Below are 115,343 nucleotides of genomic sequence, written 5' to 3' on the forward strand. Positions count from 1 at the left end.
GTAGCTGTTTTCACCCGAAGTGCGAAGCCGGAAAACCTTCGGCGAAAAGCATGGGAATACAGAAACAAAATTCCGAAAAGTAAACTTTCCTGAAGCAATTATGTCTAATTTTACGTCTTTGTTCTAAATTGACGCGTGATGAATAAGCGATATCTGTTTTTTTGTTTGCTGGTTGTGCTTCCAGTGATGGCGTTGCCGCAAAGCAAGCGCCCTCAGGTGCTGGTATACGGTGATGGGGTGGACGCTTATGCGGCGGCGCTGCAGTCATCCATGTCAAACCTGAATACGGTATGGGTGATTAACGGCGATGTGATGATGCCCGAACTGACCTCAGAGGTGATCTCCATCACGGCTAACGCCGACCTGGACGCCGGCGTATGGGCCGACTTGCTGGCAAAAACCTTGCGCCATGACCGGCGCAGCGATTCGTTGTCTGCTATCGCCAAAAGACGGATAAATCCGAGGATTGTACAGAATGTTGTAGACAGCATGACAACGGTATACAAGAACCTGACGATCATCAAAGGAGGCGAGGCGCGGTCGGTAAAAAAGTCGCGCAACGACTGGCGGATTGAATTAGCAGACGGGAGCCGCTTCCGCATACGGGCAGTGGTGGATGCGTCTGCCGAGGCGCACTTATACCGCCTTGCAGGCCGTGAGGTGGACAGTATCCGCGCACGGACCACACAGCCGGAAAATTATTTTCAAATGGGTTTGCACGACGGTCTCTCCCGCACCGGCGTAGCGGTTGGTGATCTGGATGACCGTGTGTTTACCCTGCCATTGGGTGCCTTGGCGCCAGCGGACGACAGTAACTTGTTTTTGACGCGGTGCTTGCCCGCTCTTCAGGGGCTGTTGCGTCATACTGCCGATGATATCCCGTTGCTGATGCATGTGGGGCAGGCTGTAGGTGCCGCGGCTGCCTATACTGCTTTTTACAAAACAACATCAGATAAATTGGATGCACGGAACGTGCAGGGCGAGCTATTGCAATACGGTGCGCGCTTGATGCCGTTTGTCGACATACCAATTGAAAGTCCGCATTTTGCGGCCATTCAGCGCGTCGGTGCTGCAAGCGTCCTGCTTGGGCGGTTGGATGAGGTGGGCCGCCTCTATTTTGATCCTGATTCCGCGGTAACAGCAGATGAAGTGCAGCCGGTGTTGAACCGGCTGTTTTCCAGAAGCCAGATTTGGTTTGTGGACCATGCGGATGTCGACACCTTGACACTGGCCGATCTGTTCAGTTATATCAAATTCGTTGGACAGCGCGGAAACGAGCTGGAGGGACAGGTCGAAAAAAATTGGAAGCGACGCTTCCAATTTGAGGACGATTATGACGAGAAGCAGCCGGTTACCCGTCGGCGTATGGCTGTATTGCTGGATGTTTATTGCAGGCCATTCGATGTCAAGGTGGGACTGGACGGCACCATTCAGCGGTAGCAGTAAGGGTGTGGATACAGTCCCTTTGGGCCGATCAGTTAGGTTAAGCTGATCTGCCTTTTGATGCTTTCCTCCAAGGAGATGATGGTCTCGGTACGTTGAATACCCTTTACCGATTGAATATCTTCATTGAGCACTTTCCGCAGATGCGTGGTATCCCGGCATATGATTTTTGCAAACATGCTGTAGGCGCCCGTGCAGTAATGTAGTTCTACTACTTCTTTTACCTGTTTCAGCTGTTCAACGGCATGATTATACTGAGAACCTTTCTCCAGATAGATTCCGAGAAACGCTGTGATGTCAAAACCGACCTTTTGTGGATTGATAATGAGGTTTGAGCCTCTTATAATTCCCATTTCTTCCATTTTTTTCATTCTTACATGGATAGTTCCGCCAGAAACGATTAGTTTTTTGGCTATTTCCGTGTAAGGTATGGATGCATCGTTCATTAATATGGATAATATCTGAATATCTAGGTTGTCAAGATCGAAATTGTCGTGCTTTTTTTCCATTTATAATGATGTTTTTGTTAATACATATCAAATATAATTATAAAAAGTGCAAAAATTAAGTGTTTTTATAGAAAATACTTTGATAGTCTAATAATTTTTCTACTTTTGTATCAATAGATCGGCAGAAAATGTGAGAATGCTGAATTTTAATGTCGCCCTCCCTCAATTTAATATAGGTTTATAATTGGTTAGCGTAGAAGCTCCTCTCCCAAAGGAGCTTCTTCCTTTAATGTTTGCTTAACTATTTCTTATTAATTCGTAATTACAGGTGTTTATTGACAATTTATCAAAAATAGGCACTAAAATTGGTTTTTTTGTGAAAATTTCTTAATTTTTTCGTGACCAATGAAAGTCGTATCTTTACCTGGATGCAGGTATATTGACAAGTTATGGAAGACATTAAGATTTCTCGGAAAAAGCCCATGTATGCAGTTACCCCTATGCTGCAAAAATACCTGCGCAGCTACCAGCGCGACGCTCGCTTCCCCGTTAGCTACGGCAACCTGATGGAGTTTTATGAGACGTTGCCGGTACTGGATAAAAACGGGAAAGACACCCTTTGGGAGACACCGTTGTATCCCCCGCATATTCAGGAAAATTTATATAACGGACTGAAAATCATTTATGCGGAGTTGAAGGCCTCCGGAAATACACGCATTGTAGAACATAAATACATCGACAGAGTAGAGTATTGTGCTTTCGGCAACACGCATCCTTTCCGGGTACGCATCGTAAACCGGTTGAACGATGTGTACGACTATTTCTATGTAAAACAGGCTGACGCATCGCGGATTTATGGATTGGAACTGGAACAGATTATCTCTCCGAATCCGGTAAATTATCTGGTAGATGGGCAGCAGACGCTTGTGGAGGAACACATTGTGGGTATCCCCGGTGACGTATTTACCAAATCGTTGATGCATAACCCCGATTACAACCCGAAACGCATAGCCAAGGAGTTTGTCAAGTTCAACGAACGCTGTATCATTACGCTGCTGGGCGACATGCGCGCATATAATTTCGTGGTGCAGATCACACCGGATTTCGATGACTTCCAATTCCGGATTCGGGCGATTGATTTTGACCAGCAGTTTTATGAAGGCAATCCCAAAGTTTATATGCCTCAGTTTTTCAAAGACAACCTGCCTTACGTTCAGCTTTGCATGGAGCATCTGACGGAACGTACGGTGTCGCAATACCAGCAGGAAGAGCGGTCGTCGATCGTGCACCGCGTGCGTAGCGAGCGTCACCGTATCGCTGCGCTGCGTGACGTGTCGAGCACTGAGGAGCTATCCACGGCGGCCAATGTAAAGCAGCTCCGCGAAGGATATGCTGAGTACTACCGGAATGACCAATACCTGAATTGCAAGACGATGACCGATATTATCGAACTTAATGTAAAGAATGTAATCAGGCAGGTAAAGTTATAGGTGCGGTTTCGGCGTTCGGTTATTTCAGGCGGCTTGCGTTTTCGCGCGCGAATGCTTCCCACCCTGAGTAGCTGTTTTTTTTAGAAGCGGCTGTGTGGTTTTGAAAGGCGTGGCATACGGCTACGGCCAAACCGTCAGTAGCGTCCAAAAACTGGGGCGTTTCGTCAAACCGGAGCAGGGTCTTAAGCATGGCTGCAACCTGTTCTTTGGCCGCATTGCCATTGCCGGTCACCGCCTGTTTGATTTTCCGTGGTGCATATTCGAAAATCGGAATGTCTTTATTCAAGCCAGCTGCCATGGCGACCCCCTGCGCGCGGCCGAGTTTAAGCATCACCTGAATGTTTTTGCCATAAAAAGGGGCTTCCAGGGCCATGCAGTCCGGGTGGTATTGTTCGATAAGTGCAGTAGTTTTCTGGAAAATGCGCTGCAATTTGAGTCCGTGGTCTGTCAAGTGTTCCAGTTTGATCACCCCGAGATTGATCAATGACAGCTGCTTGCCGGTTTCTTTAATAATGCCGTAACCCAACACTGCCGTACCGGGATCAATACCCAGTATTATCCGTTCCTTGCCTATAGACTTTTGCACCTTGCAATATTAGGTTTTTTGGCGGAATAAACCGCATCGTTTTAGACTGCAATTGATGGCACGTCATGATCGATAAAACCGGGAGGTCAGGTTTGCTTTAAAATTAGTAACATTGCATGCAAAATCACGGACTTGACCAAAAAGACGAAAAAGATACTTGGTATTGCGCTTAAGATTGCCATTCTTGGTTTGGTGGTTTGGGCGCTTTACCACAAGCTTAATAATCACGAAAACCTGAAGGAATTTGAGCGGCTGATGCGTACGCTTGGCACCGATACGGTGATAACCACATTGTCTGTTATTGTCGTACTGATGTTCGCAAACTGGTTTTTGGAGGCGGTGAAATGGCAGTATCTCTGCCGGTATATCGAACCGATAAGCTTATGGAAATCCATACAGTCCGTATTCTGCGGATTGACCTGGGCCGTTTTCACGCCTAACAGAATAGGGGAGTACGGCGGCCGGGTGTTGTTTCTCCAACCCCGGAAGCGCATTTTCGGTGTGGTGGCAATGGGGGTGGGTGCCTTGGCGCAGCTGGTATTGACGAGTGTGGCGGGGTCGCTCAGCATCGCCTGGTTTGTTAATCGCTTTTTCGATGTCGGTGCCGTCGTAGGTATTGCCTTGTGGATGCTGGCAGCAGTTTATGCGGGATTTTTTCTGACGCTTTACTTCCATGTAAGCTGGATAGAGTGCTGGATAAAGCGGGTTGGTTTTCTGCGCAAATTTCATCGATTTTTTGAGATTCTGACCCGATACAGCAGGGGCGAACTCATCGTCGTCTTCTTGAACTCATTGGCGAGGTTTGTGATTTTCACCTCGCAGTATTGCATATTGATGTTGATCATTATCCCTGATATTGATTTTGTGCCGATGCTTTTGCTGATCTTTATCCTGTTTTTTGTACAAGCCGCATTGCCGACGCTCGATTTGTTCGACTTCGGTGTCAGGAGCGTTACGGCGAGCTATCTGTACGCGCACATCACCGATCAGGATATCGCAGTGATGGCGGTAGCTTCTTGCATTTGGTTTATAAACCTTATATTGCCCGCCATTTTAGGTTCAGTGTTTGTCTTAAAAATTAATTTCTTTGGCGACGCAGTTGATTAGTGCCGTGCTGGCGGTACTTACTGGAGTTTATGCGGTGTTGGTGTGTTATATGCGAGTGGGGTGGGCTGCCTTACCCTTTTTTGCGAGAAAGACAATGCCGCAAACCAAGGTGAGCGTGCTCATCGCCGCGCGTAATGAAGAGGCTAACATCGGGCGTACGCTAACAGACCTGCTGGCGCAGGATTTTCCCGCGGAGTTGCTGGAAATCATCGTCATCGATGACCATTCTACCGACAACACGTCGTCGGTGGTACAGTCTTACGCAGGTCAGGGGGTTAAACTTCTGCAACTGAATGAGTCAGCGCCGCTAAACTCATATAAAAAGAAGGCAATCTCCAGGGCGATCGAAGCGGCGGCGGGCGAGTTTATCGTCACTACGGATGCCGATTGCCGGATGGGCCGCGACTGGCTTGCAACCATAGTCACGTTTGCTGAAGAACACGGCTGTTTTCTGGTATCCGCCCCGGTCTTATATTCGCAGCAGCGAAGTTTTTTCGAAGAGCTGCAGACGCTAGAGTTTCTCTACCTGATCGGGCTTGGTGCCGCAGGTATCGGAAATGGGTATCCATCCACCTGCAACGGCGCAAACCTCCTCTACCGCCGCGATGTGTTCCATGAAATGGGCGGGTTCAACGGGATCGATCACCTTGCTTCTGGCGATGACGAGTTATTTCTGCATAAGGTAGCGGCGCGGTATCCCGATAAAATCGGTTTTTGCAAGTCGCGTGATGCAGTTGTCTATACCGATGCAAAAAGGACAATTGACGGTTTCATCAGGCAGCGTAGGCGCTGGGCTTCTAAAAGCACCCACTATAAAAATAAGGGCGTGGTTGCTTTGGGGGTAGCGATATGGTTGTTTAATGCCATGCTGTTGGCATCGGGTGTCTTGTCGGTATTTTACGGAGCGCCTTTGTTGACTGTTTTTTTAATTGCCTTTTTATTGAAATTTGCGGTCGAGCTGCTTTTTCTATATCCGCTATGCAGGTTTGCCAAGCGGACGGACTTAATTACCTACCTGCCGCTGCTTACCGTATTGCATGTGGTCTATATGGTATACATCGGCATTGTGGGCAATCTGGGCAAATACCAATGGAAGGGACGGCGGGTTAATTAACTTTTTCCCGTATCCGTGCCTCAGCTTGCGCTACCACCTCTTCTGTCGTGAGTCCTTGCGGCTCAATCGGTGTAAGCACTTCCCAAGACATCCGAGTGAAGGTGTTGAGCGGAAAAAAGCCGTAACGGACCATTTGCCAGGAGTTGTTGATTGCTACGGGCACCACCAGTACATTCGGAACTTTTTTGAGTATTGTAGCCGCTCCCCCGACATTGAACGGTTTAATTATTCCCGTTTTGGATCGCGTGCCTTCGGGAAAGATAAAGGCTGACCAGTTTTTGACTTTCATGTTGTTGGCCAGTTTCAGGATTTCGCCGATGGACTGTTTTGAGTCCTTCCGGTCGATATTCGCGGCGCCTCCGTGGCGGAGGTTAAATGAGATGCTGGGAATGCCTTTCGTCAGTTCAATTTTGGAAATGAACTTGCCGTGGTGTTTGCGCAGGAAAAAGATGAGCGGAGGAATGTCGTACATGCTTTGATGATTGGCTATGAAAAGGATGGGCCGGTCCATCGGAAGCTGTTGGTTATTCTTGAATTTGACCCTGTTGCACAGCACGTAATAGGACGAGAGCAAACACCAGTTAAGCACATCAACACAGTTTTTATGAGCCCTGTATCCTCCCCATTTTAGGCAAATCCATTGGATGGGATGAAATACGGTGATGATGATGCCGAAAAGCAGATAAAAAAAGGGGGAGAGGAGGTAACCGAAAAATTTTCTCATGTACGATAATGCACCGCTAAAACGTTGAAACCTTGCAAAAAGCCACACTTGCCTGTAACAGACCGGAAGCTTCATTTCGGTGTATAAACAACTTCTTCTGATTAAACTGCAAAGATATGATTAATTAGATGTTTCCCAAGCCACTGCGTCAATGGGAATTTAATGAGCTATCGAACGTTCTTTGAAACGTTCCCGGGTGTATGTGCCGGGTAGGGCATGGTCGCCTTCTTCAAACCTGAAATTGACGGAGCTGATGCCCGGTAATTCGGTGAATGCATAGGTGGCTTCCAGAAGGTACATTTGTGCCCCCGATGATCCCATCTGCTGGGTGAGGTACCGGGCATCCGGGATTTGAAGATGGAGAGTATTGTTGGAAACACTGTCTACTTCTATTGTGATTTCCGGGTAGTTGGTCATCAGCGCTTGGGCAAGGTCATCGGCGGTCAGCAATGCCCGGTCAAAATCGGGGTTTTTTTCGGCGATCAGACGCTCGGAGGTTTCATCAAAAGCCGCGATGTAGGGCAGTGCTGGCAACAGCGCCCCCATGTCTTCGGTGATTTCGCCGGCCACGTTGCCAGGTGTTTGCTCCGAATCATTGTCCCTGTATTCGTTTCTGCAGGAAACAAAGGCGGTCATGATGCACAATGATGCTGCTAATGTGCGGAATAGACTAAATTTTTTCATTTTGTTTTATTTAATTTCATCCTATGGGGTGGTTACCGCTACGGGCAAAACCTTCCCGTTGAAAAACTGGTGACCGGTCATCGCGAAACCGGCAATGTATCCGCCCATTTCCGCTGCCGTTATGGGCGACTTATATGTTGGGAACGCTTTGGCAAGCATTTCTGTTTGTGCTGAACCCAAAGCTAAGCAATTTATTTTGATTGCCTTATCGGCGAGCTCACCAGCTAAACATTCCGTAAGCGCATGTAGGGCGGCTTTGCTTGCTGAATACGCCGTTAAACCGGAAAACTTCACGGATCCTTGGAATCCGCCCATACTGCCAATATTGACAATGTGGCTGCCCGGCGGCATCAGCGGTATCAGGCTCTGTATCATGTTTACATGCCCTATGAAGTTGTGTTGCAGCAATTCTGTAAACTCGGCTGCAGACGTGTCTTCAAACGGTTTATTGACGAGCGCACCGGCATTGTTGATCAAGATATCTACCTGGCCAAGTTTTTCATGGATAGACGGTAGTAGGTTTTCGCGGTAATCGCCATGGACCAAATCAAAGGGCAGGGTGTGCAGAATGCATCCGGGGCTATGCCGGATAGCTGTTTCCCGAAGGGTGTCCAGACCGTCTTTTGAACGCGCAATCGCTGCAATACGGTTGTCTGACGTAGCCAATGCAAGGGCGGTTTCAAATCCTATGCCTCTGCTTGCTCCAGTGATCACAATATTTGCCATGTCATTCGTTTTTGATTGAGTTTGCTTCGTTAGGTTCGTCCTCTTCGTCATCGTTGTCCATTTCAGCTTCCTCTGTTGTGGGCAACCGGTCCTCGCCCAACCCTTGCGGATGGAAGATGAAATAAGATCCGAATGCCGCCAACGAAGCTGACGTAAGGTAAAACAGCAGGCTGATCAGCAGGGCAAGGTGCTTGTCCAGATCAAAATATGTTGCTCCAAACACAAACACCATCTCCCGTGCACCGAGCCCGCCTACAGTGAAGGGGACGACCGCTACCAGCGAAGAAAGCAGAAACATAAACAAATAAGGAGAAAATTTACCTTCGAAACCTAATGCATACAGCAAAAATATGGCGCACAGAACCTGCATGGATTGCGCGCAAAATGCCTTGATATGTGCCGGGAAAAACCGCTTGCTGTAATCGGAGAAGTACCGGCGGATAATGATATAATAAGCTACCGAACCCAATACAACGACGATGATGGGGACTTCATTGGGAATCTGGAGGCGAGGGATAAAAATCACCAGCGCCGAGGTGATCAGGCTCAGTGCCCAAAGCCCGCTTAATCGATCGAAGAATACCGCTGATAGCAATTTCCGGCCCTTAACTTTGAATTTACGGCGCAGAAAGTAAATCTTGTAGCCATCCCCACCGACTCCGCCAGGTAAGAACAGGTTGTAAAAAAGTCCCAATAAGTACAGCTTAAAGTTGTATCGTTCGGTTAAATTCAACCCTACGCCTTTGAAAAAGCCGTTAAGGCGGGAGGAAGCGATGAGTATCGAACAGCAGTAGGCCACAAATGCGAGCACGAGAAAGACCGGGCTTGAAGCCAGGATCGTCTGTTTGATGAACTGCCAGAAACTGGGTGGATATCCATCAGATCCGGCGTTAATGTTTTCGATCGCTGTCTCCCTGTAATCCGCTTCCACCCTGCTGAACACCCAATATAGCGCGGCGGCTGTCACGCCGATCTTGAGCACCGTTTTTGTAGTCCGCCACATTCTTTTCTGAGACATGTCGTTTTCGATAACGTCCCAAAGGTATAAAAAAGGTGATGAGTAGCGTAATTTGGCTTAGCCGAAAATAATGGGATACAGTCTTATGTACAGCAAGACCACGTAGGTAATCAAAAGCGCTGTATTCAATGACAGCATCCAGTTCAGATCGGTTTTCTCATACTTATTGCGGAGGGTAAGGATAAGCAAAGCAAGGAAGCTCAAAAAAAGCAACCCGGGAAATAGGAATGCCCATTTGTTGTCGATGTATACGAAAGTATCACCTAACGGCCTGGCGGTTTTGTCTTCCAATAAGGCAGGCGCGAAAGCAAACAACAGCGACAACATGAAAAGCCGTACCAATAATTTAGCTGTGAATTTGCTGATGGTATGGTTTTTGGGGCGGGAAATCATACAAATCTTATTATCTTTACATCACAAAAATACAAATTCATATATCATACAACTGCTTTTCACAGATGAATAAGTCACTATTTTTATTTGCCGCACTGTTTTCCGTGTCTGTTTTTTTCATATCCTGCGCTTCGCAACGGGGTGCTGTCGAAGGTTCACCATCTGCTTCGGCGTGGCGCAGCGGGGTTCGGGGCCAATGGGTTTTACATGCTATAGATAAGGAGAATTTTCCGCCTGCTTATTCGGTTAAGACTGTTTTTGAAGAGGCTCCGGCCGAATGTTTCATCGGCAGTGTATGGAACCTCCCCAATAACGGCAGGGGCAGCATTACGTTTGATGCCGAGGGGAAGCTTTGTGCCCCCGGTGCCGTGCGCAATATAGTTTGGTCGATTTATAATCCGGGAAAAGGTAATGGCGACCCCCAGTTCCAGTTTAAAAAAATCTACCCCGGCGACAAGCCGAGCAATGTAACGGCCGGATATCGGCTGGAACTGTCGTATGCTGATGCCGAACACCTGACGCTACGGATGCCTTTAGATTTGGAGGGCAAATCTGGTTACCTGGTATTCAATTTCGAACGGCTACGGTAACCCGCGTAAAGCTGATTGATCCAATACTTTAAAATTATATGCATATGAAAGCACGTATGTTATCCTTACTGATCGTCATGGCGACGTCGGTATTGTCCTTTGCCCAGCAAGACAAAAGCCAGCGGGCCAGTCCGCCGGACAGTACTATCGTTACTACGGAAGATGGCGTTACAATCGCTATACATTACAGCAAACCGTCCTTGAAAGGGCGACAGCTGGGTGTAGATATCGCACCAGTAGGACAAAGATGGCGTACCGGCGCCAATGAAACCACCACCTTTGAAGTTGATCAGGATGTCCTTGTGCAAGGACAACCCTTGCCAGCGGGAAAATACGGTCTACATTCCATTCCTGACGAACACGGCATGACGCTTATCTTCAGCAAGGTATGGGACCAGTGGGGTACACGGTATGACGAGTCGGACGACGCATTGCGGGTGACGGCTACCCCGGCGAGCGCCAGGGAATCCATGGAGCAGCTTACCATCAACGCTGACAAAAGCGGCACCGTTACGCTGGCTTGGGGAGAATGGAGGGTGCCATTCACCGTAAAAGCCGCTAAGTGATTCGCTCAAGCAGCAAGGAGACACCCCAACACTTGTACCGTGAGTAATTTGGGTGTCTCCTTGCTATTTATTGCACAATCTTTTCCGTTATTCTTCCTAAAGTGATACTTTTATCCGCTGTGTTTTATTAAATTTGATAAAGTGAAAGGTATTATATTAGCTGGGGGCTCGGGGACACGACTGCACCCGTTAACTTTGGCAGTCAGCAAGCAGCTGATGCCGGTCTATGACAAGCCCATGATTTATTATCCGCTGTCTACATTGATGCTGGCAGGCATCCGCGAGGTGTTGATCATTTCCACCCCTCACGATCTTCCAGCATTCCAAAAGCTGTTGGGAGATGGCTCACAGTTGGGGTGTTCGTTCTCCTACGCAGTGCAGGAGCAACCCAATGGGCTTGCACAGGCATTCGTGATCGGGGAGTCATTTGTGGGTAAGGAGAAAGTCGCGCTGATACTTGGTGACAATATTTTCCACGGCGAGGGCCTGTCCCGTCTGCTTCAGCACAGTGCGGATCCGGACGGAGGAGTGGTGTTTGCCTATCCTGTATCCGACCCTGAGCGTTATGGTGTGGTTGAATTTGACGAAAGCCGCAATGTGGTTTCAATTGAGGAAAAGCCGGCCCGGCCGAAATCAAATTATGCGGTTCCGGGGTTGTATTTCTATGATAACTCCGTGATTGAGATCGCCAAGAGTATCCGGCCTTCGGCACGAGGCGAATATGAGATTACTGACGTAAACAAGGCATATCTTCAAGCGGGACGCCTGAAGGTGGGGGTATTTAGCCGTGGAACCGCATGGCTTGATACAGGTACATTTACGTCGCTCATGCAAGCGGGGCAGTTCGTTCAGGTCATCGAAGAGCGGCAGGGGCTGAAGATCGGATGCATTGAGGAGGTGGCTTACCGGATGGGGTTCATTGATGGACAGCAACTGGAAACTGTTGCTCGCCCATTGATGAAAAGCGGATACGGGCAATACCTGTTAGCATCTGTGTTAAAGAAAGCAGTTGATTGATCATGTCGAAGGTAGCTTTGATAACCGGTATAACCGGACAAGACGGGGCCTATCTGGCCGAGTTTCTGTTGAAGCGGGGGTATCGTGTCCATGGACTGAAGCGGAGGAGTTCCCTGTTCAACACTGAACGCATTGACCATCTTTATCAGGACCCCCACGAGTCCGACCGCCACTTTACACTTCACTACGGTGACCTCACCGACGCAACAAACCTCATCCGAATCATTCAGGAAACGCAGCCGGACGAAATCTACAACCTGGCGGCGCAAAGCCACGTGAAAGTCAGTTTTGATACCCCCGAATATACGGCAAATGCAGACGGCCTCGGGACACTCAGGATACTGGAGGCCATCCGCTTGCTCGGCCTCGGCGAGAAGTGTCGTTTTTATCAGGCTGCGACGTCAGAACTGTATGGATTGGTGCAGGAAGTGCCTCAAAGCGAGAAAACTCCCTTTTATCCTAGAAGTCCTTATGCCGTAGCCAAATTGTATGCCTATTGGATTACCGTCAATTACCGTGAAGCGTATCGCCTTTACGCATGCAACGGCATTCTTTTCAACCACGAAAGTCCGGTGCGCGGCGAAACATTCGTCACACGCAAAGTCACGCGGGCAGCTGCACGCATAGCACTAGGTTTGCAGGATAAGCTGTACCTCGGAAACCTCTCGGCACAGCGTGACTGGGGCCATGCGAAAGATTACGTAGAAGCCATGTGGTTAATGCTCCAGCAGGAAAAGCCGGAAGACTATGTAATAGCCACGGGCGTTACCACGACGGTACGCGATTTCGTGCAACTTAGCTTTGCTGAACTGGGGATAGAAGTCGCATTCAGCGGAAAGGGCGAGCTGGAAAAAGGCGTGGTGGTCGACGCGGATGAGCGACGACTCAATGAGCTGGGCATCAACCCGGGTAACATCAAGTTCGGGCAGACTGTTGTTAACGTAGACCCCGCTTACTACAGGCCTACCGAAGTAGACCTCCTCATCGGCGATGCCTCCAAAGCACGGGCGAGGTTGGGGTGGGCGCCAAAATATGACCTTCATGCGCTCGTGCAGGATATGGTGCACGCTGATTTGCACCTCATGCGAAAAGATGAATACCTAAAAATGGGCGGCTTCGGTACCCTGAACTACCTTGAGTAAACCCCTGTCTGTTGCCAGAAACCACGTTGGAACAGTTTTTGCATATAAGTTAAATGTGTGTAAGGGAGGAGTTTGCTGTATAAGCCATGCAAGAATTAGATACAATGCGGGAAACGGGTACGGTGTCCAAGCCTGAAGAATTACGGAAGGATTCTACCAAGATTTATTTCTTTGTGGTTGCTATATTGGCGCTGCTCGCGACCAACGTGTATTTTTATATCAAATATAAGAACACCGGGGAAAGGGTTTATGAACTGGCAAGTGAAAAGGTGAGCATGCAAGCCGAGGTAGACCGTATTGAAGCCGAGCTGGACCGAGTAGCCGACGAAAAGCTTGAATTGAGTACCTCCCTGCAAGCAGCACGGGATAGTGTGCGGAGCACGATTGCCGAACTTAGGCTCCAACTGGCACAGAACAACCTCACACAGGAGCAGTTGGTCAATGCCCAGCAAGAAATAGGGCAGCTGAAATTGCAAGTATCAAAGTACACGGCTTCGGTGGAAAACCTGCAAAAGCAAAATGCACAGTTGGTGTCGGAAACGAATGAGTTGAAGCAGGAGGTATCATCGTCTTTTGACCGGGTTGCTGAGCTTGAAGAGCAAAACATGAACCTTGCCGACAAGGTGCGGCAGGCATCGGCACTGAAGGTGTCAGGGATGTCCATCACCGGTGTCCGGCAGCGCGGTGACAAGGAAAGTGTCGAAACCCGTGCCCGCCGTGTCGACAAATTTAGAATCAACTTCACGATTGCTGACAATCCGCTGGCAGAAACGGGGATGCACGATATTTACCTGCGGGTGATAGACCCAAACGGCAACCTCCGCACCGCAGATAATGGGCTGTTCGAGGTAGACGGCAATCAAATCCAGTACACGTACAAAACAGCGATCGACTTCGCAAACGACGGTGCCGCTTATACCATCGAATGGCAGGATACCAAGCCTTTCCAAAAAGGCACTTACACTATTCTGCTATATGCGGATAACTCCGTAATGGGCCAGAACAGTGCTGTATTGAAATAATCTTTCTTATTTATTTTTGTAAGTCGTCAAGCAATGTGTTGCGGTTGCTGCGGTTTGACGATCTGTGACGCGGGGATGCGCAGGTAGAAGGTGGTACCCTTGCCAACGTAAGTTTCATACCGGATGTTTCCACCCATTGCTTCTACCGCTTGCTTCACAAAAGCCAGTCCGAGACCTGTTCCCGAGCTCTTGGTGGTAAAGTTGGGCTGGAACAGTTTTTCGCGCAGCTCCGGACTTATGCCGTGGCCATTATCCTGAATGGCGAGGGAAACATAATTGGATGCGTCGTAGGTTATCGTTATGCTGATATAGCATTTGCGTTTTGCAATCGTCGCTTCTATTGAATTTTTTATCAGGTTATTGAAAGACCGGAGCAACTGGTCACGGTCGCCATGAATTTTAATGGCGCTGCCGCCACAATGATTGTTGATTTGTATTTTCACACCACTGTTGTTATTGAATACCTCGACCGCCTTATTCAGGATATCCAGCAGGTCGACTTCCTTGAGTTGGGTATCCGGCATTTTGGCGAATTCCGAAAACTCGGACGCAATGCGTGAGAGGCTGTCTATCTGTTCGATAAACGACTCGCTGAACCGTGCAAACCGCTCATCGAACCGCGGATCCTTTTCCTTCCAAGACCGGTTCAGCTGCTGGATGCCCAACTTAAGCGGAGTCAGCGGGTTTTTGATTTCATGGGCAACCTGCTTGGCCATTTCTCGCCATGCGGATTCTCGCTCCGAACGCATGATCGTGTTTGCACTCTGTTCAAGCGCGGCGATCATCAGGTTGTATTCTTTGATGAGGCTACCGATCTCGTCGTGCCTTTTCCAGAAAATGGGTTCATTCGGTTTGCCTATGCTGGTTTTAGCGAGGCTACGCTGCACCAGGGCAAGAGGCGCGGTGATCTTGTTTGCTACAAACACGGCAAACAACCCCAGCACGAGAATGACCAGCGCGTAGATATTGATTAGCGTATTGAGGAGAAGCCCCACATTTTGATCGAATTCTTTCTGGTAACCGTAGTTGGGCAGACTAAGGAACGCTACCGGCTCGTATTCATCGTTTCTGATAGGGGCGTAGGCAGCAATGAAATTGAGTCCACCGATTTGTTCATGCTGGATGAATTCGGATCGTTGGCGACGCGCCACATGCAGCCACGCTCGCGGCTGCATGTACCGTGAGGTCAATCGTAAATCATAAATCCGCGGCTGGGTAGAATAGATCAATTGTCCGTCGATACCGTAAAGGTTAAGATCAGAAGCAATGGATTCGGCGATGGCGTTGAATTGCTCGTCGGTCGAAATCCCGCGGTTTATACTAGCATCTTTCAGCATGCGCGACTCGAGCCGTCGGGCAATATCCACCACATATTTCAAAACGCCGGTTTCTTGCTGCTTCCTGAACTGGCTGCTTATGCTGAAGAACGTGATGAACCCTGCAACGATCAGCGTAAACACGACCGCCACTACCATGAATGTCTGAATTCGTGTGCTATATAACACTTTGCTGGACAAAATAAGGTAACTCCACCTGAGGTTTCTCAGGCTGAAGTCATTGCTGTTTAAAGTCAACACCAGCCAACGGGTTATGTAAGCTATTATAGCAAATAGAAGAAACACCAGAAAGATGAAGGACACTGCGGCCAATTGCATCCAATGGCTTTGTTGCGGTTTGCTGACCACAATCAATGTCCGGCTGTTGGGGCGGTACATCATGTGCTCGAAGCCACCTTCATTGCCGAGCGTGATGTGTTTGCGCTGCTCTGCCGGATAGCTCTCGGCAGAGAGCGGGTATACATAGTCACCGAATTGGCTGACCAAGGAGCCATCGCGGTAGAATGCATATGCGTATTGCGTAATCAGTTCGGTATGCTGTTGGTCTATCCTGCTGTCTGTAAGGATATCCGGATAGGCAGCGAGTTGGCTGAATGAGCGGTTTTGCAATTCGATAAGTAACGTACCCAGTGGGTTGCCTTCGTCCTCTACCGGGAGTTGAGCGAAATATTCAAAATTTCCGAATTGGCTGTTGCCGCGGTAGAAGTTTTCGGACACCTTGATCGCCCCGGATATTACTTTCTCCCGATAAGCCTCCCGTTTACTTGCAGAGCTGTTGCCTATCGGAGTCCAGTCAGGATCAAACTCGTGGGCGACAAATTCATACCGTGAAAGGTAACCGCTCAGGTAAGTTCTTTTCAGGTGCTCATTGAGCAGTTCGCGGTTTTCGCCCCTTGGGTTCTTGAAATATTCAATAAGTATGGGATCTTTGACAATCTCTTTTTCCAGATCATAAAAAAGAGCAAGCGCATTAGCATCGTCAACAGCTTCCAGTTTTGAGATAGCTATTTTCTGCTTTTCTTCTTTCTTATAACGCTGTAGTTGGCTGTGTTTCACGGCGGTTATCGCTGCAAGCAGCAGTAACGTGGAGATAAAAACAGCGAGATCAAATTGGGTTTTCCGTTTGATGTACCATGCCCGCAGGGCAATTAGCATGGTCAGTAAAACGAAGGTAAGCGGGAAGTTATCAGGCGAGATCCGAATAATATACACATGCATGCCGGCCAAGCAAAGGACAACGACTGCTCCGATGGCGAGTAATCGCTTAACGTTGGGAATGATCGAATGAACAAGCCCTACCAGCAAGTCAATGAATAGCAGCAGCGACATCATGCAAAGGCATAGCGCGATAATGCCCATCCAGCTGTAGATATTCAGGTTAAGAATGTTGGTGACGTCGAAGTTAATGTCCGAATTGGTGACGAGGCCCGCAAACACCTCGGTGATGGCAAGACTCATCAAATAAATCAGTAGCCCAAAGATGAACGCCACCACAATATGCCCCGTTTTCGTATGAGCAAATGCCGGAATTTTTAGGCGCCGCCTAAACGTGAACAGATAGCCAATAAACCAAGAGAATGTGATTATATTGAGCAGAAAACCGCCTAAGTGAGGGAAGAGAAAACTGGACGCAAAGTTGCGGGAATCAAAAATGCCGGTATAGAAATGAGAAGCCAACCAGCCGTAATGGAGGTCCAAGTACCGGATGCCAGCCAAACAGCAGGTAAACAGCAGCACGGAAGACCAGACCCAGCCCCGTCCGGCCATCCATACACATATAATATTGCATAGAACAGCGATCGAAAAGCCAGCGAGCATCCACATTGCCAACTCAAGTTTGGAGAAGAACGTATCATGATGGCTATCGCGGAGCGTGACCGAAAACAGGTATTCCCCCGTTATACTTCTGATATTGTAAATCAAAGGGTCGTTATACTCGGCTATTTCCAAGTTGTTGGTAGCAATGAGATCTTTTGAGAACGTATTCTGCAGATAGGGATTGTTTTTCTGAAATTCCGATTTAATGGGGATCAGAAATAGGACAGAAAAATTTCCGGCACTTTTCTTTATTGACTCATACCAGCCGTTGTCTGTTTTGATGATATCAACTCCGTTGCGGATACCAGCATCCGTTTTAGGTACGAATTTGTCGGAGCCCCAGACCACCAGTTCGCTGTTTACGTAGGTAAACAGGTAGATCTCATGTTGTGCCGAAAAGTAGTTGAGGATGTCTTCGGTGAGTTTGACATCGGTTTCCATGGCCTTAAGCACATCATAATTGGTTGTATCGCTGAGGAAATTATAAACGATTTGTTCCTTTTTATGCAGGGCACCTTGGAGTTTCCGGGCATCAAGGAGCAAGGTCTCCTCTTGGTCAAAGGTCAGGTTGATGGTGACGGCCGTTCCGATAAAGCATAACGTTAGAACGAATAGCAAAAGCCTTATTTTGACAACCGTACTCACATTCACTTTTGTAATTTTAATTTACGTAAATATAGAAAATATCTCTGACACTCGCATGCGACTGGATATCAGGGAAATGAAATCCCCACAATGATAACGATTGTGGGGATGACAAATTATTATTACGGCGGTTTGGCGCCGTCAATGTGGCTCTTCCTGTCTGAATAGCTTAGTGGAGAGGTATTCCCGGTTCATCCGGGCAATGTTGGTCAGTTTAATGCCAACGGGGCATTCCGCTTCGCACGCGCCAGTGTTGGTACAATTGCCGAAGCCTTCGGCATCCATTTGGTCAACCATGGCCTGTGCGCGGCTATATCTTTCCGCCTGTCCTTGCGGCAGCAGGGCATACTGAGAAATTTTGGCAGAAACGAACAGCATTGCCGATGCATTTTTACAAGCAGCGACGCATGCGCCGCAGGAGATGCAGGTTGCTGATTCAAACGCTTCATCGGCCACGGTCTTCGGAACGGGGATCGCGTTCGCGTCAGGCACACCTCCGGTGTTTACGTTGACATAGCCGCCTGCTTGTTGAATGCGGTCAAACGCCGAGCGATCGACTGCGAGATCCTTGATGACAGGAAACGCGGAGGCTCTCCACGGTTCTATGACAATGGTCTGCCCGTCGTGAAAGCTGCGCATGTGTAATTGGCAGGTTGTGGTACCCTGCTTTGGTCCGTGTGGTCTCCCATTGATATGCAGCGAGCACATCCCGCAGATACCTTCACGGCAGTCATGATCAAAATGAATAGGGTCTTCGCCCTTCCGAACCAAGTCCTCATTGACTACGTCCAGCATCTCCAAAAAAGCCATATCCGGCGATATACCTGTGGCTTGGTAGGTTACAAACTTACCCCTCGTCTTGTCGTTTTTTTGGCGCCATACTTTCAGCGTCAGGTTCATGTTTCCGCTCATTGTTATTTAGTTACAATTTACGATTTTAGATTACGGTTTACATAATTCACCGATGGCCAAAGAATCTAAAATCTAAATCACTTATAGCTCCGTTGTGTCAATTTTACATTTTCGAATTCAAGGTGTTCCTTGTGAAGTACTTCAGGTTGGTTTTCACCCCGGTATTCCCAGGCGGCCACGTATTTGAAATTCTCGTCGTCCCGCTTGGCCTCACCTTCTTCTGTCTGGCTTTCCTCGCGGAAATGTCCACCACACGATTCACGGCGGTGTAGGGCATCGTCTACCATGAGTTCACCCAGCTCGAGGAAATCGGCTACCCGTCCGGCTTTTTCCAGCGACTGGTTCATTTCTTCGTTTTCACCGAGCACCGTCACGTCACTCCAAAATTCCTTCCGCAATTCCTGTATCAGTCCCTTGGCCTTTATCAATCCAGCTTCGTTGCGAGCCATGCCGCAATATTCCCACATTGTGTGTCCGAGTTTCTTGTGGATATCATCCACGGTCTTGCTTCCCCTAAGTGAAAGCAGTTTGTGCACCTGGGCTTCCACCTCCTGACGGGTTCTCTCGAAATTTGGGTGGTTTTTGTCTACTGGTTCGAAGCCAAGGCCGGCAAGGTAATCGCCCACGGTATATGGGATAACGAAGTAGCCATCAGCCAGCCCCTGCATCAGTGCGGAGGCTCCGAGGCGGTTGGCGCCGTGGTCAGAAAAATTGCACTCACCCAGCGCATACAATCCAGGGACCGAAGTCATCAGGTTGTAATCTACCCACAAGCCTCCCATGGTATAGTGCACAGCGGGATAAATCCGCATGGGCTGTTTGTAAGGGTTTTCATCTGTGATCTGGTAGTACATATCAAACAGGTTTCCGTACTTGGCCCGGACCGTATCTTCGCCAAGGCGGTTTATAGCATCTTCGAAGTCAAGATACACCGCGATACCGGAGGCACCCACACCGCGACCTTCGTCAACCACCTCCTTGGCATTGCGAGAGGCGACATCGCGGGGTACGAGATTACCGAAAGAGGGGTATTTGCGCTCCAGGTAGTAATCCCGATCTTCTTCTTTGATGTCAGCTATCTTGATTTCACCTTTCCGAAGCCTTTGAGCCAGTTCTACGGTCTTAGGTACCCATACGCGTCCATCATTGCGTAGTGACTCTGACATGAGTGTCAGCTTGGATTGGTGATCGCCTGTTACCGGAATGCAGGTTGGGTGTATTTGTGTGTAGCACGGATTACTGAAAAATGCGCCCCGTTTGTGGGCGCGCCATGCTGCCGTGACATTGCAACCCATGGCGTTGGTTGACAGGAAAAATACGTTGCCGTATCCGCCCGTGCAGAGTAGCACGGCATGGCCTTCGTGCGATTCGATAGCGCCGGTTACCATATTACGGGTGATGATGCCCCGTGCATGTCCATCAATAGTGACCAGATCCAGCATCTCATGCCGGTTGTACATCTTTACTTTGCCTTTGTTGATTTGACGGTTGAGCGCAGAGTAAGCACCCAGCAGCAGTTGCTGTCCGGTTTGCCCGCGTGCATAAAACGTCCGCGATACTTGGGCGCCTCCGAAAGACCGGTTATCGAGCAGGCCGCCGTAATCACGGGCGAAGGGCACACCCTGTGCGACACATTGGTCGATGATATTCACCGAAACCTCAGCCAGCCGGTACACATTGGCTTCACGTGCGCGGTAGTCGCCGCCCTTGATCGTGTCATAGAACAGGCGGAATACGCTGTCTCCGTCGTTCTGGTAGTTTTTGGCAGCGTTAATTCCCCCCTGAGCCGCGATTGAATGCGCCCGTCTGGGGCTATCTTGATAGCAAAAAGCCTTAACGTTATAACCCAATTCTGCAAGGGACGCAGCGGCCGATGATCCCGCCAGCCCCGTTCCCACAACGATGATGGTGTATTTCCGTTTATTGGCCGGATTGACCAATTTCAGGTTAAACTTATGGTTTGACCACTTATCGGCCAATGGCCCTGCTGGTGTTTTTGAATCTAACATACGTTCGAGTCTATATATCATTGTGCCCGTGAATCGCATGCGCGGGCTTCATAACAGTTTAGTTGAAAAAATAAAAATAGATCGGCATGGATGCAAACCCAATGGGGATAGCCACCCCGAACAGCCATATGCCGAGGAACCGCACGATCGGAGCGTACTTCCTATGATCCCACCCCAATGTCTGGAATGCACTTTTGAACCCATGAATGAGGTGGAACGATAGGGCAGCCATGGAAATGACATAAAAAGCCACCAGCAACCAGTTGGTGAAGGTAAACTGAACCTGTTTATAGAGATCTTTTGCTTTAAGTACCTCTACATCATTGTCTACATATTTAATATAGTCAGTGTACTCGTCGCCAATCAGTTCGGTCACTGTAGTTTCCTGTGTAGCCAGATCGGTACGGTATTCAACATAGGGAACGCCATCGTTGTGGTATTTCCACCAAAAGTTGCTCATGTGGGTGACGATAAACACCAGCAATACCGTTCCAAGAATGCCCATGTTGCGGGAACTCCAGGCACTATTTGCCGAACCTTGAAACACGGCATATCCCACTGGACGTGCTTTGCGGTTATTGATGGTGACAACCAATGCATAGATGGCATGAACGACAATGGAAATATAAAGCAGGTAAGAGACGATTCGGATAGGGATGAAATGCGTCATAAAATGAGCATAGTCATTGAAAGCCTTTCCTTGATCGTTGTAAAATAATTGTAAATTGCCAATTAGGTGTATGATTAAAAAAATACACAGAAACAAACCTGTGAAACTCATAATCAGCTTTTTCCCCAGTGATGAAGAAAGCAGGTGTTTGGACTTACTCATTCTCCTCGATGATTTTAATTTTGGTAAGCAAATCTACCAATAGATTTAATACGGTTGAAAACAAACAAGGAAAATCGGTAATTTAGAAATATTCTAAGAGAAGGTCAAGGACGTTGCAGAACGGTGTTTCAAAAAGGACTGTCATTGAACTTTGTATTGCAAGTATATTAATGACAAGCCAATAAATTGCAAAACCCTCAAAATCGCGGCCGAAAACAGACTTGACTTTGAGGGTTTTGCAATTTAAGGGGAAACCGAAACATTGCGGCAGTTAGAACAGGCGGTAGCCCACTCCCAGCGACCAAAGATTAATCTTTTGTGACCGATTGCTGTTCTCACTCAAATTGCTTAAGCCGTGTTCATATCGTAGGTCCGCCCTGAACTTGCTGATGTCTACCCCGAGGCCACCTGTTACCGCCCACGCCTGGCTCTTATAACTGTTGAAGTCGGTGACATCCTGAAGGGCTTGGCCAATTCCCTCGTCTACCACAAAAGAAACCACAGGTCCGGCCTGTACCCGTACACCCAACGGTCCGAGTCCGATCCGGGTACCTAAAAGTAAAGGCAAGTCCAAACTGGTAAACGTTACGTTAGCTGTTACATTTCCGCCTTCGGGATTGTCGAATTCGGCTTTTGAGCTTTTTCCGGTAAAGTAAAGTTCAGGTTGAAAATGTACTCCCGCACCGCCTATCCGTGCCCAGATACCAGCCTGATACCCTGTGCGGGTGCTTCCGTCAAGCCAATTACCATCATCCGTCCTCAAGGTGGAGAAGTTTAGCGCCCCTTTCAAACCTAACTGGAAAGTAGGCATTAGTTGGGCATTTGCCGCCAGAATAGTCGACGACACCAGAAAAGCAATAATAAGGTACTTTTTCATAATGTATTCCTTTAATTTAAAATACGGTTGTAAAACTGTTTCCAGCATTTCCTGCAAAATTCAAGCCGAAATTGAAAACCGGCGGAGGGCGGATGTGCAATGCCCGTAAAGCTTGGATATAACTAGCAAGTTAGCTAAGTTTGTGGTCAAAATTGATGGAACATGGCGGCAATCAAAATCAGCCCAGACGAATGGGAAATATTGAAAAAGAAGTTCAGGCGAAAGTACAATCACCTTTCGGATGACGACCTTGCCTACGAACAGGGGAAAGAAGAGGAGTTGATCGGCCGACTGGCCAACAGGGTAAAGCGCAACAGGGAGTACATCTTGTTTACGCTGAAAAAAGGGTTGGCAGATCTGGAAAGTAACCGGCTTTAGCACATCGCTTCATGGAAGAAATCACTTGGCACGACTTTGAAAAGGTAGCCTTACATGTAGGCACGATCATAGCGGTTGAAGATTTTCCGACGGCGCGTAAAACAGCCTATAAGCTCCGGATAGACTTCGGCAAAAAGATCGGCATACGACGGAGCAGCGCACAGATTACCAAGCACTATAGCAAAGACGAATTGATCGGCAAGCAGGTGATCGGTGTGGTCAACTTCCCCAAGAAACAGATAGCCGATTTCATCTCGGAATGTTTGGTTACGGGGTTTGCAGACGAAAATGGCGACATCGTGCTCAGCACTGTGGAACGCAATGTGCCCAATGGGGCCAAACTTGTTTGACACCGGCTACCCAGCAATTTGTTTACGCAGCACGTTATATTACGCAATACCGACCCATGAGATACATCAACTTCGAAGATACCGGCGATGCAATCTCCGACGAGGTTTTCATGAAAGAAGCGCTCAAGGAGGCCCATATCGCGTTGGAGCAGGATGAAGTGCCCATCGGTGCTGTCATCGTGTCAAAAAACAGAATTATCGGGCGGGGCCACAACCTAACGGAGCGGCTGAATGACGTGACCGCACATGCCGAAATGCAGGCATTTACCGCCGCGGCTAACTACGTTGGGGGCAAATACTTACACGATTGTACGTTGTATGTGACCATAGAGCCCTGCGTGATGTGCGCAGGCGCCGCTTATTGGACACAGATATCACGGATCGTGTTTGGCGCACGGGATGAGAAACGCGGATTTTCCGTCTTCGGTAGTCAGCTGCTACATCCTAAAACAACTGTCATCAGTGGTATTTTAGCCGAAGAAAGTGCAACGCTTATCACGTCATTTTTCCGTAATAAACGAGCGCAATAGATGTTTTGCTAGTGGTGTTGAAAACAAAATAGCGCATTTAACCGTTTACATAACCAGCACGGTTGCCTAAACACGGGTTAGCAAAGGATCGGAGAGTTGCTTTTAAAGGCAACTTTAGCTAAGTTTGTCAAACACTTAATAACTAATTTTTAATTTAAAATAATACATACTATGGCTTTTGAACTACCGGCGTTACCGTACGCCACTGACGCATTGGAACCCCATATTGACAAAGAAACCATGGAAATACACCATGGAAAGCACCATCAAGCTTATGTAGATAACCTGAATAAGGCCATCGCGGGCACGGATGCAGAAAGCCTGACCATCGAAGAGATCTGCGCGAACATTTCGAAATATCCTGCAGCCGTGCGCAACAATGGGGGCGGGCATTACAACCACTCATTGTTCTGGACCGTTCTGTCTCAGAATGGCGGAGGCACACCTTCAGGCGATCTGGCAGCGGCCATTGATGAGGCGTTCGGGTCATTCGACGAACTAAAGAAAAAGCTGCAGGAAGCCGGAGCAACACGGTTTGGTTCAGGCTGGGCCTGGTTGGTGGTAGATGATGCGGGTAAGCTTCAGGTAACCTCAACACCGAACCAGGACAATCCATTGTTTGACATTGCTGAAGTAAGAGGCACACCGATATTGGGTATCGACGTATGGGAACATGCCTATTATCTAAAATATCAAAACAAGCGTCCGGGATATTTGGAAGCAATTTTTAACGTCATCGATTGGGATGCTGTAGCCAAGCGTTACGCAGACGCTATCAAGTAAAGTAAACAAGCTGAAATCGAATAGCAAAAATGGCGGTCATACTTTGCGGTATGCATCGCCATTTTTTTTGTGTGCGGTATTTATGCAAATCTGTTTATAGTATTATAGCCTTATGACTAAAACAATGCAAGCGATCGTCCTTGATGGAATTAAGGAATCGCTGATATTGAAAAAAATACCTGTACCCGATTTGGAACGCGGTGAAGCATTAGTGCGCGTTAGGGCAGCTTCATTCAACCGTCGTGATTGGTGGATACAGCAAGGGCAGTATGCGGGGCTGAAGTTTCCCATCGTGCTCGGTTCTGACGGCGCAGGCATTGTCGAGTCGGTTGGCGGGGAAGCTCACGAAGGCTGGGTGGGTAAGGAGGTGATCATTAACCCGTCCCTGGCATGGGGTGACAGCCAAGGCGCTCAGCAAAAGACCTTTTCTATTTTAGGGTTGCCCCATGACGGCACCTTTGCGGAGTATGTGCGGGTATCGGTGGCAAACCTGCATGAAAAACCACGGCACCTTTCGTTTGAAGAAGCGGCTGCGCTGCCCCTGGGTGGGCTCACGGCCTACCGGGCCCTCTTTAGCCGCGCAGGGCTGGAAGCGGGACAAAACGTTTTGGTGATGGGCGCCGGAGGAGGTGTAGCTACTTTCACCCTTCAGTGGGCTGTACAGGCAGGCGCCACCGTGTATGTCACTTCCAGTACCATGGCGAAAATCGAACGAGCTGTGGCGTTAGGCGCCGAAGGGGGCGTGCTGTATAATCATGATAATTGGGCACAGCAGCTGCAGGAGTTGGCGGGTGGTTTTGATGTGATTGTAGACAGCGCCTTAGGGGACGCTTTTGCGCATCACCTCGATTTAGCAAAACCAGGTGGCAAGATTGTGTTTTTCGGCGGCACTGCAGGAGACCTGCCACCACTCAATGGGCGCAAAATATTCTGGAAACAGCTTTCGTTATTGGGAACAACCATGGGATCGCCAGCAGACTTTGCCAATATGCTCGACTTTGTAAACCGCCACAGCATAAAACCGGTCATCGATAGCGTTCATCCACTGAAGCACGCAGAAATTGCACTACGAAAGATGGACACATCGGCTCAGTTTGGTAAGATCGTGCTACGAGTGGAGTGACTTAGGCGAATTATAGATTGCCTCAAGTTCAGCGCTGCGCAGACGTATGTCGATACGCTATCGGCCAGATATTGGATGACTTCGAAGCGTTGTTCAAGGAGCGGCTGAAAACTAAGCTGATTTATCGCCGATATAGAATATAGTCTGTTGCCAAAGGCTCCATACCATTTTGCCTGAATAACAGTGCGAGCTGCCCACGGTGATAGGTCGTGTGGTTGATCACATGTAAGAAAATATCACCTGCGGTATTGGCAAATCGTTGGCCTTTGCTATTAACGTATGTGATTTCGGTAGTTAGATCGACGGTGTCCAAGACCGTGATCGTTTGGTCGTGATTGTGTCGGTCTATGGCCTCGAACGCGTCAGTTGGGTGAAGTTCCCACACGTTGTAGGCAGGTGACTGCCCGGCAATCCGGTGATTCCATATATGATGGGCACTCAGTATATGGCTGAATATTGATATTGATTTCGCACCGGCTACCGCCGATTGTTTATGCAGTATTGCCGCCAGTTGCTGGTTGCACTGGTGATTATATGCAAACAGTCGTTCCAACGTTTCGTTCATTTTCCTCCGCTTACTTCAATGAATGTACCTGTAGTATAAGAAGATTTTTCAGAAGCCAGCCAAAGGATAGCTTCTGCGACCTCCGCGTATTCCCTCGGCAGCTACCTCTTTCGAGAGCCCGAGGGTGAAGGTATCCAGGGCGCCTTTTGCTTGACCCGGTGATGAGAATATTTCGCATGCTGTTTGTCATTTATTCATTCTGTAGCTTAACGACTGCTATTTTGCATTACTGCTGCCCTTAGCGGCCTGGTTTACAAAAATGCATAAAAAGTTGCTACCGATCCAGATACAAATAATATATGGTTGAGTAAATAACAAACGGAGCACGGCTATAGGTGCGCTAAACAGGTGTGCCTGATAGGAACCATCTGCCAAATCGGATATCAGCGCAAAGCGATATGAGCGGTAGAACTATCATTTTTCGCCGGATGCGAAAAAGAAAAAGGGGCAACCTGTTTGGATGCCCCGTTTTCGGCTATTAATCCAGTATTTGTAAGCGTTAACCTTACAAAGAATCTTCTGTTAACGAATCAAGAGAATCGATAGCAGCACCACCGATAGAGTCAATGGAATCGGTAGTAGCGTCAACTTGGGATTCGATTTGGTTTGTCAACGAATCATCAGTTTGTTCACTTTCTGAAGTAGTGTTGTTGCAAGCAGCTACAGCTACTGAAAGCGCTAGGCCCAAAAAACCGAATTTAAATACATTTTTCATTGTTACTTTCTTTTTTGGTTAAAAACAAATTGTTTATTTACCTCTTAATACGCGGTTGCAGGAAAGGTAACCCATAAAAAATAAAATTCTGAACCGCTGTGAACGTTGATCTCCATCATCCGCTTTGGAGGAAATAAAAGAATACCGTATCTTGTAACCCATGATAAACCTTGAATTTAACCAATATGAAGATCTGAATAAGCTGGCTGTATTCGAACTGAAAAACCGACTGAAGAAGGTGTATGCCGGGGGCGGGCCAAAAGCTGCGGAAAAGCAAAAGGCAAAAGGAAAGATGTTGGTGCGCGAGCGGATCGCTTACCTGCTGGATAACGATCGGCCTTGGCTGGAGATCGGTGCGCTGGCTGCCGACGGGATGTATGCAGCGGATGGTGGATGCCCTTCGGCGGGTGTAGTAACCGGCATTGGTTACATTGCTGGGAGACAGTGTGTGATAGTGGCTAACGACGCTACTGTCAAAGCTGGTGCTTGGTTTCCGATGACGGCAAAGAAAAATTTGCGTGCGCAGGAAATCGCCATGGAGAACCGGTTGCCGATCATTTACCTGGTTGATTCGGCAGGGGTGTACCTGCCTATGCAGGAGGATATTTTTCCAGACAAGGAGCATTTCGGACGGATTTTCCGTAACAACGCCCGGATGAGCAGCGAAGGGATCGTGCAGATTGCTGCCATCATGGGGGCGTGCGTAGCCGGTGGTGCTTACCTGCCCATCATGAGCGATGAGGCGATGATCGTGGATGGCACTGGGTCGGTGTTTTTAGCCGGATCTTACCTAGTGAAGTCGGCGATTGGCGAATCGGTGGACAATGAAGCTCTCGGAGGAGCGACCACACACTGCGAAATTTCGGGAGTAACAGACTATAAACACGCCGACGATCAGGCTTGCTTAAGTTCGATCCGCAAAATCATGGGGATGCTAGGAAAGCCGAAAGACGCGGGCTTTGACCGGATAAAGCCGGCACCGCCGAAGCTGAATGAACAGGATATATATGGCATTGTTCCGTCGTCCCGCGAAAAGCCATATGATATAAAGGAGGTTATCTTGCGACTGGCAGACAACTCGGAATTTGAAGAATATAAAGCCCTGTACGGACAAAGCATTGTCTGCGGGTTGGCCAGAGTAGATGGCTGGGCGGTCGGCTTTGTAGCCAATCAGCGCAAGGTGGTAAAGAGCAAGAAAGGGGAGATGCAGTTTGGGGGGGTCATCTATTCGGACGCAGCGGATAAGGCTACGCGCTTCATTATGAACTGCAACCAGAAGAAAATTCCCTTGGTTTTTCTTCAGGATGTAACGGGATTTATGGTAGGCAGCCGTGCTGAGCAGGGCGGAATCATCAAGGATGGCGCTAAAATGGTCAACGCCGTAGCCAATTCCGTGGTACCGAAAATCACCATTGTAGTGGGCAATTCTTATGGCGCTGGCAATTATGCCATGTGTGGCAAAGCGTATGACCCGCGACTGATCGTCGCATGGCCCTCCGCCAAGATCGCCGTGATGGGCGGTGCGCAGGCTGCTAAGACGTTGCTGCAGATTCAAACGGCATCGCTGAAGGCAAAAGGTATGGAAATTGACAGCAAGAAGGAGGAAGCGCTGCTCAAGGAAATCACAGAACGGTACAACGAACAGACCACGCCGTATTATGCCGCTGCTCGGATGTGGGTAGACGGGATCATAGACCCGCTGGACACGAGAAAAGTGATTTCCATGGGTATCGAAGCCGCCAACCAAGCGCCTATCGAAAGGGCTTTCAATGTAGGGGTGATACAAACCTGAGGTTGAAGCGATCAATTGAGCGCCGCCAGCGGAAAAATATAGGCGCTTTTTTATCGTTGGTGATGATAAAAAAGCGCAATGTAAAATGTAGAAAAAGAAAGGCAATGTTATCAAAAATCAAAAAAGCTTACCAACTGTTTAAAAGCATTGATTTCGAGCAATTGGATAGATTATCGCGCAAGGTTGACCTGCCAAAAGTAATGGACACATTCTCCAAACTTGATGAAAAGCAGTTGAATGGCTTCATGAAGATGTTGGATGGCAGTAAGCCTAAAAAGGAGCTGCCGCCGATCAATGGCGATTTCTATGAACTGCATCTCCGGCTTAGCGAGGAGGATCGGGCCCTGCAACTGAAAGTGCGCGAGTTTATGGAAAGGGAGATACGTCCGTTGGTCAACCAATATTGGCTCCGTGACGAATTTCCCTTCGAAATAATCCCCAAGTTGGCTGAATTGAATATCTGTGGCCTGACGTATGAAGGGTATGGCTGCGCCGGCAAATCTTCTCTCATGGAAGGTATCGTTGCTATGGAAATTGCCCGTATAGATGCGTCGGTTGCGACATTTTTTGGGGTGCAAAGCGGATTAGCCATGGGTTCGATTTACCTATGCGGTTCCGACGCCCAGAAAGAGGAATGGCTGCCAGCCATGCAGCAGATGAAGCTGATCGGCGCATTTGGCCTCACCGAACCGGAGGTCGGCTCGGGGGCGGCAGGCGGGCTGACGGTGACTGCACGCCGGACAGACGATGGTTGGGTGCTCAATGGCCAGAAAAAGTGGATAGGCAATGCAACGTTTGCCGATGTGACGGTCATCTGGGCGAAGGATGTCGCCGATGGTGAGGTGAAAGGGTTTTTGGTGCGGAAAGGAACGCCCGGATTTTCGGTAGAAAAAATCAAGGGTAAGATGGCCCTACGTATCGTACAGAATGGGTTGATCACGCTGGCGGACTGTGTGGTCGAGGACCGCGATCGCTTGCAAAATGCTCATTCCTTCAAAGATACCGCCAAAGTGCTGCAACTGACCCGGGCCGGCGTAGCGTGGATGGCTGTGGGATGTGCTCGGGGAGCGTATGAAAGTGCGCTTGACTATACACGCAAACGCAAGCAATTCGGCAAGCCAATAGCCTCCTTCCAGCTAATCCAGAACCATTTGGTGGAAATGCTGTCTAATCTCACGGCGATGCAGACCTTGGTATACCGCCTGTCCGAATTGCAGGATGCCGGTATGCTGCGCGACGAACATGCTTCGCTGGCAAAGGTATTCTGCACGCTGCGCACGCGAGACATTGTTAGCCAGGCGCGGGAAGTGATGGGTGGCAACGGCATCTTGCTGGAGTATGACGTAGCCCGTTTTCTGGCCGATGCCGAGGCCATCTACTCCTACGAAGGCACGAAGGAAATCAATTCGCTGATCGTTGGCCGGTCAATTACGGGGTTCAGCGCGTTTGTTTGAAACAGACCTTGGTCGAAACGTCAACAATCAAATTGGTGTGTGAGGTCCAACAAGGTTATTTCTTCTTTTTCTTCGCCTGCGCCTGTTGCTGACGCATGTAATCCTCCATGCGCTGCTGAAATTTCGACTTTTTCTTAGATTCGGGCTTTTTCTTATTCGCTTCGATGATAGCCAGTATCTTATCGTCATTGATCATCTGACGGATGACGACCTGCTGACCAAACGTGAATATGGTAGACAGGAAATAATAATAATTGAGGCCTGCAGGGAAGCTATTCAGTACAAAAAAGAAGATCAACGGCATAAAATAGCCGATGTATTTCATCTGCGCATTGGCTGCAGCACCAGAAACCGTGTTGTTGTACCACGTTGAGAGCAGGGTAGCCACCGTCATCAGGATACACATCAAACTGATGTGGCCCATCCCGATGATTGGCAACGGCGAAAAGTTAATCGGCGAATCATAGGTGGAAAGGTCTTTAACCCAAAGGAAGCTTTCGCCACGAAGCTCAAACAGGTTGGGAAAAAAGAAAAAGAATGCTATGGTAAACGGCATTTGGAGCAGCAACGGGATACATCCGCCCAATGGGTTAACCCCAGCCTGTTTATACAGCTTCAGGTATTCCTGCTGCAGCAGGGTAGGGTTATCCTGCCCTACTTTTTCCTTGATTTGGTCCATCTCTGGTTTGAGCACCCGCATCTTGGCCATCGATACGTATGAGCGGTACGTTAGGGGAGACAGCACCAGTTTCAACATGATGGTCAACGTAAGAATAACCAAGCCGTAGCTCCAGTTGAAGCTATCTAAAAAGTTGAATACCGGTATGGTGATAAAGCGGTTGATCCATTTCATTGGTCCCCAGCCCATGTCGATTTGTTTCTCCAAGCCGTATCCATGCGCCTTCAGCACGTTGTATTGGTTTGGCCCGAAGAAAAAATGCATGGGATAGGTATTGATGTCCTGTCGATTGAAATCAAGGCGGAGGTTGGCCGAAAACAACTTGACGATGCCATCATCCGCGCTGGTGTATACATTGACTTTCCCCCCGTTGAAGCCGCGGTCAGCGACCAGCACATTGGAGAAGAAGTGCTGTTTGAATGATACCCATTCCACCGTTTCCCTTAGTTCTTCCTCGTCATCTTTAGCGGTATTCAGGTGATCTATTTCTTCATCGGCCAATGCATAATATAAGGTGGAGCGTTGGCGCTCGCTGTCCATATCCTTTTCCTTCTGGTAAAGGGCAGCCTCCCAATTCAGTACCAATTGGCTTTCCGTCGGAGCCACCACATCCTGCATTCCCCTGGTGACAATGGTGAAGCCAAGGTTGTAATCGCTGCCTTTGATGGAATAGATATAGTCGACGTATTTATCGTCGCCGTAGGCCAATCTGAAGGTAACCGAAGCCGAGTCCTGACCGGTCACACGAATATCATGTCCAGTAGTGGAGAAAAATAGGTCGTTCGTGACGATGTTTTTCCCGCCGGAGGAGAAAAAGAGACCGAATTTATTTTGCTCACCCTCGAAGAGCATCAGTGGTCGTCCGTCGTATGTCTGCTCGTTTTTAAGTTCGACGGATTTAACCCGCCCGCCTTTGGTGCTGATGCTTGCTTTTATGTATTCGTTTTCAAGGGTAAGGAGCTTTTCTTCACCCGTGACCGCGCCTCCGAACGGCCCGCTCAACGCCGCCGAGTCGACTACGCGGGTTACTGCTTGAGCACTGGTGTCTTTATTCACATTTTCAACACCCGCCCGCGTACGGGCTAGTGAATCTTGCAATTGGCGTTCGCGTTTAATCTCTTCCTCTGATGGCTGCATCAGGTAAAAAGACCCGGCGATGATGGCAAAGATTAAAACGAGGCCTGTGATTGAATTTCTATCCATTTCTTAATTTGCGCTATTTCTGCTTCGCCGCTTTGCTATGGGCCAAAGAAGCGGCTACAAAGCTAACAAAAAGTGGGTGAGGATTTGCAACTGTTGATTTTAATTCGGGGTGGAACTGTCCGGCGACGAAAAACGGGTGACTTTTTAGTTCTACGATTTCGACGAGATTATTATCCGGATTGATTCCGGAGGCGATCAGTCCAGCAGCCTCGTATTGTGAAAGGTATTCGTTGTTGAATTCATACCGATGGCGATGCCGTTCGGAGATCTTACCTTTGCCGTAGATGGCAGCCGTTTTGGTGCCTTTTTTGATTTCGCAGTCATAAGCACCGAGACGCATCGTGCCACCCATGTTTTTCACCTTTTTCTGTGCTTCCATTAAGTGGATAACCGGATACTTGGTTTTAGGATCCATTTCGTAGCTGTTCGCATTTTTTAACTTCAAGACATTCCTGCCGAATTCTATTACTGCGCATTGCATCCCCAGGCAGATGCCAAAAAAAGGAATGTTATTTTCCCGTACATAGCGGATAGCCTCCAACTTGCCCTCCAGTCCCCGCTCTCCGAAACCGGGGGCGACCAGCACACCGCATACACGCTTCAGCTTCTCATCCACATTGCTTTCGTTGATGCTTTCAGCTGCAATGAGCTTTACCCTAACCTTGCACTCGTTTACAGCGCCGGCGTGGATGAACGCTTCATTGATGGATTTATAAGCATCGGGGAGTTCCACATATTTTCCAACCAGGGCGATGGTCACCTCAGCGGTTGGATTTTTCAGCTTGCCAAGGAAAATTTTCCAGTTGTCCAGGTTCGGCTCGCTTTTGGTAGATAGTTTGAGCTTAGCCAGTACGGTTTTATCCAACTGTTCCTTGAGCATCAGCAGTGGCACATCGTAGATGGAAGGTGCGTCGATCGACTCGATCACCGCATTAACGTTCACGTTGCAAAACAAAGCGAGCTTTTTGCGGATGTCGGCATTGAGGTGGTGCTCCGTTCGGCAAACCAACACATCAGGCTGTATTCCATATTCAAGCAACGTTTTCACGGAATGCTGTGTAGGTTTTGTTTTTAGCTCGCCGGCCGCGGCGAGAAAAGGCACAAGCGTAAGGTGGATCACCAAGGAGTTATGTGCGCCCAATTCCCAGCGCAGCTGCCGCACAGCTTCGATAAAAGGCAGTGATTCGATGTCGCCCACGGTACCGCCTAATTCGGTAATGATGATGTCGTATTGTCCCTCGGATTCAAGTAGGCACATTCTCCGCTTAATCTCATCAGTGATGTGAGGCACTACCTGTACCGTTTTGCCGAGGTATGCACCCTCCCGTTCCCTGTCGATGACATATTGGTAAATACGGCCCGTAGTCACGTTGTTAGATTGGGACGTCGGCGTGTTCAGAAAGCGCTCGTAGTGGCCAAGGTCAAGGTCAGTCTCCGCGCCGTCTTCGGTCACGTAACACTCGCCATGTTCATAAGGGTTGAGCGTACCAGGATCAATGTTAATGTAAGGGTCGAATTTCTGGATGGTCACTTTGTAGCCCCGCGCTTGTAGGAGCTTGGCCAAGGACGCCGAAATAATACCTTTTCCCAACGACGAGGTGACGCCGCCCGTAACAAAAATGTATTTAGTCATGACAAATTTTGGGTGTGTTTTAAACGTTGTTTCAGCTTGAATTTCAGCTTGAAAAAGCTTTCCACATCACGTTCATGTACGGGATACAAAGGTACATGTTTTTCCGGTATTTTGATCAAAAAGAATTTCAAAAGCTGCGGAAGTGATAAGAGCGATGCGCTGGGCGTAATGATTGTTGCGTCTTTCGATGCCGCTTATTTCGAATTCGCCGTAAGCAAGGGGGTAGCAGTCAATCGCGTTTTCCATTAGCGCATTTCATCGCAGAGCCAAACAAAAAAGAAGCTGTCTTGTGAGCAGACAGCTTCTTCCATCCCGAAAAGGGTAGATATTGTTAGAATCTCTTTGATTTAATGCGTGCGGCTTTCCCGGTAAGTCCACGCAGGTAATACAATTTTGAGCGGCGTACCTTTCCGTGCGAGTTGACTTCAATTTTTTCGATATTAGGAGAGTTTATCGGAAAAATCCGTTCAACACCGATACCGTTAGAAATTTTGCGTACGGTAAACGTCTCGTTTGCACCAATGCTATTGCGTTGGATGACAACACCTTGATAAACCTGGATACGCTCTTTGTTCCCCTCGCGAATTTTATAATGAACGCTAACAGTGTCCCCAGCTTTAAACGCGGGAACTTCGTTTTTTGTTACCGCCTGCTCTTCTACAAATTTTACTAAATCCATGATTTTGAGTAATTAATGACGATTATTATCCCGTAAAAATCGAGCTGCAATATTAGTGAATATATTTGGAATACGAAAGGTGTTTTGTAAAAAAGAATTTTGTTCTTCTTTTGGAAATCAGGATTTAATTTTTACCTTTGCAAACCCTCAAGGGACGGGGTGTAGCGTAGCCCGGTATCGCGCCTGCTTTGGGAGCAGGAGGTCGTAGGTTCGAATCCTGCCACCCCGACAACATCAATATCAAAAAACACCAAAGCCCTCTAAATGTATCATTTAGGGGGCTTTCTTTTTTGCCTATCTTTATCTTTTTTGGGCATAAATAACTGTTTTTCAGTTGTTAATTCATTTTGATGCCTTTTGGTGCGTTTTGTTTTGCCCATCAATTCCAACGGCCCAGAGACAGGGGAAAAAAATCGGAAGTTATGGTTACTCAAAACACTTTCGGGGTGCCCTTTTTAATGAAAAAGGGCAAGGAGAGCAACGGCGCGGCGCCACCAACTCTTTATCTTGAACATTGTTATCTAAATCCCATACCATCCAATCAGCTCGTGTTGAATCCGAACATCGAGCAGAACGATGGGTGGGAATAATTTTGTAAGTTTGATGTGATTATAAATTGATTTGATGATGAACAAACGACTATTCCTGAATGCAGTGGCATTATTGGCATTTCTGCCTGCCGCCGCGCAAACCGTACCACACAAACCTAACATCATATTCATCCTCGCGGATGATCTTGGCTATGGTGACCTAGGATGCTACGGCCAGGAGAAAATAGAGACGCCCCATATTGACCGGCTGGCCGGACAAGGGATGCGGTTTACCCAGTTTTATGCCGGGGCTACCGTTTGTGCTCCTTCACGATCGTCATTGCTCACGGGACAGCACACCGGCCATACGTTTATCCGTGGCAATAAAGAGATCCAGCCGGAAGGCCAATACCCACTGGCCGATTCGGTACAGACGTTTGCGCAGTTGCTCCAGCAATCTGGATACCGGACGGGTGCGTTCGGAAAGTGGGGCCTGGGCATGGTCGGCACTTCCGGCGCGCCGGACAAGAAGGGATTTGATCACTTTTTTGGTTACAATTGCCAGCGACAGTCGCATCGGTATTATCCCACTCATCTGTGGGACAACGCTCAAAAAGTGGTACTGGAAGGGAATGATCTCGAGAGTAAGACGGTTTATGCTCCGCAATTAATCCAACAGAAAGCACTAGAATTTGTCGAACAAAATAAAGATCATCCCTTCTTTGCGTTTATTCCGGTCGTGTTACCCCATGCGGAATTGCAAGGGCCGGATGATGCTTATTACAAGCGGTATAAAGGGCGGTTCGAGGAATACCCGCACAAAGGACAGGACTATGGGCCCGATGCCACAGTGGGCGGCTATGCGTCGATAGCCGACCCGAGGGCTACATTTGCCGGTATGGTAAGTCGGCTGGATGGCTATGTGGGCGAGGTGTTGGCCACGTTGGATGAGTTGGGTTTGTCTGAAAATACACTGGTCATCTTCAGTAGTGACAACGGTCCTCACCAAGAGGGCGGCGCCGATCCCGACTTTTTCAACAGTGGCGGTGGTTTGCGGGGATACAAGCGGGATCTTTATGAGGGCGGTATCCGCGTGCCGTTTATCGTTCGCTGGCCTGGAAGGGTAGCCCCCGGTTCTCAGTCCGATTTTAACGGTGCTTTTTGGGACATCATGCCTACTTTAGTAGCTGTGGCAGGATTAGAACGCCCGAACTATACGGACGGAGTGTCTTTTCTGCCTACGTTATTGGGAAAGGCCAGCCACCAGGAACAACATCCATATCTATATTGGGAGTTTCACGAACTGGGAGGCAGGCAGGCCATCCGTTCGGGTAAGTGGAAGGCTATCCGGCTCAGCACATTGACCGCCCGTCCGGTCACTGAATTGTATAATCTGGAAATCGATCCGGGAGAAACCACGGATTTGGCAGCCAACCACCCCGATGTGGTCGCTCGATTGGAAGCGTATATGGCTCAGGCACATCAAGAGAGCGATGTATTTCCCTTTAAAAGCCGTATAGCAGATTAGACACGCACTGCGAAACGATGAAGCAAGCCGTTGGCACACGCGCTGCACCTGCGGCCAGACCGCTTTGCATTAGGAAGGTGGCAACTGGCAGTCTGGCTGCTGTCGCCTTGCTGTCAGGCTGCGACAAACACCCGGCAGACCGCTAGCTCACGGCCAGCAGACCGCCATGCCACGCGCGGCAGTTTGGCATCGGTTTTGGCGCAGGTAGATGTTCTGTAAGTTAGCTGTTTTTCCGAAGCTTGGCTGCTTTTTATTTCTCGCTTGCAACGGTTCTATCAATCGTTCTTTTTGCCGAAAGAAAAAGCTATTTTAAATGGAAGCTTTCGTCCATGTCTCCATCGCATCAACTGTACAACGAGAATGATCTGCTGCTTCGGCTACGCGGTGGAGGTGACAGCTAAAGGCACTCATGACCTCGCTTAGCTCGGTTTGAGATAACCGCCCTGGCCGCCTCCAAATCCGATGCAAGCTCCGTGTACATCCGGTCAAGCTTGCGGTTTCTTCCTCCAATTCCTTCACTCGTTTCCGTTCACTGCCGTCAAGCCCACTGTATCGCTGCCGCCATTTGTAAAAGGAGGCGCACTCCTGCCGTGTTCACGTGTGATCCGCTGAACGCTTTTGCCCGCCTCGAACTCTTTTTTAAGGATTCTACTGATCTGTTACGGTTTGAATGGTTTCCCTTTCATAATACAATGCTAAAGTTATCGATCACTTTTCTATTCTCTAGCCGTCCTCTTTCGGGAAACCTTATACGCGAAAACAATATAGCTGCGCATCGAATTGCCAAAAATGCTAACTTTGTGTAACCTGTCTATTATTATTGAATAGAACGTTGTGAAACTTTGTGGGCGATAGAACCGAAATATGAAAACAACACCCGAACACGATGAGCGAATGGCAAAAATGACTTTTGCATCGGTATATCCGCACTACCTGACAAAGATTGAGCGCAACGGCAGGACAAAAGAAGAGCTACATCAAGTAATTGCATGGCTGACAGGTTTTGACGATCAAAAACTTCAAAAATTGATTGACGATAACGTAACATTTGAAACATTCTTTGATCATGCCAAATTGAATCCAAATGCACACCTAATTACCGGGGTAATTTGCGGCTATCGAATCGAAGAAATTGAAAATTCTATAACAAAACAGGTGAGGTATTTGGATAAACTGGTAGACGAATTGGCGAAAGGCAAGAAGATGGAGAAGATTTTGCGAACAGTGTAAAAAGGCTGTGATACAGGGTAAAATCGCTGTGATGCGATGCCCTGGGGCCACAGTGCGCTTCAACAATAAAAATTAACTAAAACAAATCATCGAATTTTCCGTTGTATATTTCAGGTTTAGGTTGATTAAGAGAAGTCCGGCTATCCCAAGACGCCGGGCTTTTCATTTGAACTCAAGCGTGCCCGTCGCCCCGAGAGCAGTGTATATGCAGCCGGAGTTTGGTGTACCGCGGCTGTATTTATCTACGGATTAGTTGACGGCTGGCTGAAGGCTTTCCGGTTCGTCTGGAGTTTCGATATTCGCCGTACGCATTCTGCCTCCATTGTAATAATAGCGCTTCCAATAGGCTTCATTCAGGTCACTAATCATCACGCCCCGGCTTGAAGAGGCATGAGCGAACTTATCGTCGCCAATGTATACACCCACATGGGTGATGTTGCGGCTTCTTATCTTAAAAAACACCAGGTCCCCGGGCTTGAGCTCGTCTTTCCGGATAGGATTTACCTGGGTATATATGTTGCGGCTATTATAACCTAACGTTGTATTGAATACCTGATCGTACAGCTCGTACGCAAACTTTGAGCAATCAACCCCTTTCTTTGTCGTACCACCTAACCGATAGGGTGTGCCTATCCATTCGTAGATAAATTGATAAAGTTTGGTGTTTGTAGTCGCTGAAACCGCTACGCCCATAATCTGTGAGAAGTAGTCTTTGGCCAAATTATCGGGATCGGACGGGTCAGTGGTCGGTTGTTCGGTTGCGATCTGCGCTTGCGATACGGCAAATAGGCAAGCAAATAGCATGGTAGCTACTAATGTCTTTTTTTTCATTAAATTGCCTCTTTATGAAACATACAGACGTTGATTGTTTATAGTGGATGGCATATCGCATCCGTTGGCATGCAAAACTATGGTAAATATCTCAATCGTGCAAGAAAAAAATAGGACAGACGATATTTGTTTGAAAATTTGTAAAAAATGCCGGGATCACAAAAAAATGACTTTTTTCTTGTTAATTTCAAAATAAAGGGTTTCCTTTGTCGCGGAAATTTCAAAAAAATGAATAACAATACGACGATTTCGACACCAACGACCACCGGCCATCGGCACGGAGGAGGCAGGTTTATGTTGTAATCGAAAGCATTAAATAACATAAGGCGCCTTCCTCGAATACAGGGAGGCGTTTTTGGTTTCATAAGGTTTTCAAAAGGTATGACTATGAAGATACTCAAGTTTGGCGGCACATCGGTAGGATCAGCAGACAGCATTAGGTCGGTGCTCGACATCGTCCGCGCATCACATGAATCGGGCGCCTGCCCGGTAGTGGTATTGTCTGCGATGGGCGGGGTAACCAATCTGCTTACCCAGCTGGCGGAGAATGCGGCGGAGGGCAGGGACTTTGCAGAAGGACTGGCAGAAATGGAAAACCGCCATTTTTCTGTGGTAAGGCAGCTGATTGGGGTAAAGCACCAAAATCCAGTTTTTACGAAGTTAAAAATCTACCTGAATGAATTGGAAGATCTGCTACAGGGGGTGTTCAATCTTCGCGAGCTCAGTCCGCAAAGTAAAGATCTGATATTGAGCTATGGCGAAAGATGCTCAGCTTTTCTTGTCAGTAAGGTGGCTGAGCAGTATTTCCCAGGCGCGCTGTACGTCGATGCCACCCAATTAATTCGGACAGATAGCCACTTTGGCAGCGCGCATGTAGATCAGGTGCTCTCTGAGCAACTCATCAACACATTCGTTACCTCCAACTCGGGGAGGTTATTGTTTGTCACTGGATTTATCGCTGCAAATGAGCAGGGGCGGGTTACCACACTGGGGAGGGGCGGCAGCGATTATACTGCGGCGATCATAGGCGCTGCAGTCGGTGCCACAGCCATCGAAATCTGGACTGATGTAAACGGCATGCTCACCGCTGATCCCCGTATTGTCAAAAAGGCTTTTTCGCTGCCGGTGCTTTCTTACACCGAAGCCATGGAACTGTCCTACTTTGGGGCTAAGGTGATCTATCCGCCCACCATGATCCCGGCGTTTCTCAAGAAAATCCCGATCGTGATTCGAAACACATTCAATACCGCATTTGCGGGTACAATTATACAACATGACAGCGGCAAAACAGCTCTTCCCATCAAAGGCATTTCGTCTATTCCTGAGATCAGCGTAATCAATTTGGTCGGAAGCGGTATGGTAGGCCGGGCCGGCTTTAGCGGACGGCTGTTTACGTTACTGGCGAGAGAGCAGATCAACGTAGTGCTGATTACGCAATCGTCGTCCGAACACAGTATTACCTTTGCCGTGCATCCTGGCGATGTGCTGCGAGCCAAAGGTTTGATCGAAAATGAATTTGAACTGGAGCTGGTGGCCAACAAGTTGTCGCCACCCGAGATCGAAGATAACCTTTCGGTACTGGCCATTGTAGGTGAAAACATGAAGCAGACGCCCGGCATGTCCGGCAAACTGTTTCACGCGCTTGGAAGAAACGGCATTAATGTCAGGGCGATTGCCCAGGGATCATCCGAATACAATATCTCGGTCATCATCTCACAATCTGATCTCTCAAAAGCGCTCAATGCGGTACATGACGCGTTCTTCGCTCAGCTGAATAAGACGTTGCATGTGTTCAATGCCGGGACGGGAAACATCGGCACGACGCTCTTCAGGCAGTTGCGTGAACAGCATCGTTTTTTGTTGGACCATAATGATATCGAAATAAAGGTAGTGGGAATCGCCAACTCGCGCCGCATGTTGTTCAACGGCGATGGAATTGGGTTGTCTGACTGGGAAGAGCAGCTGCAGCGGGCGGGAGAACAAGCCGACTTAGCTAAGTTTGTGTCACGGATGAAGTTAATGAACCTACCCAACTGCGTATTCATAGACAACACTGCCAGCGAACAACCAATCCGCTACTATGAAGAAATTTTCAAGTCGAATATTTCGGTTGTTACCTGTAATAAGATAGCTAATTCCGGCCCGTATAACCAGTACAGGAGTTTGAAAGATACGGCCCGTAAGCATGGCGTCGATTTTTTCTATGAAACCAATGTGGGCGCGGGGCTTCCCATTGTCCGGGTACTCCGCGATTTGATGATGAGCGGCGATCGCATTATCCGCATCGAGGCCATTCTTTCTGGAACAATCTCCTACATTTTCAACAATTTTACCGGCGGCGCCTCATTCCATGAGGTGGTAAGCACAGCCCAGCAACTTGGGTATACTGAGCCGGATCCACGTGATGACCTGAAAGGCACCGATTTCATGCGGAAAATGCTGATCTTGGCGAGAGACGCCGGCCATCCCCTCGAACCCGAAGATGTGCACTTAGGCGCCATACTGCCAACGGCTTGCACCCAGGCGGCTTCGGTCGACGAGTTTTACCGAGAGTTAGCTGCGGCGGATGATTACTTCAACGATTTGAAGTTGAAAGCGCAGAAAGAAAACAAGGTGTTGCGATACATTGGCAAACTGGAGGATGGACAAGTGTCTATTGCCTTAGAACTGGTAGGCGATGGTCATCCCTTTTTTGCACTTTCCGGCAGCGACAATATCATTTCATTTACAACGGAAAGGTACAAAGAACGCCCGTTGGTTGTAAAAGGGCCCGGGGCAGGGGCAGAGGTGACGGCCGCTGGCGTCTTCGCTGATCTGGTTAACGTAGGCGCTTAAGTATATTATCATGGAAAAGGATTGTGTACATGTATTTGCGCCAGCCACGGTGGCCAACATAGTTTGCGGATTTGATGTTCTCGGTTTTGCACTGGATGAGCCGGGGGACGAGGTGACGCTTAGGCGGACGGATAAGACGGGAGTGCACTTGGTAAACATCACGGGCGACGGCGGGAGACTGCCGCGCGAGGCCGAAAAGAATACCGTCAGCGCGAGCGTGATGACTTTTCTCAAACATATCGGCCGTACCGGCATCGGTGTAGAGATTGAACTGCACAAGCAGATGCCCGTCGGCAGTGGCCTGGGTTCGAGCGCGGCAAGCACCGTTGCTGGACTGTTTGCCATCAACACGCTGTTGGGGAGCCCGCTTTCGCGGCGTGATTTGCTACCCTTTGCCATACAAGGTGAAGCGCTGGCGTGCGGCCACGGACACGCGGACAATGTTGCTCCTGCCTTGCTGGGGGGCATTACGCTGGTCAGGAGCTACGAACCATTGGATGTTATCGCGCTACCAGCACCCCAGTCGTTGTATGCCGCTGTCGTGTTTCCCCATGTAGACGTGCCGACCCGTGATGCACGGCAGATGATCCGGACGAAGGTATCACTTAAGGAAGCCGTGGTTCAATGGGGAAATATCGCCGGCCTGGTGTCTGGGCTTTTTACCGCTGACTATGACCTAATAGGGCGCAGTATGCATGACGTACTCATCGAGCCTACGCGGGCGATTCTGATCCCCGAGTTTTATGAAATGCGCAAATTAGCCATGGATGCCGGGGCGTTGGGTTTCGGTATTTCGGGTTCGGGCCCTTCCGTGTTTGCCTTTGTACAAAGCAGGGAAACTGCCGCCCGCATCACCTCGGCGATCCAATCCCATTTGATGCAGCAGGGCATCGAAAGCAATGGATATGTCTCCGGTATCAACCTTGAAGGGCCGAGGGAAGTAAATAGTTAAATCAGCAAAGAACAACAATGCAATTTTACAGTACAAACAACAGAGACCTGCGCGTACCCTTCAGGGAAGCCGTCTTCAATAGCTTGCCAGCTGATAAAGGGCTGTATATGCCGGAGATGATCACACGGCTTGATCCCTATTTCATCGGAAATATTCATCGGTACTCGCTGCAGGAGATCGCCGTCCAAGTGGCTTCACCCCTGATCGGTGACGATATTCCCACGGCGGAGCTGCAGCGGATAGTGCGTGAAGCCCTCGATTTCGAAGCACCTGTACGGCCACTCGACGACGGAATGGCGGTGCTGGAGCTGTTTCACGGACCCTCGCTGGCATTTAAGGACTTTGGCGCCCGCTTTATGAGTCGCGTCATGGCGTTCCTAGCCCATACCGATGACACGGTACTGGATGTACTGGTCGCTACGTCGGGCGATACAGGTGGTGCAGTCGCCATGGGCTTTCTTGGCGTGCCGGGTACACGGGTGACCATCCTGTTCCCTAAGGGTAAGGTGAGCCCCGTACAGGAACTGCAGCTGACGACTAACGGGCAAAACATACGTGCCATTGAGATAGACGGCACCTTCGATGATTGTCAGGCCTTGGTTAAAGAGGCTTTTAATGATGAGCAATTGAAAGGTGTCTTCAGGCTTACTTCCGCTAATTCCATTAATATTGCCCGCCTTATTCCGCAGGCATTTTATTATTTCCATGCATATGCGCAGGCCCGTTCACAGGGGATCAGCGATGTGGTTTTTTCCGTGCCAAGTGGTAATTTCGGCAATATCGGTGCGGGCTTGCTTGCCCACAAAATGGGCCTGCCGGTGAGACACTTTATTGCCGCTACCAACGCGAACGATACGGTGCCGCGTTTCCTCGCCAACGGCCGGTATGAGCCCCGTCCATCCGTGCAGACCTTAGCCAATGCCATGGACGTGGGCAACCCGAGTAACTGGGTGCGGATCATGGATCTATTCAACGACGACCGCGAACCCCTGAGGCAGGTCGTTTCTTCCCACGCTTTTACGGATTCGCAGGTGCGTGAAGCAATTTCTGCACTGTTTGAACGGTATAATTACATTGCATGTCCGCATACGGCAATCGCTTGGTTAGCCGCTGCGGCTTATCGTCGCCACCACCCCGGCGAATATGCAACCGTGTTTCTGTCTACGGCACATCCATGTAAATTTCCTGAAGTGTTTCCAGATGAAATAGCGAAAGCAATCACTGCTCCTGAGCAAGTAAGGATGCTGAAAAAGCGGAAAAAGGATATCATGAAACTGGGTAAGGATTTCAGCGGGTTCAAAAAGTATTTGCTGGAAAACGCATAGCCTATTGCCAGTCAAATTTCATCCAGACGTCTTTATCCCGGCCAAACACGAAATATTTCGGATGAAGTATCTCCGCTAATATTTCGGCGTCATCCGCGATTTGGGCGCCGGGCTGGCGCAGATAGTTGCTGTTATGGATCAGGTATATGCCTTTGTTTTCGGCTGCGGTTTGTAACGACTCGTTCGACGCCAACGCCTCCGGCAATCTGTTCAATAATTGGGGAATAGGCTGGTCAGTGATGATGATGACGCTATCCGGGCGCTGTCCGTCACTGGCGGCGGCACTGTGGACGATGCCTCCGGCGATGGTGACGAGGTTCGAAAGGTACTCATTGCCTGCGTCCTCCAGGGGCGACACATCTTGGAGTAGCCAAAGCTTTGGCCTGTCCTCCGCCGGTATGAATTTAAGTTTGTGGCGGATGATATTGGTCCGTTCTTCAAGGTCTTCGACCAACTGATCGGCTTGCTGACGTACATTCAACTGCTGTCCGATGGTCTGTATGGCGGTATAAACGGTTTCCGGGCTACGGTAAGGAAGGAGGCTTTGACGCGTGTTTCCTTGCTCAAGCAACGTTATGCACGCCAAATCGAGATCCAATGCCTGTATAATGCTACGCAATGATATCAGCGGCTTTTGCATACCGGCAAAGGTAAGCAAGTTGTCCGATTATCGCCACAATAGTACCTTAAAAACATTCATGTCAGGCAGGGAAATGAAAGAAGCATTCAAGTGGATGCGTTCCTGAATGATTTCACTACCGGCTTGTCCGGCCACAAGCGCCAAGACCACGAAAAAAGGGACGGTGAGTAACAAAAAAGGTGAAATGTTGCCGATGAACTTTTTCATTTTATGTTGTGTTTACTGGTTCTACAATCGCACCTATCCTATTGCACGGTACAAATAAACCGAATCCTGGGTTCCAATGAAAAAGTTTTAGACCAACCGCCAGATTTTGTAGACCAACAGCGCAATAGGCTTCGTCTATTAGAATCGACCATTGGCCGATGATTGCGGGGCATTGGTATATTGCGCGGGTGATATAAGGCGGCTAGTCTTATATTTGCAATTATGCTCAAAAACAAAGCTGCTTTGGCTCATGTCCTTGTGTGGACAACCCTGATCGTGGTTTTATACCTGGTGAATGCCAGAGAAAGCGCTAAAGACACAGCCATTATCATATTGCTTTACGGTATATTGAATATAGGCATATTTTACATCCATTATTTTTTCATCAACCCCCATCTGATCGGCAACTCCAACTATTGGCGTGCGGCGCTTTACATGGCGGGTGTGTTGGTAGTCTCTATTGCCGTCAAATATGGCGTCGCACTCTATTTTGAAGATGTTATCTTACAGTATCGCGACGACGAGAACAGGGAAAAGGTGCTCACACCAGTCCAATATGCGGTTGCTGCGTTGATCACGGGGTTGTTTTTCATGCTGTTGAGTACTGCGGTTTACGTCATTTCATCCAATGTTCGACACCGCGAGCACCGCAAGAACCTTGAGAATGAAAAGCTCATGGCTGAACTGGCCTTCCTGAAATCACAGATCAACCCCCATTTCCTGTTTAATTCCCTAAACAATATTTATTCGCTGGCATACCAGAAATCGGAGAAAACTCCTGAAGCGGTCTTGAAGTTGTCCGAAATCATGAGGTATATGCTTTACGAAAGCAACGAAGATACGGTGCTGCTGGATGAAGAAATTAACTACCTGAAAAATTACATAGAGTTGCAAAAATTGCGTTTTAAGGAACGGGTCTTTGTAGACCTGTATGTGGATATCGATAAAACCGGTCACCGAGTCATGCCGCTGCTGCTCATTTCATTTTTAGAAAACGCCTTTAAACATGGTGTATCTACCGATGCCGGCAAGCCTATCCGTATTGATATCAGGGTGGAGAACGGCCGTTTGCACTTCAAGGCAGAAAATGCCAAGAACCAACTAAACAAAGACCAAACCAAGGGGGTGGGCCTCGCCAACCTGAGACGCAGACTCCAATTGGGTTATCCCGACAGGCATTCCATTAACATCATTGAATCTGAAACATATTACAGTAGCGAACTTTTCTTATATTTATAAATTATAAACGGAAACAAACGTACCCATGGTTAGATGTATAGCCGTAGATGACGAACCGCTCGCGTTGGACATCATTGCAGATTATATAGCCAAGGTGCCCGGCTTATCGCTGGTGGCAAGTACCACCAACGCAATCGAGGCACTGGAGATGGTGCAAAAGGGCGAGGTAGACTTGGCTTTTTTGGATGTACAGATGCCGGAGCTGACCGGAATCCAATTTCTTAAAATCATCAATGGGAAATGTGATGTGATCCTTACCACAGCGTATCCGCAGTATGCTTTAGACGGGTATGAACTCAATGTGGTGGATTATCTGCTGAAGCCGATTGCCTTTGATCGCTTTTATCGGTCGGTGCAGAAGGTGTTGGGCAGCAGGGTTGCCAAGACGCAGGTTCCGCCGGTACCGGCACAAGGCGACACCGTGGATTTCATTTTTGTTAAGACAGAGCACAAAATACAGCGGGTCGACCTTGAAGACATTTTATATATCGAGGGGTTGAAAGATTACATCTCCATTTACACATCGGCGGAGCGTATCATCACGCTGCAGAATATGAAGAAGATGGAGGAAATTTTGCCCGGAAACCGCTTTGTGCGGGTTCATCGCTCCTATATTGTTGCGCTTGACAAGATAGCCAGTATAGAGCGTGGACGCATTTTAATCGGTGATAAAATTATCCCCGTGGGAGAAACATACCGCGATGCGTTTTTTAAATATATCGGTGACAGAAATGGATGAGAATGCGTTGTTGATCGATCGCAGAACAAGCGCAATTTAAGCGAGCGGACTGTTACGACCAACTTTAATTATTCAGCTTTCAACTTGCAAATAAGTACAATTATGGCTAAGTTTGCACCCCGTTCGGGTTGTAGCGTAGCCAGGTATCGCGCCAGCATGGGGTGCTGGAGGTCGTGGGTTCGAATCCCGCCAACCCGACACAGCTACACAAAGTAACGTCCAAAGCCCGCAAATTGAACGAATTTGCGGGTTCTTTGTTTTAGCTTAATTTTACTCACCTGTCAGCGTTTACTTTTCTGTATAACCCTTCCGAAAGCCCGGCCAAAACCGTGCTCCAGCTCACCTTCCCTTACCCTTCCTTCGGATCCTATCCCCATATGTCCCGCATATACTTCGCTAAAAAGCCCCAAAAGCGGCACTTTAGCGAAGGGTAAGCGGCTATATAGCGGGAGAAAGTATATGGGGAGCGACATGGAATGGGATGGAGCGACGTTGGGGAAAGATTGTATACGGCTTCGGGGCTTGGTACTAGCTCAGAGCGAGCTCCTATTGGACTCGTTCTGCTCCGGCCAAACCAAGGTACGGCTAAGTCCAAACCAAGACCAGACTAAGGCCAAAAGGAGCTCCGAAGCCATGCCGAAAAAAGCCCCAGAAAAGGGGATTGCAAACGGCATGGTAGCGGGTGGGCAACCATCCCAGAATTGGTTCGACCATGGCAAGGCAATCGTCCGGCTATTGTTCGGCCACGCTTCGGCAGCTTCCCGAAGCGTTGTCGAAGGTTTCCCGAAGCCCGGTCGAACAATTGTCGAAGCGCTGTCGAAGGATTGTCGAACAGCAGTCGAACACCAGTCGAACAGCAGTCGAAGAATCGTGTGTTTGTATATCGTCAGTGTACTCGAAGGGAAGGAAACGGATAAGCTATTATGGTCTTAATTCGACCTGCAACAGAAAGATCCTGCCACACCTGTTTTAGATACCGGCAGCAAGGTGATCGAAGAAGTGAAGGTCAATCAACTAATCCAAGAAAGTGTGTTTAAAAAAATAGTCGCGTGTAGCGTTCGCTCCTCCCTGTACGTTCACCAGGTATGATGAAGAAATATTTTCTGCGAATTGCCTCATTGGCCTGTATCGCCCTGCTGGGTAGCTGTTTGCGTGGCGATGATCCTGAGCCGATCCCGTCCGGCGGCATGACTTTTATCAATACGTTTATCGAAGCCCGTGAAGTCTATTACCGGTTGGATAACAATGTTCTGGCTGAAGTTTATCCGTTAGGATACCGCACGTATGGTCCCAGTTATCGGCCGTTGCCATTGTATGTGGGGAGCAGCCGGAGATTTGAAGTTTACTCGTCGGTTGAAGGAGCGCGGCTGGTAGATACCAATATTATGGTGGTAGATAGCGCGCTTTATTCATCCTTTGTATATGGCACGCACGATGCCCCGAGGCATTTTATTACCGAAGACCGGATACCGGAGAATACCGACGATCCGCGATCCATTGCTGCGGTCCGATTTTATAACCTCGCTAACACGGCGCACCGCGTGACCCTGCGCATCGGCGACGCCGAGCCGATCGAAGCGTTTAGCAATCGCGCTACGGAGACACCGGAAACCGGCAAAGCAGGAGAGGATTTCATTCCGGTACCCACAGGCACATATACGCTAACGGTGGTGGATGAAAATGGCGAAACGCTTGCCGAGCGGCAGGCAGTCGTGAATTTGGCTGGTGGCAGCTACACCAGTGTTTTCCTTACCGGCGACGACCGTGATCCCACTACTTATTATGTTGGCATGGTACGTCAATGGGTTAATTAGCCGGTTGCGGTATCTCAATGAAAAGGCAAATATACACCGGTGCAGTACGATCACTTTTGCTTGCAACGGTGCTAATGGCGGGCTGCATAAAAGATCCCGAGAACGAACCGGAGGCTGAGGCCTGGCTAACTGTAGCTAACGCGTTTTTTGACGCAGAAGCGGTGTTTTACCGGCTGGATGTGGGGCGCGGTGGGAAACCTTTGAATTCTTTGCGGTTTCGGGAGACAGGTCGTTACCATGTGCCCAGTTGTGCAGACTGTAAACTGGAAGTCTTTTCGTCAAATCAATCCTCCCGCGTAGTGGATACGACATTTTCGATACAGGCAAACGCTTATTATACATCATTTCTTTTCGGTACCGAGGAAAGCCCAAAACATTTCATTGTCGAAGACCGTTTGCCCGCTGGTGTCGATGATCCGACTGCCATCGCTGGGCTACGCTTTTTCAACCTGGCAAACACGGCTCATCGTGTGACGCTGCATGTCGCCGGTACCGAAACCATAGCGGACTTTCGCAACCGGCCCACTGAAACTGCTGAAACGGCCGGAGCAGCAGAGGTCTTCATCCCGACAACGCATACCGGCACGCATGTGCTGACCATAGTCGACGAAAACGGCGTACAGTTGGCCCGGCGCACGGGTGTCGCATTAGACCCGGGTGACTATCTTACTATATTTCTGACCGGCGACGGTGGAGATACCTTCCCGTACCATATCGGTGTGCTGCGGTAACGGCGTACGCTGTTCGTTATCAGCAGTTCTTTGAATTTTGTCAATGAGGTAGTTTTTTATTTGTTACTTTAGCGCTTCAAGGTAAACTTAAAGACGATGAAAGTACAAACGGACAGTTTCATTTTCGGGCTGCTATGCATAGCAATTCTCAGCGGATGCGGACAGGGAAACGCGGAACATACCACGAAATCCGGCCTGAATATACGAGATTTTCAAACGGTGATTAACGGTGATTCAACCGGCCTCTACGTGCTAACCAATGCTAACGGTATGGAAGTCTGTATCACCAACTATGGCGGTCGTATCGTGTCATGGATGGTGCCGGACGCTGAGGGTGATTTCCGGGATGTCGTACTGGGATTTGATCACATCGACGAATACACATCCAAGCCGTCTTCCTTCGGCGCCACGGTGGGGCGTTACGCCAACCGGATTAATAAGGGGCGTTTTGTTTTGGGCGGAGATACAGTACAGTTGGCTGTGAATAGTGGAGATCATACGATACACGGGGGCAGCGAAGGCTGGCAGTATCAGGTTTTTGAAGCAAACCAACCAACCGATAGTACGCTCGTGTTGTCGTACTTGTCGCCCGCTGGCGAAGGCGGTTTCCCTGGAGAAGTGAGCGTGTCTGTCTCTTTTGCCGTCAACCGAAGCAATGAGCTGGTAATCCATTATAAAGCGCAAACCACCGAGCGGACAGTCATCAACATGACGAACCATAGTTTTTTTAATCTCTCGGGCGACCATAACAACCTTGTGTTGGAAGATGTACTATATGTGAATGCGGACCGATACGCGCCAATTGACAGCACCTTGATCACAACAGGTGAGCTATTGCCCGTAGAAAGAAGCCCTTTTGACTTCAGGGAGCCGATAACCATCGGTGACGGACTCGCCCGCGATAGCCTGCATGCACAATTGAAAATAGCGGAAGGCATTGATCATAATTTTGTATTGGATACTGACCGCAGCGCCAGCGTATTGGCGGCGCGTCTTTATTCTCCGCAAAGCGGCATTGCCTTAGAAATATACACCTCGGAACCGGGCATTCAGGTGTATACAGGGAACATGCTGGACGGAACACGAGTTGGAAAAAAAGGCATTGCATACCAAAAGCAAAGCGCCGTTTGCCTGGAACCGCAGCACTTTCCTGACTCACCCAATAAAGCCCAGTGGCCGTCGACAGTGCTTGAACCCGGTATACCTTTCAGCAGTACAAGCGTTTATCGTTTCACGTTGGGAGATAGGCAGCATGGCCCGGGTCAAATGTAAAAAAATGTTAAAAAAGGATTGGGTTTCGATAAAAATGCGTTATTTGCAGTGTTAAATGTGAGTTGGGTGTGATTTGGTAGCGATAATCGGTTGCCAATTAGCTTAAATAACGTTGGATCAACTTTTGAGAATTCTTACTACCTGCTATAAAAAATGATATTAAAAAAGAATGTACTTGCACTTGTAGTGCTTGCTGCGGTTGCTTTGGGTGCCAGTTTCATTTTCCTGTCTTCTTTTGATTCCACATCTGAACCGGTGTCATCAACAGCTGACGATATTGCCGTAGCGGAAAAACCAGAACTTTTATTCGGATTGGAAATCGATGGCTATGACATCGATACAGAAACCGTAAAGCGCAACGAATTTCTTTCAGATATCCTGCAGCGGTATCACGTGGATCTTCCCAGTATTTCGGTCCTTGCCGACAGATCTAAATCGGTGTTTGATGTCCGCAAGATCGCCGTGGGGCACGACTATACGGTATTTAAGGACGCATCAGGGCGCGCCGCGTATTTTGTATACCAGCCGAACGCGATCGATTACATCGTGTATGACTTGAGAGATAGCATTGCTGTTTATAAGGAGCAAAAAGCGGTTGACACAAGGCTCGAGACGGTAGCTGGGGTTGTACAAAGCTCACTGTATGAGACGTTGGCTGCCAACGGTGCGAGTCCCGATTTGGCAGTGCAGCTGGCTGAAATCTATGGGTGGGCCGTCAATTTCTACCGTATAAACAAGGGTGATTGGTTTAAGCTGGTGTATGAGCGTAAGTATGTAGACGACAGCCCAATCGGTCCGGGCAGGATACAGTCGGCTGTTTTTGGTCATAGCGGCAAGGAATATCAAGCTTTTTATTTTGAACCGGGGGATGGACAGCAAGGTGCATATTACGATGAAAACGGAAAAAGCCTCCGTCGGACTTTCCTTAAAGCCCCCCTGAAATACAGCCGCATCTCGTCCCGTTATACGATGAGGAGGTTTCACCCTGTGCTTGGGCGCTGGAAGGCCCATTTGGGAACGGATTTCGCTGCTCCACACGGCACGCCAATTGTGGCTACGGCTGCCGGCGTTGTTACTGAATCGACCTATGGATCAGGAAACGGCAATTATGTCAAAATCAAGCACGACAATGTATATTCCACGCAATATTTGCACATGAGTAAACGTGCCGTAAAGAAAGGCCAGCGGGTTGCGCAAGGGCAGGTGATCGGATACGTAGGAAGCACCGGGCTTGCCACCGGACCGCATGTGTGTTACCGATTCTGGAAAAATGGACGACAGGTGGATGCGTTGGCGCAGGTGTTTCCACCATCTGAACCCATCAATGAGAAATACCGTGTCGCTTTCAATAGGACCCTTAACTTTCATCAGCAGGCATTGGCTTCCATAGGGTTTGAGAAACAGAGCAATTTGGAGGTCTATGGCGCACTTGCTTTTAATATAGAGCGGCTGTTCGAACCGGACGAAGGCAATAGCCGTGTCTTGGAAGGGTTTTCAGCACAGATGCTATAAATCAATCAATAAATCAATCAATGACCCCCGGTGAAACATTAAGTTTGTGACACGCAAAACTTATCAGTTGGAAGTCTGTGCCAATTCAGTGTCGTCTGCTTTGGAGGCACAGGAAGGGGGCGCAGACCGAATTGAGCTTTGCCAGGCCCTTGAGCTGGGCGGGCTCACACCTTCCTATGGCCAGATACGCTTAGCTAAGCAATTACTCCATATCGGTGTCCATGTACTCATCCGTCCGAGAGCCGGAGATTTTTTATATAGCGACCATGAATATGACGAAATAAAAGCGGATATCGCGTTTTGTAGGGAGGCGGGGTGCGATGGCGTCGTCGTTGGAATGTTGCGTGAAAATGGATCGGTGGACACCAAACGGATCGCCGAATTGATCGAATTGGCAAATCCCATGCATGTTACTTTCCACCGCGCCTTCGACGTATGCCGGGATCCGTTCGAGGCATTGGAAGCAATCATCGGCAGTGGCTGCCGCAAATTGCTGACGTCTGGGATGAAAAGCACGGCATGGGAGGGAATCGAATTGATCAAGGCGCTTGTGGCGCAGGCACATGGCCGAATCGAGATTATGCCGGGGTCTGGCATCAATGCGGATAATATTGGTCAGATAGCCTCGATCACAGGTGCCAGGGAGTTTCATTCTTCAGCTAAAATCGTACAGCCGAGCGGTATGGCTTACATGAATAATGCCGTGAGCGGAATGGGAGGGGAGGTCTGGATGTCCTCTAAAGAAAAAATCCGCCAATTGGCGGATATCTTAAAAAACCTTTAGAAACCTCTTCTTAAGAGTTTTTAGTAACCTTATAATAAAAGGTTCTACTTTTCCAGTTCAACCGATAATTGGTCAAGCACCGCGTTGTTTTTTACAATTTGGCTGTTAGCTGGCATCTTTGAACGACTGCCGGTTTCCAAGTTGCGGCCAATCTTCAAAAATTGCACCTGGTTCTTCGCAACCACCTTATTCCTTCTGTCTTTTCTCTTTAAACGTGTAACTCCCATTTCTTTATTTTTTAAACGTTGGAAAACGAGGTCGGAAGCGGATTCGAACCGCTGTAAAAGGTTTTGCAGACCTCTGCCTAGCCACTCGGCCACCCGACCCTATTTCTTAGGGACTGCAAAGCTATAATAAATTATTGACAATTGAAAGTATCGTGAAAAGATATTTGCTCACTAAATCAATCAAATCTGATTGGAGTGTATAATAAATGGTACACTTGGTTGAATTTGTATGTTTTTAGTAAAAAATTGAAAATAAGCGTGTTATGTTATTTTTGGCGTAATGGCGCATAACTTGCAATATTCAGCGCAGTTCGAACAATATGTTTAATTAATTAAAAGGAGAGAACAATATGAAAAAGTTAGTATTACTAATAACAGTATTAGGCATTTCAGTGGGCGCTTTCGCTCAGGGTCAACCAATGGGTTTCGGGCTTAAAGCCGGGTTTAATTTTCCAAAGTATCACTGGTCGGGGTCGAATAATGCATATGAGACGAATTCAGCGACCAATTTTCATGTGACGGCATTTTTGGATGCGCCGATAGCTACTAATTGGCTCTATATCCAGCCAGGGGTCTCGCTTCAGGGCAAAGGTGCAAAGTTTGTAGACACCGATAATTTGGAGGTAACTCAAAATACCATGTGGATTGAGGTGCCGGTAAATTTTGTTGCTAAGTTCCCGGTACAGAACGCAGGTAGCTTCTTCCTTGGCGCCGGTCCGTATGTCGCTTTTGGAATCTCTGGCAAAAATAAATACGATACGAATTGGGGCTCTGAAGAGAGAGAGTTCGAGTTTGACCAAGATGGTACGATTAAAGGAACCGACTTCGGACTTAATTTCATCGGAGGTTTTCAGCTCAACAACGGGCTAATGATCCACGGCGGTTATGGAATGGGAATTACGGATATCCGTGGCTCTAACAATAACTTCTTTACTGGCGATGAAAAATTGACCAATCGCGTATGGAGCGTTGGACTTGGTTTTGCGTTCTAAGTAAGTCGAATGTTTTTACCAAGAATTTGGCCCGGGCTACTCCCGGGCTTTTTTGTGTTCAAAAAATCGAACGGCAAAAAAGAAAAGGGCTACCTATTGAGGTAGCCCTTTAACTGTTTTGAAATCATAGAAAATTACACTTTGATTTCCACTTCCACGCCACTTGGCAACTCAAGCTTCATCAAGGCATCCACTGTCTTTGAATTGGAACTATAGATGTCTAACAAGCGTTTATAGGCACACAGTTGGAATTGCTCACGCGCCTTTTTATTCACGTGTGGAGAACGCAGAACGGTATAAATTTTCTTTTCCGTAGGCAAGGGAATAGGTCCGCTTACTACAGCGCCCGTCGGCTTCACGGTTTTCACGATTTTCTCAGCAGATTTATCTACCAGGTTGTAATCGTACGATTTCAATTTGATTCTGATTCGTTGGCTCATTTTAGTTATTTAAATTTAAGGGCTGTCCATTAGAGCTATTTGTAACGGACAGCCGCCGGTGTTATATGTTTATACTTTTACTTTGCCTTTGGCTTTCGCAATCACTTCGTCCTGTACGTTTTTTGGAGCCTCGGCATAATGGTCAAACTCCATGGTAGACGTGGCCCGTCCGGAAGTAATGGTCCGCAACTGCGTTACGTATCCAAACATTTCGGAAAGTGGTACCATCGCTTTAATCACCTGAGACCCTGCACGACTATCTATCCCTTGCAGCTGCCCGCGCCTACGGTTGAGGTCGCCCATGACATCACCCATATTTTCCTCTGGGGTGAGCACTTCAATCTTCATGATCGGCTCCATTAATACCGGGCTACATTTAGGAAGGGCTTCGCGGAAGGCCGTTCGGCCAGCAATTTCAAATGATAAGGAGTCGGAGTCGACCGGGTGGAAAGACCCGTCTATCAACCTTACCTTCATACTCGACAACGGATATCCGGCTAATACGCCATTGGCCATCGAAGCTTCGAAGCCTTTTTGGACGGAAGGAATGTATTCTTTTGGAATAGCACCACCTACGATTTCGTTCACAAATTGCAGCGGGGATTTGGTCGCATCCCAGTCTTCGTCCACCGGAGAGATAACCACTTGAATATCGGCAAACTTACCACGCCCGCCGGTTTGTTTCTTGTACACTTCGCGGTGCTGGCTGGTGCCGGTAATGGATTCCTTATAAGCCACCTGTGGCGCACCTTGATTTACTTCTACCTTAAATTCCCGTTTCAGACGGTCGATCAGGATGTCCAGGTGAAGCTCTCCCATTCCGGAAATAACCGTTTGACCGGTGTCTTCATCCGTTTGCACGCGGAACGTGGGGTCTTCTTCCGCTAATTTGCTCAATGCAACACCGAGTTTATCTACATCTGCCTGAGTTTTAGGCTCAATAGCCAATCCGATAACCGGTTCTGGAAATACCATGGATTCCAGCACGATGGGGTGTTTCTCATCGCAAAGCGTGTCGCCGGTCTTGATATCCTTGAAACCAACAACCGCACCAATATCCCCCGCACCTATGTTCGGTATGGGATTTTGCTTATTGGCATGCATTTGAAAGATGCGCGAAATACGTTCTTTGTTATCCGATCGCGCATTGTACACGTATGAACCGGCGTCCAGGTTGCCTGAATACACTCGGATAAAGCACAGGCGGCCCACGAAGGGATCTGTAGCTATCTTAAACGCCAGTGCTGCAAAGGGCTCTTTTACGTCCGGTTTGCGGAAAATTTCTTGTTCGGTACGTGGGTCGGTTCCTTTCACGGCTTCTTGATCCAATGGAGAAGGCAATAGTTCCATCACCAGATCTAACATGGTTTGCACGCCCTTGTTTTTAAATGAGGACCCGCAAACCATCGGCACGATGGAATTGTCAAGAACCGCTTTCCGCAACGCGTCTAGAACTTCCCGTTCGGTGATCGAGTCTGGGTCGTCGAAAAATTTCTCCATCAATGATTCGTCGTAGCTCGCTACTGATTCCAGCAGTTTTTCGCGCCAGTGGGCTACGTCGTCTGCCATATCGTCGGGAATGGGTACTTCCGTAAAGGTCATTCCTTTGTCGTGTTCATTCCAGATAATGCCACGGTTGTTGATCAGGTCAACAACGCCTTTAAAGTTGTCTTCCGAACCGATGGGCAATTGCAGGGGAACAGCTTCTGCACCTAGCATCTCCTTCACCTGTTTCACCACGTTAAGGAAGTCAGCTCCCGAACGGTCCATTTTATTGACGAAACCGATGCGTGAAACTTTATAGTTATCTGCCAAACGCCAGTTGGTTTCGGACTGAGGCTCAACGCCGTCAACGGCCGAAAAAAGGAATACCAGTCCGTCCAGTACCCTGAGTGAACGATTTACTTCTACGGTGAAATCTACGTGTCCAGGTGTGTCGATGATGTTTACCTGGTATTGACTCCCCCGGTAGTTCCAGAATACAGTAGTTGCTGCAGACGTAATCGTGATTCCGCGTTCCGCTTCCTGTACCATCCAGTCCATCGTAGACGCCCCTTCGTGAACCTCGCCGATTTTGTGGTTTACACCGGCATAATAGAGAATGCGCTCGGTGGTCGTGGTTTTACCGGCATCGATGTGTGCTGCAATACCGATATTTCTTGTGTATTTTAAGTCTCGTGACATCTTATTACAATATTATCCGCATTTGCGGAAATAAATTTTCGATTCGCTTGGTAAAAAATACACCGATTTTCGGGATGCTTTCATTCCTTTCAAATCGGTGTAGTTCCATGGATACCGTGCCAATAGTTAAAACCTGAAATGTGAGAAGGCTTTATTAGCCTCCGCCATTCGGTGGGTATCCTCTTTTTTCTTTACAGCTGCACCTTCACCCTTTGAAGCCGAAATGATTTCAGCGGCCAGTTTCTCATACATGGTCTTTTCGCCACGTTTGCGGGCAAAGCTGATCAGCCATTTCATGCCTAAGGATATCTTGCGTTCGGGGCGTACCTCTGTCGGTACTTGGAAGTTTGCTCCGCCCACCCGGCGTGACTTTACCTCTACGGCTGGCATTACATTGTTCAATGCTTTCTTCCAAGTATCCAGACCATTTTCATTGGTTTTCTTTTCCACCAACTCCATAGATTTGTAAAATATGGTGTAAGCAAGTGACTTCTTGCCATCGAACATCATATTATTTACAAAACGGGTTACCTGTACATCATTAAACTTTGGATCCGGTAAAATGATTCTTTTCTTCGGTTTTGACTTTCTCATCTTCTTATCCTCCGTTTAATTATTTCTTGCCTTTTGTTGGAGCAGCTGCTTGCCCGGGTTTCGGACGCTTGGTTCCGTATTTTGAACGGCGCTGGTTCCGGCCAGCGACACCGGAGGTGTCTAACGCACCACGGATGATGTGGTAACGCACGCCGGGGAGGTCTTTTACCCGTCCGCCACGGATCAACACGATGGAGTGTTCCTGAAGGTTATGACCTTCGCCGGGGATGTACGCATTTACCTCTTTGCCATTGGTCAGGCGCACACGGGCCACTTTACGCATTGCTGAGTTGGGTTTCTTAGGGGTAGTGGTGTACACGCGTGTGCACACACCTCTTCGCTGTGGACAGCTGTCCAACGCTGGGGATTTACTCTTATCCACCAGAGCTACTCTACCTTTTCTAACTAATTGTTGAATAGTAGGCATTTACAGTTTTTAATTTTCGCTTTTTATCCTAAACTTCTTTTAAGGAGGGCAAAGGTAGATAGATTATTTTTGATTATCAAGGGGTTCGATAAAAAAATAGGGTGTTTATTAACGTAATATCAATCCGCTATTTCCTAAACAAGTAACTTGTTCGATAGAGCCTACCTTTAGTTTTTCCTGTGGGCAATTGGTGGGGTCGATATTTGAAGGGATTTGAGTACGATCAGGTATTTACCGCGAATAGCCACCTCCTTCAGCTCCGTGTCGTTTTCGATGTGCACGACGGTACGGGGCCTGGCACTTTTAGCATGTATCTCAAACCCTCGCCGTAACTCATAGCTCGGGTACCTTCGTTTGACGATGTTCTTTATTTTGTCAGAAATACGTTCGTACGGGTAATAGATAACCGTATGCTTCCAGCTCCCATCAATGCCGTATAAACTGGTGTGTCTGAGTCCGTCGATTTCAAATTTTCCAATGATCCCGGACTCGTAAATGAACCAATTTGCAGATGAATACCCATGGTAATGCTTCTCTATGTGTTTTTTTACCAGTGGTGGGAGACTAACCGTCCGCCTATCATGGATAGCGTGGGTTTCTGTGTTTTCGTCTCTTGACGTGTTAGAATCAAACGAGAGGTGTTTTGTCTGCGCCGTCAAGATTGAGCTAATGGCCAGTCCGGCAGTTAGCATGAGCGCGTTTTTGATTGTTGTTGTTTTCATCATTTTGTCAGCAAAGTGAATGACGATGCAAAAGAAATGGAATATGAGGCCGCAAACAGGTTATTTTAGACAAACTACAGTATTTTAGTCCAAGTGTCTTGCAAATACGTCAAGGGTCATTTGTCTTGAGTAAATGGTTGTTCATCTAAAAAGTACGAGTATAACTTATTGATTTTTATATTTGTGCATAGCGTACTGCCATGGACAGAAATGCAAAATATGGATGCTTTAGCTCACAGTATTCGCTGGCAGTACTGTTCTGGTCGTTATATTTCCTGTATGAATGGATTGCCCCCGCTTCCATGAGCGACGAATATGCCCGTTACCTGCTTTGGGCCGTTGTTATGGTTCCGATAACCATGGTTGCTGGGCTTCTTATCGTGCACGTTTACTTTAAGCGATTTTACCTAAATGATAGAAAAAAGCTATTCTGGCTGTGCGTGATCGTAACCATGTTTGTTGCGTTGATGCTAAGGCGATCATTTTATTATTACTACACCTATCCGGTATATTATCCTGAACTGCTGGTGCAGCCGTTCTTCTATTTGCCGAAAATAGTAATTGATTTAGTTAATGTAAGCCTGATCATCGCACTGTATTCGCTGATCAATTTTATCCGGGTGTATTTTGAGCAACAGAGGCTCACGGAAACTTTGCAGAAAGAGAATATCAGATCGGAGCTTGAGCTTCTGAAGATGCAGGTTCATCCCCACTTCATTTTTAACACGCTGAATAATATATATTCGTTCGCCCTACAGAAACATCCAGCTACCCCAAATCTCATCCACGGGTTATCTACATTTTTGGACTACAACCTATATACCTCCCGGCAACAACGGGTGGCACTTGAAACCGAATTGGAGTACATTAAGAATTACATGGAGTTGGAAAAAATTCGCACTGCCAACCGGCTGGATATTTCGATAAATATCCTCACTCCCATCAATGGGTTTCATGTAAGCCCGATGCTTATCCTCCCATTCATTGAAAATGCCTTTAAACATGGTGTATCACAAGAAACGAGGGAGTCTTGGATTCGGGTAGACGTTTCAATACAACAGCATGTATTGAAGTTGAAAATAGAGAACAGTTGTCCGGTGGTTGAAGATCTAAATGTGAAGGAGCGGTCAGGCATTGGGCTTCAGAATGTGAAACGGCGCCTTGAGATACTCTACAATGGGTCGCACAAGATTGATTTCCTAAAAAGCGAGGGTGCTTTTTTAGTAATTTTAGAACTCCCCAATTTACTGGAATGAATGCGAATAAACCGATTAGATGTATGGCAATCGATGACGAACCGCCCGCTTTGGAGCTGCTGGTGTCGTATATTTCGAAGGTCCCGGCGTTGGATTTGTGTTACTCTTCAGCTAATCCTTTGGACGCATTCAGCCGCATTCAGCAATGCCAGACCGATTTGTTATTTATAGACATCAAGATGCCGCATTTGAATGGCCTTGAACTGCTGAAGTCCCTAACGGAAAGACCACAGGTTATTGTTACAACCGCTTTTAGGGAATATGCTGCTGAATGCTTCGATTTGGATGCGTTGGATTACCTTGTGAAACCGTATCGGTTCGACCGGTTCCTCCGGGCGATATCGAAATATCAAAAACTTGTCTCAACCATAGGGTTGGATACTATGCTGGATGAAAGGAGGCAGGGCGCTCCGTATATGTATTTCAATGTCAATAAAGAGTTAGTAAAGGTATTTTTGCCGGATATCGTTTACATCGAAAGTATTAAGGACTACATCAAGGTTATCACGGAAAAGAAGACAATCATAACCTATCAGCGAATCAGCTATATGGAGAAAAAACTTCCTGAGGCGGATTTTGTCAGGTCGCACAAATCTTACATCGTTAACCTGAATAAAATCTCATCAAAAAGGGGGAACATGCTTCATCTTGGCAGGGTAAAGCTGCCCATCGGCAGAATATACAAAAATAGGTTGCTCGAACTGCTTAACAGGAAAATAAGCGATCTGCCAGTATAGAAGAAAACGGCGGGGATTTGGACAACAGTAAACCGTTAAAACAACAAAGCCCGACGATAGTCGGGCTGTTGCTTTGTGGAGTCGGAGGGATTCGAACCCTCGTCCAGACATGGTACAGTGTACGCTTTCTACATGCTTAGCTTCCGTTTCATTGTCGGGAAAGGGAAGGCCGGAAGCTCGCCTATACCGTTTTCCGTAGTTGCTGTTTCTCGCCAGCTTGTCGCAACGCCAAGCCAGCCAGTTTCCGTGAGTCGATGCCCCGGATGCTACGCTACGGAACCAAGCGCAAGCGGGACAAAAGCTGAACTAATTCTAAATTAGGCAGCTAAGGCGTAGTTATTTTCGCCATTTACAAATTTGAAAGTTGAGATTAAAGCGCCAGACTTCCAACGCGCTGCATGCTTACATAACCGTCTCCATCCTGTCAATTCCGGTCGACCCCGTTATGAAATAGCCTACAAAAGTACGAATTTTTATCGAAACTACCTAATAAACTCAGCCCATCCGCACAGAAACTGCGTTCTTATGCGCCTGCAAACCTTCCAGTTCGGCCAACACTTCCACCGTTGGTCCAATGTTCCGCAAGCCTTCCGCAGTGATATGCTGGAACGTGATTTTTTTGACAAATGCATCAACCGACACACCAGAATAAGATCGTGCATAGCCGCTGGTTGGCAGGGTGTGGTTGGTTCCTGATGCATAGTCTCCTGCGCTTTCTGGAGTCAGGTGGCCGATAAATACGGACCCGGCATTGCTCACCTTGCGTACGAGGGGTTCCCAAGTATCCGTTTCGATGATCAGGTGTTCAGGTGCGTATCGATTGCTGAAGGCCATGGCCTCCTCAAGGTTCTCACACAGCAATGCATACGAATTGGCGATGGATTTTGAGGCTACATCTGCTCTGGGCAACTGTGTTAGCTGTGCAGCCAAGGCTGTCTGCACCTCATCGACGAGGTGCTGGTCTGTACTGACCAGTATGGCTTGGCTGTCGGCTCCATGCTCCGCCTGAGCCAATAAATCGGCAGCCACATACGCCGGATTGGCCGTGCCATCTGCAATTACTAATACCTCCGAAGGGCCAGCAGGCATATCGATGCTCACATTAGTAAGACTCTGTGCCAAGCTCTTTGCTTTGGTTACGTATTGATTTCCAGGGCCGAATATCTTGTCAACCTTGGGGATGGTGTCTGTGCCATACGCCATTGCCGCTATCGCTTGTGCGCCACCGGTCAGGTATATCGTTTCAATTTTCAGCAATTGCAGGCAATAAGCGATATAGCCGTTGATCCTGCCGTCGGCTTGCGGTGGCGAGCATATCACAATTTCACGGCAGCCGGCGATGCGCGCCGGGACGCCAAGCATCAGTAACGTGCTGGGCAGTACTGCCGATCCGCCGGGAATATAAAGACCGACGCGTTCGATGGGTCGCGGCTCCCGCCAGCACGTGACGCCGGGCATTGTTTCCACGGTCCGTTCCTTGCGCAACTGGGTTTCATGGAAGCGGTGAATGTTGGCAAAAGCGATTTCAAGTGCCCGTTGCTGCTCCCTGCCTATGGTTGAAGCTAAGGCGGCGATGTCGCTGCTACCCAGCGCAAGGTCTGTTAATTGCACACCGTCAAATTTTTCAGCATACATGCGGAGCGCATTATCGCCATTGGTTCGTACCTCGTCCATGATCGCCATGACTGATTGCTGTATGGATCTGGACGGGTCGGTATTCCGGGTAATGAGCCGTTGAATGTCGGACTCCTGCAGTGAACGATAGGTGTATGTCTTCAACATGGCTTCCTTACATGATAATCTTTTCCACAGGCATCACCACGATACCTTGCGCACCAGCCACTTTCAGTTTGTTAATTTTATCCCAAAAATCCTGTTCTGAAATAACAGTGTGTACCGCCACCCAGTTGTCCTCGGCCAACGGCACAATAGTAGGACTTTTGACCCCGGGAAGCAGAGAAATGATTTCATCCAGATTACTGCGCTGGACGTTCAATACCACATATTTCGTTTCCGCTGCCCGAAGCACGGATTGGATGCGTTGGATCAGCTCACGGACAATGGGGTTGCTGTCGATACCGTTTTTGCCGATCAGGATTGCTTCAGATGTCATTACATCTGCAAACGGCTTGAGTCCATTGCTTCGCAGGGTGCCACCTGTTGACACAATATCAAAGATGGCGTCGCTGAGTTCAAGGGCAGGGGATATCTCTACCGAGCCGGAAATCGTGCGGATGTCCGCTGTTATCCCGTTGCTGTCAAGAAATTTTTTCAAAATGGTAGGATAAGAGGTAGCCACGGCTTTTCCGTTGAGGTCAGCCAATGTCTTTGCCTCGCTGTGACTGGGAACGGCTATTTTCAAGCTGCATCTGCCGAATCCAAGCCGCTGTAGGTACCGAACGTCAGCTTCGGTTTCGGCAATCACATTTTCACCCACGATGCCTAAATCGGCAATACCGTCCTGCACGTACTCGGGGATGTCATCGTCACGCAAGAACAGTATTTCCAAGGGAAAATTGGAAACCGTGGTTATTAAAGAGCTTTTATAGTTTTCAAAGTTTAAGCCACAGTTTTTCAGCAGTTGCACCGATTTCTCGTTTAGTCTGCCGGATTTTTGAATGGCTATTTTGAGATTCTTCATCTATACACTGAAATTTAAAGTGAACAAAACCTGCACGGGTTGTTGATATTCTCTTTCGTGAACGGCAGCAATATACAGGCGTCAAAAGATTTTTAGTAACGTTATAAAAGTAGGAAAAACATCGGGTTACAAATTGCTTCACGTAGAAACATACAGGTTACTTATCGCCACAGGGGCGATGGTAAAAATGTGCGCCGGAATGGATGATGGCAATCTGCATGTTCAATAGTTCATGATTTGGTTGGCAAACTTAGCTATAATCACTTTCATTTGCAAATCACCTTTGTTACAATTGTACACGCTGTATGTGGCTCACTCAAATTCTTTGCTGAAAAAGGTGCTTGCAGCTGAAAAAATCAAGGTGTTGATTGCGAACCCTTTGGCAGTTGTTGGATATTTTATGGAGTGATAAATTGTTTTAAACTCCTAAATGATGTACTTTGGCTAAAAAATATGAGGTGATAATTTATGGCGAAGGATTTAACTAAACAGCAAGAAACAGAGAAGACAGGTGCGGCACAGCTATTGGAGGAAGGGATACACCATGTAAATAATCCGGTGTTAGACTTGCCGGAAATCGTCAAGAATTATCTAGGTCCGGTTTCCGGCTTTCACCAGGAAAATAACAACTTTTACTTTACAGACGGAGGTGCAAGTGTCGAGATCAAAGTGGTAAGCGATGAAATCATACGCGTGCGGCTCGCCCCAAAAGGTCAGTTTCTTGACGACTTTTCCTATGCTGTGCCCCAGTCAGACCAGCATGTAGCGGTATATAATTTCGAAGAAGATCTGCAGGCTTATCGTGTGAAAACAAACACAGTTACCTGCGTGGTCAACAAAGCGGATTTCTTGGTGTCTTTCGAAGACAGGGAAGGCACTGCGTACAATAAGGACTATTCACCGATGCATTGGGAGGAAAACCCCGACTTCGGAGGATATTATGTCTATTGCACGAAGGAAGCAAAGGCTACTGAAGCTTTTTACGGTTTGGGCGATAAGCCTACCCACCTCAACCTAAGGGGCAAGCGGTTCGTCAACTGGAACTCTGATACGTACTCGTTCCAATTCAATCAGGATCCACTGTATCGGAGCATACCGTTTTATATCGGGTTGCACGGAGGGGATGCATACGGTATTTTTTTTGACAACACATTCAAAACCTATTTCGACTTCGCTGCCGAAGCGTTTGACCAGACCAGTTTTTGGTCTGAAGGCGGCGAGCTCCAATATTACTACATCCACGGCCCGCATATGATGGATGTTATAAAGCGTTACCACAGCCTCACAGGAACGCACTACCTGCCACCGTTATGGGCATTGGGCTTTCACCAGTGCCGGTGGAGCTACTATCCTGAAAGTAAGGTGAGGGACCTTGCGCGGAACTTCCGTGAGCGCCGCATCCCATGCGATGCCATTTACCTCGACATCGACTACATGGACGGTTATCGTTGTTTCACTTGGAATAAGCGGTATTTTCCCGACCCGAAAAAGATGATTAAGGAGCTGGCGGACGACGGATTCCGAACCGTGGTCATTATCGATCCGGGTATAAAAGTGGACGAAAATTATTGGGTATTCAAGGAAGGGAAGAAAAACCGCTATTTCTGCCGGAGGGGCGATGACTATTTTATGGAAGGGTATGTGTGGCCGGGCCGATGCCAGTTCCCTGACTTTACCAATCAGGAAGTCCGGGAATGGTGGGGTGGCCTTTTCAAAGGGCTGGTCGAAGCCGGTGTAGCGGGCGTATGGAACGACATGAATGAACCAGCAGTATTCGGCCGGGGCACGTTTCCTAACGATGTACGCCATAATTTCGATGGCTATCGGGGCTCGCACCGGAAGGCGCACAACGTGTATGGTATGCAGATGGTACGCGCTACCTATGAAGGGTTGAAAAAACTCTATCAGAAAAAACGCCCGTTTACCATCACCCGCGCAGCCTACGCTGGCACGCAACGCTATGCATCGGTATGGACGGGCGATAATGTTGCCACATGGGAGCATCTCCGCCTCGGTGTTTTGCAGCTCCAGCGCCTCTCCATGTCGGGCATGCCGTTTTGTGGTACGGACATCGGAGGCTTCAGCGGCGAGCCTGATGCTGAGCTTTTCACGCGGTGGATTCAGTTTGGGGTCTTCTCCCCATTTATGCGTGCGCATTCCGCCGGCGACACTGCCGAGCGCGAACCATGGAGCTTCGGGCCGGAATACGAAACGCTCAACCGTAAGTTCATCGAATTGCGCTATAAATTGCTGCCCTATATCTACTCCGTTTTTTGGGAACATACTAAATATGGGTTTCCGATCCTTCGCCCAGTCACGATCATTGAGCAGCACCTGGAAAGCAACGTCCAGCGGGAAGAGGAGTTTTGTTTTGGCGATAAGATTCTGGTATCACCAGTTTTGAACCCCGGACAACAACGTAAAACCGTTTACCTTCCACACGGCGCATGGTACTACTATTGGAGTGATGCTATATTTCAGGGTGGTGAGGAGCATGAGATAGAAACGCCGATGGATGAAATGCCCATCTTCATTAAAGCAGGTGCTGTGCTGCCGGAATATCCCGTAATGCAATATGTCCAAGAAAAGAAAATAGAATCGTTTAAATTATTGGTCTATTATAGTGACCAGGAAGTTAATTCCTACCTCTATGAGGACCACGGAGATACGTTTGCATACGAACAGCACATTTACCTCGAAAAGAAATTCGTGGTGAAGGGCACGTTAAAGAGCTTGACCATCGAGCAATATGAGGATGGGTTGTATTCAACCAAATATGACTCCTACGATTTGCACTTGGTTGCATTGCCGTTTGAGGTTGGGCAGGTGATGGTCGACGATAAACCCATGGCTGCTGTGCTTGATGACGCGGGTAGATACCTGGTGAAGGTACCTAAGAACTTCCGGACTGTGTCCGTCACGGAATAAGGGATACACCGGACATGGCTAACCAATTATAACAAACAGTTATGCAAAACGCGGTAGAAGGCTACTCATTGTTCACTGATTTTGATGTCAGACTTTTCCGTGCTGGCAAGCACTATAAACTGTATGAAAAGTTCGGTTCGCACGCACTGTTGCGTAACGGCGTGGCGGGCACCTATTTTGCTGTGTGGGCCCCTAACGCAGAGTCGGTCTCAGTCGTGGGCAACTTTAACGGCTGGAACCCCTATCTGCACAAATTGCATGTCCGTTGGGACGGATCAGGAATTTGGGAAGGGTTTATACCTGCAATCGGTGTAGGCGAACTGTACAAATACCACATCCGGTCTTACCAAGGAGAGACGCTCGAAAAGAGCGATCCGTTCGCTTTGCAAAGCGAACTGCCTCCCAAAACGGCGTCGGTGATATCCACCACATGGTATGAGTGGGACGACGGAGATTGGATGAAAATACGCTACGAACGGAATGGGCTCAACCGGCCCATCTCGGTTTATGAGATGCACTTGGGCTCATGGGTGCGTGACCCCAATGATCCCCAACGCCTGTTGGGATACCGGGAGATCGCCGATAAGCTGGTGCCCTATATCAAGGAAGCAGGGTTTACCCATGTCGAGCTGCTGCCTGTGATGGAACATCCTTATTATCCCTCATGGGGCTATCAGATAACGGGTTATTTCGCTGCGTCATCCCGTTACGGGTCTCCACAGGACTTGATGTACCTTGTCGAGCAACTGCACGTCAACGGTATCGGCGTTTTGCTGGACTGGGTGCCATCTCATTTCCCCGGCGATGGCCATGGCCTCTACAGGTTTGACGGTACCCACCTTTATGAGCATCAGGATCCGCGACAGGGTTATCACCCTGATTGGAGTTCTTATATATTCAACTATGGACGTAATGAGGTGCGGTCGTTCTTGATCAGTAACGCCATATTTTGGATAGAAAGATACCACATAGATGGCCTGCGCGTAGATGCTGTGGCTTCAATGCTTTATTTGGATTATTCGCGCAAGGAGGGTGAGTGGATACCAAATGAATATGGTGGTAGGGAAAACTTACAGGCCATCGGTTTCTTGAGGGAATTGAATGAAGCTGTTTACAGCCTCTTCCCGGAGGTACAGACCATCGCTGAGGAATCGACCTCCTGGCCAGGGGTGAGCCGTCCGACATACAGCGGTGGGCTCGGCTTCGGGATGAAATGGATGATGGGCTGGATGCATGACACGCTAGCATATTTTGCGCGCAACCCGTTGTACCGACAGCATCATCACGGTCAGGTTACGTTCAGTTTGCTCTATGCCTTCCACGAAAACTTCATGTTGCCGATTTCGCATGATGAGGTAGTGCATGGTAAGGGGGCTATGGTTCAAAAGATGCCAGGCGACGAATGGCAGCGATTTGCCAACCTAAGGACGTTGTACCTGTATATGTTTACGCATCCGGGCACCAAGCTACTGTTTATGGGCTGTGAGTTTGGACAGACTGCTGAATGGAATCATAATCAGTCATTGGATTGGCACTTAATGCGGTATCAACCGCATAAGGGGATCTTTGAGCTCATCAAATCCCTGAATCACCTTTACCAAAATGAGCCGGCGCTTTACGAGCATAGCTTCAACCCTGAAGGCTTTGAATGGATAGAAGAGGGAGACGCTCAGCATTCGGTAATAGCTTATACACGGAGGGGAATCAAACGGGAGAACGACTTGCTCATTATCCTGAATCTCACCCCAGTTGTACGCTATTCTTACCGATGCGGCCTGCCTGCGCAGGGCGAATGGCAGGTGTTGGTCAATTCAGATGACCCCGACTACTATGGTAGCGGTATCGAACAGCCGGTGGTGCAAGCTGAACCCGTCCGCTGGATGAACAGGGACTGGTCAGCGAACCTTACATTACCGCCCTTGGCCGGCCTTGTCCTCAAGCGTATTCCGGAAAAAAAGAAGAAGCGGGGAGGTGGTGCGAAAAAGCACGCGATGTAAAAATAGTGAATCGAGATAACGATCATTTTATGGCTGACGAAAGGAAAACAGGTACGACTAAGCATATCATTCACCTCAGTGCGGAGTGTTATCCCGTGGCTAAAGTGGGTGGTCTTGGTGACGTCGTTGGGGCGCTACCAAAATACTTGCAGCAGGCGGGACTGCAGACCTGGGTGGTTATGCCCTGGTACAACAAGCCTTTTGTGCGCATGCATGAGTTCGAGGTTGTCTACACGGGGAGCTTTCATCAGGGCTCAAGACCGCTGGAGATACAGGTATTTAGGGAAAAGCATGATGTGCTTGGTTTCGAATTATATCTTGTTAAAATACCAGGGCTCCTGGACCGGGACGAACCCTATGGGTATATGGATGAGAGCGAGCAGTTTATGGCTTTTCAGCATGGTTTCCTGCATTGGGTTACCCAGATGGGTATCACACCGGACGTTGTGCATTGTCACGATCATCACACTGGTCTTGTCCCGTTTTTGATGTACCATACCGATCGCTTCGTCCAGTTGCGACAGGTGCCTACCGTAGGCACCGTGCACAACGGGCAGTATCAGGGGTGGATGGATTGGAACAACGCTATTCTGTTACCACCTTTCGATACATGGAAGTGGGGATTACTCGACTGGGACAAAGTGATCAATCCCCTGGCTGCTTTGATTAAGTGCTGTACAGTATTTACTACCGTGTCCAAGGGGTACCTCGGCGAATTGATGGAGCAAGCCAACGGGTTGGAGCGGTTGTTTGCAATGGAGCGCGCCAAAGGTATCGGGATTGTCAATGGCATCGATACGGCGGTATGGGACCCTAGCAGCGATCCGATGCTTAATCAGCATTATCGCATATCCAATGTGCAATCCGGCAAGCGTAAAAATAAGGCACTTTTGTGTGAAGCGTATGGATTGGATCCGAGTAAACCGCTGCTTGCATATATTGGTCGGTTTGCAGGTGAGAAAGGTGCAGATCTTTTACCTGAAATCATCGAAAACATATCGACTAGTAATGGTGTTGACCTTAATATTATGATTTTGGGATCCGGAGACCCACAGGTACAGTCGGCGGTGGCTTATTTAGCAGAAAAATACCGGGGGCGGATCTTTGCTTATATCGGTTATCAAGAAGAACTGTCGCACAGGATATACGCCGCGGCGGATTTCCTAATTATGCCCTCACGGGTCGAACCGTGTGGCCTTAATCAACTGTATTCCATGCGGTATGGCACAGTTCCCATCGTTCGGAGTACCGGTGGGCTTAAAGATACGGTACGTGATATCGATGAGGACGATGGATACGGAATTACCTTTCAGCAAGCTGATGCGGCGGATGCCGTGCTGGCTATACACAGGGCATTGGAACTATATAACGACGGACAGCGCATGCAACGGATAAGAAACCAACTGATGAAACTTGATTTTTCGTGGACTAAATCAGCAACAGAATATGTAACAATGTACCATAATATAGCCAAAAAATAGATTATGATCAAGCACAACGTGATTTCCGTAGTATTGGGAGGAGGAAAGGGTACACGTCTTTATCCGTTGACTCACCAGCGCTCCAAACCTGCCGTTCCCATTGCAGGCAAGTACAGGTTGGTGGATATCCCTATTTCAAACTGCCTCAATTCCGGCTATAACCGGATTTTTGTGTTGACGCAGTATAACTCGGCGTCCCTGAACTCCCACATCAAAAATACCTACAATTTCAGCGTATTCAGTAAGGGGTTTGTTGAAATACTGGCGGCGGAGCAAACCAACGAAGGAGAGAAATGGTATCAAGGTACGGCTGATGCCGTCAGGCACTTGCAGCGCTACCTGCAACATCACCATTATGAACACCTGCTCATTTTGTCTGGTGACCAACTGTACCAGATCGATTTTCAAGAAATGATTGAGAATCATATCGAGTCCGGAGCCGAAATATCTATAGCCACCATCCCGGTAAACGCCAAAGACGCTACATCGTTCGGCATATTAAAGGCAGACGAAGTGAGTAACATCACGTCGTTTATCGAAAAGCCGAACAACACCCTATTGCAGGGGTGGGAATCTGAAGTGAGCGAAGAAATGAAGGCGGCAGGTAGAGTTTACCTGGCGTCCATGGGAATTTACGTATTCAATAAAGATGCGCTGGTTAAGCTGCTTCACGAACATGACGGCATGGACTTTGGCAAGGAACTGATACCCGACTCCATTGGCGATTATAAGATAAGAAGCTATGAGTACCGGGGTTACTGGACCGATATCGGAACCATCGATTCGTTCTTCGAAGCAAACATCGGGCTCACGGATGACATTCCCAAATTCAACCTGTTCGACAGAAATACGATTTTCTCCCGAGCGCGTATGTTGCCGCCTTCCAAGGTGTCCGGGACTACGCTTGACAAAGTGGTAGTGGCCGATGGTTGTATCATTGCTGGAGACACAATCGAGCGTTCGGTCATCGGTATCCGCTCGCGCATTGGCACTGGATCGGTGATCCGCAGTACATACGTAATGGGAAGTGATTTCTATCAAACGCTTGACGAGATCGAATATGCCCAACAGCTAGGCATTCCGCTCATCGGCGTCGGTGAACGGTGTTATATCGAAAATGCCATTCTGGATAAAAATTGCTGTATAGGAAACGGTGTGCGTATCAACGGTGGAAAGCACTTGGAAGATGGTGACTATGACACGTATTCGGTCCGTGATGGTGTGGTGGTGGTCAAAAAAAGGGCCGTACTGCCATCCGGCACCGTGATTGGCTGAGGATTCCGTTTTCCGCTATACTTGTCAAGTCTTAACGGTATCGGAGCGACCGGTAACTTTATTTTCACCATCAATAGCACTTGCAAAAAACAAATTTATCTAAGTTTGCTGCATGGCAAATAACGACACCATCGTAGCGTTAGCTACCGCTACCGGGAGCGGGGCGATTGCAGTAATCCGCCTATCGGGCAGTGAAGCGATACCTATTGTCAACCGGGTTTTTAAGGGAAAAGACTTGGCGATGCAAGCTTCGCATACCGTGCATTTCGGCACAATTAGAGACGGAGATGACATGTTGGATGAGGTGCTGGTTTCCCTTTTTATCGCTCCCCACTCCTATACCAAAGAAGATGTGGTGGAAATATCCACTCACAATTCTAAATACATCATTGAGCGGATCATTCAGTTACTGATTAAGCAGGGCGGACGCGCCGCCCGTCCCGGTGAATTTACGTTGCGGGCTTTTCTCAATGGTCGGATGGACCTCTCGCAGGCGGAGGCCGTGGCAGACCTTATCGCGTCTACATCCGCTGCCTCACATCAAGTGGCCATGCAGCAAATGCGGGGCGGGTTCTCGAATGAGTTGAAAAGCCTTCGCGAGCAGCTGATCCAGTTTGCTTCCCTCGTCGAACTCGAACTAGATTTTTCGGAAGAAGATGTGGAATTTGCCAACCGAGATCAGCTTGAGGCACTCATCGTAGACATACATGCTGTGATCCGTAAACTGATCGGTTCGTTTGAACAGGGCAACGTGCTGAAAAATGGTGTGCCTGTCGTCATTGCTGGCAAGCCCAACGTAGGAAAGTCCACGCTGCTGAATACACTGCTCAATGAGGAGCGGGCCATCGTGTCGGATATAGCCGGTACGACGAGAGATACGATAGAAGATGAAATCAATGTGGGCGGGGTGACCTTCCGCTTCATCGATACCGCGGGTATCCGTGACACGCAGGATCTCGTTGAGGCCAAGGGCGTTGAGCGTACACGTGAGAAGATGAGGCAAGCCCGACTGATCATTTACCTTGCCGACCCTCAACAGGATAACTTGGATGAAATAACGGACCAGATTTCGGAAATTGCCCAACTGGGCGTTCCGTTTGTGGTCGTTGTCAATAAAACGGATTTGCTACATGCGGAACACCGCGAGCTACTCAGCAAGCTGGATCCGTTGTTTATATCTGCAAAGAACAACACGGGAGTTGAGGAACTAAAGGAGGCGTTGTTGCGCAAGGTCAACCTACACCATCTCGATGCGGGGGATGTGGTAGTGACGAATATACGACACGTAGAAGCCTTGCGGAAAACCGAAAATTCGCTGGAACGTGTGCTTGAGGGGATTGATGGGGCTGTCACTTCCGATTTTCTGGCCATGGATATCCGGCAGGCACTCCATCACTTAGGCGAGATTACGGGATCGGTATCAACAGACGATCTGTTGGAGAACATCTTCAGCAAGTTTTGTATCGGGAAGTAGCAAAAGACCGGAACAATACTGATACTTATAATTGGTATTTTGACTTTCATTCTTGATATCGGTTGCATACGAACGTTACTTTACCTAAGTTTGGAACCATAACCAGTTCCGACTAAAAATGAGTAAAGCAGTTTCCTTTTTGATGGTATGCACGATGGTGGTCCCCAACGTGGCAAGCGCGCAATCACAAGAACCGGAATACGAGGTGGCGCAAGCCGTGAAGGCATTGACGCAGGCTATGATTGAAGCGGATGGCCCTGCACTACATCGACTCACTGCCGATGCACTATCTTACGGTCATTCAAGCGGGAATGTAGAGAGCAAAGCCGAGTTTGTAAAGACCTTGGTCTCCGGCGAATCTGTGTTTGAAGATATCCAATTGACAGATCAAACCGTAGAAGTAGTGGGTAACACCGCCATTGTACGCCATGTCCTGTCGGCCCGGACGAATGACCGGGGCAAGGAACCCGGTACGGTAAAACTGAGCATCCTGTTGGTGTGGGTCAAAGACCGCGGACAATGGCAATTGCTGGCACGTCAGGCGGTAAAGATCCCCTGACAATGCGTCATTGGTCCTGCTTTTCTTCCGCTTCAGTTTCCCGTCTGATCGTAAACAATCGTCTGAAATATTCCTGAAACGTGTAAAACTCCTGACGGTATACCAGACCGAGCGCGCTTACATAGTTTTCATTGATGGTGAGCGGGAGAAAATTGCGGCTGTTCAACCGATTGGAACCGCGTAAGACCAGACGGCCGTCTTTCCGGATGAGGTACAGCAGTTCAGCATCGGTTACAACGCGGTCGCTGAATACATTCAAATCATTTAGATTGCGCCTGTCCGTGATCCCCCCGGTGAAGATCAAGCGGTCGTTGAACAACCGAACAGAGGCACTGGCCTCATTGAGTGAGCGGATGTTCAAATCCATGAAATTGAGCCGAAGCGACTGTGCAATCAGGTTATTAAGTTGGTTAAAAGCAAGCTCCGTGCCCGCACTCAACAGCGTATTGTTAAGCTCCCTGCTGAAGTCTGTGGCTGATCCAGGAGCAAAACTGCGTCGCACGATCAGGCTGAGTGCCTGTTGGTTCACGTTGTTGGCATCGCTCAGGTAGCTCTGCAGCTCGTCTTTCACATAAGAATCGTTGGGAAAATTCAACCCGAAGGTAATATCGGGCCGCGTCAGGCTGCCGTTGAGATGCATTTCGGCGTGAGCAAGCACCCGCTGCTCGACGGCTTCCCTGCCGGCTGCGTTGTACAGTGGTCCGAGGCTCGTACGCTGCGCATAAACCGCAGTGAGGTTGATGGTGGCATCGGCGGGCTGCCCGGTCCAGCGGATGGACCCCCCTTGGTTGATGTCAAATATTTTATTGATAAAGTCCTGGGCGGTAAATGTAAACTTGCCGCTATTGATGGCGTAGTCGCCAAACATTTCAAAATCCCCAAGACTTGAAATACGCATCGATATCAGGCCTTCTCCACGTCCGGACAATTCGCCGAGATCGGTGAATAGACTGATCTCAGCCTCAGGTGTAATCTGCAGGTCCATACTCATACCCAATCCGCGAAATAACCGAGTGCGCGGCTGTGGGGCCTTTACCGTATCATGCCTGACAAAACGGATAAAGTCGTCGTCACTTATCGTACCCCCAGCATTGAGCGGAATAAAGAAGCTTGTATTCCCACCGGTACGTGCCTGGATGTGGATATTCATTGCAGTAGTAGGGCCATCGAACACAAACCTCCCCGTGCCATAGGCGGTGCCATAATACAAAGGGTTGTCCCTGAAGGTGGTGTTGAGCACAAGAAAATCGGCAGCATCTACGGTAATGTCAATGACCGGAACCAACGGATTTCGCAGGTCCACTTCACCGTTGGCAATAGCTTTGTTATCTCTGGGGTCAGTGATTATTAGGTTATTGAGAACGAGCGTGCTATTGGCTAGTGATACCTCGTCGTTTATCTTATAGGCGGTTTTGAGGTAATTGACAGTAAATTTCGCATCATGGAAACGGCATTTTCCGCTGATCCGTGGGTCCGTTACCGATCCAGTGACATGCAAGTCGGCCGATACCGTTCCACTGATGTCGGAAACGAGCTTGCTGAAAAAGGGTTGGAAGATCTGCAGTTCACTTTGGTTGAGGCTCGCGTTCACATCGAGTTTGTCATTTTCCGCTGCTGCATTGTAGGTTCCGGTAGCTACCATAGTTTTCATGCTGCCCCGGGTGGCTTCCAGCTTTACATTGACGAGCTCACTGATGCGGTCAAAATTGGCTCGTAACAATAAATCACCTAATTCAGTATGATTGAAATGTACATTTTTTGCTTCCATATCAGCGACGGCGTAGGGGTTTTTCAGCACCGACGATATATTCATTTGTCCATTGAGCTCGCCGCTGAGCTCGATACCGGATGACAACGTAAGCGGGGTGAAGGTGCTTAAGTTGAAATTGCTAAAAGTGATAGACGCCTTATCGTTGGCATCCGCCGAAATCGTTCCGTCCAGCTGGGCTACCTGCCGGTCGCTCGCGATTTCGAGGTTTTTTATGATAAGCTTGCCATCAGCCAAATGAAACTGGCTGTCTTCGTTGAGCTGCCAGGACTCACTATTCAGCTTGATGGCGGAGGGGAGCACCTGCATTAAGATTGGCATACCTTTTTTAAAGGTGGCCAATGCATTAAAATCTAGTTGATTGCTAGCAGTGTTGTCAGAAAGTTTCAAATTGATATGCAGGCTGTCGCGGGCCACTACATTTGAAAGGTTTACGTTATCGATATACAGGCTATCCGCAGCGCTGATCCGGTCGGCCGTTACCAGCAGCCTTAATGCGTCTCCATTTGCGGATTCGTCGACAATAAGCCGCGACACACTGATATTACCATAAGTAAGCCGGGGCGCCAGAAAATTCAGGTCGGCCGTATGGCTGGCGGTGGAAAAACGCGCGCTGATCAAAGCACCGTCGGGCAAAGCCATTCTTGGCGCCAAAAGCGGCGCAAGGGGTTCGAAATCCTTGATAGTGAGGTTGAGGTCGAATGCCTGCTTTCCGGGCGGCGTTATTTCGAGCTCCAGGGAAGGCGCATACTGCATGGCCACCGATTTAAAGTATCCACTAAGCGTGTTCAGATCAATCTCCCCATTCATCGTGCCATCAGCGATGTCAGAACCTAAATGGATAACACGGTGTCCTTCATTTCCGGATGCAGTCAACAATAGGGAATCCACAGCGTATCGGTTGGAATCCGCTTGGAACCGAAGGTCGCGTATGGCAAGGCTTCCTTGGACACTGTTAAGTGTGTTACCATTGAAGTTGCTGGCGATGGTAGTTCCTTCGATCACAATAGCGGATTTATCGTAGAGCTGGATATTACGCAGGTGTGCATATGCTACGGTTGCATCGAACGCGTATTCTGGTTGATCGGGATTGAAATTAATGCCGCCATCAAAATCCAGCCGGAGGTTGGGATCATCTACCTTCATGTGTCCAGCGAATAGCATTTCGGCAAACTCACCCTGCAAGTCGATGTGGCGGTACCGGTATCCGCGGAAATCCAAGTGCGTAATATGCCCTTCCACTTTGCTGTTGATGTGATTGACGGCGAACCCTGTTCCTTCAACAAGTAAATCGAATTCACTTTTTCCAATTTGGGAATGCTGAAGCAACGTGCCCAGAGCGAAATCGTCTGCAGTAAGCCGACCAGCATAGCGGCCGCCGTCGCGGATGTGGAGATTGATGTCAGTATTGACGGTGCCCAGTGCCGTTTCAAGCGTACCCTCTGCAATAAAGTCGTAATAATAACCGCTAAGGCGGCCCTGGTACGATAGTGCTCCCAGACGTTCAAAAAGCGCAGGCAATTTCAGCGGGGTCGAATTACCTAATTGCGGTATCAGGTATTCAATATCCTGGCTGTTGGTTAGGAGTCGGCTGAGCTGCATGTCAAATACGGCCCGCTCTATATCGGGAAGGCCGCTGATGGTGAAATCACCCGCTAACCGCGTGCTGTTGCCCAATTGCAACGTCGTCCGCCTTGCCGTAATAGAAGAAACTTTCCCGCTAAACGAGCCGGTTACGGCGAGGTCGAAGTGGATGCGGCCGATGTCAGGAGCAAAAAATGCGATGTCCTGAGAATGTATCCGGGCATCGCGGAGATCGAGTGTTGCAGAAACAGAATCCACGAAATGGCTAAACGCGGAAAAGCCGTCGTATTCAAGCAGAAGGTAATCGCGGAGGCGGCTGCGGTTGGTTTCCATATACAGCTCACTCAGTGCTAAGCGTCCACTGTCGACTACCGCGGATGCGTTCAGTTCCCGGAGGATAAATCCGCTCTTATCGCGCAACTTAAGATTTCTAATGGTCGATTTGAATAGGTGGTCGGTGAAGTTAATATCCGTAAAACTGCCGTTAAGGCCTGTCAGCAGGATATCCCTGAAGTTTATTCCGGTTGTTGCAGGCCGGCTCTCAGCATGTTTATACCCAAATGAGACATTAGAAAGGATTACCGAACGGATGTCGAGCGCAATGCGCCCGCCGGAAGAAGAGGCAGACGGTTCGGCGCGAAAGTAATCCGCGATAAACGACAGGTTCGTGCCTTCCGCATCCTGTTTGACATAGAAATGGCCGTCGGCGATTTTTACCTGCTTGATAATCACTTCGCGGTTGCGCAGTTTCCATAAGTCTACCGATGCAATTGCCTCATCGGCGTAAAGCAGGGTATCACCAGACCGGTCTGCAATATAAAGCCCATTCAACACCAATTTGGAAAAGGGCATGAAGTATAGGCGTTCAAGAGATACTGTGGTGCGTAGTTCGCCGGCGAGGTAGGTCACGGCCTTTTTGGCCAAATAGGTTTGCACTTGCTGGTATTGGAGCAAGCAGATCACTCCAGATAGCAGTAACACAAGCCCCGTCAGCGTCCATAGTGCTATTTTTAATATTTTTTTGATAATTTTGTTCAATTAAGCGTTCAACATACTGCTATGGCCATCATTCTCGGCATTGAGTCTTCCTGCGATGAAACATCGGCTGCCATTTGTATAGACGGCAAAATCCGTTCAAATGTTATTGCCAATCAAACCATTCACGAAAAATTCGGTGGCGTTGTACCCGAGTTGGCGTCCCGTGCCCACCAGCAAAACATCATTCCGGCTGTTGCCCAAGCTATCCGGGAGGCAAAAGTACACAAAAATGACATAGCGGCGGTGGCCTTCACCCGTGGTCCAGGGCTCTTGGGATCGTTGTTGGTCGGTACCTCGTTTGCAAAGGCTTTTGCACTCGCCCGGAGCATTCCACTGATCGAGATAAATCACATGCAGGCGCATATCCTTGCCCATTTTATCGATGATCCTACGCCTGCCTTTCCGTTCTTGTGTCTTACGGTGTCGGGCGGCCACACACAGTTGGTGTTAGTGAAGGATTATTTTGAGATGGAGCTGCTGGGGCAGACGCTTGATGACGCGGCAGGTGAAGCCTTTGACAAGACAGCGAAGATCCTTGGACTCCCATATCCGGGTGGCCCACTGATTGATCGTTATGCCCGGGACGGAAATGCGGATGCATTTACATTCCCCGAACCGCAGATTCCGGGATTAAATTTCAGTTTCAGCGGGCTGAAAACCGCTATCCTGTATTTTGTACGGCAGAAGGAGCAGGAGCAACCGGGGTTCCTTCAGAAACATCTTCATGATGTTTGTGCGTCGGTGCAGTCGCGTATCGTGTCCATCTTGCTCAATAAACTAAAACGGGCGGCAAAAGCGGTGGGGGTGAGCGATGTGGCCATTGCAGGCGGGGTGTCAGCCAATTCCGGCCTGCGCGACGGACTCATTGCATTGGGTGAGGAACAGGGTTGGCGGGTATTTATCCCGCGTTTTGAATTTTGTACCGACAACGCAGCCATGATCGCCATCGCAGGGTACCACAAGTACCTTGCCGGTGATTTCGTAGGGCACGATGTGGCTCCGCTGGCAAGATACAGTTTGTAGGAATGTGTAACAAGATAAATAGGTTAAAGAGGCGACTGATGCTAAGCCATCGGGTAACCGAAGCTGGTGGCGTATCGCCGAGAGCAAAAGCAAAAACGAAACACGATGCACTGGAACCCCAATCCCGACCGTTATGAAAACATGATATTCAATCGCTGTGGTAACAGCGGATTGAAACTGCCTGCCATTTCGCTTGGCCTTTGGAACAATTTCGGAGATGATATACCGCACCGCTCAAAGCAGGCTGTATGCCGTCAGGCATTTGACCTTGGAATCACCCACTTTGATCTGGCAAATAACTACGGTCCGCCTCCGGGAAGTGCCGAATTGGCTTTCGGGCGTATACTCAGGGAAGACTTTAGCGGCTACCGCGATGAATTGATTATTTCATCAAAGGCAGGATACGACATGTGGCCGGGGCCGTATGGCGAATGGGGCAGCCGAAAGTATTTGATTGCGAGCTGCGATCAGAGCCTAAAGCGGATGGGCTTGGATTATGTAGATATTTTCTACTCCCACCGGTTTGATCCGGAAACGCCGCTGGATGAAACAATGATGGCGCTCGATCACATCGTGCGCTCGGGCAGGGCGCTGTATGTCGGTATTTCATCCTATAATACCAAGCGTACTCGGGAGGCTGTCGCCATTCTCAAGGAGCTGGGAACGCCCTGTCTCATCCACCAGCCCAGCTACTCCATGTTGAACCGATGGGTCGAGACCGACGGCTTGTTAGACACATTGGATGAGTTGGGTGTCGGATCGATTGTTTTTTCTCCGCTTGCCCAGGGCTTGCTCACTGATAAATATTTGGCGGGCATTCCAGCAGAAAGTCGTGCACAGAAAATAAAGCGTTTCTTCCATTCAGAGTTCCTGAGTGATGAAAACTTAGCCAATGTACGCGCTCTTAATGCTATTGCACAGCGCCGCGGGCAAACATTGGCGCAAATGGCCATTGCCTGGGTTCTGCGGCATGGACGGGTAACATCGGCACTGATAGGTGCCAGCAGGCCGGAGCAGGTGGTGGATTGTGCCGGTGCGCTCAAGCGGCTTGACTTTTCCGACGATGAACTGGCAGAAATTGACAATTACGCAAAGGATGGGAATATCAATATCTGGGCGAAATCAGCAGAACTCGAATAGGCGTTACTTGTGCTGCTCTTTCCATTCTTGACTGAACGACTTTTTGGGAATCCGGGGTAGACTTCGGTGCTTGCCCCAGGCTTTTTTGAAAAGCCGATGCAACAGCGAGTTTTTTAATTTCCCTCCGAAGAAGTCGATAACACGGCGTCTCGTTATGGCAAACGTGAAGCCTTTCCAGGCGACCTTTTCCTTTTTTGAAACCATGTTGTTGGTTACGGCATCACGCCGGTTGAGTAGCAGCATCTTGTGGATGTCTATTTTCACCGGACAAACCTCGCTACATTTACCACAAAGACTAGACGCATAGCTTAGGTGTTTAAACGCTTCCATTCCCTGCAGGTGAGGCGTGATGAGCGATCCGATGGGGCCGCTGTAGGTGGTGTTGTAGGCATGGCCCCCGACATTTTTATAGATAGGGCACCCATTGAGGCAGGCACCGCAACGGATACAATATAATCCTTGGCGCTGCTCTTTTTGAGCAAGGAGTTCCGTTCGGCCATTATCAAGCAATACTACATACATTTCCTCGGGGCCGTCTGTTTCCCCTTCTTGTCTTGGGCCGCTCAGAATACTGTTGTATACCGTAAGTCGTTGGCCGGTACCATGCGTAGCCAGCAATGGCCAGAAAAGGTCGAGGTCGCTGAGCGAGGGGATAATTTTTTCGATACCCACAATGGCAATGTGAATCCGCGGAAAGGTCGTCGTAAGCCGTGCGTTACCTTCATTTTCCGTGATGGCAACGCTGCCGGTATCTGCAATGAGAAAATTGCCGCCGGTAATGCCGACATCGGCTACTGTATACTGTTGGCGGAGGAGTTCCCGCGCTTTCAACGTCAGCTCCTGCGGAGTGGCATCAGTCGGCGTGCCGAAGTGCTGATGAAAAAGGTTGGCGATGTCTTGCAGGCTCAGGTGCATGGCTGGAGTCACGATGTGATAAGGCTTCTGACCGAGCAGTTGTACGATGTACTCACCAAGATCCGTTTCGATGGTGTTAACACCCTTACCTTCCAGGAAGTCATTCAGCTGGATTTCCTCCGTGGTCATCGATTTGGATTTGACGACGGTCTTAGCGCCGGCACGCTCCATGATTTTCCAGATTTCCTGCTGGGCCTCTTCAGCATCATTGGCCCAAATCACTTTACCACCCTTTTGAAGGAAGTTGGATTCGAATTCCGGCAGGAGCTTGTCCAGGTTTTCCATCACCTTCCATTTGATGATGTGCGCTTTGCGCTTGGAATTTTCAATGTGATGAAACTGGGTAAGCCCGCTTTCGACTGCTACATCATACTTGTCGATGTTATAATTGATGATTTGCCGGTGGCGTGGTTCGAACGCTTTGGCAGCGCTGTCTTTCAGAAAAGCAATTTCTTGTACCGACGGCATGAGCAGCAAATTTGTTGTCTTATTACATAACGCACGAAAAGCGAAAGTGTTGTCCTTAAGACTTGGTAGCGATGGCCAGTTCGGTCAATTGCTCGTCCGAAATCGGAGCGGGGGAATCAATCATCACGTCGCGCCCTGAATTGTTTTTAGGGAAGGCAATGACGTCACGGATGCTGTCGAGTCCCGCAAATATGGCCACAAGCCGGTCGAATCCGAAGGCAATGCCACCGTGGGGCGGGGCGCCGTAAGTAAATGCCTCCAACAGGAAACCGAATTGCTTCTGCGCTTCTTCCGGCGTAAAACCAAGACGGTTGAACATCAGCGACTGCAGTTGGCTGTCATGGATACGGATGGACCCACCGCCTATTTCTGTGCCGTTGATGACCAAGTCATAAGCGTTGGCTCGCACCTTGCCCGGTTCGCTCTCCAATAAGGGGATGTCTTCGGGTTTCGGGGAAGTGAACGGGTGGTGCATCGCGTGATACCGTGCGTTTTCTTCATCCCACTCCAACAGGGGGAAGTCTACCACCCACAGCGGTGCATATTTATTCCGGTTGCGCAGTCCCAACTGCGAAGCTATCTCAAGCCGGAGCTCGCTTAACTGCTTGCGCACACTGCGGGCTTCACCCGCCATCACCAAAAGGAGATCTCCCGGCTTGGCGCCGAATGCGTCTGCCCAGTGCCGGAGTTGATCCGAATCATAAAATTTGTCTACCGACGACTTGAGCGATCCGTCTTCGTTATACCGGAGGTACACCAATCCGGATGCGCCGATTTGGGGACGCTTGACAAAGTCCGTTAAGGCATCCAGTTGTTTGCGTGTATAAGCCGCACATCCTTCGGCATTGATACCCACCACGAGTTCCGCGTTGTCGAATACAGGGAAACCGGAACCCTTAAGGACGTCATTCAGCGTTACGAATGGCATACCGAAACGGAGGTCCGGCTTATCCGATCCATAGAGGCGCATCGCTTCTTCATAGGACATGCGCGGGATTTCGCCGATGTCTATCCCTTTTACGGTCATGAACAGGTGGCGTATCAAGCCCTCAAACAGGTTGAGAACGTCTTCCTGTTCAACAAAAGCCATCTCACAATCTATCTGCGTGAACTCCGGTTGGCGATCGGCCCGAAGATCCTCATCGCGGAAGCATTTGACGATCTGGAAATAACGGTCAAACCCCGACACCATCAGCAGCTGTTTGAATGTTTGCGGCGACTGCGGCAGGGCGTAGAATTCGCCCGGATTCATGCGGCTCGGCACAACAAAGTCGCGGGCGCCCTCGGGTGTAGACTTGATCAATACCGGGGTTTCCACCTCAAGGAAGCGCTTGTCGTCGAGGTATCGGCGGACTTCCTGTGCAAGCCGATGCCGCAGCTCAATATTGCTCCGCAAAGGGTTACGCCGCAGGTCAAGGTATCGATATCTCATACGCAGATCTTCGCCCCCGTCACTTTCATCTTCGATGGTAAAAGGCGGAAGCTTTGCTTTGCTGAGCACTTCGAGCGATGAAACCTTTATTTCAATGTCTCCGGTGACCAGTTTCGGATTCTTACTTTCACGCTCGATAACCTTTCCAGTCACTTTGATAACGTATTCTCGACCCAGTTCCCGGGCTTTTGCGCGCAACGCTTCATCATCCGCTACATCAAAAGTCAGTTGAGTGATGCCATAACGGTCTCGCACATCGATAAACGTCATCCCGCCCAGATCGCGGGATTTGTAAACCCACCCGCTTAATACTACCGTTTTGTGTAAATCCGAAATAGTGAGTTCGCCGCATGTATGTGTTCTGTGCATATTTCCGTCGTGTTAAGCGGCAAAAATAGCGGTTTTAAACAACTTACTGATGCGGGCCGTAGAATTTTTTCCAGATTGTGCAGATCAGCACAGGCATCCGGCATAGGCGCGGCCCAGCGGCACGTTGTCACCATTGTTTAGCAGGATATTTGAGGCGTTGCGCGCGCGGATAGCATCTTTATTGATCAGGTACGATTTATGTATCCGAATAAATTTTTTGCTGTTCAGGATTGTTTCCGAAACTTCCTTGAGGCATTTACGAAGAACGATTTTTCGATTGGTCGTAACGAACGTCGTATAGTTGCCCTCCGCATGCGCATAAATCATCTCATCTACCGGTATTTTAGTTTTGTGTTTGCCGTTAGGGAGGAAGATGTCTCGATCTGCTTCTTGTGTTTCAATATGGTTGAAGGCGATTTCAATGGATGCATATACGTCGTTTCGGTTGAACGGCTTTACGATATATCCAAGTGGTTTGGTAGATTTTGCAGCTTCTATGGTGCTGCGGTCGGCATGTGAGGTTAGGAAAATAAAAGGAGTATGGTATGTCCTATTGATTTCGTGGGCGAAGTCAATCCCTGTCTTTTCCCCGGAAAGAACAATGTCTACCAGGATCAGGTCCGGTTTACTGCTTCTGGTTGCGGATATCGCATCTTCGTAAGTCGTGGAAACGCCGCAAACCTGATAACCTAATTCCTCAAGCATGTATTCCAGGTCCATGGTGATGATGAGTTGATCTTCTACGATAAGTATTTTTTTCCTTTTCATTCAGAAAATAATTATGATTCGTTATCTGCTTCAGCGGTATCAATTCAGATCGCTTCGCTAAGTAAAGTTCTTAGTGGTCCAATGAAAACCTGCGTTTTCATCGCCTTTGCAAGCGCTGGTAGAGCAGGTTTAATCCGCAACAATTGTTTTTTAGGGCTTCAGCCCCGTCAACTCGCTCATCCGTGATCACGGAACTAAGGTATAAAGGTTGTGCTAAATTTGCTGTAGGAATATATCTACATGATTGCAAGTTGCTTGCTATCAATGTATTTGTTTGGTGTACCGCAGTTGATTATTGGCAGGTGCCATCTTTCATTATCCAAACCCTCGATAAGCTGCTGCTTAGTACCGTTGCGTCGCTGGTATTGACCTCTTGAACCTGGTACGTCAGTACGATGTTTCCGGTTTTCGGGTTGCCCTCAGCGACGAGTTTAACGGTGTCACCTTTTTCCATCTGGACGGTGACCTCGAAGGGTATGGGTGGCGCGTCGATACTTACCTCGCCCTTTGTAGTTTGATATGTGACGGCCGAGACCGAGGCACCGTCATGTACAAGCACTTGATAAGTGACTAGGCTAGGCTTGGAAAGCTGCATGGTTTCAATGTCGCAATTGCACTGCGATGGAAATAACCCCACTTTATCGCATGATAAAAGCGGAAGTATTATTAACGGCAGTATTTTGATGACGACAGCTAAACGCATACTAGTTTGCAAGTGGTGATTCTGTTACTGCAAAGATGAAAATAAATGGCACTGGACCCGGTTGGAACCCGTTGCCATTTTTCATTTTGTAGTGATTCCTCTACAAGCAGGCTGATGGCATAGCCTGTCCGGAACTACAGATGAGCTGTGGAAAACTTTTTTGTGGGGGAAAGTGGGAGAAAGTGGAGTAAGTTTGTACTTTTACATCAAGTTATTGGGTAAAGTGTAGAAATGGGTCATCTAATCGGCGAATTCGATTGTAAGTTAGACACCAAAGGAAGGATGGTGCTACCGGCCGCGCTCAAAAGGCAGATGCCTGAAGTTGAGCGTGAAGGCCTTGTAGTGAATCGCGGTTTTGAAAAACACCTGGTGCTTTACCCCAGGCATGAATGGGATAAAATAACCGATAAACTTGCTAGGCTGAATACTTACAAAGCGAAAAACCGCAAGTTTATCCGTGATTTTACACGGGGCGCGACTGAATTGACTTTAGACACGGCGGGCCGTGTACTGTTGCCCAAATCGTTGCTTGAATATGGTGGAATTGAAACCGAGATTGTGCTTTCCTGCCAATTCAATAAGATCGAAGTGTGGTCCAAGGCTGCATATAGTCAACTGTGGGAGGATGAGGAAGACGATGATTTCGCAGCACTTGCAGAGGAGGTGATGGGCGATGGTCTCGCAGGTCCGGATGATGACTTAGAAGGCAATGAATAGTGGGTACCACATACCGGTAATGCTGTGTGAATGCATGGAGGCATTGGCTATAAAGCCCGAGGGGACCTATGTCGATGTGACCTTTGGGGGCGGGGGGCATTCAAGGGAGCTGTTGAAGCGGTTAGGGGCGAAAGGCCGATTGTATGCGTTTGACCAAGATCCTGATGCATTGGAAAATGCCATAGTTGACGAGCGATTTGTGCTCATCAACCAAAATTTTAGGTTCCTGAAAAACAACCTGCGGCTCTATGGTGTGAAAGAAGTCGATGGTATATTGGCAGATTTGGGGGTCTCTTCGCACCAAATCGATGATGCTCAACGCGGTTTTTCAACGCGTTTCGATGCCGAGCTGGATATGCGTATGGATAAAACCGGTGCGCTGGATGCTAGGGAAGTGCTGAGCAGCTATCCCGAAGCGGAACTACATCGAATTTTTGGGATGTACGGCGAATTGCATAACGCACGGTCCCTGGCAAAGATCATTGTAACCGCTCGTATCATGCGGCCCATCCATACGGTGGGCGAATTAAAAGAAGCAGTGAAAAAGGCTGTGCCACGCGGCAAGGAACATAAGTATTATGCCCAGTTATTCCAGGCATTGCGCATTGAGGTGAACAAGGAATTGGATGCGCTGCAGGAGTTTCTTCAGCAAACCGTGTCAGTGCTGAAGCCGGGCGGTAGGTTAGTGGTGATGTCTTACCATTCATTGGAAGATAGATTAGTTAAGAACTTCATGGCCAAGGGGAAATTTAAGGGAGAGGTAGATAAGGATTTTTACGGAAACACGATCAAGCCGTTTAGCGTAATAGGCCGGAAGGCCATTACTGCGACCGCAGGTGAGGTGCTTCGCAATAGCAGGGCACGCAGCGCAAAACTACGGGTCGCCGAGAAGATGTAGAGGGGTCGCGGATTTTGTGACTTCTGATTCGAAAATACTAAGAATATGTCGACGAATGCATACAAAAGACAGGCATTGAGTGAGGAACAGCAAGCCGAACTGCAGGATACGGTGGAGGAAAAGGCCGACGCCACGCGCAATTTTTTTCAGTCGTTGTTTTCGTCAGGCCGGTTTTCATCGCTGGCATTTGTAGGGTACATCCCTTTCTTAGCCTTTGTCGGGCTGCTTGCTATTCTCTATATCGCAAACCGGCATTTCGCAGAGCGGACAGTCCGCGAAATCGATAGGCTGGGCAGAGAAGTAAAGGAAATGAATTGGGACTATAAGTCGCTTTCAGCTGATTTAATGAAATTGACAACCCAGACAGAAATTGCCAAACGAGTCGATAGTATGGGATTGAAGGAACGGACAGAACCACCCAAAAAAATCGTGGTGGTAAAAGCGAAGAAGTAAGAAGTTACTAAAGGAATGAACATCAGAACCGACATACTGCTGAGAGTATACCTGTCATTCGGGCTAATTGTGCTTGTTGCGGTAGCTGTTTTGATTAAGCTCTTCCACGTCCAGTATGTGGAGGGTGCCGAATGGCGGGCAATGGCCGATAGCCTTTCCACACGCTACGTGGACGTGGAGGCAGTGCGGGGTAATATTTTTTCAAATGACGGTAGCTTATTGGCGACGTCTATACCTGAGTATGATCTCCGGATGGACTTGTTGGCGCCCGGTATCGAAGCAGATGAGGTATTCTATTCTAAAGTTGATTCGTTGGCAGCTAAATTATCGGCCTTTTTCAAAGACAAATCCTCCGCGCAATACTCGCGGTTACTTAAAGAAGCCCGTAAAAAGAAAAACAGGTATTACCTGATCAAGCGCAATGTTGCGCATCAGGAACTGAAGCAGATCAGGGAGTTCCCTATATTCAATTTAGGACGGTACAAAGGCGGATTGATCGCCGAACGCAAGAACAAGCGGATATTGCCGTTCACCAATTTAGCAGCGCGTACCATCGGATACAAAATTCCGGCTGAAGATGTACGCGTAGGGCTAGAAGGGGCCTATGGCGAGTATATCGATGGACGGAGCGGTAAACGGCTGGTGCGGCGGATCGCGGGAGGGGTTTGGATGCCGGTAAACCGGGAAATTGAAGTTGCACCTGTAGACGGGGCCGATATCATTTCTACCATTGATGTAAACATGCAGGATATGGCCCAACGTGCGCTGGAAAAACAGTTGATCGCCAGCAATGCCGATGAAGGGTGCGTGGTGGTGATGGAAGTGGCGACCGGAGAAGTCAGGGCCGTTGCTAATTTTACCAGAGATACGGATGGTGTGTACCGCGAAAAATTCAATTATGCCATTGCTCAAGGGGCAGATCCGGGTTCGACTTTTAAGGTAGCCTCCTACTTGATAGCGCTTGACGATGGTGTGATCGATACCAATACGATGGTCGACATCGGTAACGGTACATATAAAGTGCCTGCCCACACGATCCGAGATTCACATCCGCCAAAAAAGTCGCTCGTCACGGTGAGGGAAGGATTTATAGAGTCGTCAAATGTAGCCATCACCAAGTTAATAAATACCCATTATGGTCGCAACCCGGCAAAATTTATCAATAAACTGCATAAATGGGGAATGAACGAGCCATTGGGTCTGCAGATTCCGGGTGAAACCGATCCGTGGGTGAAGACTCCAGATAGCCGTTCATGGAGTAAACTATCGCTCGTGCAGATGGCGTATGGGTATGAGCTGAAGTTGACTCCGCTGCAGATGTTGGTTTTGTATAATGCCATAGCCAACGATGGGGTAATGGTGGCGCCGTTATTTGTAAAGGAGATTCGCCATTTGGGAAATACGATTCAAAAGTTTGAGGCCCGTGTCATGAACAAACAGATCGCATCGAAGGATGCAATCAAGAAGATGCAGGCGATGATGGAAAGTGTGATGACCGAAGGTACAGGCAAGCGGCTACGCAACGAAAATTTTGCAACGGCCGGCAAAACCGGGACCGCTCAAATGGCTGATGGTGCTGCAGGATACCGCAATCGGAAATACCAATCGTCGTTTGCTGGGTATTTCCCCGCGGAGAATCCCAAGTATTCCATGATTGTGGTCATCCGGAATCCGCGCAACGGCTACTACGGTGCGACGGTCGCTGGCCCAGTATTCCGGGAGCTCGCCGAAATGATATACGCCAACGACCTCAACCTCCACGATGATTTTGAGCAGATGCGGTTTGTTGGCAACACCGAAATACCTCCATCGTTAAGCGGATCTAAATCTGCTACCTTACAGGTGCTGGATGCGTTGGGCGTGAAGACGACGTATGCTTCAACCGCATCTTTGCAGGAAATTGATACAGTTAAGGGTGTCGTGTTCTCAGATGAAGTTATTTCAGAGGGCGTAGTGCCGGATGTAAAGGGTATGGGACTGGTGGATGCGTTGTACGCACTTGAAAATTCGGGTTATCGAACCCGTGTAAAGGGGAAAGGGAAGGTCGTGACGCAGTCACTGCCCGCCGGACAGAACGTAAAAACAGGTACACCGATAACGATTGAGCTGAAATGAAGAAGCTTAAAGACATACTCCATGGTATTCCGGTCCGCCAGGTCATCGGCAACCTGAACGTGGCGGTGAGCGAGCTGTGTTTTGACTCGCGCAATGCGTCGCCGGGGAGTATGTTTGTGGCGGTACGTGGTACCCACACCGACGGTCATCGGTATATTGAGGTTGCCACCGCGCACGGCGCTGCTGTCGTGCTGTGCGAAGAATTACCCGATACAACGGATGATGCGGTTACCTACATACAGGTAGATGACACCGCTTTTGCGTTGGGTGTTTCCGCCTCAAATTATTTCGGGAACCCCTCTACGAAACTTCGGCTAGTTGGGGTCACGGGCACCAATGGGAAGACGACGATTGCCACCCTGCTTTATAAACTGTTTCGAAACCTGGGTTATGAGGCCGGACTGCTTTCCACCATAAAAAATCAGGTGGGAGATCGCGTAGTAGCCGCTACCCACACAACACCGGACCCCGTGGCATTGAATAGGCTTTTGAACGAAATGGTGGAGGCGGGCTGTGATTATTGTTTTATGGAGGTAAGCTCGCATGCGGTTGTGCAACAGCGGATAGCGGGGCTCAACTTTGCCGGCGGGATCTTCTCCAATATCACACATGACCACCTTGATTTTCATCAGACGTTTGACAGATATATCAAAGCAAAAAAAATGTTCTTTGATGGACTTGACCGGTTCGCATTTGCCCTTTCTAATGCCGATGACAAAAACGGTGAGGTGATGCTGCAAAATACCTTTGCGCATAAAAGAACCTATGCAATCAAGAGCATAGCCGACTTCAAGGCTAAGATCATAGAAAGCCACTTCGACGGTATGCTGCTTTACCTGGATGGCCATGAAGTGTGGGTAAAGCTAGTTGGCGGTTTCAATGCCTATAATATATTGGCGGTATACGGAGCGGCTATCCTTTTAGAACAGGAAACGATGAAAGTGCTTACCGCCCTGAGCACAATCACCGGTGTCGAAGGCCGTTTTGAGACCGCAGTATCCCCGAAAGGGGTTGTCGGCATAGTGGATTATGCGCACACCCCCCACGCCGTTCAGAATGTGCTCGAAACCATCAAGGATTTACGAAAGAACAAGGAACATGTCATTACCGTATTGGGGTGTGGCGGCGACCGTGATAAAGCGAAACGGCCGCTGATGGCAGCGGTAGCGGTAAAAAACAGCGACAAAGTGATAATCACCTCTGACAATCCGCGCACCGAAGACCCCATACAGATTATTAGAGATATGGAAGCAGGTGTTCCGGCAGACAAAATGCGAAATGTCTTTTCCATCGCGGACAGGCGTGAAGCCATACGAGCGGCATGTCACTTGGCCCAGCCAGGGGATATCGTATTGATTGCAGGCAAGGGGCATGAAAGTTATCAGGAAATCAATGGCCAACGGTATGATTTCAATGATAAGGAGATTTTGATCAGCACATTTAACGAACAATAGCGCCCATATGTTATATTATCTATTCACTTGGATTGAACAATATATACACATCCCCGGAGCGGGTCTATTTCAATATATCTCGTTTCGGACAGCCATGGCAGTTATTGTATCGTTGGTCATTACCACCGGTTTTGGTAGTCGGTTGATCCGCATACTGCGAGCGAGGCAGGTAGGGGAGACCATCCGGGATCTCGGACTTGAAGGCGAAAAGCAAAAACAGGGCACTCCAACGATGGGTGGTTTGATAATTATCGCAGGCATCATGGTGCCTACGTTGCTGTTTGCCAAATTGGATAACATTTACGTCGTCCTCATGATCGTTACGACAGTGTGGATGGGCACGATCGGTTTTATAGACGACTATATTAAGGTTTTCCGGAAAAATAAGGAAGGTTTAGCCGGCCGGTTCAAGATCGTTGGGCAAGTGGGGCTGGGAATCATCATCGCCTGTACGATGTACTTTCACCCGGATATCGTTGTGCGGGAGCCTGTGGTATACCCTAAACTTAGTGCAGCCGGTGCAGATATGCACGTGGAGCAAAGCACTGGAGAAAAATATTATACACGCGATGTAAAATCAACCAAGACGAACATCCCTTTCTACAAGAATAATGAATTTGACTACGCTAAGGTGCTTAGTGTTTTTGGGCTGAACGGAACCACACTTACTTTTTTTGTCTTCTTGGTATTCACGGTTTTTATCGTTACAGCCGTATCAAATGGGGCAAACATTACCGATGGGATAGACGGGCTTGCTACCGGTACGTCTGCAACTATTGGCGGTACGCTCGCCATTCTGGCTTATGTATCGGGCAACGTTATTTTTTCCGACTACCTAAATATCATGTACATCCCTAACTCCGGCGAACTGGTGATTTTTGCCGGGGCGTTTGTAGGAGCCTGCACCGGATTCCTTTGGTATAACTCCTATCCCGCACAAGTGTTTATGGGCGATACGGGCAGCCTCACCATTGGGGGGATTATCGCCGCATTCGCGGTGCTGATCCGTAAAGAATTGTTGATCCCTATGCTTTGCGGTGTTTTCCTCATTGAGCTCGTGTCAGTGATCATGCAGGTTTCTTATTTTAAGTATACGAAGAAAAAATTTGGCGAAGGGAAGCGTATTTTTAGGATGTCCCCTTTGCATCACCATTATCAAATGAAAGGCTACCACGAGGCAAAGATCGTCACGCGGTTTTGGATATTGGGCATTATACTGGCGATACTCACTATTGTAACATTGAAGGTAAGGTAATGACGGCGATACCAACATACCACTACCCCCAGCAGGGTAAACTTACCGTACTCGGTGCTGGTGAGAGCGGAGTCGGTACGGCGATTTTAGCGCAGCAAAAGGGTTTCGACGTGTGGGTGTCTGATAGCGGAATTATCGCAGAGCCATATAAGAGTCAATTGAGGACAGCAGGCATAGCCTTTGAAGAAGGTGCCCACACGGCGGATAAGATTTTGGCTTCCGATATTGTGGTAAAAAGCCCGGGAATACCCAATACGGTTGCGATCGTGCGGCAATTGCGGGCGCAACGGATCCCGGTTATCGCTGAAATAGAGTTTGCGGCTCAGTACACCGACGCCAAACTGATCTGCATTACCGGTTCAAACGGCAAGTCTACGACTACTATGCTGACATGGCATATACTAAGCAGGGGCGGACTAAATGTTGGGTTAGCCGGGAACATCGGAAAAAGCTTTGCTTTGCAGGTAGCTACAGCCGATTATGATTATTATGTATTAGAATTGAGTAGTTTCATGCTTGACGATATGGAATACTTTAGAGCTGATGTTGCCGTATTGCTCAATATTACGTCTGATCATCTCGACCGCTATGACTACAAGCTGGAAAATTATATTGATTCAAAATTCCGTATCATCAGAAACCAACGGGCGGACGACTTATTCATCTATTGCGCGGATGACCCACTCACGTTAGAAGGGCTGAAGAAACATAAGCCCTCGGCAAAAACGCTCCCGATTAGTCTCATGCAACAGTTTGAAGCAGGAGCATATTTACAAGGAAACAATTTAGTGATTAATATACCACCCCAAGAACGATTTGTAATGGACATTCATGAACTTTCTCTTCAAGGTAAACACAACGTATACAACAACATGGCCTCCGGATTGGTCGCCAAAGCGCAAGAGTTGCGCAACGCTTCCATGAAGGAAAGCATGGGCTCGTTTAAAAACATTCCTCACCGCCTTGAATTCGTGGCGTGCATCGCAGGGGTAAATTACATCAATGACTCCAAGGCAACCAATGTAAACGCGGTATGGTATGCCCTTGAAAGCTTGGCACCGCAGATTGTGCTGATTATGGGTGGCGTGGATAAAGGGAATGACTATGAAATGTTACGGGATCTTGTCCGGACCAAAGTAAGGGCCATTGTGTGCATCGGTAAGGACAATTCACGGATATACGATTCGTTGGAAGAAGATGCCCAAATAATTGTAAATAGTTCGAGTATGCGGGATGCCGTGGAAATTGCATCACACCTTGCAAAAAAGGGGGATACAGTGTTGCTGTCACCGGCGTGTGCCAGCTTCGATTGGTTTAAGAATTTTGAAGATCGAGGAGATCAGTTTAAAGAAGCGGTAATGAATTTGTGATGGTTAGTTAGGAGTAGCGTGCGGATAAAGGGTAGGGAAAAGCGCGTTAAAAAAAGTTAAGTCAAACAACGATGGCTGGGGAAGCAGATGGCTGAAAAAGCTAATCGCCGACAGCCGGTAAGGAGGTAAAATGGAACAGGCGTTTTCAAAGTTGAAAGGTGACCGATGGTTGTGGATTATTATCATCGTGTTGTCCGTTTGGTCACTGCTCGCAGTGTATAGTTCCGTGGGAACGTTGGCCTACAAGGAGGGCAAAGGCACGGAGGTATACCTTATCAAACATACGCTGCTGATCTTCGGCGGCTTTGCGTTGATGTATTTTTCCCATTTGCTGGATTACCGGTGGTATGCGGGTATTTCTAAGGTGCTGATGATTATCACTATTCCGCTCCTTTTGTATACGCTGATCTTTGGAAATACGATCAATGAGGCCAACCGGTGGGTGACCATTCCGGTAATCAACCAGACGTTCCAGACATCCGATTTGGCAAAGCTGGCATTGATTACCTTTTTAGCCAGGACCCTGACGCGCAAGCAAGAAAACATCAAGGACGTCAAAAAGGCCTTTTTGCCCATCATGGGTTCGGTGTGCCTCATTTTTGTGCTGATCGCTCCGGCAAACCTTTCAACAGCGCTGTTGTTGTTTGGAGTAAGTGTGTTGTTGCTGATCATCGGACGCATCAGCATCAAACAGATTGCCTATGTATGCTTGGGCGTATTTGTATTGCTGGTGCTGGTGGTGTCGCTCGGGCCGCGTAGACAAACCTATATGTCACGTGTACAGACCTACATCAGTGGAGAGACAGCTGACGATGACAAATCGTTCCAGTCCGATCATGCAAAAATTGCCATTGCCACCGGTGGGTTGTTTGGAAAAGGTCCCGGTAATAGCACACAACGGAACGTATTACCACACCCCTACTCAGACTTTATTTTTGCCATCATCGTCGAGGAGTACGGCTTTGTTGGAGGCGTTGCCTTAGTATGCCTTTATGTGGCGCTGATGTTCAGGTGTATACGTATCGTCACACTCAGCCCGAAAGCCTTCGGAGCGCTGCTGGCCGCAGGGCTGGGATTCAGTCTCACGCTGCAGGCGCTTGGAAACATGGCCGTGGCCGTGGGGCTTGGTCCCGTAACGGGTATCCCATTGCCGTTGGTAAGCATGGGGGGGACATCCATACTGTTTACCAGCGTGGCGTTCGGGATTATTCTGAGTGTAAGCCGTAACATAGATGAGATGAAGGAAAAGGAAGGGGCCGTGTCAAGTAAAAAAGTAGTGGTTGGCGAAATCCCTGCGATGGGATAGTATTAAGTATAAAAATGGACTAAGTAGGCAAGCGATGGGCAGACGAATCATCATCAGCGGCGGGGGCACCGGAGGGCATATATTCCCAGCGATAGCAATAGCTAATGCGCTGAAGCGTTTGGCGCCGGATACTGAACTTCTCTTTGTAGGGGCTAACGGAAGGATGGAGATGGATAAAGTGCCTGCCGCGGGGTACGCAATCGTTGGCTTGGACATTCAGGGAATCAACCGGAAATCATGGTGGAAGAATCTGACCCTGCCCTTTAAACTATATAAGAGTATCACTAAGGCGAAGCAGATCGTCCGCGATTTCAAACCGGATGTGGCTGTGGGCGTAGGAGGGTATGCCTCCGGACCTTTACTTCATACCGCCGCACAGTTGGGCGTGCCTTGTCTTATTCAGGAGCAAAATTCGTATGCCGGCATTACAAACAAGCGTTTAGCAAATCAGGTTGCTAAAATATGCGTGGCTTTTGACGGCATGGAACGATTTTTCCCGAAAGGGAAAATCCTCTTCACAGGAAATCCCATCAGAAGGGAATCTGTAAATGTCCGCAATAAGCGGTTTGAGGCAATTGAGTTGCTTAGCCTTTCTCCAAATAAAAAAACTATTCTTTTGACGGGCGGGAGCCTAGGGGCACGCACGTTGAACGCTTGTATGCTGATCGGTTTGGACAAGTTGGCGGCAGCGGATATTCAGTTGGTATGGCAATGCGGCGAATACTATTATGACGAGCTGAAGCAAGCGATAGGGAACAGATACGACGATAGGGTAAGGCTGAAGGCTTTTCTTCACCGAATGGATCTCGCCTATGCAGCCGCTGATGTCATTATTGCGCGAGCCGGTGCCGGCACCATTGCGGAGCTATGTGCGGTTGGCAAGCCCGTTATTTTGGTGCCCTCGCCCAATGTGGCGGAAGACCATCAAACCAAAAATGCGCAGGCTCTGGTAGATAAAGAGGCCGCATTAATGGTACGCGATGTCGAAGCACCGGACAAACTGATTGGTACCGCATTGGACTTGTTAAATAACCGGGCGATTTGCGACACGTTGAAAACGAACATTAAGCAGCTGGCGGTTCTGGATGCCGATGAAGTGATCGCACGAGAGGTACTGAAGCTGGCGGAGCAGAAGCGAGTTAGTAAATAAAGAATGATAGCTGGAAACTGATAACAAGACGCAAAGCGAAAGATGAATATCGACAATATCAGGCAAGTATACCTTATCGGGATCGGCGGAATCGGCATGAGCGCCTTGGCGCGCTATTTTCGGCACCTGGGTTGCCTGGTGTGCGGATATGACAAAACGGAAACAACGCTGACCAAGCAGTTGGTGGCCGAAGGCATCCGGGTAAATTATGCAGATGACTTCACACTGATAGACGATTCGTTTAAGACGGTGGACGAACATACGTTACTTATCTATACACCCGCTGTGCCCAGCGATTTGCAGATCATGAATCAGTTTCAGCAACTGGGGCACCCTTTATTCAAGCGTTCGCAGGTGCTCGGACTGATCAGCCAAAGCAGATTCACAATCGCCGTTGCTGGTACACATGGCAAGACAACGACGTCGACGCTTATTGCCCATATACTGAAGGACAGCGGTTATGGCTGCTCTGCTTTCCTGGGAGGGATCAGCACCAACTACAACAGCAACGTGTTATTTTCAGACAACGATATCATGGTGGTGGAAGCTGACGAATACGACAGATCGTTCCTGACGCTTTATCCCGACATTGCGGTGGTGACGTCTGCTGATGCGGACCACCTGGATATTTACGGCGATAAAGACCACCTCCACGAGTCGTTCAACTTGTTTTTGAGCCAGCTGAGTAGCGGCGGAAAGCGGATTGTGAAAGATGGCCTGCCGTTTGAAGCCGATATCCGGTATTCGGCCGATGGTCCGGCCGATATTTATGCAGACCGTATACGCATTGAGAATGGGGCGTTTTATTTCAACTGCGTAACGGATGCCGGCACACTTGCGGATATACACCTCGGTGTACCGGGCAAACATAATGTGGAAAATGCTTTGGCCGCCATCGCTGTTGCTCGCCAGCTGGGAATTTCAGACGATAAAATCGCCAAGGCGTTGGCGTCATTCGCAGGGGTGCGACGCAGATTCGAATACCTCGTGAAGAACGCGGAAACCGTCTATATCGACGACTACGCGCACCATCCAGAGGAACTGAAAGCATTCCTGTCGGCGGTAAAGCAACTTTATCCGACGAAAAGACTGGCCGTTGTTTTTCAGCCACATCTATATAGCCGTACCAGGGACTTTGCCGATGATTTTGCTCAAGTGTTGTCGATCGCCGATACGTTGCTGCTTATGGATATCTACCCGGCAAGGGAGCTGCCAATAAACGGTGTGGATTCACGGATGTTATTAGAAAAAGTAGCGTTGGCAGACAAACATATCATGAATTTCGACGATGTGCTGGACTACGTTAGACGGCACCGGCCGGAACTGCTGGTGACGGTCGGCGCGGGGGATATTGACTTATTGGTAGAACCTTTGCAAACAATACTCGAACATGCTTAGGCGAATGTCATACCGATTCAACTGGCGCAATTTGCTGTATAGCACGATAAGCCTTTTGGTGCTTGCCGGATTGGTTCTGCTGATGAGCTTTATCCGCACAAAAAGCAGCGAGCAGGCGTGTTCGGGCGTAAAGATTGTTGTATTGGGAGAAGAGTCGTTCATTGAGCAGAAGGATATTGTTGCGATGCTGACGGAAAGGCATGGCGAGCTGGAGGGACGTACACTCGAAACACTCCCGATCCACGAAATGGAAAGGGACTTACAGGAGGTGCCGTTTGTGCTTTCAGCGATGGTAACCATTGACATGGACGGGCTGCTCACGGTACGTATTAAACAGCGAGAAGCCGTGGTCCGGGTTATCAACAACAACGGTCTTGATTTCTATATTGACCGGCATGGGCAAAAAATGCCTGTCTCGTTAAAATACGTGCCTAGGGTGCCGGTAGCGAACGGCCATATCTTAGAGCCCTACAATGGCTCCCTTGATAGTATAGAAAGCCAGATTGTGAGGGATATATACAAGACCGCCCAATTTATCGGTGGTGACAGCATTTGGAATAGCCAAGTAGTCCAGCTGTACGTAAATGAACGCCAAGATATCGAACTCGTGCCCCGTGTCGGCAACCAGCAAATTATACTAGGCAATGCCGATTCACTGGAACGTAAGTTTGAAAGACTCATGTTGTTTTACAAAAAGATCGTACCGAAAACAGGTATCGGAGCATATAAATCCGTGAACCTGAAGTTTGCGGGGCAGATCGTGTGCGAGCGGAATGAGCACTTCAAACCCGTGCCAAACCCGACTATACAAGATACAGCTTATAATGGTTCAACAAATAGCATTAATACACAATAGTTTATGAAAACACAAGTGACAACTGAAAGAGACTCCCCCATTGTCGTTGGGCTTGACATCGGTACCACTAAAATATGCGTAACCGTAGGGAGGAGGTCCGGTAGAAACAAGATTGAAATCCTGGGCGTCGGAAAGGCAGAATCGTCCGGCGTGAGCAGGGGTGTGGTAGCCAATATCCATAAGACAGTAAACAGCATTATGCAGGCGGTTGAAGAGGCCGGTGCCCAGTCCAATGTTGATATTAAGGTTGTAAATGTAGGTATAGCTGGTCAGCATATCAAAAGTATCCAACATCGGGGTATTCTCACCCGGCGGGACGATAACGAGATCAGCCGCCATGACATTGAACGGTTGATCGAAGACATGTATAAATTGGTGCTCCCTCCCGGTGAGGAAATTATCCATGTGCTTCCGCAGGAATTCACCATCGACAACGAACCCGGTATCAAGGATCCAATCGGCATGGCGGGCCGGAGGATGGAGGCAAACTTCCACATTATTTCCGGGCACGTAAGTGCCATCAAGAACATCAAAAAATGCATTGACAACGCGTCGTTGGAAGTTCAAGACCTGATTCTTGAGCCCCTCGCTTCGTCTGAAGCTGTACTTGACGAAGCGGATAAAGATGCGGGGGTGGTACTCGTGGATATCGGTGGCGGAACCACCGACGTGGCCATCTTTCACGAAGGAATCATCCGCCACACCGCTGTCATTCCACTGGGCGGTAATATTGTAACGGAAGATATCAAGCAAGGGTGCTCCGTGTTGCGCAATCAGGCAGAACTGCTGAAGATCCGCTTTGGGTCGGCCCTTGCCGACGAGAATAAAGAAAATGAGGTCATTTGCGTGCCGGGGCTTAGAGGACGCGATCCAAAAGAAATTTCGGTAAAAAATCTGGCGTATATCATTCAGGCGCGGATGGAGGAAATCATCGAGCACGTATATTATGAGATTAAGTCTTCTGGTTATGAAAATAAGCTTATCGGCGGTATCGTGATCACCGGCGGAGGCGCGCAGCTAAGGCACCTCGTGCAGCTCGTCGAGTACATCACCGGCATCGACTGCCGAATCGGCTTCCCAAACGAGCACCTCGCCAAAAACGAGGTGCTACCTAAAACCAGCTATGATGAACTGAAGAGTCCATTGTATGCTACAGGCATCGGGTTGCTGATTAAAGGTATACAGGCGGAAGAGGAACAAGGCGAGCTGATGGAACGAAAGAGTCCGCAGGTATCACTAAAAGATATAACTGAAAAGGGATATAAGGAAAAAGGGCTCTTCAAATGGTTCCGGGATATCATTAAAGATGGCAACGAATTCGACGATGATAGCTATCTCGGAAAGAAATAATTTTCAACAATTGCCATTTTTTCCACATTATTAACACTTGTGGAAAACTATTGTGTAAAAAGTGCTATTATTACACTACGATAAAAGTGGAGAAATGAGTTTTGAAACACGCTCAGCAGGAGCAAAATACGATTGAGCTATGTCTTTTAAATTTGAAATGCTAAAGGAACAATCGGCAATTATTAAGGTAATTGGCGTTGGCGGTGGCGGCGGGAATGCAGTCAACCACATGTATAAGCAAGGAATCAGCGGTGTTGACTTCATCGTGTGCAACACAGATGCGCAAGCCCTCGAATTGAGTCCTATACCCAATAAAGTGCAGTTGGGTGCAAGTCTCACAGAAGGTATGGGGGCCGGGGCCGACCCAAGTGTCGGCGAAAACTCGGCCATTGAAAGCATTGAGGACATCAAGCGTATGCTCGGTTCCAATACCAAAATGTTATTCATCACCGCTGGGATGGGAGGCGGTACGGGAACGGGCGCCAGCCCGGTGCTTGCCAAGGCAGCCAAGGAACTGGGTATCCTTACTGTCGCCATTATAACCACGCCTTTTGCTTTTGAGGGCAAAAGAAGACGGGTACAAGCTGAGGACGGGTTGAATGAACTTAAGAAATACGTAGATTCATACCTCGTGATTTCTAATGACAGGCTTCGCGATATTTTCGGCAACCTGACCATGACCGCTGCCTTCGCAAAAGCCGATGATATTCTTACCACGGCGGCCAAAGGCATTGCCGAAATTATCACCATACCGGGGTATGTCAATGTGGATTTTAAGGATGTGCGTACGGTCATGAACGATAGCGGCGTGGCTATCATGGGTAATGCCGTAGCGGAGGGTGAGCATCGTGCACTGCGTGCTGTAGAAGGTGCGCTTGCTTCGCCGTTGCTTAAAGACAACGAGATCGAAGGGGCACGTTACATTTTGCTCAACATTACCTCAGGTAAGCAGGAGGTTACTATGGATGAAGTCACCATCATTACCGACTACATCCAGGACCAAGCCGGCTTGTCCGCAGATCTGATTTGGGGCAACTGTATCAGTGAATCGTTTGAAAACGAGCTGTCTGTAACCATCATCGCCACAGGTTTCCAAACGTCCGAGGAGCGCATAAAGGAAAAGGAAAATGAGCGGGTTGAAATCCCGCTTACTCCGGAGGAGCCGAAAGCGCCTTATGTAAAGCCTATCAACCAGTTTGTAAAAAACGAGACTTCGGACACTTATGTAGAACCTGTAGCTAATAAAGCGGAAGCTGGAAGGACGACGGCATCACCACGCGCCGCTGCACAGCAGGCAGACCTGTTCAACCCGCCGTCATCGAAGCCTCAATTGCGCAATAGTACGCCCGAAAAGGATGGTATCATCCGGCATACGCTGGCTTCCGAAGAGGAACCGGCGAAAGAGGAGCCGGTAGACGATGGCTATGAAGTGAAGGTCGCCCCTTCTGCATTTCATTTTGAAGTGCCGGCTAGTATTGACAGCCGGGCGCAGGAATCCGAACAATCAGCCAATGGTGCTCAGCAGCGGGAGCCTGAACCTTCTACCACAGCCGCGGACCGCGCACACGCTGCGGATACGGAAAAAACACCGGAGTATGTTGAGGAACAACTGCTGAAAACGAAAGAGCGGATTTTGAGGCTCAAAGAATTGAGCATGAAGCTCAAATCGGCAAACGGTCTTCAGGAGCTGGAAACTGAGCCTGCCTTTAGGCGCAAGCAAATGGCATTGGATGACGCGCCACATTCGTCCGAATCGCAGGTATCGCGGTTTACGTTGTCCACAGAGGACGGCATTACCGAAATCAGGCCGAATAATTCATTTCTACACGACAATGTAGATTAGTGTATATCCATCTATCTCTTTAACATTAGACTGTCTGGCAAGGACTCCGATAGCACCCAAGCCAAGCAGTTTTTTTGTTAGATAGTGGCGTTATGACATCCGGCTGTTGGTTGCATTTGATTTAAAGTTTATCTTTGCAACAATTTTCATCGGAATAATTGTTTTACATGGCAATGAAGCTCCCGTGATCCATTATATCCCTCGTCGTTTCTAGCGGCAGATCACGCAGGTTTCGAGCATATTTAATATTGAGAAACGATATTGGACTTATTTGATAAAATCGCGAAAAATCTGGGCCCGATAGGCCAGCATTATGAGTGGTCGCATGGCTATTTTTCATTCCCTAAGTTGGAAGGAGATATTGCGCCCCGCATGCTGTTCAATGGAAAGGAACACTTAGTCTGGAGTCTCAACAACTACTTAGGGCTGGCCAACCACCCCGAGGTAAGGGCAGTAGATGCTAGGGCAGCAGCAGACTTCGGAATGGCTTATCCCATGGGCGCCCGGATGATGTCGGGAAACAGTGTCTATCATGAAGAATTGGAGCAGGATCTGGCTTCCTTTGTTGGAAAAGAAGATGCATTTTTGCTCAACTATGGATATCAGGGAATGGTATCCATAGTTGATGCGCTACTTGATCGTAATGATGTTGTTGTTTACGATGCCGAATCTCATGCTTGTATTGTAGACGGTGTGCGGCTGCATATGGGCAAGCGATTTGTGTATCGGCACAACGATATCGAAAGCTGCGAAAAGCAATTAACCAGGGCCAAAAAGTTGGCAGATATTAATGGTGGTTCAGTATTACTGATTACCGAGGGTGTCTTCGGGATGTCGGGGGTTCAAGGGCAGTTGAAAGAAATAGCTGCATTGAAGAATAAATACGAGTTCAGGATGCTAGTTGACGATGCGCATGGGTTCGGTACTATGGGGCCGACAGGTGCCGGTACACATGAAGCGCAAGGTTGCATAGATGACATCGATATCTATTTTGGAACATTTGCAAAGTCAATGGCTGGCATTGGCGCATTTGTCGCTTCAACGAAAGAAGTTGTAACTTATTTGCGTTATAATATGCGCTCGCAAACATTCGCCAAATCGCTGCCCATGCCTATGGTTTTAGGGCTGAAAAAGCGCTTTGAACTATTGAAAAGCAGTCCAGAATTGCGGGAAAGGTTGTGGATCATCGCAAGGTCACTTCAGAATGGCCTGCGGGATCGCGGGTTCGATATCGGCGTAACCAACACCATGGTCACCCCTGTGTTTCTCAAGGGAGATTTAAACGAAGCCACTGCGCTCACGCGTGATTTGCGTGAGACATATGCCATATTTTGCTCCATTGTCGTGTATCCGGTGATTCCAAAGGGGCTGATCGAGCTAAGACTCATTCCAACTGCGGTTCACACCACCGAAGATGTAGACTTCACCTTGGAAGCTTTCACAGCGGTAAGTGAGAAATTAGCGGCTGGATATTATAAACAAGCCATGACTCTCCAATCGTAGTAGTCAAGGGTTAATAGCATAAACAACATAGAAGCGAGCAAAAGCTTGATAAATTGCGCTCCTTCGGCTTTTTGGTTACACGCTGTTATATGCATAATGTCTTGATATTCATGTCTATTGGTGGAAAAGGCATACCGCATTAGTTTGAATAATTATCCAAATGTGGAAAAAAAACTGCCTTTGCGGCCTGTTTTGGATTTTTTAAAGTTTTTTTTTCCGAAAAAAGATTCTACTTTTAACCCACTGTAGATTATTAACTTAATTTAATCAAAAACTAAAGGAGTATTTATTATGGCAAGTATTCAAAAATTTAATGAGCTTAAGAGCTTGATCGAAGGATTGGACGGGGATGCAGACAAATTCTTCAACAAAGGTAATAACGCTGCGGGCACACGGGTGAGAAAGGGCTTGCAGGACGTTAAGAACTTAGCTCAGGCAATCCGGTTGGAGATACAAGAAGCAAAGAACGCAAAATAGGTACAACGGTCGACGGATAAGTCATAACGTTATACAGCCCTGGCAAATCAGGGCTTTTTTGTGCGCGCCCGGCGCAAAACAAATAAACTATGACCGATAATCGAAATAACCCAATATGGGTGATGAGTTCTGCCTTTGATAAACTCACATTAGCGGAACTGATCAATACAACGAAGCAAATTGGTGCCCAAGGAATTGATTTGTGCGTTTTCCGCAGAGACGGTACAAGACACGATCACGTAGCTACGCATTTGGATTACGAGAAATTTACGGCGGATAGGGGCAAGCGCATTGTGGAGGACTTCAATAAGGCCAACCTGAAACTTTCCTTAGGGGCTTTCGAAAATCTGATCGGTGGCGATCCCGCGGAACGGGTAAAAAACCAAAATCATTTACTAAAACTGATTCGAATAGCTTACCTGCTGGGGGGAGATGCTAACGACGTAAAAGTCGGCACGTTTGTAGGCTATAACCATGAGCTGGGCGTGCAAGAGGGCGGCTTTCAGAAAAACCTCGATGAGTATAAGCGGGTTTTTGAGCCGATCATTAATTACGCGGCAGATTTGGGTGTTACTGTGCTCTATGAAAATTGCCCGATGGAAGGGTGGCGACCCGCCTCATTTACTACAACATATAATAATTTACCCGGTGTATTAGCCGCACGTAAGCTGATGTACGCACTGATCCCAAGCAAAGCTCATGGTGAAATCTACGACCCATCGCATGATGTTTGGCAGCATACGGACCCCGCCGCGGTAATCGCGCAAAGCGATCTGTCGCGCATCCACCGTATTCACGTCAAGGCGACGCGCAACCTCCGAACAAGAGCCCGGATCGATTGGGGCGGGATGTATCCGATGCAAACCGTAAACCGGGAGTTGGCTGCAAGGGCAGGAATATCCATTCCGGCCAACGACTGGGACCGCCACCATTACGAAGCGATGCTGCCCGGATTCGGCGGGTCTGACAGTATGGATTGGCGGGCGTTTATAGACGTGCTTATTGAAAAAGGTTTTGACGGTCCGTTTGAAATTGAGAATGAAGCTAAAAATTCGAAGGATACCGGTAACCTTAATGCGACAATACAGGGATATCGAGCGGCGATCCACTTTTTAGCGCCCATGCTATGGGGCTTAGATGATGCAAAGGGTTACGCTTACCGTATTTCTCGCCCACTGTCCCTACCCGAGGTAAGTGACGTACCCGTTGTGACGATGGACAGGCTACGCCCCTGAATGCAGACGGAACTTTTCGATCAATTCCGCTATGTTGTCTACTTGCAGTTTCTCAAAAATCCTCGTTTTATAGGTGCTCACGGTAGATGTACTGAGGTTGAGGGCTTTTGATACTTCCATGATTCCCAGACCCTGTACAAGGTATTTGGCGACATCCACCTCCCGGTTAGAGAGCTTGTTTAACGGATTGTCCGCTTTCAAGACGGATTTCCCCATAGTCAGTGTATTGTAATAGAGCTCCCTTACCTCCTGACTCATGTATTTTCCTCGTTGTATCACAGCGAGTATGGCTTCTTTGAGCTCTGCCTTCGACGTATTTTTGTTCAGGTAACCTGATGCCCCTGCTTGAAGGTAACGAAGCGCATACAGGGTTTCGTCATAAGAAGAAAATACCAAGATCTTGATATTCGGCTGGACCATCAGTACCTTTTCAACCATTTTTATGTTATTCCCGCCAGGCATATTAATGTCAAGAAGCAAGAGGTCATATTGCTTTTCCGATAACATTTTGATCATTTCATCAAAATCTTCAGCTTGGGTGACCTTTGCCAGTGGCAAAGCTTCCTTTACCACAATTGATGTGCCCAGCCTAACGATACCATGATCATCTGCTATCAATATCTCTGTCATGCGCAGCTAAATGTTGTTATAGATCACACCGTTCCGGTGGTCTTGGTTATTCATAGTAAAGATGTCAACTCGCAAACTAGTGCAAATATAGATTAAAAAATTATTGGCATAAACCTTTTGGGTTAAATTAATTGGATGCCGGTAAAAATAAATGCCGAATTGTTAATTTTCGATCAAGCGGTTAGCAAAGGCTAATGTACAAAAATAAATTTGTATAAATGGCAAAAATGCCCAACTTTGGCGAAAACATCATTAACTATATTACCTGATATTTATGGGATTTTATAAAGAATTCAAGGAATTTGCCATGCGGGGAAGCGTGGTGGACCTCGCCGTAGGTGTGGTTATCGGCGGTGCCTTTGGCAAGATTGTCACATCGTTGGTAAACGACATCATTATGCCGCCTATCGGCTTTATAACCGGGGGGATCGAATTCTCTGAAATAAAGTACGTTATCCGCCCTGGTGACGAAGCGAATGGCGTGGCCGAAACAGCTGTTTCTTATGGTAACTTCATCAATATTGTCATCGAATTTGCCATTATCGCATTTTGCATTTTCCTTGTCATCAAAGGAATTAACTCATTGAAACGGAAAGAGGAGGAGGCGCCGGCGGCTCCGCCTGCCCCTTCCAAGGAGGAGGTGCTGCTGACTGAGATTAGGGATTTGCTTCGGACAAGACAATAACTAAGAGGTGTTAAAAGGTTTTCGGTACGGACGGGTTTGTAAGGATGATGTAATCGCCTAAGTGTTCCCATTCCTGCCAATTGGGCTGCTTAAATGTCCAGTGCGGAAAACAAGCGATATTGGTTGCCGTCAGGCGGGGAGCGTAACCGTGCAGGTGGGCTACCGTGCCCAAACGTTCATCGCTATGGAAACGGCCGTTCAGATGCAGAATTTTTTTTATGCCTCTCTTCTTCGCTAGTTTGCTGATCCGGTAAGCCATTGTAGCGTCCCAGAGGTTTTGGCTTTGGTACATTTTTGAATTTCCCATGCCTTCATGACCGCCCATGAGTCCGGCGAACTTGTCGTAATACGCGCCCGTTAACGTGTCGATAGGCAGCGGGGCGAGCAAAGCCTTGCCAGATTTGTTCAGCGCCTTAAGGCTTTCGAGGCCTTCGCGCGTTACCCGGTTGGTGTAGCGGCTTGGAGCATTAGCAGCCAAGACACTTATCCCGCGCGCTTTGGCATACGCTACCATCGGGCGATAGTCTTCATAGTTGTTCCACAATGCGGCGTCCTTACTTAGATTGCGTTCGGTGATAAGGCCAGCAAGGTATTCATCCAATACCAGTTGGTCATCGCTGACGAACATTTCCATCGAGAGCGCAACGCCGTCATATTGTTCGTCCATTGCTTTAAACAGCTCGTATTGCAATACATGAGCTATCGAGTCGTTATGTTCTTCACCGAAGAAGACCACATCAGCGTGTCGTAACTCATCAACCATCTCGTAAATGGTAATTTCCCGTTGTGAGCGAGTATCGTATATGCGGTATAACGCGCTGTCTGCCTGTGCAGCAGCGCTCAGCATGGGCAATATCCCTGCTATGCAACAACTGATCAATCTTGCCATATTGCGAATATACGGGTTTCACAAAGCTGGTGCATGGAAAAAATATCGTTTATAAATTTGATATTTATGCCATTAAACCGTACATTTGCGCTCTCATTTTCGAGGGTTATATTAAAGATATTAAGCGTCATGAAGAGAACATTTCAGCCATCGCTACGGAAAAGAAGGAACAAGCATGGGTTCAGAGAACGCATGAGCACTGCAAATGGCCGTCGTGTGCTGGCTGCTCGGCGTGCAAAGGGTAGGAAACGCCTGACCGTATCGAGCGAAGGCCGGCACAAAGCCTAAGTTTAGCGTTGCCGGTGACTGCTTGCGTCCGGAGCCTTCAGCCGGTTTCGGATACGTCATCGATGATGAAAAAGCATACATTTCCAAAGGAAGAGCGGTTGTGTAATAAACGGTTGATCGACGACCTTTTTCGCAATGGTTCTTCTTTTTTTGTCTATCCCTATCGAGTCACTTCCCTTCGTGTTGAAGGGGTTAGTCCCAAACTCCAGGTATTGCTGTCTGTACCCAAACGCCGTTTTCGGTATGCGGTACAACGAAATCTGCTGAAACGTCGTATGCGGGAGGCCTATCGTCTTCAGAAAAACGAACGGTTATATCCGGCGCTGGAAAGCCAGCCGTTTGGAATGATACTGGCTATCCGGTATGTGGGGAACGAAGTGCTTGACTATGCGGTTATGTATGCGCGGATGGCAGATGTGCTGAGGAAACTGGGCAACGAAATTGAGATTCCATGAGACCGCTCAGATTCATTTGGCGGAAAGGGATTAAACCGGCGGTAAGCGGCATTTTCTTGATACTCATAAGGGCTTACCAACTGTTGCTGTCGCCCATGCTTGGCGCGGCCTGCCGCTATACGCCCACGTGTTCGCAATATGGTATTGAAGCTATACGTAAGCATGGCCCGTTCAAAGGCGGATGGCTCGTTCTGAAACGGATAAGTCGTTGCCATCCATGGGGCGGGCATGGCCACGACCCGGTACCATAACATCTGCGGCAACACGCGTTCACAATCACCAATTATAAAAAATCACTAACTTCGCGCCCATAATGCCCGAGCAGGTTATCCTTCAAATTGAAACGGCTACGCAGGTGTGTTCCATAGCGCTTGCCGCCAATGGGGTTACGATCGTGTCACATGACGTAGATGAGCCCAATGTGCATGCCGCTAAGCTGACCCTGCTCATCATGGAAGTGATGCGCAGCAATGGACTGTCGTTTTCGGACTTGGCAGCAGTTGCGGTGAGCAAGGGACCTGGTTCATATACCGGTTTGCGCATCGGAGTTTCTACCGCTAAGGGATTGTGTTATGCAGCGGATCTCCCCCTCATCGGCGTTGATACGCTCGCAGGGATGGCAGAAGGTTTTTTGGCCAGCTACGCCGGCCAGATCGATGAAAATACACGATTGTGTCCTATGATTGATGCTCGTCGCATGGAGGTGTACTCAGCCGTCTACAGCGATCAACTTGAGCCCATCCGGCCTACGCGTGCCGTTATAATTGATGACCAATCGTTTGACAGCCTCGCCCCGCATCAGCGGACCATCCTATTTGGGAGCGGTGTCGATAAACTCGTCGAAAGGTTCGCCGGTCATGAACAAGTGACAGTCGTTCCCGGGTTCAAAAATTCTGCAGGTCACCTAAGCCGGTTGGCCTACAGGGCACTCGCGGATGGCTTATTGGAGGATGTCGCCTATTTTGAACCTTATTACCTCAAGGATTTTGTAGCGACCACACAGAAAAAGTCGTGAAATGGATAACCGAAAAAGACAAGGTATGTGATAGGTCCACCCAGTCGAAGCGGTGCATACCCGTAGTGGCCAGCAGTTGCGTCATAGCCGAATTCTAAAAAAAACTTGGGTTTTGTGTTATTTTTCTGATAAAAATCCTTTTTTTTGCTCAAAGCAAAACGTACCGTTTCAATACCGAAATACATGCCAGTAACAGTTCTTAGGAAAGAAAAGATATTTCAGCCGGATTCGAGCAGAGTCATAGCCAGGTTCCTTTTTACGGGAGAAGAACGAGCGAAGCGTCTGATTATGGCCGTCATGGACCTTCCCGAGAAACAGCAGCGTGAAGTACTTAATCAGGTGCTGCGCAAATATGCCAAGCGCCACAGGAGCATCCAACGGATATTTATCAATCATTTTCGGCGGCTTGCCTCGGTTATGGAGCTAATGGAGATTGATCATAAGGGATTACCGGAGCACCTGAAGCTGCTCATCGGCTCTTATTTTACAATGGAATATTCCATTGAAGCCGCAGCTTTTTTCAACCCATCCATTATCGAACATCCGGACCAAACAGCCCTTGCTAAAGGGCAAAAACGCATCATCCTTAGCTTCAGGGCGACCGGCGAGGGACATATCTCATCCGTCGTGTTCAGGCAAGGCGTGTTGGATAAAGACATGGATATCGATGTGGAGCCTCCGGGGAAGATGCTTGAGGTGCCCGAACATGTGAAAAACCACACGTATCACAAAAAATCATTCCTTCATAAACTGAGGGAAATGTGGACGGACAGTGGATACCGGAATGATGAAGCTTACGAAATCATCAGCGAAGAGCTTAAGGAGACATTTACCTATGAAGAACTGAAACAGGCGCTCAAAGAGGTGCAGGTTAAGCTTGAGCCGAGGCAGGAAAATCTGGCTTTTTTACAGGAAGTCAAGTGGCTAGCATCTTCACATTATGAAATGACATTCTCTGCGGATACATCGGTATGCGAGCGTGTTATTTTCCCAATCGCCGAAACCGAAAAGAATGGGATAGAAGATGCACGTTTTGTGCGCTTTGTCGGTGAGAAAGGCGCAGTTACGTATTACGCCACCTATACCGCGTATGACGGCATTTCCATTCTTCCCAAATTGTTGGTGACGAAGGATTTTCGGCACTTCAAGGTCATGCCGATGCATGGATACATCGCTCAAAACAAAGGGATGGCATTGTTTCCGCGAAAGGTCAATGGAAGGTATGCCATGTTGTGCCGGATCGATGGTGTAAACAACTACATCGCCTATTCGGATACCATCAATGTGTGGCGCGAGGCCAAACTGATCCAGACCCCTCAGCAGCCATGGGAATTAATACAGATGGGCAATTGTGGGTCACCGTTGGAAACAAAGGCTGGTTGGTTGGTGCTTACCCACGGTGTTGGGCCCATGCGGGAATACGTGCTGGGCGCGTCGTTGCTTGATCTGGATAATCCTGAAAAGGAAATTGGCCGTCTTAAACAGCCGCTGCTCGTGCCCAGCCGGAAGGAGCGCGAAGGCTATGTCCCCAATGTGGTTTATTCCTGTGGCGCCTATATTCACGAAGGCGAACTGATTATCCCCTATGCGATGTCAGATTACGCATCGACGTATGCCGTGGTCAATGTCGACGAATTATTAGCAGCGCTGCTTAAGGGCCATGCCCTTTCAGCCGGATAATATCTGTTCATATACCCGGACGTAATTCTCAGTCATTTGCTCCTGCGAAAACATAGTTTGGGCCCGTAGTACACAGTCCCGCCTGGAAAGGTCGGGAAGCCTATTCAACGCTGTGATGGCGTCATCTACGTCAGCTACCAATATGCCTGTCTTGCCGTGAGCGATAAGTTCAGGCATGGAGCCCCGGTTGACTGCGATTACCGGTGTACCGCAGAGCATCGCCTCTGCTACGCTTAACCCAAAAGGCTCGTCGAAGCCGATCAGGTGCAGCAACGCAGCGGCATTTCCCAATAAATGGTTTCGTTCTTCGGGTCCTACATTGCCTACATATTGGATATGGTGGCCATCTATGTGGGGGAAGACCTCCTGGGCAAAGTAATGCTCATCTTGTACGAAGCCCGCCATGATGAGCCGCCTTCCCGTGCGCTTGGCCACATCGATGGCGAGGTGCGCGCCTTTCTCCGGGTGCATTCGCCCGAAATACAGCAGGTAGTCGCTCGGATGCTCAACGAAGTCGAACAGCGTAGTATCGATACCATTATATACGGTGGCGATATAGTCCAATTCCGAAGACCGGTCTGAATCGCTAATGGATACATAGTAGCAGGTATCATTGTATTTTTTGTATACTGGGACGATTTTTGGCGACGAAAACCCATGAATCGTCGTCACTATCGGTGTGCGGATCAAGCGTGAGTAGGTAAGCGGCAAGAAGTCAAAATGGTTATGGATAATATCGAACTCATCCGCCGCTTCCATCACCTCGCTGATATGTAGGCACTCCTCAACCTTTGGGTCAAGTGTGTGGTCTTCGGCATAGCCAGCCGGCGCGCTGTGCCGCAGTTTGCCTGCCGTCAGCGAGTCAGCGGTTGCAAACAAGGTCACATCCAGCCCCTTTCTTACCAAGCCTTCTGTGAGCATGGAGGCCACCTGTTCCCAGGGGCCGTATTTACGAGGCGGTGTCCGCCAAGCTATGGGCGCTAATATCGCGATCTTCATCGGTGTCTTCAGAAAATGATCGATTGGCAGGTTTTTCGAAAGTTTGCTGTACTGCGAGATAGGAAATAAGGTATGCAAGGGTGCTTTCGGCACCTTGATTTCGGTTTACGCCGTCCCTTTCAAGACCATCGCAACAGCCTCCGGTTTCAAAATCATATAGGCTCATCCGTAAGTCATTTTCACCCAAAAACCACATAAAAGCGGTGTATACCGCATGTAGGTACTTCTGATCTCCGGTATTGTTATAGGCCTGGAGGAACAACAACACGGTGGCCATGGCGTCCACAGGTTGCTGGTCGAACCGCGAGCATTCACCGTCCTGTTTGAACCACTCGGCGTTGCCGACGAGGCTGAGATGGCCTTTTCGCATGGTGTGCTTTTCGAGGAATGCCATGCTTTCGAAACCGACCTTTCTGAATGCCTCGTTGTTGAGAAGTTCACCGGCACGCATCATGGCAAGCGGCAGCAAGGCGTTGTCGTAAGCCAAGAGCGACTCATACCAGTGCCAGTCGTCACGCCGGTAGACTCGGTACTCATCATAAAGCCGTGCTGCCAGCCGGTGTGTCAGCTCCATCATGCCATCATCAGTAGGGTGGCCTTTGAGGTAGTGGTATAAGCCGAGGATGGTATTTGCAATGCTCCGGATGGACTTCAGCCGCTCAAACTGTGGCACGGCTTTGAAAAAGATCTTACGTGCCACCTGAAAATACGCATCTTTGGGTGCATGGGTCATTGTATAGCCGATGGCCCAGATCGCCCGGCCGAAAGCATCTTCAGATCCTACCTCGTCGAGGAAATGCCGATCAAAGGACATAAAATTCCGGAAAGTGCCATCATCGTTCTGGGCATAGTGGATATAGGCCAGGTAAGTGGGGACGTGCCGCAACGCCGTTTCATCCTTCATCCGTCGGTAGGCCATGAGGGCCATCAGCAACGCCCTGGCGTTATCGTCCAAACAATACCCCTCGTGGTAGTTGGGAATACCATAGGTGGCGTGCTGGAAAATACCCGTGCTGTCCGTGAGCCTGACTATATGGTCGAGCTTCAGTGGTGGCAGTATACTCCGGTCGAAAGCCGGATCTTTCTTTACCGGGTGGACGGAAGCGTGCTGCTGGACCTGTTGGAAAAGGCCGTTATAGACCTCACCGATTTTCGGCCAGGTAATTGTTTCGCCAAATTCCCAGGCCTTAGCGCGCATCATTTTCAGCTTTTCCGGATGGCCCAACAGATCGAGTAAGGTTTGGGATAGCTGTCTGCTGTCGTTGAAATTAAACAAGGCACCACGGCCGTCAGCGAGCAGTTCGGCCGCGTGCCAGTAGGGCGTTGATACCACGGCAGAGCCGACGCCCAAGGCATATGACAACGTACCGCTGGTGATTTGTACCTCATTAAGGTAAGGGGTGAGATAAATGTCTGTGGCAATGAGGTACTTAAATAGATCCTGTTCGGAAGCATACTGGTTAAGAAAAATGACATGCGGTTCCAGATTGAGCTTCTTGACCAATCGATGCAGGAAAAGCCGGTATTCCTCGCCGGCGTGTTTGACGACGTTTGGGTGGGTTTTTCCTAATACAATATATACGATGTCGGGGTGCTGGGCTACCAATGCCGGTAGAGCCGAAATGACGGTTTCTATTCCCTTGTTGCGGCCGATGAATCCAAACGTGAATAGCACCTTTTTGTCGGTAAGCTGCAGCTCCCCTCGTACGGCCGTCCGGTCGTAACTGATTTCAGGTACACCGTGCGGGATTACCGTAATTTTACGTTCCGGTATTTCATAGTTGTCGCCGAGCAGTTCAACGGCCTTTTCAGCCATTACCACCACGCGCTGGGATATTTTCGCGATTTCTTTTGCAATATACAGTTCGTTATGCGAAGGTTTCTTTAAGACCGTATGGAACGTGGTGATCACCGGAACGGCCAAGCTGTGCAGCAGTGACAGGATGTATACTCCGTTCTGGCCCCCAAAAATTCCATACTCATGCTGGACCAGGCAAATGTCGGCTCCGCGTTGGTTGATGAATTCAGCGGCCTTCAGGTACGTCTCGTGATCGTCTTGATCAATGACAAACTGCACCTCCGGCGGATAGTCGCGCGAGCTGCCCGGTTCATTGATGGCCACCACAAAACTGCCAGGAGAATTGTGGATTTCCGAAGGCAGCGAGTCGAATAAGTTCTTTGTGAAGGAGCCAATGCCGCATCGCCGCGGCTTGTAGGTGCCTATTAGTGCAATTTTCATGGTATATCTCTTTCTTGCCTTATGGCGTATTGCTATAACTGAAAACTTAGAAAAAAGAAATTAGTTTCAATAAGAACAAGACTGACAAAAATTCAGCTGATTTTAGCAGCTTTTGCCAGCTACGTCGGCATCTGCTGCCGTTATGGGAATTTACTAACATCATGCCAATCTAGGGAAAAAAAAGGAGGCTGCCTAAAAGGCAGCCTCCCAAGGGTATACATTTCCGTTAGCGACAGTCGTGCATTATTTTTTCTTTTCCTTTGCATATTCAGCATTCAACGCTGTCAGCACTTCGTTGGTAATTTCCAGACTTTCGTCTGCATATAGCACCGCCGGGTTGGAGGCAGAATACGTTAGCACCAACTTATAGCCGTTTTCCTTGGCATGCTTTTTCAAATAATCCGTAATTTTCGAATACAATTTCTCGTTTTCAGACGCTTCCTCTTGGGCGAACGAAGCGCTCGCATTCTGATTATGGCGGGCCAGTTCGTCCTGTTTGCGAGCCAGACGTTCCTCAGTGCTTTGCCTGTCCGCTGCGCTCATTGTTGGAGCCTTCTGTTGATAATCCGCTACTTCGCGTTGAAACGCGTTGCTGCGCGATTGGAGATCGGCCTGCGCCTTCTTGGCTTTGTCTTCCAATTTTGTCCGTATTTCCTTGAAATACTCGTATTTCTCAAGCAGTGTGTCTGCATTGACATAAACAATTGTTTCAACATTTGCCACGGTAGAATCCCTGCCTGCTGAGGCGATGGAAGGGGTAGACTGTTGGTTGTTGCAAGAAAACAGCGCTGTAGCGAATACTGCGCATATACCAACTTTAGCAATAGATGCGAATGCCTTATTCATCTTTTTCTTATCATTTTCTATTCAAAGGGCAAACCTAATATAAAAATCCGAGATATCCTTTACTTAATTGCGAAAGATGGACGGAGCGCAGGCGCTAGCGGCTTTCAACCTGGAATCTCCCGCTTTCATTTGTCGTAGTTTTTCCGTATCTTTGGGCACCGAATTTAACAACGATAATGAGCGAAGAAAAGAAGAATCAATCAACTTATTCAGCAGATAACATACAGGTACTGGAAGGATTGGAGGCCGTTCGCAAACGGCCTTCCATGTATATCGGTGATACCGGCGTTAAAGGCTTGCATCACCTGGTGTACGAAGTGGTAGACAACTCCATTGACGAGGCTGTAGCCGGCTATTGCGATGAAATCCGCGTCACCATCCATAGAGACAATTCTGTATCCGTTGAAGACAACGGCCGGGGCATCCCCACCGGCATCAACAAGAAAGAAAACAAGTCTGCGCTCGAGCTCGTCATGACCGTGCTCCATGCCGGCGGTAAATTCGATAAAGATACCTACAAAGTCTCTGGAGGGTTGCATGGTGTGGGTGTGTCGTGCGTCAATGCATTGTCAACGGTGCTTGTTGCCGAAGTGCACCGGGACGGAAAGATGTTTATGCAGGAGTACCATAAAGGGAAGCCGCAATACGAGGTGAAAACCGTTGGGGAGAGTGACCGCACCGGCACTAAGGTGACCTTTCGTCCCGACCCAGAAATTTTCACGATCACCACCGTATATAACTACGACACGCTGGCTAGCCGCCTTCGCGAGCTGGCCTTCCTAAATAAGGGTGTGCGGCTTACGTTGGTTGACGAGCGTGAGGAACAGGAAGACGGTTCGCTGCAAACGGAAGTGTTTTATTCGGATGGTGGGCTTAAAGAGTTTGTGAAGTTTCTCGACGGTACCCGACAACCCCTTATTCCTGAGCCCATTTACGTTGAGGGTCTCAAACAGGGAATACCGGTAGAACTGGCTCTTCAGTACAACGATACTTATTCTGAAAACGTTCATTCATACGTCAATAACATCAACACGATTGAAGGTGGTACGCACGTGGCAGGTTTCCGCCGGGGGCTAACCCGTACACTGAAGGCATATGCGGATAAATCTGGCCTCCTTAAAAACATGAAGGTGGAAATCACGGGCGACGACTTTCGCGAAGGGCTTACCGCCGTGATCTCAGTGAAAGTTGCCGAACCCCAATTCGAAGGGCAAACGAAGACCAAGCTGGGAAACAATGAAGTAATGGGTGCGGTAGATATGGCCGTTGGTGAAATTTTGAACAATTACCTCGAAGAAAATCCAAAAGAGGCCAAAACGATCGTGCAGAAGGTCATCATTGCGGCACAGGCCAGGGCAGCAGCGCGCAAAGCGCGTGACATGGTACAACGTAAGACCGTGATGGGCGGAAGCGGACTACCTGGGAAGCTGGCCGATTGCTCCAACAGTGATCCAACCAAGTGCGAAATATACCTTGTCGAAGGGGACTCTGCAGGTGGCACAGCCAAACAGGGGCGCGACCGCGAATTCCAAGCCATCTTGCCGCTCAGAGGAAAGATCCTCAATGTGGAAAAAGCCATGGAGCATAAGATTTATGAGAACGAGGAAATCAAGAACATGTTTACTGCACTGGGTGTAAGCATCGGTACGGATGATGATGCAAAAGCACTCAACCTTGATAAACTGCGTTATCACCGGGTCATCATCATGACGGATGCCGACGTGGATGGATCGCACATTACCACACTTATCCTGACGTTCTATTTCCGGTATATGAAGGAACTTATCGAAAATGGCTATGTGTACATTGCCACCCCTCCACTGTATTTGGTCAAGAAAGGGAAAGAGCAGGAGTATGCCTGGAATGATGATCAGCGGGACGGTGCCATTCAGCGCCTTAAAGGAGCCGGCAAGGAAGACAGCGTACATGTGCAACGTTATAAGGGTCTTGGTGAAATGAACGCCGAGCAACTCTGGGAAACCACGATGAACCCACAAACGCGGACACTCCGGCAGGTTACCATTGAAAACGCGGCAGAATGCGACCGTATCTTCTCCATGCTGATGGGTGACGAGGTGGCACCGCGGCGCGAATTCATTGAACGCAACGCGAAATACGCGAAGATTGACACCTAATAGCTATCGGCTATCAGTCCAAACAGGTAGCTGATATTGGACTTAAAAGCCGACCGCTACTTTGCTGTGCAGGTATCGCTTCTTGTATTCCAACGGAGTCATATCAGTGACTTTCTTGAAATGCCTGTAAAAGTTGGAGACGTTGTTGAAACCGCACTCGAAGCAGATGACCTCGGTAGGCAATAAATTTTCGACAAGCAACTTGCACGCGTGGCTGATGCGGATCTCGATGAGAAAATCGTAGTATGTCTTCTTGGCCATCAGCTTGAAGTACCTGCAGAACGAAGTGACACTGAGATTGGCGATCCAAGCGATTTCCTCAAGGCTGATTTTTTTTAATTGCTTCCATTAACAAATATCAAAAACAAGACATTTGCGGTGAGGTTCTTTATATAAGAAGAAAGTT

103 protein-coding genes, 3 tRNA genes and 1 other RNA gene are annotated in these 115,343 nt (G+C 48.6%); 66 read left to right on the forward strand and 41 right to left on the reverse strand.

The genetic code is table 11. The features are described 5' to 3' along the window. Positions 1-138: 138 nt before the first annotated feature. A complete protein-coding gene (locus ACFOET_RS02795) occupies positions 139-1,440 on the forward strand; it encodes an FAD-dependent oxidoreductase (protein ID WP_379019345.1) in 1,302 nt (433 codons plus the stop codon). A gap of 38 nt (positions 1,441-1,478) precedes the next feature. Here the strand turns inward: ACFOET_RS02795 and ACFOET_RS02800 are convergent, their stop codons facing one another. Continuing rightward, positions 1,479-1,952, reverse strand: coding sequence for an Lrp/AsnC ligand binding domain-containing protein (locus tag ACFOET_RS02800; RefSeq protein WP_379019347.1), 474 nt, complete (start codon positions 1,950-1,952; stop codon positions 1,479-1,481). Positions 1,953-2,341: 389 nt separating this feature from the next. Here ACFOET_RS02800 and ACFOET_RS02805 point away from each other — a divergent pair, with 389 nt between their 5' ends. Next, positions 2,342-3,382, forward strand: a complete 1,041-nt coding sequence (locus tag ACFOET_RS02805; RefSeq protein WP_379019349.1) for a hypothetical protein — start codon at positions 2,342-2,344, stop codon at positions 3,380-3,382. 19 nt (positions 3,383-3,401) lie between these two features. Here the strand turns inward: ACFOET_RS02805 and ruvC are convergent, their stop codons facing one another. Beyond that, on the reverse strand, positions 3,402-3,968 hold the full coding sequence (gene ruvC / locus ACFOET_RS02810; RefSeq protein WP_379019351.1) for a crossover junction endodeoxyribonuclease RuvC: 567 nt from the start codon (positions 3,966-3,968) through the stop codon (positions 3,402-3,404). Between the two features lie 132 nt (positions 3,969-4,100). Here ruvC and ACFOET_RS02815 point away from each other — a divergent pair, with 132 nt between their 5' ends. Together ACFOET_RS02815 and ACFOET_RS02820 are read left to right on the forward strand one after the other, a co-directional pair. Continuing rightward, on the forward strand, positions 4,101-5,075 hold the full coding sequence (locus ACFOET_RS02815; RefSeq protein ID WP_379019353.1) for a lysylphosphatidylglycerol synthase domain-containing protein: 975 nt from the start codon (positions 4,101-4,103) through the stop codon (positions 5,073-5,075). Beyond that, positions 5,056-6,189: a glycosyltransferase family 2 protein gene (locus ACFOET_RS02820; protein WP_379019355.1), complete on the forward strand. Its 1,134-nt coding sequence runs from the start codon at positions 5,056-5,058 to the stop codon at positions 6,187-6,189. Before ACFOET_RS02815 ends, ACFOET_RS02820 begins: the two co-directional genes overlap by 20 nt. Here ACFOET_RS02820 and ACFOET_RS02825 read toward each other — a convergent pair. The 5 genes from ACFOET_RS02825 to ACFOET_RS02845 form a co-directional block, all read right to left on the reverse strand. Beyond that, positions 6,182-6,913, reverse strand: coding sequence for a lysophospholipid acyltransferase family protein (locus ACFOET_RS02825; RefSeq protein ID WP_379019357.1), 732 nt, complete (start codon positions 6,911-6,913; stop codon positions 6,182-6,184). The two genes, ACFOET_RS02820 and ACFOET_RS02825, sit on opposite strands and share 8 nt — an antisense overlap. A gap of 159 nt (positions 6,914-7,072) precedes the next feature. Next, positions 7,073-7,597: a hypothetical protein gene (locus ACFOET_RS02830; protein ID WP_379019359.1), complete on the reverse strand. Its 525-nt coding sequence runs from the start codon at positions 7,595-7,597 to the stop codon at positions 7,073-7,075. A 21-nt stretch (positions 7,598-7,618) separates the two neighbouring features. After that, positions 7,619-8,323, reverse strand: coding sequence for an SDR family NAD(P)-dependent oxidoreductase (locus tag ACFOET_RS02835; protein WP_379019361.1), 705 nt, complete (start codon positions 8,321-8,323; stop codon positions 7,619-7,621). A gap of 1 nt (position 8,324) precedes the next feature. Then, the gene (locus ACFOET_RS02840) at positions 8,325-9,341 is read right to left on the reverse strand and encodes a lysylphosphatidylglycerol synthase transmembrane domain-containing protein (protein WP_379019363.1); all 1,017 of its coding nucleotides are present in this window, start codon (positions 9,339-9,341) and stop codon (positions 8,325-8,327) included. 57 nt (positions 9,342-9,398) lie between these two features. Further along, positions 9,399-9,734, reverse strand: a complete 336-nt coding sequence (locus ACFOET_RS02845; protein WP_379019365.1) for a hypothetical protein — start codon at positions 9,732-9,734, stop codon at positions 9,399-9,401. 65 nt (positions 9,735-9,799) lie between these two features. Between ACFOET_RS02845 and ACFOET_RS02850 the strand changes: the two genes are divergently transcribed. The 5 genes from ACFOET_RS02850 (at position 9,800) to ACFOET_RS02870 (ending at position 14,071) form a co-directional block, all read left to right on the forward strand. Then, a complete protein-coding gene (locus ACFOET_RS02850; RefSeq protein WP_379019367.1) occupies positions 9,800-10,324 on the forward strand; it encodes a hypothetical protein in 525 nt (174 codons plus the stop codon). A gap of 44 nt (positions 10,325-10,368) precedes the next feature. Next, the gene (locus ACFOET_RS02855) at positions 10,369-10,890 is read left to right on the forward strand and encodes a DUF2911 domain-containing protein (protein WP_379019369.1); all 522 of its coding nucleotides are present in this window, start codon (positions 10,369-10,371) and stop codon (positions 10,888-10,890) included. Positions 10,891-11,031: 141 nt separating this feature from the next. Next, a complete protein-coding gene (rfbA, locus tag ACFOET_RS02860) occupies positions 11,032-11,907 on the forward strand; it encodes a glucose-1-phosphate thymidylyltransferase RfbA (RefSeq protein ID WP_379019371.1) in 876 nt (291 codons plus the stop codon). A 2-nt stretch (positions 11,908-11,909) separates the two neighbouring features. Next, positions 11,910-13,049: a GDP-mannose 4,6-dehydratase gene (gmd, locus tag ACFOET_RS02865; RefSeq protein ID WP_379019373.1), complete on the forward strand. Its 1,140-nt coding sequence runs from the start codon at positions 11,910-11,912 to the stop codon at positions 13,047-13,049. Positions 13,050-13,135: 86 nt separating this feature from the next. Beyond that, complete coding sequence (locus tag ACFOET_RS02870) at positions 13,136-14,071, forward strand: hypothetical protein (protein ID WP_379019375.1); 936 nt, start codon at positions 13,136-13,138, stop codon at positions 14,069-14,071. Positions 14,072-14,097: 26 nt separating this feature from the next. On the opposite strand, the gene ACFOET_RS02875 is transcribed toward ACFOET_RS02870, so the two are convergent. The 5 genes from ACFOET_RS02875 to ACFOET_RS02895 form a co-directional block, all read right to left on the reverse strand. After that, a complete protein-coding gene (locus ACFOET_RS02875) occupies positions 14,098-17,844 on the reverse strand; it encodes a sensor histidine kinase (RefSeq protein WP_379019377.1) in 3,747 nt (1,248 codons plus the stop codon). 168 nt (positions 17,845-18,012) lie between these two features. Beyond that, the gene (locus ACFOET_RS02880) at positions 18,013-18,783 is read right to left on the reverse strand and encodes a succinate dehydrogenase/fumarate reductase iron-sulfur subunit (RefSeq protein WP_379019379.1); all 771 of its coding nucleotides are present in this window, start codon (positions 18,781-18,783) and stop codon (positions 18,013-18,015) included. Between the two features lie 77 nt (positions 18,784-18,860). Then, complete coding sequence (locus ACFOET_RS02885) at positions 18,861-20,792, reverse strand: fumarate reductase/succinate dehydrogenase flavoprotein subunit (RefSeq protein ID WP_379019381.1); 1,932 nt, start codon at positions 20,790-20,792, stop codon at positions 18,861-18,863. Positions 20,793-20,850: 58 nt separating this feature from the next. Then, on the reverse strand, positions 20,851-21,624 hold the full coding sequence (locus ACFOET_RS02890) for a succinate dehydrogenase cytochrome b subunit (protein ID WP_379019383.1): 774 nt from the start codon (positions 21,622-21,624) through the stop codon (positions 20,851-20,853). Between the two features lie 271 nt (positions 21,625-21,895). Further along, on the reverse strand, positions 21,896-22,501 hold the full coding sequence (locus ACFOET_RS02895; protein WP_379019385.1) for a porin family protein: 606 nt from the start codon (positions 22,499-22,501) through the stop codon (positions 21,896-21,898). A 162-nt stretch (positions 22,502-22,663) separates the two neighbouring features. Here ACFOET_RS02895 and ACFOET_RS02900 point away from each other — a divergent pair, with 162 nt between their 5' ends. The 5 genes from ACFOET_RS02900 to ACFOET_RS02920 all read left to right on the forward strand — a co-directional run bounded on the left by ACFOET_RS02900 (position 22,664) and on the right by ACFOET_RS02920 (position 25,665). Beyond that, complete coding sequence (locus ACFOET_RS02900; RefSeq protein ID WP_379019387.1) at positions 22,664-22,879, forward strand: CsbD family protein; 216 nt, start codon at positions 22,664-22,666, stop codon at positions 22,877-22,879. 11 nt (positions 22,880-22,890) lie between these two features. Then, complete coding sequence (locus tag ACFOET_RS02905) at positions 22,891-23,229, forward strand: tRNA-binding protein (RefSeq protein WP_379019389.1); 339 nt, start codon at positions 22,891-22,893, stop codon at positions 23,227-23,229. A gap of 56 nt (positions 23,230-23,285) precedes the next feature. Continuing rightward, positions 23,286-23,759, forward strand: a complete 474-nt coding sequence (locus tag ACFOET_RS02910; protein WP_379019391.1) for a nucleoside deaminase — start codon at positions 23,286-23,288, stop codon at positions 23,757-23,759. Between the two features lie 171 nt (positions 23,760-23,930). Next, positions 23,931-24,542, forward strand: coding sequence for a superoxide dismutase (locus ACFOET_RS02915; protein ID WP_379019393.1), 612 nt, complete (start codon positions 23,931-23,933; stop codon positions 24,540-24,542). A 112-nt stretch (positions 24,543-24,654) separates the two neighbouring features. Further along, the gene (locus tag ACFOET_RS02920; protein WP_379019395.1) at positions 24,655-25,665 is read left to right on the forward strand and encodes a zinc-binding dehydrogenase; all 1,011 of its coding nucleotides are present in this window, start codon (positions 24,655-24,657) and stop codon (positions 25,663-25,665) included. A gap of 121 nt (positions 25,666-25,786) precedes the next feature. On the opposite strand, the gene ACFOET_RS02925 is transcribed toward ACFOET_RS02920, so the two are convergent. Together ACFOET_RS02925 and ACFOET_RS02935 are read right to left on the reverse strand one after the other, a co-directional pair. Then, positions 25,787-26,230 carry a DinB family protein gene (locus tag ACFOET_RS02925; RefSeq protein ID WP_379019397.1) on the reverse strand — a complete coding sequence of 148 codons (444 nt, stop codon included), beginning with the start codon at positions 26,228-26,230 and terminating at the stop codon, positions 25,787-25,789. Between the two features lie 505 nt (positions 26,231-26,735). After that, entirely contained in the window at positions 26,736-26,945 is a 210-nt protein-coding gene (locus tag ACFOET_RS02935) for a hypothetical protein (RefSeq protein ID WP_379019399.1), read from the reverse strand. Positions 26,946-27,108: 163 nt separating this feature from the next. On the opposite strand from ACFOET_RS02935, the gene ACFOET_RS02940 reads away from it, so the two are divergent. Both ACFOET_RS02940 and ACFOET_RS02945 read left to right on the forward strand, forming a co-directional pair. Beyond that, on the forward strand, positions 27,109-28,737 hold the full coding sequence (locus ACFOET_RS02940) for an acyl-CoA carboxylase subunit beta (protein WP_379019614.1): 1,629 nt from the start codon (positions 27,109-27,111) through the stop codon (positions 28,735-28,737). Positions 28,738-28,841: 104 nt separating this feature from the next. After that, positions 28,842-30,191 (forward strand): acyl-CoA dehydrogenase family protein, encoded by a 1,350-nt coding sequence (locus ACFOET_RS02945; RefSeq protein ID WP_379019401.1) that lies wholly within the window; start codon positions 28,842-28,844, stop codon positions 30,189-30,191. 55 nt (positions 30,192-30,246) lie between these two features. Here ACFOET_RS02945 and yidC read toward each other — a convergent pair whose 3' ends face one another. From yidC to rplS, 4 genes are all read right to left on the reverse strand, one after another. Continuing rightward, positions 30,247-32,073 carry a membrane protein insertase YidC gene (yidC, locus tag ACFOET_RS02950; RefSeq protein ID WP_379019403.1) on the reverse strand — a complete coding sequence of 609 codons (1,827 nt, stop codon included), beginning with the start codon at positions 32,071-32,073 and terminating at the stop codon, positions 30,247-30,249. 13 nt (positions 32,074-32,086) lie between these two features. After that, positions 32,087-33,706: a CTP synthase gene (locus tag ACFOET_RS02955; RefSeq protein WP_379019405.1), complete on the reverse strand. Its 1,620-nt coding sequence runs from the start codon at positions 33,704-33,706 to the stop codon at positions 32,087-32,089. A gap of 72 nt (positions 33,707-33,778) precedes the next feature. After that, entirely contained in the window at positions 33,779-33,952 is a 174-nt protein-coding gene (locus ACFOET_RS02960; RefSeq protein WP_379019407.1) for a hypothetical protein, read from the reverse strand. Between the two features lie 85 nt (positions 33,953-34,037). After that, positions 34,038-34,385 (reverse strand): 50S ribosomal protein L19, encoded by a 348-nt coding sequence (rplS, locus tag ACFOET_RS02965; protein ID WP_379019409.1) that lies wholly within the window; start codon positions 34,383-34,385, stop codon positions 34,038-34,040. 155 nt (positions 34,386-34,540) lie between these two features. On the opposite strand from rplS, the gene ACFOET_RS02970 reads away from it, so the two are divergent. The 4 genes from ACFOET_RS02970 to ACFOET_RS02985 all read left to right on the forward strand — a co-directional run bounded on the left by ACFOET_RS02970 (position 34,541) and on the right by ACFOET_RS02985 (position 37,673). After that, positions 34,541-34,614: transfer RNA gene (locus ACFOET_RS02970), tRNA-Pro, on the forward strand. A 193-nt stretch (positions 34,615-34,807) separates the two neighbouring features. Beyond that, entirely contained in the window at positions 34,808-34,975 is a 168-nt protein-coding gene (locus tag ACFOET_RS02975; RefSeq protein ID WP_379019411.1) for a RagB/SusD family nutrient uptake outer membrane protein, read from the forward strand. Positions 34,976-35,009: 34 nt separating this feature from the next. Then, positions 35,010-36,443: an arylsulfatase gene (locus ACFOET_RS02980; protein ID WP_379019413.1), complete on the forward strand. Its 1,434-nt coding sequence runs from the start codon at positions 35,010-35,012 to the stop codon at positions 36,441-36,443. A gap of 864 nt (positions 36,444-37,307) precedes the next feature. After that, the gene (locus tag ACFOET_RS02985; protein WP_379019415.1) at positions 37,308-37,673 is read left to right on the forward strand and encodes a DUF2200 domain-containing protein; all 366 of its coding nucleotides are present in this window, start codon (positions 37,308-37,310) and stop codon (positions 37,671-37,673) included. 249 nt (positions 37,674-37,922) lie between these two features. Here the strand turns inward: ACFOET_RS02985 and ACFOET_RS02990 are convergent, their stop codons facing one another. Then, entirely contained in the window at positions 37,923-38,504 is a 582-nt protein-coding gene (locus ACFOET_RS02990; protein WP_379019417.1) for a C40 family peptidase, read from the reverse strand. A 387-nt stretch (positions 38,505-38,891) separates the two neighbouring features. On the opposite strand from ACFOET_RS02990, the gene thrA reads away from it, so the two are divergent. From thrA to thrC, 3 genes are read left to right on the forward strand one after another with little or no spacing between them, the layout of a single operon-like run. Beyond that, on the forward strand, positions 38,892-41,339 hold the full coding sequence (gene thrA, locus ACFOET_RS02995) for a bifunctional aspartate kinase/homoserine dehydrogenase I (protein WP_379019419.1): 2,448 nt from the start codon (positions 38,892-38,894) through the stop codon (positions 41,337-41,339). A 10-nt stretch (positions 41,340-41,349) separates the two neighbouring features. Then, positions 41,350-42,291, forward strand: a complete 942-nt coding sequence (locus ACFOET_RS03000; protein ID WP_379019421.1) for a homoserine kinase — start codon at positions 41,350-41,352, stop codon at positions 42,289-42,291. Positions 42,292-42,308: 17 nt separating this feature from the next. Beyond that, positions 42,309-43,616 (forward strand): threonine synthase, encoded by a 1,308-nt coding sequence (gene thrC, locus ACFOET_RS03005; RefSeq protein ID WP_379019423.1) that lies wholly within the window; start codon positions 42,309-42,311, stop codon positions 43,614-43,616. Position 43,617: 1 nt separating this feature from the next. Here the strand turns inward: thrC and ACFOET_RS03010 are convergent, their stop codons facing one another. Both ACFOET_RS03010 and ACFOET_RS03015 read right to left on the reverse strand, forming a co-directional pair. Next, a complete protein-coding gene (locus ACFOET_RS03010; RefSeq protein WP_379019425.1) occupies positions 43,618-44,256 on the reverse strand; it encodes an ABC transporter substrate-binding protein in 639 nt (212 codons plus the stop codon). A 27-nt stretch (positions 44,257-44,283) separates the two neighbouring features. Continuing rightward, complete coding sequence (locus ACFOET_RS03015; RefSeq protein WP_379019427.1) at positions 44,284-44,463, reverse strand: hypothetical protein; 180 nt, start codon at positions 44,461-44,463, stop codon at positions 44,284-44,286. A 222-nt stretch (positions 44,464-44,685) separates the two neighbouring features. Between ACFOET_RS03015 and ACFOET_RS03020 the strand changes: the two genes are divergently transcribed. From ACFOET_RS03020 to ACFOET_RS03060, 9 genes are all read left to right on the forward strand, one after another. Continuing rightward, positions 44,686-45,702 carry a sensor histidine kinase gene (locus ACFOET_RS03020; RefSeq protein WP_379019429.1) on the forward strand — a complete coding sequence of 339 codons (1,017 nt, stop codon included), beginning with the start codon at positions 44,686-44,688 and terminating at the stop codon, positions 45,700-45,702. Positions 45,703-45,727: 25 nt separating this feature from the next. Beyond that, positions 45,728-46,441 carry a LytR/AlgR family response regulator transcription factor gene (locus ACFOET_RS03025; RefSeq protein ID WP_379019431.1) on the forward strand — a complete coding sequence of 238 codons (714 nt, stop codon included), beginning with the start codon at positions 45,728-45,730 and terminating at the stop codon, positions 46,439-46,441. A gap of 124 nt (positions 46,442-46,565) precedes the next feature. Continuing rightward, positions 46,566-46,639: transfer RNA gene (locus ACFOET_RS03030), tRNA-Pro, on the forward strand. Between the two features lie 261 nt (positions 46,640-46,900). Beyond that, complete coding sequence (locus ACFOET_RS03035; RefSeq protein ID WP_379019433.1) at positions 46,901-47,374, forward strand: hypothetical protein; 474 nt, start codon at positions 46,901-46,903, stop codon at positions 47,372-47,374. Between the two features lie 152 nt (positions 47,375-47,526). Further along, positions 47,527-48,255 (forward strand): hypothetical protein, encoded by a 729-nt coding sequence (locus ACFOET_RS03040; RefSeq protein WP_379019435.1) that lies wholly within the window; start codon positions 47,527-47,529, stop codon positions 48,253-48,255. A 17-nt stretch (positions 48,256-48,272) separates the two neighbouring features. Then, positions 48,273-48,986, forward strand: coding sequence for a hypothetical protein (locus ACFOET_RS03045; RefSeq protein ID WP_379019437.1), 714 nt, complete (start codon positions 48,273-48,275; stop codon positions 48,984-48,986). A gap of 96 nt (positions 48,987-49,082) precedes the next feature. Then, on the forward strand, positions 49,083-50,258 hold the full coding sequence (locus tag ACFOET_RS03050; RefSeq protein ID WP_379019439.1) for an aldose epimerase family protein: 1,176 nt from the start codon (positions 49,083-49,085) through the stop codon (positions 50,256-50,258). A 153-nt stretch (positions 50,259-50,411) separates the two neighbouring features. After that, positions 50,412-51,770 carry a M23 family metallopeptidase gene (locus ACFOET_RS03055; RefSeq protein WP_379019441.1) on the forward strand — a complete coding sequence of 453 codons (1,359 nt, stop codon included), beginning with the start codon at positions 50,412-50,414 and terminating at the stop codon, positions 51,768-51,770. 46 nt (positions 51,771-51,816) lie between these two features. Next, positions 51,817-52,554 (forward strand): copper homeostasis protein CutC, encoded by a 738-nt coding sequence (locus ACFOET_RS03060; RefSeq protein WP_379019443.1) that lies wholly within the window; start codon positions 51,817-51,819, stop codon positions 52,552-52,554. A 255-nt stretch (positions 52,555-52,809) separates the two neighbouring features. Here the strand turns inward: ACFOET_RS03060 and ACFOET_RS03065 are convergent. Continuing rightward, positions 52,810-52,880 (reverse strand) — tRNA-Cys (locus tag ACFOET_RS03065). Positions 52,881-53,131: 251 nt separating this feature from the next. Between ACFOET_RS03065 and ACFOET_RS03070 the strand changes: the two genes are divergently transcribed. Continuing rightward, positions 53,132-53,773, forward strand: a complete 642-nt coding sequence (locus ACFOET_RS03070; protein ID WP_379019445.1) for an outer membrane beta-barrel protein — start codon at positions 53,132-53,134, stop codon at positions 53,771-53,773. A gap of 134 nt (positions 53,774-53,907) precedes the next feature. On the opposite strand, the gene rpsJ is transcribed toward ACFOET_RS03070, so the two are convergent. From rpsJ to ACFOET_RS03095, 5 genes are all read right to left on the reverse strand, one after another. Further along, positions 53,908-54,213, reverse strand: a complete 306-nt coding sequence (gene rpsJ / locus ACFOET_RS03075; RefSeq protein WP_002993539.1) for a 30S ribosomal protein S10 — start codon at positions 54,211-54,213, stop codon at positions 53,908-53,910. Positions 54,214-54,282: 69 nt separating this feature from the next. Next, positions 54,283-56,397 carry an elongation factor G gene (gene fusA, locus ACFOET_RS03080; RefSeq protein WP_379019448.1) on the reverse strand — a complete coding sequence of 705 codons (2,115 nt, stop codon included), beginning with the start codon at positions 56,395-56,397 and terminating at the stop codon, positions 54,283-54,285. Positions 56,398-56,523: 126 nt separating this feature from the next. After that, positions 56,524-56,991, reverse strand: a complete 468-nt coding sequence (rpsG, locus tag ACFOET_RS03085; RefSeq protein WP_379019450.1) for a 30S ribosomal protein S7 — start codon at positions 56,989-56,991, stop codon at positions 56,524-56,526. A gap of 19 nt (positions 56,992-57,010) precedes the next feature. Then, positions 57,011-57,418 carry a 30S ribosomal protein S12 gene (rpsL, locus tag ACFOET_RS03090; RefSeq protein WP_103907777.1) on the reverse strand — a complete coding sequence of 136 codons (408 nt, stop codon included), beginning with the start codon at positions 57,416-57,418 and terminating at the stop codon, positions 57,011-57,013. A 167-nt stretch (positions 57,419-57,585) separates the two neighbouring features. Next, positions 57,586-58,143, reverse strand: a complete 558-nt coding sequence (locus ACFOET_RS03095; RefSeq protein ID WP_379019451.1) for a hypothetical protein — start codon at positions 58,141-58,143, stop codon at positions 57,586-57,588. 197 nt (positions 58,144-58,340) lie between these two features. Between ACFOET_RS03095 and ACFOET_RS03100 the strand changes: the two genes are divergently transcribed. After that, a complete protein-coding gene (locus ACFOET_RS03100; protein ID WP_379019453.1) occupies positions 58,341-59,396 on the forward strand; it encodes a sensor histidine kinase in 1,056 nt (351 codons plus the stop codon). A 23-nt stretch (positions 59,397-59,419) separates the two neighbouring features. After that, on the forward strand, positions 59,420-60,133 hold the full coding sequence (locus tag ACFOET_RS03105) for a LytR/AlgR family response regulator transcription factor (RefSeq protein ID WP_379019455.1): 714 nt from the start codon (positions 59,420-59,422) through the stop codon (positions 60,131-60,133). A 73-nt stretch (positions 60,134-60,206) separates the two neighbouring features. Here the strand turns inward: ACFOET_RS03105 and ssrA are convergent. From ssrA to hisG, 3 genes are all read right to left on the reverse strand, one after another. Continuing rightward, positions 60,207-60,575: a transfer-messenger RNA gene (ssrA, locus tag ACFOET_RS03110) on the reverse strand. A 53-nt stretch (positions 60,576-60,628) separates the two neighbouring features. After that, positions 60,629-61,915 carry a histidinol dehydrogenase gene (gene hisD, locus ACFOET_RS03115; RefSeq protein WP_379019457.1) on the reverse strand — a complete coding sequence of 429 codons (1,287 nt, stop codon included), beginning with the start codon at positions 61,913-61,915 and terminating at the stop codon, positions 60,629-60,631. Between the two features lie 7 nt (positions 61,916-61,922). After that, a complete protein-coding gene (gene hisG / locus ACFOET_RS03120; RefSeq protein ID WP_379019459.1) occupies positions 61,923-62,774 on the reverse strand; it encodes an ATP phosphoribosyltransferase in 852 nt (283 codons plus the stop codon). Between the two features lie 468 nt (positions 62,775-63,242). On the opposite strand from hisG, the gene ACFOET_RS03125 reads away from it, so the two are divergent. The 6 genes from ACFOET_RS03125 (at position 63,243) to ACFOET_RS03150 (ending at position 72,488) form a co-directional block, all read left to right on the forward strand. Then, positions 63,243-65,702 carry a glycoside hydrolase family 31 protein gene (locus ACFOET_RS03125; protein ID WP_379019461.1) on the forward strand — a complete coding sequence of 820 codons (2,460 nt, stop codon included), beginning with the start codon at positions 63,243-63,245 and terminating at the stop codon, positions 65,700-65,702. A 41-nt stretch (positions 65,703-65,743) separates the two neighbouring features. Next, positions 65,744-67,699: a 1,4-alpha-glucan branching protein GlgB gene (gene glgB, locus ACFOET_RS03130; RefSeq protein ID WP_379019463.1), complete on the forward strand. Its 1,956-nt coding sequence runs from the start codon at positions 65,744-65,746 to the stop codon at positions 67,697-67,699. A gap of 29 nt (positions 67,700-67,728) precedes the next feature. Then, positions 67,729-69,180 (forward strand): glycogen synthase, encoded by a 1,452-nt coding sequence (locus ACFOET_RS03135; RefSeq protein ID WP_379019465.1) that lies wholly within the window; start codon positions 67,729-67,731, stop codon positions 69,178-69,180. Positions 69,181-69,186: 6 nt separating this feature from the next. Then, on the forward strand, positions 69,187-70,455 hold the full coding sequence (locus ACFOET_RS03140) for a glucose-1-phosphate adenylyltransferase (protein WP_379019616.1): 1,269 nt from the start codon (positions 69,187-69,189) through the stop codon (positions 70,453-70,455). Between the two features lie 112 nt (positions 70,456-70,567). Then, the gene (mnmE, locus tag ACFOET_RS03145) at positions 70,568-71,929 is read left to right on the forward strand and encodes a tRNA uridine-5-carboxymethylaminomethyl(34) synthesis GTPase MnmE (protein ID WP_379019467.1); all 1,362 of its coding nucleotides are present in this window, start codon (positions 70,568-70,570) and stop codon (positions 71,927-71,929) included. 118 nt (positions 71,930-72,047) lie between these two features. Next, positions 72,048-72,488, forward strand: a complete 441-nt coding sequence (locus ACFOET_RS03150; protein ID WP_379019469.1) for a nuclear transport factor 2 family protein — start codon at positions 72,048-72,050, stop codon at positions 72,486-72,488. 7 nt (positions 72,489-72,495) lie between these two features. Here ACFOET_RS03150 and ACFOET_RS03155 read toward each other — a convergent pair whose 3' ends face one another. Further along, positions 72,496-76,878 (reverse strand): translocation/assembly module TamB domain-containing protein, encoded by a 4,383-nt coding sequence (locus ACFOET_RS03155; RefSeq protein ID WP_379019471.1) that lies wholly within the window; start codon positions 76,876-76,878, stop codon positions 72,496-72,498. Between the two features lie 21 nt (positions 76,879-76,899). Between ACFOET_RS03155 and tsaD the strand changes: the two genes are divergently transcribed. Next, positions 76,900-77,901: a tRNA (adenosine(37)-N6)-threonylcarbamoyltransferase complex transferase subunit TsaD gene (gene tsaD, locus ACFOET_RS03160; RefSeq protein ID WP_379019473.1), complete on the forward strand. Its 1,002-nt coding sequence runs from the start codon at positions 76,900-76,902 to the stop codon at positions 77,899-77,901. A gap of 105 nt (positions 77,902-78,006) precedes the next feature. Next, on the forward strand, positions 78,007-79,041 hold the full coding sequence (gene mgrA, locus ACFOET_RS03165; RefSeq protein WP_379019475.1) for an L-glyceraldehyde 3-phosphate reductase: 1,035 nt from the start codon (positions 78,007-78,009) through the stop codon (positions 79,039-79,041). A gap of 3 nt (positions 79,042-79,044) precedes the next feature. On the opposite strand, the gene ACFOET_RS03170 is transcribed toward mgrA, so the two are convergent. From ACFOET_RS03170 to ACFOET_RS03185, 4 genes are all read right to left on the reverse strand, one after another. Next, the gene (locus ACFOET_RS03170) at positions 79,045-80,424 is read right to left on the reverse strand and encodes a LutB/LldF family L-lactate oxidation iron-sulfur protein (protein ID WP_379019477.1); all 1,380 of its coding nucleotides are present in this window, start codon (positions 80,422-80,424) and stop codon (positions 79,045-79,047) included. A gap of 55 nt (positions 80,425-80,479) precedes the next feature. Continuing rightward, positions 80,480-82,225 (reverse strand): aspartate--tRNA ligase, encoded by a 1,746-nt coding sequence (aspS, locus tag ACFOET_RS03175; protein WP_379019479.1) that lies wholly within the window; start codon positions 82,223-82,225, stop codon positions 80,480-80,482. Between the two features lie 84 nt (positions 82,226-82,309). After that, positions 82,310-82,993 (reverse strand): response regulator, encoded by a 684-nt coding sequence (locus ACFOET_RS03180; protein ID WP_379019481.1) that lies wholly within the window; start codon positions 82,991-82,993, stop codon positions 82,310-82,312. A 292-nt stretch (positions 82,994-83,285) separates the two neighbouring features. Next, positions 83,286-83,588, reverse strand: a complete 303-nt coding sequence (locus ACFOET_RS03185; RefSeq protein ID WP_379019483.1) for a hypothetical protein — start codon at positions 83,586-83,588, stop codon at positions 83,286-83,288. Positions 83,589-83,927: 339 nt separating this feature from the next. Here ACFOET_RS03185 and mraZ point away from each other — a divergent pair, with 339 nt between their 5' ends. The 16 genes from mraZ to ACFOET_RS03265 all read left to right on the forward strand — a co-directional run bounded on the left by mraZ (position 83,928) and on the right by ACFOET_RS03265 (position 103,076). Then, positions 83,928-84,413 carry a division/cell wall cluster transcriptional repressor MraZ gene (gene mraZ, locus ACFOET_RS03190; protein ID WP_379019485.1) on the forward strand — a complete coding sequence of 162 codons (486 nt, stop codon included), beginning with the start codon at positions 83,928-83,930 and terminating at the stop codon, positions 84,411-84,413. Beyond that, complete coding sequence (rsmH, locus tag ACFOET_RS03195; protein ID WP_379019487.1) at positions 84,406-85,311, forward strand: 16S rRNA (cytosine(1402)-N(4))-methyltransferase RsmH; 906 nt, start codon at positions 84,406-84,408, stop codon at positions 85,309-85,311. Before mraZ ends, rsmH begins: the two co-directional genes overlap by 8 nt. Positions 85,312-85,356: 45 nt before the next feature. Beyond that, complete coding sequence (locus ACFOET_RS03200; protein WP_379019489.1) at positions 85,357-85,764, forward strand: FtsL-like putative cell division protein; 408 nt, start codon at positions 85,357-85,359, stop codon at positions 85,762-85,764. 15 nt (positions 85,765-85,779) lie between these two features. Beyond that, complete coding sequence (locus ACFOET_RS03205) at positions 85,780-87,879, forward strand: penicillin-binding protein (protein ID WP_379019491.1); 2,100 nt, start codon at positions 85,780-85,782, stop codon at positions 87,877-87,879. Continuing rightward, positions 87,876-89,333, forward strand: coding sequence for a UDP-N-acetylmuramoyl-L-alanyl-D-glutamate--2,6-diaminopimelate ligase (locus ACFOET_RS03210; protein ID WP_379019493.1), 1,458 nt, complete (start codon positions 87,876-87,878; stop codon positions 89,331-89,333). Before ACFOET_RS03205 ends, ACFOET_RS03210 begins: the two co-directional genes overlap by 4 nt. A 7-nt stretch (positions 89,334-89,340) precedes the next feature. Beyond that, positions 89,341-90,588 (forward strand): phospho-N-acetylmuramoyl-pentapeptide-transferase, encoded by a 1,248-nt coding sequence (gene mraY, locus ACFOET_RS03215; RefSeq protein WP_379019494.1) that lies wholly within the window; start codon positions 89,341-89,343, stop codon positions 90,586-90,588. Further along, positions 90,588-91,958: a UDP-N-acetylmuramoyl-L-alanine--D-glutamate ligase gene (gene murD / locus ACFOET_RS03220; RefSeq protein ID WP_379019495.1), complete on the forward strand. Its 1,371-nt coding sequence runs from the start codon at positions 90,588-90,590 to the stop codon at positions 91,956-91,958. Before mraY ends, murD begins: the two co-directional genes overlap by 1 nt. 130 nt (positions 91,959-92,088) lie before the next feature. Continuing rightward, positions 92,089-93,264 (forward strand): FtsW/RodA/SpoVE family cell cycle protein, encoded by a 1,176-nt coding sequence (locus ACFOET_RS03225; protein ID WP_379019497.1) that lies wholly within the window; start codon positions 92,089-92,091, stop codon positions 93,262-93,264. Positions 93,265-93,298: 34 nt separating this feature from the next. Next, complete coding sequence (murG, locus tag ACFOET_RS03230) at positions 93,299-94,414, forward strand: undecaprenyldiphospho-muramoylpentapeptide beta-N-acetylglucosaminyltransferase (RefSeq protein WP_379019499.1); 1,116 nt, start codon at positions 93,299-93,301, stop codon at positions 94,412-94,414. A 42-nt stretch (positions 94,415-94,456) separates the two neighbouring features. Then, positions 94,457-95,812 (forward strand): UDP-N-acetylmuramate--L-alanine ligase, encoded by a 1,356-nt coding sequence (gene murC / locus ACFOET_RS03235; RefSeq protein ID WP_379019501.1) that lies wholly within the window; start codon positions 94,457-94,459, stop codon positions 95,810-95,812. A 4-nt stretch (positions 95,813-95,816) separates the two neighbouring features. Beyond that, positions 95,817-96,668, forward strand: a complete 852-nt coding sequence (locus ACFOET_RS03240) for a cell division protein FtsQ/DivIB (RefSeq protein ID WP_379019503.1) — start codon at positions 95,817-95,819, stop codon at positions 96,666-96,668. Positions 96,669-96,671: 3 nt separating this feature from the next. Then, on the forward strand, positions 96,672-98,018 hold the full coding sequence (gene ftsA / locus ACFOET_RS03245; RefSeq protein WP_379019505.1) for a cell division protein FtsA: 1,347 nt from the start codon (positions 96,672-96,674) through the stop codon (positions 98,016-98,018). Between the two features lie 139 nt (positions 98,019-98,157). Beyond that, entirely contained in the window at positions 98,158-99,861 is a 1,704-nt protein-coding gene (gene ftsZ, locus ACFOET_RS03250) for a cell division protein FtsZ (protein WP_379019507.1), read from the forward strand. A gap of 261 nt (positions 99,862-100,122) precedes the next feature. Further along, positions 100,123-101,364 (forward strand): aminotransferase class I/II-fold pyridoxal phosphate-dependent enzyme, encoded by a 1,242-nt coding sequence (locus ACFOET_RS03255; RefSeq protein ID WP_379019509.1) that lies wholly within the window; start codon positions 100,123-100,125, stop codon positions 101,362-101,364. A gap of 291 nt (positions 101,365-101,655) precedes the next feature. Then, on the forward strand, positions 101,656-101,841 hold the full coding sequence (locus ACFOET_RS03260) for a histone H1 (RefSeq protein WP_188752434.1): 186 nt from the start codon (positions 101,656-101,658) through the stop codon (positions 101,839-101,841). Between the two features lie 89 nt (positions 101,842-101,930). Beyond that, the gene (locus ACFOET_RS03265; RefSeq protein ID WP_379019511.1) at positions 101,931-103,076 is read left to right on the forward strand and encodes a sugar phosphate isomerase/epimerase family protein; all 1,146 of its coding nucleotides are present in this window, start codon (positions 101,931-101,933) and stop codon (positions 103,074-103,076) included. Here ACFOET_RS03265 and ACFOET_RS03270 read toward each other — a convergent pair. Further along, positions 103,065-103,706 (reverse strand): response regulator transcription factor, encoded by a 642-nt coding sequence (locus ACFOET_RS03270; protein WP_379019513.1) that lies wholly within the window; start codon positions 103,704-103,706, stop codon positions 103,065-103,067. The two genes, ACFOET_RS03265 and ACFOET_RS03270, sit on opposite strands and share 12 nt — an antisense overlap. Positions 103,707-103,980: 274 nt before the next feature. Here ACFOET_RS03270 and mscL point away from each other — a divergent pair, with 274 nt between their 5' ends. Beyond that, entirely contained in the window at positions 103,981-104,391 is a 411-nt protein-coding gene (gene mscL / locus ACFOET_RS03275) for a large-conductance mechanosensitive channel protein MscL (protein ID WP_379019515.1), read from the forward strand. A 10-nt stretch (positions 104,392-104,401) separates the two neighbouring features. On the opposite strand, the gene ACFOET_RS03280 is transcribed toward mscL, so the two are convergent. Further along, entirely contained in the window at positions 104,402-105,280 is an 879-nt protein-coding gene (locus tag ACFOET_RS03280) for a ChaN family lipoprotein (protein ID WP_379019517.1), read from the reverse strand. Between the two features lie 129 nt (positions 105,281-105,409). Between ACFOET_RS03280 and rpmH the strand changes: the two genes are divergently transcribed. The 5 genes from rpmH to ACFOET_RS03305 all read left to right on the forward strand — a co-directional run bounded on the left by rpmH (position 105,410) and on the right by ACFOET_RS03305 (position 108,718). After that, complete coding sequence (gene rpmH, locus ACFOET_RS03285) at positions 105,410-105,568, forward strand: 50S ribosomal protein L34 (RefSeq protein WP_379019519.1); 159 nt, start codon at positions 105,410-105,412, stop codon at positions 105,566-105,568. A gap of 62 nt (positions 105,569-105,630) precedes the next feature. Further along, positions 105,631-106,023 carry a ribonuclease P protein component gene (locus ACFOET_RS03290; protein WP_379019521.1) on the forward strand — a complete coding sequence of 131 codons (393 nt, stop codon included), beginning with the start codon at positions 105,631-105,633 and terminating at the stop codon, positions 106,021-106,023. Continuing rightward, positions 106,020-106,274 carry a membrane protein insertion efficiency factor YidD gene (gene yidD, locus ACFOET_RS03295; RefSeq protein WP_379019523.1) on the forward strand — a complete coding sequence of 85 codons (255 nt, stop codon included), beginning with the start codon at positions 106,020-106,022 and terminating at the stop codon, positions 106,272-106,274. The genes ACFOET_RS03290 and yidD overlap by 4 nt, the downstream gene beginning before the upstream one ends. Before the next feature lie 62 nt (positions 106,275-106,336). After that, positions 106,337-107,038, forward strand: a complete 702-nt coding sequence (tsaB, locus tag ACFOET_RS03300) for a tRNA (adenosine(37)-N6)-threonylcarbamoyltransferase complex dimerization subunit type 1 TsaB (protein ID WP_379019525.1) — start codon at positions 106,337-106,339, stop codon at positions 107,036-107,038. Between the two features lie 183 nt (positions 107,039-107,221). Further along, positions 107,222-108,718 carry a glycoside hydrolase family 130 protein gene (locus tag ACFOET_RS03305; RefSeq protein WP_379019527.1) on the forward strand — a complete coding sequence of 499 codons (1,497 nt, stop codon included), beginning with the start codon at positions 107,222-107,224 and terminating at the stop codon, positions 108,716-108,718. Here the strand turns inward: ACFOET_RS03305 and ACFOET_RS03310 are convergent. From ACFOET_RS03310 to ACFOET_RS03320, 3 genes are all read right to left on the reverse strand, one after another. After that, the gene (locus ACFOET_RS03310; protein WP_379019529.1) at positions 108,707-109,717 is read right to left on the reverse strand and encodes a glycosyltransferase family 4 protein; all 1,011 of its coding nucleotides are present in this window, start codon (positions 109,715-109,717) and stop codon (positions 108,707-108,709) included. The two genes, ACFOET_RS03305 and ACFOET_RS03310, sit on opposite strands and share 12 nt — an antisense overlap. Beyond that, positions 109,668-111,956: a glycosyltransferase family 4 protein gene (locus ACFOET_RS03315; RefSeq protein WP_379019531.1), complete on the reverse strand. Its 2,289-nt coding sequence runs from the start codon at positions 111,954-111,956 to the stop codon at positions 109,668-109,670. The genes ACFOET_RS03310 and ACFOET_RS03315 overlap by 50 nt, the downstream gene beginning before the upstream one ends. A gap of 243 nt (positions 111,957-112,199) precedes the next feature. Then, a complete protein-coding gene (locus ACFOET_RS03320) occupies positions 112,200-112,802 on the reverse strand; it encodes an OmpH family outer membrane protein (RefSeq protein ID WP_379019533.1) in 603 nt (200 codons plus the stop codon). 176 nt (positions 112,803-112,978) lie between these two features. On the opposite strand from ACFOET_RS03320, the gene gyrB reads away from it, so the two are divergent. Beyond that, positions 112,979-114,937, forward strand: coding sequence for a DNA topoisomerase (ATP-hydrolyzing) subunit B (gene gyrB / locus ACFOET_RS03325; protein WP_379019535.1), 1,959 nt, complete (start codon positions 112,979-112,981; stop codon positions 114,935-114,937). A gap of 42 nt (positions 114,938-114,979) precedes the next feature. Here the strand turns inward: gyrB and ACFOET_RS03330 are convergent, their stop codons facing one another. Further along, a complete protein-coding gene (locus ACFOET_RS03330; RefSeq protein ID WP_379019618.1) occupies positions 114,980-115,267 on the reverse strand; it encodes a helix-turn-helix domain-containing protein in 288 nt (95 codons plus the stop codon). Positions 115,268-115,343: the final 76 nt, after the last annotated feature.

Source organism: Parapedobacter deserti, assembly GCF_042646065.1.
Taxonomy (GTDB): Bacteria; Bacteroidota; Bacteroidia; order Sphingobacteriales; family Sphingobacteriaceae; genus Parapedobacter; species Parapedobacter deserti.

Bases quoted from the DNA above. Each gene is read 5' to 3' on its own strand.
- ACFOET_RS02795 (WP_379019345.1), top strand. From the start codon at position 139: ATGAATAAGCGATATCTGTTTTTTTGTTTGCTGGTTGTGCTTCCAGTG.
- ACFOET_RS02800 (WP_379019347.1), bottom strand. From the start codon at position 1,952: ATGGAAAAAAAGCACGACAATTTCGATCTTGACAACCTAGATATTCAG.
- ACFOET_RS02805 (WP_379019349.1), top strand. From the start codon at position 2,342: ATGGAAGACATTAAGATTTCTCGGAAAAAGCCCATGTATGCAGTTACC.
- ACFOET_RS02825 (WP_379019357.1), bottom strand. From the start codon at position 6,913: ATGAGAAAATTTTTCGGTTACCTCCTCTCCCCCTTTTTTTATCTGCTT.
- ACFOET_RS02830 (WP_379019359.1), bottom strand. From the start codon at position 7,597: ATGAAAAAATTTAGTCTATTCCGCACATTAGCAGCATCATTGTGCATC.
- ACFOET_RS02835 (WP_379019361.1), bottom strand. From the start codon at position 8,323: ATGGCAAATATTGTGATCACTGGAGCAAGCAGAGGCATAGGATTTGAA.
- ACFOET_RS02840 (WP_379019363.1), bottom strand. From the start codon at position 9,341: ATGTCTCAGAAAAGAATGTGGCGGACTACAAAAACGGTGCTCAAGATC.
- ACFOET_RS02845 (WP_379019365.1), bottom strand. From the start codon at position 9,734: ATGATTTCCCGCCCCAAAAACCATACCATCAGCAAATTCACAGCTAAA.
- ACFOET_RS02850 (WP_379019367.1), top strand. From the start codon at position 9,800: ATGAATAAGTCACTATTTTTATTTGCCGCACTGTTTTCCGTGTCTGTT.
- ACFOET_RS02855 (WP_379019369.1), top strand. From the start codon at position 10,369: ATGAAAGCACGTATGTTATCCTTACTGATCGTCATGGCGACGTCGGTA.
- gmd (WP_379019373.1), top strand. From the start codon at position 11,910: ATGTCGAAGGTAGCTTTGATAACCGGTATAACCGGACAAGACGGGGCC.
- ACFOET_RS02870 (WP_379019375.1), top strand. From the start codon at position 13,136: ATGCAAGAATTAGATACAATGCGGGAAACGGGTACGGTGTCCAAGCCT.
- ACFOET_RS02880 (WP_379019379.1), bottom strand. From the start codon at position 18,783: ATGAGCGGAAACATGAACCTGACGCTGAAAGTATGGCGCCAAAAAAAC.
- ACFOET_RS02885 (WP_379019381.1), bottom strand. From the start codon at position 20,792: ATGTTAGATTCAAAAACACCAGCAGGGCCATTGGCCGATAAGTGGTCA.
- ACFOET_RS02890 (WP_379019383.1), bottom strand. From the start codon at position 21,624: ATGAGTAAGTCCAAACACCTGCTTTCTTCATCACTGGGGAAAAAGCTG.
- ACFOET_RS02895 (WP_379019385.1), bottom strand. From the start codon at position 22,501: ATGAAAAAGTACCTTATTATTGCTTTTCTGGTGTCGTCGACTATTCTG.
- ACFOET_RS02900 (WP_379019387.1), top strand. From the start codon at position 22,664: ATGGCGGCAATCAAAATCAGCCCAGACGAATGGGAAATATTGAAAAAG.
- ACFOET_RS02905 (WP_379019389.1), top strand. From the start codon at position 22,891: ATGGAAGAAATCACTTGGCACGACTTTGAAAAGGTAGCCTTACATGTA.
- ACFOET_RS02910 (WP_379019391.1), top strand. From the start codon at position 23,286: ATGAGATACATCAACTTCGAAGATACCGGCGATGCAATCTCCGACGAG.
- ACFOET_RS02915 (WP_379019393.1), top strand. From the start codon at position 23,931: ATGGCTTTTGAACTACCGGCGTTACCGTACGCCACTGACGCATTGGAA.
- ACFOET_RS02920 (WP_379019395.1), top strand. From the start codon at position 24,655: ATGACTAAAACAATGCAAGCGATCGTCCTTGATGGAATTAAGGAATCG.
- ACFOET_RS02925 (WP_379019397.1), bottom strand. From the start codon at position 26,230: ATGAACGAAACGTTGGAACGACTGTTTGCATATAATCACCAGTGCAAC.
- ACFOET_RS02935 (WP_379019399.1), bottom strand. From the start codon at position 26,945: ATGAAAAATGTATTTAAATTCGGTTTTTTGGGCCTAGCGCTTTCAGTA.
- ACFOET_RS02945 (WP_379019401.1), top strand. From the start codon at position 28,842: ATGTTATCAAAAATCAAAAAAGCTTACCAACTGTTTAAAAGCATTGAT.
- yidC (WP_379019403.1), bottom strand. From the start codon at position 32,073: ATGGATAGAAATTCAATCACAGGCCTCGTTTTAATCTTTGCCATCATC.
- ACFOET_RS02955 (WP_379019405.1), bottom strand. From the start codon at position 33,706: ATGACTAAATACATTTTTGTTACGGGCGGCGTCACCTCGTCGTTGGGA.
- ACFOET_RS02960 (WP_379019407.1), bottom strand. From the start codon at position 33,952: ATGGAAAACGCGATTGACTGCTACCCCCTTGCTTACGGCGAATTCGAA.
- rplS (WP_379019409.1), bottom strand. From the start codon at position 34,385: ATGGATTTAGTAAAATTTGTAGAAGAGCAGGCGGTAACAAAAAACGAA.
- ACFOET_RS02975 (WP_379019411.1), top strand. From the start codon at position 34,808: ATGGTTACTCAAAACACTTTCGGGGTGCCCTTTTTAATGAAAAAGGGC.
- ACFOET_RS02980 (WP_379019413.1), top strand. From the start codon at position 35,010: ATGATGAACAAACGACTATTCCTGAATGCAGTGGCATTATTGGCATTT.
- ACFOET_RS02985 (WP_379019415.1), top strand. From the start codon at position 37,308: ATGAAAACAACACCCGAACACGATGAGCGAATGGCAAAAATGACTTTT.
- ACFOET_RS02990 (WP_379019417.1), bottom strand. From the start codon at position 38,504: ATGAAAAAAAAGACATTAGTAGCTACCATGCTATTTGCTTGCCTATTT.
- thrA (WP_379019419.1), top strand. From the start codon at position 38,892: ATGAAGATACTCAAGTTTGGCGGCACATCGGTAGGATCAGCAGACAGC.
- ACFOET_RS03000 (WP_379019421.1), top strand. From the start codon at position 41,350: ATGGAAAAGGATTGTGTACATGTATTTGCGCCAGCCACGGTGGCCAAC.
- thrC (WP_379019423.1), top strand. From the start codon at position 42,309: ATGCAATTTTACAGTACAAACAACAGAGACCTGCGCGTACCCTTCAGG.
- ACFOET_RS03010 (WP_379019425.1), bottom strand. From the start codon at position 44,256: ATGCAAAAGCCGCTGATATCATTGCGTAGCATTATACAGGCATTGGAT.
- ACFOET_RS03015 (WP_379019427.1), bottom strand. From the start codon at position 44,463: ATGAAAAAGTTCATCGGCAACATTTCACCTTTTTTGTTACTCACCGTC.
- ACFOET_RS03020 (WP_379019429.1), top strand. From the start codon at position 44,686: ATGCTCAAAAACAAAGCTGCTTTGGCTCATGTCCTTGTGTGGACAACC.
- ACFOET_RS03025 (WP_379019431.1), top strand. From the start codon at position 45,728: ATGGTTAGATGTATAGCCGTAGATGACGAACCGCTCGCGTTGGACATC.
- ACFOET_RS03035 (WP_379019433.1), top strand. From the start codon at position 46,901: ATGGGGAGCGACATGGAATGGGATGGAGCGACGTTGGGGAAAGATTGT.
- ACFOET_RS03040 (WP_379019435.1), top strand. From the start codon at position 47,527: ATGATGAAGAAATATTTTCTGCGAATTGCCTCATTGGCCTGTATCGCC.
- ACFOET_RS03045 (WP_379019437.1), top strand. From the start codon at position 48,273: ATGAAAAGGCAAATATACACCGGTGCAGTACGATCACTTTTGCTTGCA.
- ACFOET_RS03050 (WP_379019439.1), top strand. From the start codon at position 49,083: ATGAAAGTACAAACGGACAGTTTCATTTTCGGGCTGCTATGCATAGCA.
- ACFOET_RS03055 (WP_379019441.1), top strand. From the start codon at position 50,412: ATGATATTAAAAAAGAATGTACTTGCACTTGTAGTGCTTGCTGCGGTT.
- ACFOET_RS03070 (WP_379019445.1), top strand. From the start codon at position 53,132: ATGAAAAAGTTAGTATTACTAATAACAGTATTAGGCATTTCAGTGGGC.
- rpsJ (WP_002993539.1), bottom strand. From the start codon at position 54,213: ATGAGCCAACGAATCAGAATCAAATTGAAATCGTACGATTACAACCTG.
- fusA (WP_379019448.1), bottom strand. From the start codon at position 56,397: ATGTCACGAGACTTAAAATACACAAGAAATATCGGTATTGCAGCACAC.
- rpsG (WP_379019450.1), bottom strand. From the start codon at position 56,991: ATGAGAAAGTCAAAACCGAAGAAAAGAATCATTTTACCGGATCCAAAG.
- rpsL (WP_103907777.1), bottom strand. From the start codon at position 57,418: ATGCCTACTATTCAACAATTAGTTAGAAAAGGTAGAGTAGCTCTGGTG.
- ACFOET_RS03095 (WP_379019451.1), bottom strand. From the start codon at position 58,143: ATGATGAAAACAACAACAATCAAAAACGCGCTCATGCTAACTGCCGGA.
- ACFOET_RS03100 (WP_379019453.1), top strand. From the start codon at position 58,341: ATGGACAGAAATGCAAAATATGGATGCTTTAGCTCACAGTATTCGCTG.
- ACFOET_RS03105 (WP_379019455.1), top strand. From the start codon at position 59,420: ATGGCAATCGATGACGAACCGCCCGCTTTGGAGCTGCTGGTGTCGTAT.
- hisD (WP_379019457.1), bottom strand. From the start codon at position 61,915: ATGTTGAAGACATACACCTATCGTTCACTGCAGGAGTCCGACATTCAA.
- hisG (WP_379019459.1), bottom strand. From the start codon at position 62,774: ATGAAGAATCTCAAAATAGCCATTCAAAAATCCGGCAGACTAAACGAG.
- ACFOET_RS03125 (WP_379019461.1), top strand. From the start codon at position 63,243: ATGGCGAAGGATTTAACTAAACAGCAAGAAACAGAGAAGACAGGTGCG.
- glgB (WP_379019463.1), top strand. From the start codon at position 65,744: ATGCAAAACGCGGTAGAAGGCTACTCATTGTTCACTGATTTTGATGTC.
- ACFOET_RS03135 (WP_379019465.1), top strand. From the start codon at position 67,729: ATGGCTGACGAAAGGAAAACAGGTACGACTAAGCATATCATTCACCTC.
- mnmE (WP_379019467.1), top strand. From the start codon at position 70,568: ATGGCAAATAACGACACCATCGTAGCGTTAGCTACCGCTACCGGGAGC.
- ACFOET_RS03150 (WP_379019469.1), top strand. From the start codon at position 72,048: ATGAGTAAAGCAGTTTCCTTTTTGATGGTATGCACGATGGTGGTCCCC.
- tsaD (WP_379019473.1), top strand. From the start codon at position 76,900: ATGGCCATCATTCTCGGCATTGAGTCTTCCTGCGATGAAACATCGGCT.
- mgrA (WP_379019475.1), top strand. From the start codon at position 78,007: ATGCACTGGAACCCCAATCCCGACCGTTATGAAAACATGATATTCAAT.
- ACFOET_RS03170 (WP_379019477.1), bottom strand. From the start codon at position 80,424: ATGCCGTCGGTACAAGAAATTGCTTTTCTGAAAGACAGCGCTGCCAAA.
- aspS (WP_379019479.1), bottom strand. From the start codon at position 82,225: ATGCACAGAACACATACATGCGGCGAACTCACTATTTCGGATTTACAC.
- ACFOET_RS03180 (WP_379019481.1), bottom strand. From the start codon at position 82,993: ATGAAAAGGAAAAAAATACTTATCGTAGAAGATCAACTCATCATCACC.
- ACFOET_RS03185 (WP_379019483.1), bottom strand. From the start codon at position 83,588: ATGCAGCTTTCCAAGCCTAGCCTAGTCACTTATCAAGTGCTTGTACAT.
- mraZ (WP_379019485.1), top strand. From the start codon at position 83,928: ATGGGTCATCTAATCGGCGAATTCGATTGTAAGTTAGACACCAAAGGA.
- rsmH (WP_379019487.1), top strand. From the start codon at position 84,406: ATGAATAGTGGGTACCACATACCGGTAATGCTGTGTGAATGCATGGAG.
- ACFOET_RS03200 (WP_379019489.1), top strand. From the start codon at position 85,357: ATGTCGACGAATGCATACAAAAGACAGGCATTGAGTGAGGAACAGCAA.
- ACFOET_RS03205 (WP_379019491.1), top strand. From the start codon at position 85,780: ATGAACATCAGAACCGACATACTGCTGAGAGTATACCTGTCATTCGGG.
- ACFOET_RS03210 (WP_379019493.1), top strand. From the start codon at position 87,876: ATGAAGAAGCTTAAAGACATACTCCATGGTATTCCGGTCCGCCAGGTC.
- mraY (WP_379019494.1), top strand. From the start codon at position 89,341: ATGTTATATTATCTATTCACTTGGATTGAACAATATATACACATCCCC.
- murD (WP_379019495.1), top strand. From the start codon at position 90,588: ATGACGGCGATACCAACATACCACTACCCCCAGCAGGGTAAACTTACC.
- ACFOET_RS03225 (WP_379019497.1), top strand. From the start codon at position 92,089: ATGGAACAGGCGTTTTCAAAGTTGAAAGGTGACCGATGGTTGTGGATT.
- murG (WP_379019499.1), top strand. From the start codon at position 93,299: ATGGGCAGACGAATCATCATCAGCGGCGGGGGCACCGGAGGGCATATA.
- murC (WP_379019501.1), top strand. From the start codon at position 94,457: ATGAATATCGACAATATCAGGCAAGTATACCTTATCGGGATCGGCGGA.
- ACFOET_RS03240 (WP_379019503.1), top strand. From the start codon at position 95,817: ATGTCATACCGATTCAACTGGCGCAATTTGCTGTATAGCACGATAAGC.
- ftsA (WP_379019505.1), top strand. From the start codon at position 96,672: ATGAAAACACAAGTGACAACTGAAAGAGACTCCCCCATTGTCGTTGGG.
- ftsZ (WP_379019507.1), top strand. From the start codon at position 98,158: ATGTCTTTTAAATTTGAAATGCTAAAGGAACAATCGGCAATTATTAAG.
- ACFOET_RS03260 (WP_188752434.1), top strand. From the start codon at position 101,656: ATGGCAAGTATTCAAAAATTTAATGAGCTTAAGAGCTTGATCGAAGGA.
- ACFOET_RS03265 (WP_379019511.1), top strand. From the start codon at position 101,931: ATGACCGATAATCGAAATAACCCAATATGGGTGATGAGTTCTGCCTTT.
- ACFOET_RS03270 (WP_379019513.1), bottom strand. From the start codon at position 103,706: ATGACAGAGATATTGATAGCAGATGATCATGGTATCGTTAGGCTGGGC.
- mscL (WP_379019515.1), top strand. From the start codon at position 103,981: ATGGGATTTTATAAAGAATTCAAGGAATTTGCCATGCGGGGAAGCGTG.
- ACFOET_RS03280 (WP_379019517.1), bottom strand. From the start codon at position 105,280: ATGGCAAGATTGATCAGTTGTTGCATAGCAGGGATATTGCCCATGCTG.
- rpmH (WP_379019519.1), top strand. From the start codon at position 105,410: ATGAAGAGAACATTTCAGCCATCGCTACGGAAAAGAAGGAACAAGCAT.
- ACFOET_RS03290 (WP_379019521.1), top strand. From the start codon at position 105,631: ATGATGAAAAAGCATACATTTCCAAAGGAAGAGCGGTTGTGTAATAAA.
- yidD (WP_379019523.1), top strand. From the start codon at position 106,020: ATGAGACCGCTCAGATTCATTTGGCGGAAAGGGATTAAACCGGCGGTA.
- tsaB (WP_379019525.1), top strand. From the start codon at position 106,337: ATGCCCGAGCAGGTTATCCTTCAAATTGAAACGGCTACGCAGGTGTGT.
- ACFOET_RS03305 (WP_379019527.1), top strand. From the start codon at position 107,222: ATGCCAGTAACAGTTCTTAGGAAAGAAAAGATATTTCAGCCGGATTCG.
- ACFOET_RS03310 (WP_379019529.1), bottom strand. From the start codon at position 109,717: ATGAAGATCGCGATATTAGCGCCCATAGCTTGGCGGACACCGCCTCGT.
- ACFOET_RS03315 (WP_379019531.1), bottom strand. From the start codon at position 111,956: ATGAAAATTGCACTAATAGGCACCTACAAGCCGCGGCGATGCGGCATT.
- ACFOET_RS03320 (WP_379019533.1), bottom strand. From the start codon at position 112,802: ATGAATAAGGCATTCGCATCTATTGCTAAAGTTGGTATATGCGCAGTA.
- gyrB (WP_379019535.1), top strand. From the start codon at position 112,979: ATGAGCGAAGAAAAGAAGAATCAATCAACTTATTCAGCAGATAACATA.